Origin of the sequence: Roseivirga misakiensis, assembly GCF_001747105.1 — a bacterium.
Classification (GTDB): Bacteria; Bacteroidota; Bacteroidia; order Cytophagales; family Cyclobacteriaceae; genus Roseivirga; species Roseivirga misakiensis.
This window is the reverse complement of sequence record NZ_MDGQ01000005.1, coordinates 1153433-1268775: the sequence shown is the minus strand read 5'-3', so window position 1 is coordinate 1268775 and position 115343 is coordinate 1153433. Positions and strand designations below refer to the sequence as shown.

Annotated in this window: 92 protein-coding genes and 1 tRNA gene (2 of these 93 running past the window's edge); 60 read left to right on the top strand and 33 right to left on the bottom strand. The window is 40.2% G+C overall.

Annotated elements, in window-relative coordinates; translation table 11 throughout:
• Positions 1 to 1178: the 5' portion of an FG-GAP repeat domain-containing protein gene (locus BFP71_RS13205; protein WP_069837074.1), read on the bottom strand. It extends 2128 nt beyond the left edge of the window; the window shows 1178 of its 3306 coding nt (coding positions 1-1178); its start codon is at positions 1176 to 1178; the stop codon falls past the left edge of the window.
• 122 nt (positions 1179 to 1300) lie between these two features.
• Here BFP71_RS13205 and BFP71_RS13200 point away from each other — a divergent pair, with 122 nt between their 5' ends.
• From BFP71_RS13200 to BFP71_RS13190, 3 genes are all read left to right on the top strand, one after another.
• Positions 1301 to 3364 (top strand): thioredoxin domain-containing protein, encoded by a 2064-nt coding sequence (locus BFP71_RS13200; protein ID WP_176723366.1) that lies wholly within the window; start codon positions 1301 to 1303, stop codon positions 3362 to 3364.
• A gap of 105 nt (positions 3365 to 3469) precedes the next feature.
• Entirely contained in the window at positions 3470 to 3919 is a 450-nt protein-coding gene (locus tag BFP71_RS13195; protein WP_069835930.1) for an SRPBCC family protein, read from the top strand.
• Positions 3920 to 4032: 113 nt separating this feature from the next.
• Positions 4033 to 5337: a sulfatase-like hydrolase/transferase gene (locus BFP71_RS13190; protein WP_069835929.1), complete on the top strand. Its 1305-nt coding sequence runs from the start codon at positions 4033 to 4035 to the stop codon at positions 5335 to 5337.
• 87 nt (positions 5338 to 5424) lie between these two features.
• Here the strand turns inward: BFP71_RS13190 and BFP71_RS13185 are convergent, their stop codons facing one another.
• Positions 5425 to 8916, bottom strand: coding sequence for an amidohydrolase family protein (locus BFP71_RS13185; RefSeq protein WP_088125023.1), 3492 nt, complete (start codon positions 8914 to 8916; stop codon positions 5425 to 5427).
• A gap of 92 nt (positions 8917 to 9008) precedes the next feature.
• On the opposite strand from BFP71_RS13185, the gene BFP71_RS13180 reads away from it, so the two are divergent.
• Complete coding sequence (locus BFP71_RS13180) at positions 9009 to 10031, top strand: DNA/RNA non-specific endonuclease (RefSeq protein ID WP_088125022.1); 1023 nt, start codon at positions 9009 to 9011, stop codon at positions 10029 to 10031.
• A 74-nt stretch (positions 10032 to 10105) separates the two neighbouring features.
• Here BFP71_RS13180 and BFP71_RS13175 read toward each other — a convergent pair whose 3' ends face one another.
• From BFP71_RS13175 to BFP71_RS13160, 4 genes are all read right to left on the bottom strand, one after another.
• Positions 10106 to 10534, bottom strand: a complete 429-nt coding sequence (locus BFP71_RS13175; protein ID WP_069835928.1) for a hypothetical protein — start codon at positions 10532 to 10534, stop codon at positions 10106 to 10108.
• A 113-nt stretch (positions 10535 to 10647) separates the two neighbouring features.
• Positions 10648 to 11067, bottom strand: coding sequence for a hypothetical protein (locus BFP71_RS13170; protein WP_069835927.1), 420 nt, complete (start codon positions 11065 to 11067; stop codon positions 10648 to 10650).
• A 142-nt stretch (positions 11068 to 11209) separates the two neighbouring features.
• Positions 11210 to 11767, bottom strand: a complete 558-nt coding sequence (locus BFP71_RS13165; RefSeq protein WP_176723365.1) for a tetratricopeptide repeat protein — start codon at positions 11765 to 11767, stop codon at positions 11210 to 11212.
• Positions 11768 to 12167: 400 nt separating this feature from the next.
• Positions 12168 to 12980, bottom strand: a complete 813-nt coding sequence (locus tag BFP71_RS13160; RefSeq protein ID WP_069837072.1) for a 2,3,4,5-tetrahydropyridine-2,6-dicarboxylate N-succinyltransferase — start codon at positions 12978 to 12980, stop codon at positions 12168 to 12170.
• Between the two features lie 35 nt (positions 12981 to 13015).
• Between BFP71_RS13160 and BFP71_RS13155 the strand changes: the two genes are divergently transcribed.
• The 7 genes from BFP71_RS13155 (at position 13016) to BFP71_RS13125 (ending at position 19301) form a co-directional block, all read left to right on the top strand.
• On the top strand, positions 13016 to 14128 hold the full coding sequence (locus BFP71_RS13155) for a glycosyltransferase family protein (RefSeq protein WP_069835925.1): 1113 nt from the start codon (positions 13016 to 13018) through the stop codon (positions 14126 to 14128).
• Positions 14129 to 14284: 156 nt separating this feature from the next.
• On the top strand, positions 14285 to 14944 hold the full coding sequence (locus BFP71_RS13150; protein ID WP_069835924.1) for a metal-dependent transcriptional regulator: 660 nt from the start codon (positions 14285 to 14287) through the stop codon (positions 14942 to 14944).
• Positions 14941 to 15858 carry a metal ABC transporter solute-binding protein, Zn/Mn family gene (locus BFP71_RS13145; protein ID WP_069835923.1) on the top strand — a complete coding sequence of 306 codons (918 nt, stop codon included), beginning with the start codon at positions 14941 to 14943 and terminating at the stop codon, positions 15856 to 15858. The genes BFP71_RS13150 and BFP71_RS13145 overlap by 4 nt, the downstream gene beginning before the upstream one ends.
• Before the next feature lie 65 nt (positions 15859 to 15923).
• A complete protein-coding gene (locus BFP71_RS13140) occupies positions 15924 to 16298 on the top strand; it encodes a four helix bundle protein (RefSeq protein ID WP_069835922.1) in 375 nt (124 codons plus the stop codon).
• A complete protein-coding gene (locus tag BFP71_RS13135) occupies positions 16295 to 17086 on the top strand; it encodes a metal ABC transporter ATP-binding protein (RefSeq protein WP_069835921.1) in 792 nt (263 codons plus the stop codon). Before BFP71_RS13140 ends, BFP71_RS13135 begins: the two co-directional genes overlap by 4 nt.
• A gap of 1 nt (position 17087) precedes the next feature.
• Complete coding sequence (locus tag BFP71_RS13130; protein ID WP_069835920.1) at positions 17088 to 18374, top strand: metal ABC transporter permease; 1287 nt, start codon at positions 17088 to 17090, stop codon at positions 18372 to 18374.
• Positions 18375 to 18401: 27 nt separating this feature from the next.
• Positions 18402 to 19301: a metal ABC transporter permease gene (locus BFP71_RS13125; RefSeq protein WP_069835919.1), complete on the top strand. Its 900-nt coding sequence runs from the start codon at positions 18402 to 18404 to the stop codon at positions 19299 to 19301.
• Positions 19302 to 19330: 29 nt separating this feature from the next.
• On the opposite strand, the gene BFP71_RS13120 is transcribed toward BFP71_RS13125, so the two are convergent.
• Positions 19331 to 19921, bottom strand: coding sequence for a hypothetical protein (locus BFP71_RS13120; protein WP_222843485.1), 591 nt, complete (start codon positions 19919 to 19921; stop codon positions 19331 to 19333).
• A 106-nt stretch (positions 19922 to 20027) separates the two neighbouring features.
• A complete protein-coding gene (locus BFP71_RS13115) occupies positions 20028 to 20909 on the bottom strand; it encodes a LytR/AlgR family response regulator transcription factor (protein ID WP_069835918.1) in 882 nt (293 codons plus the stop codon).
• 87 nt (positions 20910 to 20996) lie between these two features.
• Here BFP71_RS13115 and mnmE point away from each other — a divergent pair, with 87 nt between their 5' ends.
• The 10 genes from mnmE to BFP71_RS13065 all read left to right on the top strand — a co-directional run bounded on the left by mnmE (position 20997) and on the right by BFP71_RS13065 (position 33732).
• On the top strand, positions 20997 to 22376 hold the full coding sequence (gene mnmE / locus BFP71_RS13110; protein WP_069835917.1) for a tRNA uridine-5-carboxymethylaminomethyl(34) synthesis GTPase MnmE: 1380 nt from the start codon (positions 20997 to 20999) through the stop codon (positions 22374 to 22376).
• A 207-nt stretch (positions 22377 to 22583) separates the two neighbouring features.
• Complete coding sequence (locus BFP71_RS13105; protein WP_069835916.1) at positions 22584 to 23228, top strand: hypothetical protein; 645 nt, start codon at positions 22584 to 22586, stop codon at positions 23226 to 23228.
• A gap of 13 nt (positions 23229 to 23241) precedes the next feature.
• A complete protein-coding gene (locus BFP71_RS13100) occupies positions 23242 to 24498 on the top strand; it encodes a hypothetical protein (RefSeq protein WP_141719760.1) in 1257 nt (418 codons plus the stop codon).
• A 10-nt stretch (positions 24499 to 24508) separates the two neighbouring features.
• Positions 24509 to 25282, top strand: a complete 774-nt coding sequence (locus BFP71_RS13095; protein WP_069835914.1) for a leishmanolysin-related zinc metalloendopeptidase — start codon at positions 24509 to 24511, stop codon at positions 25280 to 25282.
• 25 nt (positions 25283 to 25307) lie between these two features.
• Positions 25308 to 26315, top strand: a complete 1008-nt coding sequence (locus BFP71_RS13090; protein ID WP_069835913.1) for a S8 family serine peptidase — start codon at positions 25308 to 25310, stop codon at positions 26313 to 26315.
• A gap of 10 nt (positions 26316 to 26325) precedes the next feature.
• Positions 26326 to 26697, top strand: coding sequence for a hypothetical protein (locus tag BFP71_RS13085; RefSeq protein ID WP_069835912.1), 372 nt, complete (start codon positions 26326 to 26328; stop codon positions 26695 to 26697).
• Positions 26698 to 26723: 26 nt separating this feature from the next.
• Positions 26724 to 28685 carry a tetratricopeptide repeat-containing sensor histidine kinase gene (locus tag BFP71_RS13080; protein ID WP_069835911.1) on the top strand — a complete coding sequence of 654 codons (1962 nt, stop codon included), beginning with the start codon at positions 26724 to 26726 and terminating at the stop codon, positions 28683 to 28685.
• Positions 28682 to 29347, top strand: coding sequence for a response regulator transcription factor (locus BFP71_RS13075; protein WP_069835910.1), 666 nt, complete (start codon positions 28682 to 28684; stop codon positions 29345 to 29347). Before BFP71_RS13080 ends, BFP71_RS13075 begins: the two co-directional genes overlap by 4 nt.
• 503 nt (positions 29348 to 29850) lie before the next feature.
• Positions 29851 to 30333: a hypothetical protein gene (locus BFP71_RS13070; RefSeq protein ID WP_069835909.1), complete on the top strand. Its 483-nt coding sequence runs from the start codon at positions 29851 to 29853 to the stop codon at positions 30331 to 30333.
• Between the two features lie 231 nt (positions 30334 to 30564).
• A complete protein-coding gene (locus BFP71_RS13065; protein WP_069837070.1) occupies positions 30565 to 33732 on the top strand; it encodes an AsmA family protein in 3168 nt (1055 codons plus the stop codon).
• Between the two features lie 68 nt (positions 33733 to 33800).
• Here the strand turns inward: BFP71_RS13065 and BFP71_RS13060 are convergent, their stop codons facing one another.
• Positions 33801 to 34580 carry a LytR/AlgR family response regulator transcription factor gene (locus tag BFP71_RS13060; protein ID WP_069835908.1) on the bottom strand — a complete coding sequence of 260 codons (780 nt, stop codon included), beginning with the start codon at positions 34578 to 34580 and terminating at the stop codon, positions 33801 to 33803.
• Between the two features lie 108 nt (positions 34581 to 34688).
• Between BFP71_RS13060 and BFP71_RS13055 the strand changes: the two genes are divergently transcribed.
• The 8 genes from BFP71_RS13055 to BFP71_RS13020 all read left to right on the top strand — a co-directional run bounded on the left by BFP71_RS13055 (position 34689) and on the right by BFP71_RS13020 (position 41953).
• Complete coding sequence (locus tag BFP71_RS13055; RefSeq protein WP_069835907.1) at positions 34689 to 35063, top strand: hypothetical protein; 375 nt, start codon at positions 34689 to 34691, stop codon at positions 35061 to 35063.
• 29 nt (positions 35064 to 35092) lie between these two features.
• A complete protein-coding gene (locus BFP71_RS13050) occupies positions 35093 to 36523 on the top strand; it encodes an alpha/beta hydrolase family protein (protein ID WP_069835906.1) in 1431 nt (476 codons plus the stop codon).
• Positions 36524 to 36650: 127 nt separating this feature from the next.
• A complete protein-coding gene (locus BFP71_RS13045; protein WP_069835905.1) occupies positions 36651 to 37703 on the top strand; it encodes a DUF4932 domain-containing protein in 1053 nt (350 codons plus the stop codon).
• 56 nt (positions 37704 to 37759) lie between these two features.
• Positions 37760 to 38809 (top strand): hypothetical protein, encoded by a 1050-nt coding sequence (locus tag BFP71_RS13040; protein ID WP_069835904.1) that lies wholly within the window; start codon positions 37760 to 37762, stop codon positions 38807 to 38809.
• Between the two features lie 253 nt (positions 38810 to 39062).
• Positions 39063 to 39638 (top strand): hypothetical protein, encoded by a 576-nt coding sequence (locus tag BFP71_RS13035; RefSeq protein ID WP_069835903.1) that lies wholly within the window; start codon positions 39063 to 39065, stop codon positions 39636 to 39638.
• A 77-nt stretch (positions 39639 to 39715) separates the two neighbouring features.
• A complete protein-coding gene (locus BFP71_RS13030; RefSeq protein WP_317040717.1) occupies positions 39716 to 40411 on the top strand; it encodes an SGNH/GDSL hydrolase family protein in 696 nt (231 codons plus the stop codon).
• A 74-nt stretch (positions 40412 to 40485) separates the two neighbouring features.
• Positions 40486 to 41550 (top strand): hypothetical protein, encoded by a 1065-nt coding sequence (locus BFP71_RS13025; protein WP_069835902.1) that lies wholly within the window; start codon positions 40486 to 40488, stop codon positions 41548 to 41550.
• A 4-nt stretch (positions 41551 to 41554) separates the two neighbouring features.
• Complete coding sequence (locus BFP71_RS13020; RefSeq protein WP_069835901.1) at positions 41555 to 41953, top strand: cupin domain-containing protein; 399 nt, start codon at positions 41555 to 41557, stop codon at positions 41951 to 41953.
• Here the strand turns inward: BFP71_RS13020 and BFP71_RS13015 are convergent.
• Positions 41943 to 43022, bottom strand: coding sequence for a serine hydrolase domain-containing protein (locus BFP71_RS13015; RefSeq protein ID WP_176723363.1), 1080 nt, complete (start codon positions 43020 to 43022; stop codon positions 41943 to 41945). The two genes, BFP71_RS13020 and BFP71_RS13015, sit on opposite strands and share 11 nt — an antisense overlap.
• Before the next feature lie 235 nt (positions 43023 to 43257).
• On the opposite strand from BFP71_RS13015, the gene BFP71_RS13010 reads away from it, so the two are divergent.
• Both BFP71_RS13010 and BFP71_RS13005 read left to right on the top strand, forming a co-directional pair.
• A complete protein-coding gene (locus BFP71_RS13010; protein WP_069835899.1) occupies positions 43258 to 44061 on the top strand; it encodes a sensor histidine kinase in 804 nt (267 codons plus the stop codon).
• Positions 44058 to 44753, top strand: a complete 696-nt coding sequence (locus BFP71_RS13005) for a LytR/AlgR family response regulator transcription factor (protein WP_069835898.1) — start codon at positions 44058 to 44060, stop codon at positions 44751 to 44753. The genes BFP71_RS13010 and BFP71_RS13005 overlap by 4 nt, the downstream gene beginning before the upstream one ends.
• Positions 44754 to 44768: 15 nt before the next feature.
• Here BFP71_RS13005 and BFP71_RS13000 read toward each other — a convergent pair whose 3' ends face one another.
• Positions 44769 to 44996, bottom strand: a complete 228-nt coding sequence (locus BFP71_RS13000) for a hypothetical protein (protein WP_069835897.1) — start codon at positions 44994 to 44996, stop codon at positions 44769 to 44771.
• 158 nt (positions 44997 to 45154) lie between these two features.
• On the opposite strand from BFP71_RS13000, the gene BFP71_RS12995 reads away from it, so the two are divergent.
• The 4 genes from BFP71_RS12995 to BFP71_RS12980 all read left to right on the top strand — a co-directional run bounded on the left by BFP71_RS12995 (position 45155) and on the right by BFP71_RS12980 (position 51358).
• Positions 45155 to 45547, top strand: a complete 393-nt coding sequence (locus BFP71_RS12995; protein ID WP_069835896.1) for a nuclear transport factor 2 family protein — start codon at positions 45155 to 45157, stop codon at positions 45545 to 45547.
• A gap of 176 nt (positions 45548 to 45723) precedes the next feature.
• Positions 45724 to 46854: an efflux RND transporter periplasmic adaptor subunit gene (locus BFP71_RS12990; protein ID WP_069835895.1), complete on the top strand. Its 1131-nt coding sequence runs from the start codon at positions 45724 to 45726 to the stop codon at positions 46852 to 46854.
• Between the two features lie 3 nt (positions 46855 to 46857).
• On the top strand, positions 46858 to 50046 hold the full coding sequence (locus tag BFP71_RS12985) for an efflux RND transporter permease subunit (RefSeq protein WP_069835894.1): 3189 nt from the start codon (positions 46858 to 46860) through the stop codon (positions 50044 to 50046).
• Positions 50039 to 51358, top strand: coding sequence for a TolC family protein (locus BFP71_RS12980; RefSeq protein ID WP_069835893.1), 1320 nt, complete (start codon positions 50039 to 50041; stop codon positions 51356 to 51358). The genes BFP71_RS12985 and BFP71_RS12980 overlap by 8 nt, the downstream gene beginning before the upstream one ends.
• A gap of 25 nt (positions 51359 to 51383) precedes the next feature.
• On the opposite strand, the gene BFP71_RS12975 is transcribed toward BFP71_RS12980, so the two are convergent.
• The 3 genes from BFP71_RS12975 to BFP71_RS12965 all read right to left on the bottom strand — a co-directional run bounded on the left by BFP71_RS12975 (position 51384) and on the right by BFP71_RS12965 (position 54084).
• Positions 51384 to 52679 carry a type II toxin-antitoxin system HipA family toxin gene (locus tag BFP71_RS12975; protein ID WP_069835892.1) on the bottom strand — a complete coding sequence of 432 codons (1296 nt, stop codon included), beginning with the start codon at positions 52677 to 52679 and terminating at the stop codon, positions 51384 to 51386.
• Positions 52680 to 52681: 2 nt separating this feature from the next.
• Positions 52682 to 52987 carry a helix-turn-helix domain-containing protein gene (locus BFP71_RS12970; protein WP_069835891.1) on the bottom strand — a complete coding sequence of 102 codons (306 nt, stop codon included), beginning with the start codon at positions 52985 to 52987 and terminating at the stop codon, positions 52682 to 52684.
• A 176-nt stretch (positions 52988 to 53163) separates the two neighbouring features.
• On the bottom strand, positions 53164 to 54084 hold the full coding sequence (locus tag BFP71_RS12965; protein ID WP_069835890.1) for an SRPBCC family protein: 921 nt from the start codon (positions 54082 to 54084) through the stop codon (positions 53164 to 53166).
• 204 nt (positions 54085 to 54288) lie between these two features.
• Here BFP71_RS12965 and BFP71_RS12960 point away from each other — a divergent pair, with 204 nt between their 5' ends.
• Positions 54289 to 54522: a DUF3820 family protein gene (locus BFP71_RS12960; RefSeq protein WP_069835889.1), complete on the top strand. Its 234-nt coding sequence runs from the start codon at positions 54289 to 54291 to the stop codon at positions 54520 to 54522.
• A gap of 4 nt (positions 54523 to 54526) precedes the next feature.
• Here BFP71_RS12960 and BFP71_RS12955 read toward each other — a convergent pair whose 3' ends face one another.
• Both BFP71_RS12955 and BFP71_RS12950 read right to left on the bottom strand, forming a co-directional pair.
• Positions 54527 to 55678: a serine hydrolase domain-containing protein gene (locus tag BFP71_RS12955; protein WP_069835888.1), complete on the bottom strand. Its 1152-nt coding sequence runs from the start codon at positions 55676 to 55678 to the stop codon at positions 54527 to 54529.
• A gap of 265 nt (positions 55679 to 55943) precedes the next feature.
• A complete protein-coding gene (locus BFP71_RS12950; RefSeq protein WP_069837068.1) occupies positions 55944 to 59144 on the bottom strand; it encodes a TonB-dependent receptor in 3201 nt (1066 codons plus the stop codon).
• 178 nt (positions 59145 to 59322) lie between these two features.
• Here BFP71_RS12950 and BFP71_RS12945 point away from each other — a divergent pair, with 178 nt between their 5' ends.
• The gene (locus tag BFP71_RS12945) at positions 59323 to 59844 is read left to right on the top strand and encodes a DUF1905 domain-containing protein (protein WP_069835887.1); all 522 of its coding nucleotides are present in this window, start codon (positions 59323 to 59325) and stop codon (positions 59842 to 59844) included.
• Here BFP71_RS12945 and BFP71_RS12940 read toward each other — a convergent pair.
• Together BFP71_RS12940 and BFP71_RS12935 are read right to left on the bottom strand one after the other, a co-directional pair.
• Positions 59841 to 60605 (bottom strand): LytR/AlgR family response regulator transcription factor, encoded by a 765-nt coding sequence (locus tag BFP71_RS12940; RefSeq protein ID WP_069835886.1) that lies wholly within the window; start codon positions 60603 to 60605, stop codon positions 59841 to 59843. The genes BFP71_RS12945 and BFP71_RS12940 overlap by 4 nt on opposite strands.
• Complete coding sequence (locus BFP71_RS12935; protein ID WP_069835885.1) at positions 60602 to 61630, bottom strand: sensor histidine kinase; 1029 nt, start codon at positions 61628 to 61630, stop codon at positions 60602 to 60604. The genes BFP71_RS12940 and BFP71_RS12935 overlap by 4 nt, the downstream gene beginning before the upstream one ends.
• A gap of 238 nt (positions 61631 to 61868) precedes the next feature.
• Here BFP71_RS12935 and BFP71_RS12930 point away from each other — a divergent pair, with 238 nt between their 5' ends.
• Both BFP71_RS12930 and BFP71_RS12925 read left to right on the top strand, forming a co-directional pair.
• Positions 61869 to 64274 carry a TonB-dependent receptor gene (locus BFP71_RS12930; protein WP_069835884.1) on the top strand — a complete coding sequence of 802 codons (2406 nt, stop codon included), beginning with the start codon at positions 61869 to 61871 and terminating at the stop codon, positions 64272 to 64274.
• Positions 64275 to 64453: 179 nt separating this feature from the next.
• Positions 64454 to 64912, top strand: a complete 459-nt coding sequence (locus tag BFP71_RS12925) for a CBS domain-containing protein (protein WP_069835883.1) — start codon at positions 64454 to 64456, stop codon at positions 64910 to 64912.
• 62 nt (positions 64913 to 64974) lie between these two features.
• On the opposite strand, the gene BFP71_RS12920 is transcribed toward BFP71_RS12925, so the two are convergent.
• Complete coding sequence (locus BFP71_RS12920; RefSeq protein ID WP_069835882.1) at positions 64975 to 65259, bottom strand: GNAT family N-acetyltransferase; 285 nt, start codon at positions 65257 to 65259, stop codon at positions 64975 to 64977.
• A 28-nt stretch (positions 65260 to 65287) separates the two neighbouring features.
• Between BFP71_RS12920 and BFP71_RS12915 the strand changes: the two genes are divergently transcribed.
• From BFP71_RS12915 to BFP71_RS12895, 5 genes are all read left to right on the top strand, one after another.
• Positions 65288 to 65878, top strand: coding sequence for a DUF6134 family protein (locus BFP71_RS12915; RefSeq protein ID WP_141719758.1), 591 nt, complete (start codon positions 65288 to 65290; stop codon positions 65876 to 65878).
• Positions 65879 to 66037: 159 nt separating this feature from the next.
• Positions 66038 to 66111 (top strand) — tRNA-Asp (locus BFP71_RS12910).
• Positions 66112 to 66618: 507 nt separating this feature from the next.
• Positions 66619 to 69477: a TonB-dependent receptor gene (locus tag BFP71_RS12905; RefSeq protein ID WP_069835880.1), complete on the top strand. Its 2859-nt coding sequence runs from the start codon at positions 66619 to 66621 to the stop codon at positions 69475 to 69477.
• A gap of 64 nt (positions 69478 to 69541) precedes the next feature.
• Positions 69542 to 71038, top strand: coding sequence for a hypothetical protein (locus BFP71_RS12900; protein WP_069835879.1), 1497 nt, complete (start codon positions 69542 to 69544; stop codon positions 71036 to 71038).
• Positions 71039 to 71161: 123 nt separating this feature from the next.
• Positions 71162 to 72046, top strand: coding sequence for a LytTR family DNA-binding domain-containing protein (locus BFP71_RS12895; protein WP_069835878.1), 885 nt, complete (start codon positions 71162 to 71164; stop codon positions 72044 to 72046).
• A gap of 7 nt (positions 72047 to 72053) precedes the next feature.
• Here BFP71_RS12895 and BFP71_RS12890 read toward each other — a convergent pair whose 3' ends face one another.
• Positions 72054 to 73175: an acyltransferase family protein gene (locus BFP71_RS12890; protein WP_069835877.1), complete on the bottom strand. Its 1122-nt coding sequence runs from the start codon at positions 73173 to 73175 to the stop codon at positions 72054 to 72056.
• A gap of 332 nt (positions 73176 to 73507) precedes the next feature.
• Between BFP71_RS12890 and BFP71_RS12885 the strand changes: the two genes are divergently transcribed.
• The 3 genes from BFP71_RS12885 (at position 73508) to BFP71_RS12875 (ending at position 76417) form a co-directional block, all read left to right on the top strand.
• Complete coding sequence (locus BFP71_RS12885) at positions 73508 to 73900, top strand: hypothetical protein (RefSeq protein ID WP_069835876.1); 393 nt, start codon at positions 73508 to 73510, stop codon at positions 73898 to 73900.
• Between the two features lie 93 nt (positions 73901 to 73993).
• A complete protein-coding gene (locus BFP71_RS12880; protein ID WP_069835875.1) occupies positions 73994 to 75640 on the top strand; it encodes an amidase family protein in 1647 nt (548 codons plus the stop codon).
• 33 nt (positions 75641 to 75673) lie between these two features.
• Positions 75674 to 76417, top strand: a complete 744-nt coding sequence (locus BFP71_RS12875) for a sulfite exporter TauE/SafE family protein (RefSeq protein WP_069835874.1) — start codon at positions 75674 to 75676, stop codon at positions 76415 to 76417.
• 73 nt (positions 76418 to 76490) lie between these two features.
• On the opposite strand, the gene BFP71_RS12870 is transcribed toward BFP71_RS12875, so the two are convergent.
• The 7 genes from BFP71_RS12870 to BFP71_RS12840 all read right to left on the bottom strand — a co-directional run bounded on the left by BFP71_RS12870 (position 76491) and on the right by BFP71_RS12840 (position 88185).
• Positions 76491 to 79802, bottom strand: a complete 3312-nt coding sequence (locus BFP71_RS12870; RefSeq protein WP_245701846.1) for a VPS10 domain-containing protein — start codon at positions 79800 to 79802, stop codon at positions 76491 to 76493.
• A 123-nt stretch (positions 79803 to 79925) separates the two neighbouring features.
• On the bottom strand, positions 79926 to 80618 hold the full coding sequence (locus BFP71_RS12865) for a 3-keto-disaccharide hydrolase (RefSeq protein ID WP_069835872.1): 693 nt from the start codon (positions 80616 to 80618) through the stop codon (positions 79926 to 79928).
• Positions 80608 to 82860: a DUF7133 domain-containing protein gene (locus tag BFP71_RS12860; protein ID WP_069835871.1), complete on the bottom strand. Its 2253-nt coding sequence runs from the start codon at positions 82858 to 82860 to the stop codon at positions 80608 to 80610. The genes BFP71_RS12865 and BFP71_RS12860 overlap by 11 nt, the downstream gene beginning before the upstream one ends.
• A 92-nt stretch (positions 82861 to 82952) precedes the next feature.
• Complete coding sequence (locus tag BFP71_RS12855) at positions 82953 to 84071, bottom strand: pyridoxal phosphate-dependent aminotransferase (RefSeq protein WP_069835870.1); 1119 nt, start codon at positions 84069 to 84071, stop codon at positions 82953 to 82955.
• Positions 84072 to 84142: 71 nt separating this feature from the next.
• The gene (locus tag BFP71_RS12850) at positions 84143 to 86737 is read right to left on the bottom strand and encodes a TonB-dependent receptor domain-containing protein (RefSeq protein ID WP_069835869.1); all 2595 of its coding nucleotides are present in this window, start codon (positions 86735 to 86737) and stop codon (positions 84143 to 84145) included.
• Positions 86709 to 87623 (bottom strand): FecR family protein, encoded by a 915-nt coding sequence (locus BFP71_RS12845; RefSeq protein WP_069835868.1) that lies wholly within the window; start codon positions 87621 to 87623, stop codon positions 86709 to 86711. The genes BFP71_RS12850 and BFP71_RS12845 overlap by 29 nt, the downstream gene beginning before the upstream one ends.
• Positions 87624 to 87666: 43 nt before the next feature.
• Complete coding sequence (locus BFP71_RS12840) at positions 87667 to 88185, bottom strand: RNA polymerase sigma factor (protein ID WP_069835867.1); 519 nt, start codon at positions 88183 to 88185, stop codon at positions 87667 to 87669.
• A 313-nt stretch (positions 88186 to 88498) separates the two neighbouring features.
• Between BFP71_RS12840 and BFP71_RS12835 the strand changes: the two genes are divergently transcribed.
• From BFP71_RS12835 to BFP71_RS12810, 6 genes are all read left to right on the top strand, one after another.
• Positions 88499 to 90235: a DUF262 domain-containing protein gene (locus tag BFP71_RS12835; RefSeq protein ID WP_069835866.1), complete on the top strand. Its 1737-nt coding sequence runs from the start codon at positions 88499 to 88501 to the stop codon at positions 90233 to 90235.
• 157 nt (positions 90236 to 90392) lie between these two features.
• Positions 90393 to 90638, top strand: coding sequence for a hypothetical protein (locus BFP71_RS12830; RefSeq protein ID WP_069835865.1), 246 nt, complete (start codon positions 90393 to 90395; stop codon positions 90636 to 90638).
• Between the two features lie 13 nt (positions 90639 to 90651).
• Positions 90652 to 91161: a hypothetical protein gene (locus tag BFP71_RS12825; protein ID WP_069835864.1), complete on the top strand. Its 510-nt coding sequence runs from the start codon at positions 90652 to 90654 to the stop codon at positions 91159 to 91161.
• Positions 91162 to 91182: 21 nt separating this feature from the next.
• Positions 91183 to 91656, top strand: a complete 474-nt coding sequence (locus BFP71_RS12820; RefSeq protein ID WP_069835863.1) for a hypothetical protein — start codon at positions 91183 to 91185, stop codon at positions 91654 to 91656.
• Positions 91657 to 91888: 232 nt separating this feature from the next.
• On the top strand, positions 91889 to 92281 hold the full coding sequence (locus tag BFP71_RS12815) for a hypothetical protein (RefSeq protein ID WP_141719757.1): 393 nt from the start codon (positions 91889 to 91891) through the stop codon (positions 92279 to 92281).
• A 65-nt stretch (positions 92282 to 92346) separates the two neighbouring features.
• Entirely contained in the window at positions 92347 to 94398 is a 2052-nt protein-coding gene (locus tag BFP71_RS12810; RefSeq protein ID WP_069835861.1) for a S9 family peptidase, read from the top strand.
• Positions 94399 to 94455: 57 nt separating this feature from the next.
• Here the strand turns inward: BFP71_RS12810 and BFP71_RS12805 are convergent, their stop codons facing one another.
• From BFP71_RS12805 to BFP71_RS12785, 5 genes are all read right to left on the bottom strand, one after another.
• Entirely contained in the window at positions 94456 to 94821 is a 366-nt protein-coding gene (locus BFP71_RS12805) for a hypothetical protein (protein ID WP_069835860.1), read from the bottom strand.
• A gap of 74 nt (positions 94822 to 94895) precedes the next feature.
• Positions 94896 to 97730 (bottom strand): PD-(D/E)XK nuclease family protein, encoded by a 2835-nt coding sequence (locus BFP71_RS12800; protein ID WP_069835859.1) that lies wholly within the window; start codon positions 97728 to 97730, stop codon positions 94896 to 94898.
• Between the two features lie 14 nt (positions 97731 to 97744).
• Positions 97745 to 100909 carry a UvrD-helicase domain-containing protein gene (locus BFP71_RS12795; RefSeq protein WP_069835858.1) on the bottom strand — a complete coding sequence of 1055 codons (3165 nt, stop codon included), beginning with the start codon at positions 100907 to 100909 and terminating at the stop codon, positions 97745 to 97747.
• 57 nt (positions 100910 to 100966) lie between these two features.
• Positions 100967 to 104107, bottom strand: a complete 3141-nt coding sequence (locus tag BFP71_RS12790; RefSeq protein ID WP_141719756.1) for a T9SS type B sorting domain-containing protein — start codon at positions 104105 to 104107, stop codon at positions 100967 to 100969.
• 90 nt (positions 104108 to 104197) lie between these two features.
• Positions 104198 to 107413, bottom strand: coding sequence for a T9SS type B sorting domain-containing protein (locus tag BFP71_RS12785; protein ID WP_069835856.1), 3216 nt, complete (start codon positions 107411 to 107413; stop codon positions 104198 to 104200).
• 188 nt (positions 107414 to 107601) lie between these two features.
• On the opposite strand from BFP71_RS12785, the gene BFP71_RS12780 reads away from it, so the two are divergent.
• From BFP71_RS12780 to BFP71_RS12755, 6 genes are all read left to right on the top strand, one after another.
• Complete coding sequence (locus BFP71_RS12780) at positions 107602 to 107994, top strand: DUF3127 domain-containing protein (protein WP_069835855.1); 393 nt, start codon at positions 107602 to 107604, stop codon at positions 107992 to 107994.
• A 7-nt stretch (positions 107995 to 108001) separates the two neighbouring features.
• Entirely contained in the window at positions 108002 to 109198 is a 1197-nt protein-coding gene (gene lhgO, locus BFP71_RS12775; RefSeq protein WP_069835854.1) for an L-2-hydroxyglutarate oxidase, read from the top strand.
• Positions 109199 to 109237: 39 nt separating this feature from the next.
• Positions 109238 to 110077: an endonuclease/exonuclease/phosphatase family protein gene (locus BFP71_RS12770; protein WP_069835853.1), complete on the top strand. Its 840-nt coding sequence runs from the start codon at positions 109238 to 109240 to the stop codon at positions 110075 to 110077.
• 158 nt (positions 110078 to 110235) lie between these two features.
• The gene (locus BFP71_RS12765; protein ID WP_069835852.1) at positions 110236 to 110712 is read left to right on the top strand and encodes a GNAT family N-acetyltransferase; all 477 of its coding nucleotides are present in this window, start codon (positions 110236 to 110238) and stop codon (positions 110710 to 110712) included.
• 67 nt (positions 110713 to 110779) lie between these two features.
• Positions 110780 to 111313, top strand: coding sequence for a helix-turn-helix domain-containing protein (locus tag BFP71_RS12760; RefSeq protein WP_069835851.1), 534 nt, complete (start codon positions 110780 to 110782; stop codon positions 111311 to 111313).
• Positions 111314 to 111396: 83 nt separating this feature from the next.
• Positions 111397 to 112344 carry a hypothetical protein gene (locus BFP71_RS12755; RefSeq protein ID WP_069835850.1) on the top strand — a complete coding sequence of 316 codons (948 nt, stop codon included), beginning with the start codon at positions 111397 to 111399 and terminating at the stop codon, positions 112342 to 112344.
• Positions 112345 to 112418: 74 nt separating this feature from the next.
• On the opposite strand, the gene BFP71_RS12750 is transcribed toward BFP71_RS12755, so the two are convergent.
• Positions 112419 to 113312, bottom strand: a complete 894-nt coding sequence (locus BFP71_RS12750) for a YheT family hydrolase (protein ID WP_317040716.1) — start codon at positions 113310 to 113312, stop codon at positions 112419 to 112421.
• 160 nt (positions 113313 to 113472) lie between these two features.
• Between BFP71_RS12750 and BFP71_RS12745 the strand changes: the two genes are divergently transcribed.
• A protein-coding gene (locus tag BFP71_RS12745) for a TonB-dependent receptor (protein WP_069835848.1) crosses the window boundary here: on the top strand, positions 113473 to 115343 show its 5' portion. The gene runs 538 nt beyond the window's last position; only the first 1871 of its 2409 coding nucleotides appear in the window; it begins with the start codon at positions 113473 to 113475; its stop codon lies off the right edge, out of view.

The following is a 115343-nucleotide window of genomic DNA, read 5'->3' as shown; positions in this document are numbered from 1 at the left end:
TCTGCATCATAATCACCGAAGAGCGCCGTCCAACTCCAATCTGTTTTAGAGATACCAGATAGCTGAGATACTTCACTAAAATTCCCTTTACCATGATTGTATTGCAAGGTGTTGATCATGTATTGATGCTGATAGCCTTGATCTACCATGGTCCAGAAAACATCATTGCTCATTGAAGCCATTAGTCTTTTTGAGCGTACATGATCTTCAGGTGCCATATCTAGCGTAAATAGGTCTAAATGACCTGTGTTGTCTATATCAGCCCAATCACTTCCCATACTATAGAAAGAGATGTGGTTGAAATGATCGCCAATCGATTCTTTAAAAGTGCCATCTCCGTTGTTGATGTATAAGTAATCTGGCATTAAATAATCATTCGCCACGTAGATATCATCCCATCCATCTTCATTGAAATCACCTAATACAGCACTCAGTCCCCAGGCATTGTTTACTATCCCCGCTTTATCGGAAATGTCTCTATATTTTCCACCATTATTCTCATAGAGCCTGTCTCGTGCATACTTATCGGCTGTTGCATCTACCCGACTCAGCATGTTAATCGTATTCTTATTTTCGAAATCAATTCGGTGGTTGACCTGATACATATCTAAATCGCCATCCCGATCGAAATCAAAGAAATAGGCTTGAACACCGTAACCTGGATCATCTAAACCGTATTTAGCCGCTTGTTCGGTAAACGTTAAATCACCATTGTTTACATAAAGTAGATTGGTTCTATCTGATGCTTTTTCATATCTGCCAGATCTAGAAACGTAGATATCGTCAAAGCCGTCATCGTTAACATCTACAATGGTGACTCCATTTTTCCAGCCTTGCGCAGCCCCTACACCGGCACTATCCGTCAGGTTTTGAAATTTTAATCCGCCTTTATTCAAGAAGAGTTTTGCCCCAAATTGATTGGACACAAAGTATACATCTTCCAAGTCATCATTATTGAAATCTGCGACAGCTAACCCTGAGCCATTATATATGTAGTTGTAGTTGAAAAAATTATGGGTTTCATCTTCTCGAATGGTATTGATGAACCGAATACCAGACAGCGCAAAGGACACTTCGCTAAAAACCGGAGGCTCAGCTTGAGCATCGTTTTCTTTAGGTTTTACTTCCGCGGTTTCGTTCGATCCGCAAGAGAAAAACAGGCAGGTACATAGAATCACGAAAAAAGTAAAAACTAGTCTTTTACAATTTGTTCTGTATACTTGTAACATCGGTCTACACATCACTTCAAATGTCCTATAAAAGCCTCAAGTTAGAGTTTTCAGGTTTAAAAAATGCGCTGATGATGAAAAAAAATGACAGTTATCCTTTCCGTCTTTTCGGGCTGATTATTGGAATATTAATACTGTATACCAGCTGCGATAGTCGTAAGGAACAAGAGGTCCCTCAGAACCGATTGGCCAAGGAAAGTAGCCTCTATTTATTACAACATTCCACAAACCCTGTCGATTGGTACCCTTGGGGCGATGAGGCGTTTGAAAAGGCTAAATCTGAAGACAAACTCGTTGTCATCAGTATTGGATATTATGCTTGTCACTGGTGCCAGGTGATGGAAAAAGAAACCTTTATGGACACGACGGTGGCCAAGCTTATGAATGATAGTTACGTCTCTATAAAAGTTGATCGTGAAGAAAGGCCTGATATTGACCAAGTTTATGCCGATGCAGCTCGAAAAATGACTGGAAGTGCTGGCTGGCCTTTAAACATTATTGCCACATCCGATGGCACACCTTTGTTCGCTGGTACATACTTTGAAAATGAAGATTGGCAGGCGGTACTTCAGCGAGCCGATTACTTGTATCAAGAAAATCCTGAAGAAATTCTCAATCAGGCAGAAAGTATGGCTGCTTCGCTCAAGGAAAAGTCGAGTCTAAAGGGACAAGGAATAGATATTACTTTAGCCGATATTGAAGGGTTGTGGTTAAGCCAAAGTGATACGACCGTTGGTGGAATTAAAGGCACGCAGAAGTTCCCTAACTCGCCTTATTTGTCTGCATTGCTTGATTTCACCTATTATCGACCGAACAAGGACTTGGACAAATTCCTAAAACAGACGTTAGATAATATGGCTTTAGGCGGCATGTTTGATCATCTTAATGGTGGATTTGCCCGATACTCTACCGATAAGGACTGGAAGGTTCCTCACTTTGAAAAGATGCTCTATGACAATGCGCAGCTGATGGCAGTTTATGCCAAGGCGTATCGTAAGTTTAACGACCCTTTTTATCTCTATATCGCCGAAAGCACGGCTAATTGCTTACTGACGGAGTTTAAAAGAGAGAGTGGCGGTTTCTATTCCTCGATTAATGCAGTGAGTAATGAAGTTGAGGGTGGCTATTATACATGGACGCTTTCAGAAATTCAGGAATTTGATGATGCTGCAACCCTAAAACTTTTCAATATCTCAGAAGCTGGCAACTGGGAGAATGGTCAGAATGTACTCTTTGCCAATGGATCGACTAAGCAAGATTATTTGGCTTGGACTAAATCGGATGTCAAAGCAGAAATACTTAGCAAACGATCGAGAAGAACGTCTCCACCCAAGGATAAAAAGATTATCACCAGTTGGAATGCTTTGGCGATTGAAGGCTTTGTTTCGCTTTATCGTGCAACGCAGAACACCGCGTATCTCAATGAAGGCAAGAACCTAGCTACATACCTGACAGGCAATCATTTAAATTCCGATAATAATAGTGTTACTCGAACTGATGGAAGTCTTCAAAATGGCTTTCTTCAGGATTATGCACAGTTATCCGCTAGTCTTATTTCTTTGTATCAAGTGACTTTTAACCTCAACTGGATAGAATCTGCAGAAGCGATAACTGCTGAAATGGTCGAGCGCTTTAATGCTGATAACACTGCTCTTTTCAAACAAAGTTCAGCCAAAGACGATCTGTTTATGGCGAGCTACCCTACCCTAGATTCTGATTTACCCTCAGGAAATGCACAAGCAGCGGAAAACCTTATCCTTTTGGCCGAACTGTTTTATGATACTCGGAGTGAATGGAAAGATAAAGCCGTTGAGATGCTATCTGCAGAAAATAGCGAAATGCAAGTCGCACCGGCCTTTACTGGTAAATGGATTCAATCATTGATTCAGCTGCAAAACCCATCCTATGAGGTGGCGATTTTGGGATCGCAAGCTAGAAACTATCAAGAAGCCCTTGATCTAGGGTTTCGACCCGATATTATTTTCCTTGGTGGTACTGCTGAGGGCAGTGTTCCGTTGTTGGCCAATAAATTAGTTGATGGCAGAACAACTATCTATGTGTGCCAAAATAAGACATGTAAGTTTCCTACAGAAGACGTAGAAGAGGCCTATCGCATGACCTTAGAGCCATTTTGAGTTAATTCTAGGCCCTTTTTTTAAGATTCATACTTAAGTATGAACGGGTTTTCCATAGACATTGGCAGGTTTATGAAACATTTTTCAACCACATAAAAAACGATCATGGAATTTAATGCACAAATACTTATCAATGCTCCAAAAGAAAAAATATGGCCAGTAATCACAAATATTGAGGAAGCGAAGTCACGCATAAGTGCCATTCAAGATATTGAGGTTTTAGAAAAGCCGAATGAAGGATTAATCGGTTTGAAATGGCGTGAAACTAGAATCATGTTCGGTAAATCGGCAATGGAAACCATGTGGATAACTCATGCAGAAGAAAATCATTATTATCAGACCAGAGCAGAAAGTCACGGCTCCATTTATATTTCGAAATTAATGCTAGAAGAGGCTCAAGAGAATGGTACTATTTTGAAAATGAGCTTCAATGGCCAACCACAGACCTTTATGGCCAAATTAATGACTAAAGTGATGGGTCCGCTTTTCAAAAAAGCAACGTTGAAAGCGATCAACCAAGATCTTATTGATATTAAAGCATCTTGTGAGGTATAGTAACTCAAACGAATGGTTTTCAACAGTTTAAATAATACCTTGATCTAGATTCATGAAATAAAAATTAAACCATTTTATGTAATTACCATCTATAGACTCGTTAATTGAATCGTATGAACAAGCACTTGCTGTTTACCATGTTCTGCTGTTACATTTTAGTCGCCTGCAGTAGTAATGATGACGATCCTTCTGTAAATCAAGGAAACGTCACGAGCCCGAATATCCTGTTAATTATTGCCGATGACTTGGGTCTAGACGCCTTAAGTGGTTATTCGGAGGGTAGCATAAAAGCTAACACGCCACATTTGGACCGTTTAAGAAATAGCGGAATCACCTTTAATAACTTCTGGACAAACTCTGTTTGCTCTCCTACCCGTGCGACTATTCTTACGGGCAAGTACGGTTATTCAACAGGTGTAAAATCACCAGGAGATGAAATTTCACCTAATGAGATTTCATTACAGCGCTATATTAATGAAGGTACCGAAAGTAGCTATGCAACCGCTATTGTTGGCAAATGGCACCTTTCCGGAACTAATGGCAATTTGAACCCTGAAGATATGGGCATTGATTATTATGCTGGTTTATATTCAGGCGCAGTCACCGACTATTACAATTGGAGCCTAACGGAAGATGGAGTTGCATCCAGAGAAACTGACTATGTCACAACAAAATTCACTGATTTGGCCATTGACTGGGTAAGTGCCCAAACTAAACCTTGGTTTTTATGGCTAGCATACAACGCGCCTCACTCACCTTTTCACTTGCCTCCTGCAAGCATGCACTCGCAAGGTAATCTTCCAACAGATCAGGCTTCGATAGATGCTAACTCAATTCCTTATTATATGGCTAGCATAGAGGCAATGGATTTTCAAATTGGTCGACTACTAGACAATATTGATGATGATGACTTAACGAATACGGCTGTCATATTTATCGGTGATAACGGGACACCAAATCAAGTCTCACAGTCTCCATATGGTAGAAGAAGAGCTAAAGGAACGATGTATCAAGGTGGCATAAATGTTCCGATGTTTATAAGCGGTTATGGCGTGAACAGAATTGGAAGCGACAATGCACTGATAAATTCAACAGATCTCTTCACTACGATTGCTTCCCTTGCTGGTATTGACGTCGAGACTTACGAGGATAGCAAAAACTTTAGTCCATTGTTAAGTTCCCCCAATGATGTTTTTCGAGGCTTTACTTATGCCGAATTTAATGATGAAACTACTGATGAGTGGACCGTGAGAAACGATCAGTATAAACTTATAGTGAATGGAGATGGTGCAGAAGAACTTTATGATCTATCTACGGATCCTTACGAAGATTCTAACCTTTTAGACAATTCGCTATCAAACGAAGCTCAAAACGCAAAAACAGCACTTGAAGCAGTTTTAAGTCAAATTCGACGTTAAACGATATACTCGATGTCCTAAAAATAAAAAAGGATCAAGAATTGGACATATATCCTAAACTTGATCCTCTACTTAAGACTTATCTTTCTATTTCTTTATTCCTGGTAATCCATTTGGTTTTTCAGAGTGCCAATAGAACTTACCAGCCTTCTTTTTCCTCGGATATTCTTCGTCTAACGTGTTTGCGTTGTAAAGCCTACCATTTTTCATCACATGGCTAATGGAATTTGTATTTCTTATGTTATCCAATGGATTTGCAGTTAAAATTACCAGATCGGCCAGTTTACCAGCCTCAATAGAGCCTAAATCCTTCTCAAGGCCAATTGCCTCAGCACCATGAATAGTCGCCACTTTTAGCGCATTCATTTCCGTCATACCACCTGATGCAACAGACCACAACTCCCAATGAAATCCAAGTCCTTGTAATTGACCGTGGCTTCCTACCCCTGCAAGTCCACCAGCTTCAACAACACTATTTACATCTTTAGCAAGTTTCTGAAATGCATGTTCTTCATCCATAAACCATCCCGGTCGTCTTCTAGATTTCTGTGCTAACTCTTCATAAGGCGTAAAAAACTGCAGTTTTTTGTCGTGGTACGGATTCTCTCTTGAGTAGTAATAGTTCTCTGCCCAAGGACCACCATAGGCCACTAACAATGTCGGCGTATAGGTCATTTTAGAATCGGCCACTGTTTGAGTCACGTCCTTATAGAGTGGGTGTATCGGTAAGGCATGTTCATGACCAGGATAACCATCAATAAGGTTTGTCATATTCAATTTAAAGTCTAAGCCCCCTTCGGTAGTTGGCATAAGTTCTTGTTCTTTAGACGCTTGAATGATCCACTGACGAACCTTTCTATTTCCCGTTAAATACATTTTAATCGTCTTGGTATTATAGTACTCAGAGTACTGCCTTAGGACTTTTTTGGTTTGTTCTAAACTTTTCAGGTTGTACATCCAAAAACCGACACCTGGACCTGTTGAATAAACTCTTGGCCCTAAAATCTCTCCTGTTTCTACCATATCCGCATATGTCAGTACATCTGTCGTTGCAGTTTGCGGGTCTCTAGTAGCGGTTACACCATAAGCTAGATTGGCGGCATAGACCCAAACCTGGTTCTTGTGAATCCCCCAAGCTGGCCACATGTGTGCATGCGTATCTACCATGCCTGGGATGATCGTTTTGCCAGTCATATCGATCACTTTCGCTTTTCTAGGAACCGTTAACGAACCAGACTCTCCAACTGCTTTTATTCTGGCATTTTCAATGAGAATATCCCCGTTTTCAATCACCTGATCTCCATTCATTGTTATGATTCGCGCACCTTTAAGTAAAGCTATTCCATCAGGAATATCCTTCGTAGCGGTTATCTCGATTTTGAATTCATTTGCCTTGTAACCTTCATCCGCTTTCTTCGCCTTGTCAGCCTCCTTTTCTTCTTTTGTTTTTGCTTCCTCTTCAGCCTTCAGCTTCTCTTTCTCTTCCTTAGACATGGCTTTTTCAGCTTTCTCCTTGGCTTTCTTCGCGTTAGTCACGCTATCAGCATAGGCCTTAGCCTCTCCTAAATCATAGATAAAATGTGAGTTCCCGAGAGACCAGTGCACTTTTTTGGCATCGCTGGACCAAGCAGGAAACTCTCCTCCTATGTCAGTTAACTTCCAAGACGGAAACTGCGCCGAAGTTGGATTAGCGACTGATATTGTTGGGGTTTGCCCTAGTTTAGGCACGGTAACCACATAAATGTCATTATTGATCTGTGCCAATGCTTTATCTCCGGCTGGTGCCATCTGAATCCATGTGGCTCTAGATGGCGGATTGTTTTCCTTAGCATCTAAATCCATCGGTAGTATATCAGGTCTGCGACGTCCGATCGCATCATGATGGAAATGATCATCAGCTGGGTTTGAGCCATAAACTGTAATCCCCGTGATGGTTACATGTCTTTTTTCATCCGTTCCATCCCACCTGACGGAACTTAACCCTTGGAAACTACTCAAGTAAATCCTGTCATCACTCGACACAAAGTGTGGATTACTTCTCCCATTTGTTTTCATAATGAAGTTGATATCACCGCCATCAGCAGACATCCAAACTAAGTCTTCCGCCGATCTTGGGGCATTTGGCCCTACCGCGTCCTTCAAGTTTTGTGCACTACCTTTTGTGAAAACAAGCTTTCCATTCTTATGCCAAGCGGGCGTACCGTATATAGCTGATTCCTTTGTGAGCTTTACAGGTCTTGGCCTTCCGTCTACATTAACTTTATAGATACTTCCTCCTTCAGCATCTTCCCAAGTCACGTAAGCCAAAGATTTTCCATCAGGAGACCAAGTAGGCTGTGCCTCTGTCATCTGAGCATCGCTCAATCTATTTGGAGCTCCATCAGGCATTGTCATTACATAAAGGCGATTTAAGGAAGTGAAAGCCAGTTTAGTGCCGTCTGGTGAAGGAACGGCGTCGCGAATCTGCGTAACAATCATGTCCTTATCATCAGAAATCGGATAATCAAACTTCAACCGTGGCCCCATTGCCAATTCCATATCGACATCTAGTGGGATTTCAGTGGCTGCACCTCCTGCGATTGGGATACGATGGATTTTGCCGCCATATGAGGCCAAAAGCTCTTTAGAATCTGGTGTAAAAGTCATAGCCGGCAATACGCCAAGTGGTGCTATAGACTCTTGCTCGTCACGCTGTACAGGATAGGCCAACCATTTCTCATCTCCAGTTTTTAAGTTTCGGCGAATTAAACCCGTCTGATCTTCATATCTCGATCCATAAACCATCCATTGGCCATCTGGTGAGAGCGTTGGAGAAAAAGCAGAACCATAACGAGAGGTTATTGTGGCATTCTGGCCATTTTCGCGATCATAGACCGCAATCTGATATTGCGGCAATTGTGCGTTATAATTCCACGCACCATTTCGTCTTGAATAGTAAATATATCTGCCATCGGGACTAAATGTAGGTTCAATCGTTTTTAACCCACTTGGAGATTTAATGAGCTGGAAACCTCCACCACCATCTTTGTGGTACATGTACAACTTATGTGATCTTCGGCCTCTTGACACCACAATGTATTCTCCATCTGGAGACCACTCGGCTGACTGGAACCATTCATTTTGGCTCTTCGTAATTTGCTTTGTCTCCTCAGTCGCCAACTCCATCGTCCAGATGTTGTCGTTACCACTTCTATCGGAAGAAAAAACGATATGCTTTCCATCGGGGCTAAACCTTGGCTGAGTATCATAGGCCATACCATCTGTAATGCGCGTGGCTTTCCCACCAGCAAATGGCATGGTATAAAGGTCACCCATCATATCAAAAACAATGGTTTTGCCATCAGGACTTATATCTAGCGCTAGCCAAGTACCCTCTTTGGTATTGAATTTAATGGTACGCTCTGCCTTTAGTGGTAAATCCTTGAATTTTTCCTGACCTGTCTCGGTCGTGTCGCCATTTCCATCTTGCCAGGGCGTATAGGAGAAAAGTGAAAAAGAGGTAAAGAAAAAACACAAAAAGGCAATTAAGGCTAGTTTATGAGGACTACGCACCTGATAAACATGATCAAGACTATTCATTGGTTGATAAATTTGGGTTTAAAAAGTCATGTAATTTAATAAAATACTCATTCGTCAAAAGTCGATTTATCCTTATCATTGCAAAAAATCGAATGGCAAAAAAATCAGCTTCCAAACGTAGAGCCTCATCACGAACTCGTTATTCCAAAGGCCGAAGTAGCTCCAAAAAAGGGCTCAATCTTGGAAAATTTACGCTAGGCATGCTGATTCTGATAGTCCTTGGGTATGTAGGGTTAGCGCTGAATGAGGGTAGGCTGGTTCCCAAAGTCTTAGAGGAAATAGAGCTCCCTTCCTTCGATAATGCAGATAAGGCAGTCGAACCGACAACAACCGAAGATTCTACTACATCCACACCTGAAATAGTAGAACAAAGCGAATCAGAGACAATTGACCCTGCCAAGTATGATGACTTTGATTTGTATTTCACAGCTGCTTTCGATTTCATGTGGCCAGCGTATGAAACAGGTCAGGCCATCATAGAGCGACCATATTACACCCTTAGGTATAGTGAACCGCACGAACAAGCGATTTGGGTGGCGTACAAACTGTCAGCAGATAGTTTAAAACAAGAGAAGTTTGAGCGTAAAAATGATTTCAGAAAAGACCCTCGCGTTAGAACTGGATCTGCGACCTTGAGTGACTATAAAGGTTCTGGTTACGATCGTGGTCATCTAGCGCCCGCCGCTGATTTCTCTTATGACGAATTCGCACTTTCACAGTCTTTCTACATGAGTAATATGAGTCCTCAAGTACCAGGTTTTAATCGAGGAATTTGGAAAAACCTTGAAGAGCAGGTAAGAAATTGGGCTTCAGAACACACTGAATTATATGTAATTACGGGTCCGGTATTAAATAATAATTTAAAATCAATAGGTAAGGAAGAAGTTTCTATTCCTGAATATTACTACAAGGTAATACTGGATATTAAAAAACCTGGAATCAAGGCGATTGCCTTTTTACTAAAAAACGAAAAAAGTGCTAGCGATTTAAGCACTCACGTGGTCAGTATAGACAGAATAGAAGAGCTCACTGGACTGGACTTCTTTCCAACTATTCCCGAGGATTTAGAAAATTCATTGGAGATGAGAATTACCAAAGAATTATGGTTTGACTAGTAATCTGAAAGTTAAGCCTGAAGCACAAAAAAAGGGGAGCCAGCTGACTCCCCTTTTTCTATGTTTATCGTTTATTAATTCTCGCGCTCACCTGTGAGTTTCATTTCTAAGCCTTCAGCCTTAAGAGTTCCAGAAATCTCATCCTCATCAAACTCTAGTTCTACTTCAATTGTAGTACCATCAGCATCAACTTCACCTGTCATCGTCATTTCTTCTTCATCAAATGAAATATCTTCCATTTCAACTGTTTCATTGTCGGTGGTGTCTTCCATTGAAACTTCAAAATCGCCATCGTCATCTTTTGAAATAGTGATAATCAATTCGACTGTTTGGCCAGGTACTTCAACTTCTGCGACCCATGTACCACTTGGGTCATAAGCGATCACTTTTGAATTCTCTTTCTTAATCTCTTTAGCCTCGTTCGCTCCATTTGAGTAGGCAGGAACAGAGAGTATTAGGGCCGCAAAAAGTGCTACTCTGCAGGCTATCAATAATTTCTTCATAATAAATTACTTACGTTTCTTGTATGTATGCTGGTTAATTTCAGCTTTAATATATGCATAAAAAAGGGAGTTAAAACACTCCCTCTTTCATATTATTTGAAATAATTTCTTGCTTATTTTTTTCTTTCGGCAGTGATAGAAAGCTCATCTTCTCCGGCATATACCATGCCCTCCATAGAATCACCATCAAATTCGAACTCGAAAGCTACGCTATCACCATTAAGGTCTACAGAAGCTTCCATTACCATTTTCTCGAAGGTAATGTCTTCTAATTCCAAAGTACCATACACATCACTTTCGATCGATACTTCGAATGCACCTTCATCATTCTTAGAGATTGTCATTTCATCCTCTAAGTCACCGTCAGGAGTGCTCACTTTGTAAGTCCACACGCCTACAGGGCTATATTTATCTTGCTTAACTACCTCAATATCGGCAGTTTGTGAGATACTTTGCTGTGTTGGAAATGCCACGGCTGCCAAGAATAAAGCGGCCATTAGTAATGCTTTGGTAGTTGTTGTTAATCTTTTCATTTGAGTTTGAGTTAATAATTAGTTTTCTAATCTGATAAACAGACGCACGCAACGACTGATTAGTTGCTTCGTCGTAGCGTCCAATTTATAAACTCTAATAAAAAGTTCAAAAGGTTAGTCCCAAAGTGGAACACTCTAGTAATTATTTACAGTGCTTTGCCAAGGCTGCTTTAGCATCTTGCGCTCCAAGTGCTAATGCACGATTTAAATCATTACATGCACTGCGCTTCTTATTTTGGACAATCTTGAGCGCACCTCGGTATAAAAACGCCTCAGCATTTTTCTTATCAAAGTCGATCGCCAGGTCATAATTAGCTCTAGCTGCGTCGAAATCAGCCTTTTGGTGAAGTGATCGGCCTTTCAAGAGATATGCCATAGATTCTCTCCCATCTACTTCGATCACTTTATCAAAAAATGCAATTGCTTTGTTGAAATCCTTTTTTCCATACCAATATTGCCCCATACTCAAATTAGCATTCAGGTTATTGATATCTAGATCAAGCACTCGTGTAAAGTCCTTCCTTGCACTTTCCAAATCACCTATCTGCTCATATGCTCTACCGCGGTTGTAAATAGACTTCACATCTTTGGGTTTGGTATCGATATATTCGTTGTAAGCAACTATAGCTTCTTTGTACTTTCCAGCCTTATATAAATTGTCAGCCTCTCTAGTTACGTCGGCACCGCATGCTGTGAACATTAGCAATGCAATCAAGAGACATGTTGACTTTAAATATTTCATTTGAAATTCTCTCCTCAATAAATTCTGCGCAAATGTAGTGTTTTCACCACTATCGCAAAAACATCCTTAGTTAATTAGGATTCATCTTTTATTAACTTCTTTCTACGATCTCTTGTTCAATGAGGTTTGGTATTTACACCGTTGGCAAAATAAGAAAGAGGCCCGAAGGCCTCTTTCCGTGGAGAGGGTGAAAGAACTCCCTCATGCAAATCAAAATTTGCTTCCCAATATCAAAAACTCAAAATCCGATTGATTGGGAGCAACATATTCTCCAAAAAAATAAGACACTGAATATCAGTGCCTTATTGAAATTATCTATGTCGCAAAATTCCCATTTAGGGAATCATGACTCAAAATCTTATACCGCTACATCATTTTCACGCAGCGCATCATTTAGTGATGTCTTCTTATCTGTACTTTCTTTTCTCTTTCCAATAATTAGCGCTGCAGGTACATTATACTCTCCTGCCGGAAACTTTTTGGTGTAGCTTCCTGGAATCACTACCGCACGATCTGGTACATAACCCTTGTATTCTATCGGCTCATCACCCGTTACATCAATGACTTTAGAACTTGCTGTTAAGGTAACATTGGCGCCTAAAACTGCTTCCTTACCAATTTTCACGCCCTCAACTACAATACAGCGAGAACCAATGAACGCACCATCTTCCACAATGACTGGTGCGGCTTGCAAAGGCTCCAAAACACCGCCAATACCTACACCACCGCTTAAATGGACATTTTTACCTATTTGGGCACAACTCCCTACAGTAGCCCAAGTATCCACCATTGTGCCTTCATCTACATAAGCTCCTATATTGACATAAGAAGGCATCATAATGACACCACTACTTACATAAGCACCATACCTGGCGATCGCGTGAGGCACAACTCTAATTCCTTTTTGAGCGTACCCTTTCTTCAACTTCATTTTATCATGAAATTCAAAGGGACCCACTTCTATAGTCTGCATTTTACGAATCGGGAAATAAAGAATTACCGCTTTTTTAATCCATTCATTCACCACCCAACCATCAGCCGTCGGCTCTGCTACTCTTCTTTCTCCTCTATCTAGGTCTTCGATGATGGTTTTAATAGCTAAAATCACTTCTTTATCTTTCAATAAGCTGCGATCTTTCCATGCCCGCTCAATGATATCCCTCAATTCCATAATTGCTTCAATTTTTTTTAACTTAATGTGCACCAATGAAAAAAACCAAATTAGTCATCGCATCCTTGTTGAAACCAATTGATGACACTCGTATGCTGGATAAATTTGGGCTTTCAATCGCTGAAACAAATACATATGATGTTAATATCATAGGCTTTGATTCAAAAAATACAAGAGCGGTCGAGAACATTACTTTTCACCCTTTAAAAAGCTTTACTAGATTAAGTTTTTCCCGTCTTTTAAAGCCTTTTAAAGTATTTAGAATTTACATTAAAGTAAAACCTAAAGTAATTATTGCTAACACACATGAATTACTGATAGTTACATCTTTATACAAAATTTTATTTGGTGGCACTTTTATCTATGATATCAGAGAAAACTATGCAAAGAACATCAGAAACACGGCGGTATTCCCTGCCCCACTAAAACCATTTATTGCGGCGTGGGTAAGGCTCAAAGAATGGATTTCTAAGCCTTTCGTAGATCAATATATTTTGGCAGAGCGAGTCTATTTAAAGCAACTACCCTTTCTTAGTAAACGATCGACAATTATTGAGAACAAATACGTACCGCTTGTTACTTCACGTATAGATGATTCCAAACATCAGTCTGATCGAATATCACTTGTCTTTACAGGAACCATAGCTGATTCAAACGGGGTATTTGAAGCGATTGAGGTTACCAAGAACCTACATCGATTAAACGAGAATATCCGACTCAAAATAGTTGGATATTGTGCTCTAAAACGTGATTTAGTGAGACTGAAGGAGGAAATTAAAGATCTAGACTTTATCTCTTTAAACGGTGGAGACCACCTTGTTCCACATACTGAAATCGTAGAGGCCATTCATCAGGCAGATTTCGGTTTTGTATTTAAAAAGGCCAATAACGGCATGAATGACGAAAAGCTTCTCACAAGACTATTCGAATACACGGCGAATAAGCTACCTATACTTCTCATCAATAATCCTAATTGGATTTCTTTCTGTCAAAGCTTTAACGCAGCAGTCACAATCGACCCCTACAATTTTGTTCCAGAAGAACTTCTTAACCAATTAGAAACTACAGCATTTTATACAACAGGGGATGTTTCAGAGAGTCTCTGGAGTACAGAATCCCCCAAGCTACTGGCTATCCTAGCTGATTAATTAGTCATTTTTAGATTTGTCTAAAAAATTTATTTAATCTTGTTAACTCAATGATATTCAATTGATATGGCTTCACTTTATATGATTTAGCTATATCACATATTTTTTTTAGACTTATCTAAATACTATATTTGATTATTCAACAATGCGTACGTTATGTTTAGCTTTGCAGAGGAAAACTACCTGAAAGCCATATACCACCTTTCTGAAAATGGCCATCACCGAGTCAACACGAATGCCTTGGCCGATGAAATGCAAACTACGGCAGCTTCTGTCAGTGATATGATTGGTAAACTTTCAAAAAAGAAAGTGGTAGACTATCAAAAGTATCGTGGAGTAAAAGTATCTGACAAGGGAAAAGAAGTCGCCCTGAAAGTAATTCGCAAGCACCGCTTGTGGGAAGTGTTTCTTGTCGACAAACTCAAGTTTCATTGGGATGAGGTCCACGAGATCGCCGAGCAATTAGAACATATTAAATCTCCCCTACTCATCAGCCGGCTAGACGAATTCCTTGGTTTCCCAAAACACGATCCGCATGGAGATCCTATTCCTGACGAAAACGGCGTATTCACTACGGTGAAAAAAATCCAGTTGTCTATGCTAGATATCGGTACACCTTGTCAAGTGGTTACGGTAAACGATTCTGGCAACTCTTTCCTAAAGTATTTGGACAAAGTTGGGATTACCATTGGCACTAAAATCAGCATAGATGATAAAAACGACTTTGATGGTTCGATAGACATTACCATTAACCAAAACAAAAGCATAACCATTTCTCAAACGGCAGCAGAAAACATCTTGGTAACTAACCTATGAAAAACGCACTAATCTTATTCATCTGCAGCATATTCCTGCTTTCCTGCGGTAAAGACAGTCAAACTACGAACGGTACAGGTAAACTTGCCGTAGTCGCCACTACCGGCATGATTGCTGACATCGTAAGGAACGTCGGGAAGGACTCTGTAACGGTGACCGCCCTTATGGGGCCAGGTGTTGATCCACATCTTTACAAAGCCACTCAAGGCGATTTAGGTAGACTCAGAAAAGCGGACGTAATATTCTATAACGGCCTTCATTTAGAGGGTAAAATGGGCGAAGTTTTCGAAAAACTCGAACGCATAAAGACAGTCGTACCGATTGCAAGAGCTATTGAAAAATCAAATTTGATAGACAATCCAGTTTTTGAGGGATCATATGACCCACACATCTGGTTTGATGTTAGTCTATGGCTTTCGACCATAAAAGAAGTGACATCAACCCTCAGCAGTGCCGATCCTGAGAGCAAATCCTACTACGAAAAGAATGCTCAGGCATATGAAGAAACACTGGCAGCCTTACACCAATGGGTAATTACAGAAGTTCAGAAAATCCCTGAAGATAAAAGGCTAATGGTAACTGCCCACGATGCTTTTAGCTATTTCGGCAGAGCCTATAACATTGAAGTTCGCGGTCTTCAAGGCATATCGACATTATCGGAATTTGGGCTAAAAGACAGAGTTGACCTTGTCAATTTCATTGTAGAGCGAAAGGTTAAGGCCGTTTTTGTAGAAACTTCGGTCTCCGAAAAGAACATTAACGCTATTGTAGAAGGGTGTAGGCAAAAAGGCCATGAAGTAATGATTGGAGGCAACCTCTTTTCGGATGCTATGGGCGCCGAGGGCACACCGGGCGGTGATTATATCGGCATGGTAAAAACGAATGTAACAACAATAGTAAATGCATTAAAGTAGACTAGGCATTGGGTTATTAGGATTTTGGGTGATTGGGCTATTAGGAGGTTAGTAAAAAGTGTAAGATGAGAGATTTTAAACAACTTGAGGTATGGAAAAGAGGCCATAACATGGCTTTAAGCGTGTTTAAAATGACTTCAGTATTTCCTAGTAATGAAAAGTTTGGGCTGGTGTCTCAAATGAGAAGAAGCTCCCAATCCATACCTACTAACCTAGCTGAGGGATGTGGTAGAGAGAGTCAAAAGGAACTCGTCAGATTTTGCAATATCGGCATGGGTTCAGCCTCTGAATTAGAATATCAGTTACTCCTGATTAAGGACCTAGAATTTATAACAACCGATGAATATGAGCAATCCATTGATGAATTAGTAATTCTAAAGAAGCAGCTAAACGCATTTATCCAATATTTAAAGACCCAAACACCAAATTTCCAATCATGAAACTAGAAGCAAAAGATCCTGTCGTTGAATTTCATGATTTAACGGTGGCATATCAAAAGAAGCCAGTTCTCTGGAATATAGATATGACCTTGCCCAAAGGGGCACTCATTGGCATTATTGGACCAAATGGTGCAGGTAAGTCCACACTCATCAAAGCTGCCATGGGTTTGCTTCCATTAGGATCTGGTTATGTAAAGATGTTTGACCAGCCACTCGATCAAGTGCGGCATAAGGTTAGTTATGTTCCTCAACGAGAAACCGTAGACTGGGACTTCCCTACCTCGGTTTTGGATGTGGTATTGATGGGTAGATACGCTAAACTTGGCCTTTTAACCCGACCACGGAAAGCCGATAAAGAAATGGCCATGAACTGCTTGAGAAAGGTGGGAATGGAAGCCTATACAAGCCGACAAATCTCGCAACTATCAGGAGGGCAACAACAGCGCGTGTTCTTGGCCAGAGCACTGGCACAAGAAGCTGATTTATATTTTATGGATGAACCATTCGCTGGAGTAGATGCCGCCACAGAAGCCGCAATTCTTGCGATTATGCAAGAAATGACCTCAAAAGGCAAAACAGTTGTTGTGGTACATCACGATTTACAATCCGCAGCAGAATTCTTCGACTGGATCATCTTGTTAAACATGCGGCTTGTCGCTTCTGGCCCCATCGACAAGGTTTTTAACAATGAGCTACTGCAAGAAACTTACGGCGGTAAACTAACCGTTTTGGCCGAAGTGGGAGAATTAGTGAGAAAAAGACAAGTACCAAGCCGAGAGAAATATTAGGATGGATACCTTCATAGAATTCTTTTCTTTTAGTGACCCCAGTATCGTTTCTGTGGTAATCGGAGCCGTTTTGTTGACAGCTTCCTCGGCCGTGGTGGGAACCTTCACTTTTCTGAAAAAGAAAGCTTTGGTTGGCGATGCTGTAGCGCATGCTGTTCTTCCGGGTATTTGTCTCGCGTTTATCTTATCAGGTACAAAAAATCCTATTTGGATGATTATTGGAGCATTTATCACAGGTTGGCTGTCGCTCGTTATTATCGATCATATTACTACCAAATCCAAAATCAAAGAAGATACAGCCATCGCGTTGATCCTTTCCGTTTTCTTTGGTGTAGGCATCCTAATGCTCACAAACATTCAACATTCTGGCAACGCCAACCAGACTGGGTTAGATTCCTTTTTATTTGGTAAGGCGGCGGCTTTAGTTGGACAAGATCTCATAATTTTTGCCGTGGTCGCGCTTATTCTAATTGTGACGGTGGCCTTGTTCTTCAAAGAACTCAAACTGATCGCCTTTGACAGTCACTACGCAAAAGCCCTTGGAATTCCAGTTAAGCATCTAGACTTACTCCTAACCTCTCTGACGGTTCTGGCTGTTGTCACTGGGATTCAGGCAGTTGGTGTTGTTTTAATGGCTGCTATGTTGATTACTCCAGCCGCTGCGGCTAGGTTTTGGACCAATGACGTACTTAAAATGACGATGATTGCCGCTATTCTGGGTGGACTTTCTGGTTTATCGGGTGCTTATGTCAGTTTCGTTGCGCCCTCTATGCCTACAGGCCCTTGGATAGTCATCATTATTTCGGTACTCGCGATCGTATCCTTTTTTATCGCACCGAAAAGGGGAATTCTAGCACGATCGGTACAACAAAACAAATTGAAGCAACAAATCCTTGATGAAAACCTACTGAAAGAGCTTTATCATCTGGGTGAAAAAGATGATGACTTTTACCGTGGCAGAACTGTCGAAGCTTTGATCGAGGAGCGTTATTTCCCTAAACAATCACTCAAAATTGGACTTAGGCGTCTAAAAAGACAGGGGTTTCTAAGCCAACGTGACGGCAAATGGTGCTATACCGAGGCTGGTAAACTGAAAGGGCAACGGGTCGTAAAATTGCACAGACTGTGGGAGTTATACCTCTCTAAATACATGAAAATTGCCCCGGATCACGTGCATGAAGATGCCGAAACCATTGAACATATTATTACTCCTGAGATAGAAATGGAATTGGAGCGAATGCTTGAATACCCTGAATTAGACCCACATAAAGAGAAAATACCTTACTAAGGATGATCATTAACTAATCAAAACCAGATGGATGCACTTTATATCATACTCACCTCTTCCCTATTCGCTATAGCTTGCGGATTGTTAGGGTGTTTTCTGGTGCTTAGAAAAATGGCCATGGTGGGCGATGCTATTTCGCATGCCGTCCTTCCGGGCATTGTGATCGCCTTTTTGTTCACAGGCACTAGAGATTCCTTCGAAATGATCATCGGTGCTGGCCTATTGGGTATTTTCAGTACTTTTTTGATCGAATTCTTCCACAAAAGGGCAAAACTCCAAACGGATGCCTCGATCGGCGTCACTTTTACCTCACTTTTCGCCTTGGGTGTTATTCTCATATCAGTTTTTGCAGGTCAAGTAGATTTAGATCAGGAATGCGTGCTTTATGGTGAGATTGCCTACGTGCCGATCGATTTATGGATTACCGATTCTGGGACAAATCTTGGCCCAAGGGCACTCTACATTTCTTCTATCACGCTTATTTTGATCATTCTATTTATACGAATTGGCTTTAAGCAACTTTACATCACCACTTTTGACCCAGCTTTTGCCGCTACCACAGGCGTTTCTGTAGCCTTATGGAATTACCTGCTTATGGGATCGGTTTCTATGACGACTGTGGCAGCCTTTGATTCCGTTGGGGCTATTTTAGTCGTTGCCCTGATGGTTGCCCCACCTGCAACAGCTTATTTACTGACGGACAACTTCAAGAAGATGCTATTGATTACGTCCATCATAGCGATCGTGATAAGCATCTTGGGTTACTATTTAGCGGTAATGCTAGACGGATCGATAGCAGGTGCTGTGGTAACCGTAGCTGGTATAATTTTCGGAATAGTGTATCTATTTTCGCCAAGTAATGGCATTCTCTTTAAGCGGATGGCACAAAAAAGAGAAGCCAAAAACCTAGCGCAAAAAACTGCTTAAAAAAGCTCATCTTCCATTCGATTATACTGCTATGGATTACGCTTTTTGCAGGTGATCTTCCAAAGTGGAAAACTGATTGTTTCATCTTTATCGACCCACTCCCCGATCCAATTGAACCCAGTTTTGCTCATTTCCGAAAATGTAATCCGATAGTTTCCAGGCGTTCCATTTGGTGCTGGTGAATCTCGGTAAAGGACGATTTTATTTTCTTCCTTTTTCAAACCGCCTTCCCAACTTGGCAGCGTAGCAGGTGTGCCCGACGTGGCATAATAATGCACATGCCATCGTGCGCTATCGGCATTATATTGTCTAATACTTCCCGAATGACTGCCATCGGCTTTAATAGTTTCATCTTGCACCGCCATACCATTCATAATGTATTTAAATGTCCAAGTCATGGCAATGGGTTCAGCCCAAGTCTGATCTTGATTTCGACTTGTGGACTGACAATCACATGTTCCAATTAAATCTGCATAATCCTTGATTTGGCTAGGTGCTTTTGGGTTAGGCAAACCGAAAGGGTTCTTCTCACTCACCACATAGGCCGAATAATCTTGTGCGAAAATTATAGTGGAAGCAAAAAATAGAATGATTAAAAATGTATTCCTTCTCAATGTCATAGTATTTGAATTTTGACACAACAAATACCACAATAGAGCAGAAACCAACTGTTTTGCAGTAAGAGAAGGACTTAATGCAGGGAATTAAACTGACCAACTGAAACTATTAAGCCAAATTGAGTTGGTTTCGGAAAGCCTTTACGCGCGATTGTGCGATAGGGAGTTCTGATCCATCACTTAACTTTACCAATGGGTTATTTCCCAATTGATACTCCACAATACAATCCAGGTTAACGATCGCCTTACGATGAACTCTCAAAAATTTAGTGGATGGCAATTTTTGCTCGAAAGCTTTGAGCGAGCTTCTTAGGGTGTGGACAGCTCCCTCGTTATCATGAATTTTGACACAATAATCATCTGCTTCCAACCATTGAATCACATTTTCCGATATCAATCGAATTCGATTTCCAGTTTTCACTTCTATCACCAAAGATTCCTCGCTCAATTGACCTTTTTCAAGTTCTTGATAAAGTGACTCATTGGCCATTTTCAATTCTCCCACTTGCCTTATGGTGACCTCCAGAATATCCCGATTCTTAAAATATTCGACTAATAGAACGAGCATGATCAGTGCTACCAGAATAATCGGTGCTTTATGGAAAAAATAGAACTCAAATACTTCTGGAAAAACTGTCCAAAAATCAGCTTGTACTGCCTGATTAGTCAGCGTTATGAGTGTTAAATTGAGTAATAATGCAACAAATATGGAGATTGATTGAAGGGTTAAATGTTTTCCTCTGTTTTCCTTAATGGGAAAACGGTTTGTCAAAAGCACCAATGGAATAGCGACACCTCCCCAAATGAGCCATCGGTATAGCCCACCTTGCAATACATCCCAAAATCCAAGGTCTGAAGGCACACCATTATTGAAATTATTGGTATAAAAGAGTTGCTGAAACGACTCAAATACGATGAAAATCGCAAAACAAATCAGCGTCAGTAAAAGTGATTGAAAGTGCTTTTTGAGCCAGTTTAAAAAGTTCGCCATAGCATTGGTTTTATATAGCCTACGATAATAAGGAATTTAAGATATCGGAATCATAAGTGACAAAGTTTTCCCCTTATCTTTGCGCCTATGCATGACTTGGCCCATAATGAAGACACAATTATTGCCCTAGCAACGCCTCAAGGCATAGGTGCTATTGGGGTAATTAGGCTTAGTGGTCAATCTTCCATTAGCTTGGTTAATAAAGTATTTAAGGGAAAAGACCTTGAGCGCCAAGAGAGCCATACGATCCATTTTGGGACGATTCGCGATGGTGATAAAATTCTGGATGAGGTTTTAGTGTCGCTTTTTATTGCCCCAAAGTCATTTACCAAGGAAAACGTGGTCGAGATTTCATGTCACGGATCAAATTTCATCATCCGACAGGTTATTCAGGTCTTTATTCGTAAAGGTGCTAGGCCCGCCAAACCCGGGGAATTCACCAAGCGTGCCTTTATGAATGGCCAGTTCGATTTAGCGCAAGCCGAAGCCGTGGCCGACTTGATAAATGCCGATTCTGAAGCAGCCCATCATGCCGCTTTGAATCAAATGCGTGGTGGTTTTTCAGGTGAAATCAAGCATTTGCGTGAAGAACTTATCCATTTCGCCTCCATGATTGAGTTGGAATTGGATTTTGGAGAAGAAGACGTTGAATTTGCGAGTCGCGAAGACTTGAAAAAATTGGTCAACCGCTTACTTGAGGTAATTAACGCCTTGATCCATTCCTTTGATTTAGGTAACGTAATCAAGAATGGCGTACCGACCGTAATCGCTGGAAAACCTAATGCTGGAAAATCCACCCTACTCAATGCCTTACTAAACGAAGAAAAGGCTATAGTTTCGGATATAGCGGGTACGACAAGGGATTTTATTGAAGATGAGTTAATTATTGGTGGCGTAGCCTTCAGGTTTATCGATACGGCGGGTCTTCGTGAAACAAAGGATACCATTGAAGCCATTGGTGTAGAGCGCACGCAGGCTAAAATGAAACAAGCTTCCTTGATCATTTACTTATTTGATTTGGCCGATACTAGTACGGTAGAGATGAACAAAGAAATCAATCGGCTCGAAAATACTGGTGTTCCTTTCCTAAAACTGGGCAATAAATTAGATAAGGTAGATGACACTTTGGTAGAAAGTTTACAGTCGCAACACCCCGATATGCTTTTCCTTTCTGCCAAAGAGCCTGAGCAAGTCGAAATCCTCAAGGAAAGAATTCTTGAACTTGTAAACCTTGACAAATTCAAACGTGGCGATACGGTGGTGACTAATATCCGACATTACGACTCCCTCCTACAAACCAAAAACTCCCTAGAAGCAGTGATCAATGGTATTGATGGATCAGTTACGAACGACTTTGTGGCTATGGACATCCGTCGCGCCCTGCACTATCTTGGCGAAATCACTGGAGAAATCACCACTGATGATTTGCTAGCAAATATTTTCTCGAAGTTTTGTATTGGGAAGTAATGCCTAAGGTAAATTTATTTACCAAATAACGGGTATTTACTCTCTAGGAGGCCCAATAAGCTGCAGTACCTTCTGAAGGTACTCCCCGTAGCGGAGAAGCCATCATTCCCTCTCGATTAAAATCACTATAAATAGTGAATCCAAAGTACCGTAGTTAGTGACAAGCTTCTTTTGGGCAATTAAGACATTTGAGAAAAAGTACTCAAGATGTCTAAAATAATATTCTCTATATGCCTTATTGTTTTCTCTCCCTTGATCCTAGTAGGCAAGTCACAAACTTGCGATTCATGCCAGGTCAGCGTTTCTGACTATTATAAAAACCTAGAAAAGGATCTTAAAAAAAGCCTGAAGTTACTGGAAGACACTAAAAAGGCCTTTGAAACTTATAAAGAAGAACAATCCAAAGAAGTTGATGGACTCTATTACAAACTAGATTCCTTGAGTCAACGTGAGCAATTCAGCTACTTCTATAATTCTCATGTGGGCACAAGATTTCGTCACATGGCATGGCTCGCATTTGCTTTGCCGCTAGGACTTTTAATCGGAGCTTTCTTCTTAGGTAAAAGAATCGCGCCAAACTTCGATTTCAAAAGGGCATTATCAGAGATCAAAATTATCAATAATAAGGACCATGAAATTGAAAGTACCAGTAGGCTCATTGCATTTCTATCCGGAGCCATTGCGATAGTCCTCTCTCTTACAATTATAGTATTTACGCTCTTTATATATCTCACCACGGGTATCATGACAGAATTTGATGTCCTAGTTGACCCCCTACTCGCCTTGGGAATTGGAGTAGTTCCTTACTCCATCAATAGAGTAACTGGCGCATTTAAAAATAACAACACATAACCTTAATAAAACGATGAAAAAGTTAATACCTCTTTTACTCATACTATTCATTTCAATGTCAGTTTTGGCGCAGAGTCCTAAGACTTATATATCCATTAATGGCAGCGACCATGTTGAATACATTGGACAAAAATTTAAACTAAAGCAAGGAGATCAAGTCGAGTTTTTACTCCATGCCAATCCGTTCCTATATGACATAGAGCTAGGTTTGGAATCGATCAAATATGAGTTCGATATTCCTGACATTATACAACAGAATTTCTTTGAAGCTGAAGAAGAAGCTGAGGTTGAAAAAACTCTTATGCAATTGGAATCGCTAGCCACTCGAAATTCAATTAAAGATGAAGTAGTCAAAATAAAAAATGCACTAGGGATCATTTCAAACATTAAATCAGCGGCAACAGCCTTTGACTATATGGTGCAAAATGACAACGTAGATATTGAAGACATTCTTGATCAAAAGCAAGGGATTATTTTCGAGAAATTCAGGTTTAGTTGTAACGAAGCTCAAGACTGTTCACTTTTTATTCTCAACCAACTAAACTCTACTAAGTCGGAATTGAAGAACTCTTTAGAGATTGTCCTCGATCAATTAAACGATAATCTTCAAATTCGAATCTTATCCCACACCCTCGATTTTGACCAGATTGAAGGCCAGATTAAGGAGTTTGTCAAATACTATAGATCTATAACCCCCGATAGATTCTACGTTTCAAAGCGCGTTCAAGATGTAAGAGGCGATGAGTTAAAAATAAAATATAGTCTCAAACCAAAAGAGGGATTGACTATTACTCCCATTTATCCAGAACAGACGGATTCCATCAGCTTTAATGTTAGATCAAATTTCAAAATAAGCTTTAGTTCAGGGATATTCTTAAGTGGATTAAGTGATTACGAGTATACGACACAAGCCTTCACTGATGGTAACAACAACGTGCTTAATCAAATCGCTCTTAAAAATGACAACGACACTGATATTAACCTCGGAGGTTTAATTCATGTACATTCTGATAATGGAGGATTCATAAATCCAACATTAAGTGTCGGTGCTATGATCAACGATAATGAAAATATCCGCTACCTGGTTGGTGGAGGATTAATCTTTGGCAGACAACAGCGCTTGATTCTTAATGGAGGCCTAGCATTTGGTAAAGTCGAACGACTAGCTAGTAATCAATCAATCGGAGATCAAGTAGCAAGTTTTGATGAAGTACAAATTGTCAAACAGTCCAAATCCAGCTTCTTCATTGGGTTTTCATATAACTTCTAAGCGAATCACTATGAGCAGTCTTACACTGAATATTAGGTTTAATGGTGGGATAACGCCTTCGCAAGAACTGATCTTTCAGGAGTCGGCACAACGATGGTCACAGATTATCACTGAAGACCTGCCACTTGTCAAAATTGATAATGAACAAATCAAAGGCATTGTGATTGATGCTAGTGCACATCCTATCGATGGAAAGTCAGGCATTTTGGGTCAAGCCGGTCCGACTCGTTTTAGACCCGATTCCGGTTTACCTGCTAAAGGTATAATGCGATTTGACAGTGCAGACTTAGATCAGTTAGAAGACAATAATCAGTTGTCAAATACCATCATGCATGAAATTGCCCACGTTATAGGATTTGGTACCCTTTGGCAAAAAAAAGGGCTCATCCGTGGAATAGGCAGTGCAAATCCAAGTTTTACAGGAGTTAAAGCTTGTGCTGAAATGGCCACTCTTTTAGGTTTTCAAGCTTCTGTTACAGTTCCTGTGGCTAACACAGGAGGAAGAGGTACTCGAGATGGGCACTGGCGGGAGCATCTTCTTGGTCATGAGCTGATGACAGGTTTCCTAAATGAAGGAAATAATCCAATTAGCAGGTTAACCATAGCTTCTTTCGACGACTTAGGCTACAAAGTAGATTACAGTCAAGCTGATGATTACAATCTCCCCTCTCACCAGGAATTAGCGATGATGGGAATCTTTGCTGATAACGGATCTAAAAGCCATTGCGCTATGTGTGGAATCCATTCTAAGAAATACGAACGTGATGAATTGAATTATGCGTAAATTCTAATACGAAAAACCTAATTAAATGATATACAAATTACCCGATTACAAGTCATTAGAGGTATCTGAAAAGGTTGCTGATTATTTAGGCATAAAACGAAATCTACTGAATACAGATGATATAATTGATTGGAGTAAACAAATCGCCAATCTACCTAAGGTCTGGCAACAAACTAAAGGAGAAGGTATTAAGATAGCAATTCTCGATTCTGGAATAACAGAACATGCAGATTTCGATGGAGCAATCAAAGGTTGCGTCAATTACACCAGAGAACCAGATATGACCGACAATGAAAACCATGGAACTCTAATCGCTGGAATTGTTGGAGCCAGAATCAATAATACGGGGGTGCTGGGGGTCGCGCCAAAATGTGACTTATACATTGCCAAGGTCATGGATGCTAACAAAAATTATGATACAGAACATGTGGTTCAAGGTCTCGAATGGGCTTTAAAAAAGGATGTAGATATTGTTTCGATCAGTTTGGGAATGACAGAATATCATCAAGGCATTCATGACGCGATTAAAGATCTCGTTAGTGCAAATAAGCATGTGATTTGTTCTGCCGGAAATGACAGGAAACTCACTTTTCCAGCGAGCTTGCCTGAGACAATTGCCGTTGGCTCTATCGGGAAATATTTAATTTCAAGAAGTGGCTATCTAGGTTGTGGATTAGACTTTGTCGCTCCAGGCGTTGGACTTTGGTCCATTAATAGGTTTGCAAGACTCCATTACATACAATCAGGCACTTCTTTTGCTGCCCCATTTATAGCCGCTCTTTCAGCATTAATTCTTTCAAAACATAGAAAAACTACAAGCCGAACTGAAGTCAAGGATACCGCAGATTTAAAGGACCACCTTAAAAAAATGTCCCTCGACCTGGGGGGCGTGGGCTGGGATGGCATTTATGGCTATGGATTCCCAGGTCACAAGTCAGTTCAAATTGAATCCGAATTCGTCAGCCTATTAGACCCCAAAGACCTTACTCCTAAAGGGTATAAAAAGCTAATGAAATATTTATCACATACATAACTCTTAATTTATGAGACCTATTAAAACCTATTTATCCTTAGAATATCAAGGGATTGATTCTGCTACACGTAAGGAGGTATTCAAGATTCACGCCTTTTTATATATACCTGAAGGTAGTGGTGTAGAAGTTGTTAGCAACGAAATAATTCGAGACAACCCCAAGATTCAAACCTATGATGAATTGTCAGGTTACCGTAAACAGTGTTCCAAATTTATCATACAACTTAAAAATGGTAATGGACCAACCGGTGTAATACATTTCGAATCACAACCATTTTTAAGAGACCGGGGTATTGATCATGTTTGGGTAAAACCTAAAGGACACAGTACAGCAAACCCCGACGAAGGTGCAGTGGGAAATTATAATGATCCTGATGGCTAATCTTAGAAATTATCTAAATTGATAGGATGACACACATTATTATCCTATCAATTTGTTTGACTTTTAATACAATTGAACAAAGTAATCCGAGTCAGCAAGAGGAAGTTCTAGACTCAATCAATTCACTACATAGCAAAAAGAAATTTAAACAACTCTACGACTATGTGAATGCGGTTGATAAAAGTCAATTTGACCAGAACTCTATCTATAAATATCACTACTGGTACGGTGAATCACGCAGAAGGCAAAGAGAGTACGACAGTGCAAGTTTCTACTTTGAATTGGCCTATAATCAAGCAAAGAGCAAAGACAATTTTGAGTGGCAAACAAACTCATTGGATAGAAGAGGGTCTGTCTTTAGAGCCAGATCAGCATTTGACGCAGCAATAGTAGTTTACCTTAAGAGTCTTGCATTAAAAAATTCTATTGAGGATAAAAACAGAGAATTAATAAAAAGCATTGCCCTTTCACATGAATTCCTAGGGATATCATATGATAGATTATCAAAATTCCCTGAAGCAATTGATCATTATAAAAGTGCCTTGAAATTCGATTCAGCTTCCAATATAAAAAGTAGAAAAGAAGCTATATTAAACAATTTAGGGCTAGCATATTTTAATTGGGCAAAAGAGATAAGAACTAAACCTCATATTTATGGGGTAGAACAGATTTTGGGTAGATCAAACATTATTAAAAACTCACTGAACTGCTTCTATTACTTAAAACGGCAGGAATTAAATACTAATGGTAAAATTGATTTATATCAAAATCTTAGTGCGGTATTCTCTGAACTCGGAAGCCAAGACAGCGTTTATTATTACGCAAATAAGAGCAAAAAACTGATACTCAATTCAGATGCTTCTAGGTTAAAACTACTTACAACTTACAACAGTCTTGGTTTTTATTTTCTAAATCAACAGAAACTTGACTCTGCACGATACTTTTTTAACGAAACAGAGCAAAGAATAAATAACTCAAAGTCCAATCATGATAATCTCAAGATGAGTCTTTACTCAAACCTCGCAATATACCATAAACACCTAAATCAGTATGATAGTGCATACTCGTATTTATCTAATTACTTCATTCTATACAGCAAGAACATAAACGAAAAATCAGAATCTGAAGTAAACGGATTCACGGAGCTTTATCATTCGGAAAATAAAGATAGACAGTTAGCTTCAGAGATGTTTAGCAAACAAACAGCAATAAATGCTAAAAAAAACACTCAAATCATTGCTGGAAGTATTCTTTTTGTGGTGCTCGGAGGTCTGGTATTCTTTATTCAAAGAAACAAGGTTATCAAAGTAGAGTCTAAAAATCTGGTACTCTCTTACGAGCAGAAAGTAGACAAGCTCTTACAGGAGCAGGAGACCAAAGCCTTGGATGCCATGATTGAAGGCCAGGAGAAAGAACGTAAACACCTAGCAGAAGAATTGCATGATCGGTTAGGAAGTGTACTCTCCGCAGCTAAAATGCACTTAGAAGGTGGATACGATAATGGTCTTGCCCCTGAACAATTCGAATCTGTCAATAAAATGCTCAAGCAGGCCATTGACGATACACGCCAAATCTCGCATAACATGTTATCCGGTGTTTTGACAAAATTCGGCTTAGAAGCTGCTTTATACGACTTAAAAGAAAATGTCTCCTCTTTGGATAATTTGAAGGTAACTCTTGAAACCAAAAACTTGGATAAAAGGCTCGATATCGAAAAAGAAGTGCACTTGTATCGTATAGTTCAGGAATTGCTCAGCAATACACTTAGACATGCAAACGCGAATAAATTTGACATCAAACTTCAAAAGGATAATACTGAGCTCTTACTTCATATTACCGATGACGGTAAGGGTATGGATAATATTAATAAAGCCTCCGGTATTGGTTTAAAAAACATAGCATCTCGAGCGAAAAAAATTGGTGCCAAATGGAACCTCACTTCTTCACCTGGTATGGGTATATCTGCTACTATTATCTTACCAATATGAACGAAGGTGTAATTAAGATATTAGTAGCAGATGACCATCAAATGATCATTGATGGCATGAAATTGATGCTAAATGGTTCTGACGGTTTTGAAGTTGTTGGTGAAGCCCTTGACGGGCACGGAGTAATAGAACTCACCAGAGCTCTAGATGAACTAGACTTGGTCATTTTGGATATCAACATGCCTAAAAAAGATGGTATAAGCGTTGCAAAAGAGCTCAAGACCGAATTTCCTGAAGTAAAAATCCTTATTGTTAGCATGTACAACAGGCCGGAGTTTATCAAAAATCTAATTGAAATTGGAGTTGATGGATATCTACTTAAAAACTCAGGAAAGAAAGAACTTCATAAAGCTATTCAGAGTCTAATAAGGAACGAACCTCATTACGGTAAAGAAATCACAAGAACTGTGATTAAAAGCTTCCAGAAAAGCAAAGTCTTCGACAGCCCTTTGGATATAGAAATTTCGGAACGCGAAAAGGAAGTCATTCGATTGATTGCCGAAGGGCTAAATTCTCATGAAATTTCTGAAAAGCTTTTCATAAGCCAACATACAGTAGACTCACATCGCAAAAACATTTTAAATAAGCTAGGTGTAAAAAATTCAGCTGGAGTGATCAGGTTTGGTATTCAAACAGGAATTATAAAAGGATTTGATCTTTAGCCCCAATAACAATAGTCAAAGACTTTCCTTTTATGAATATTCACGGTGCACTACAATAATAAAGAGAAATCACCACTAATGATTTGCTAGCAAATATTTTCTCGAAGTTCTGTATTGGGAAGTAAACACGTTAGCAAATCACCTTTATCAGTCACTGATAACGTTTTTGCAAATGAGATTACAAAGAAGTTCCAAAAACATAAACCTATTAGTCAGACGAAAGCTTACGGCTAGTAATGCTAGAGAATCAATGTAATGCACAAAAAAGTATTATGATTCCGGTATAAATCCAGTGTCAGCAGGATCCTAAAAAAAGAAATCTGTTTTCTCACCATAATCATTTTAATCGTGTCATATTTAGATATGAAGACCCTCCGTCTAGTGACGGTATGATGATTGAATTGTAATCTACAGTACGGCTGATCTACTGCAATAGTGTAGTAAAACTTTTAGCTTAGTAGATTGAATTCATCGATAAAAATCACTTTAAAAAAGATTCATCCATGAAAAGACTTTTTCCAATCTTCTTTATCCTATTCCTTTCAACGGATTTAATCATTGCACAAGATGATAAGCAAAAGCAATTCACGATAACAGCAGGATATGCACAAGGATTTCCGAGTATTGATTTCGAAGATTTTCATGGATTCCATATTGGGGTGAACTACTATAAGGCTAAGGCAAAAGGGATCACATGGGATAGTCAGCTTTCGTTTAATGTTTCAAACGACTATGAAACTCGCTTGGCTATCACTCCGCTTTTTGGTGGAAGGATTTATTTTAACAAACCTGATAATAAGTATCGCTACTTTTTTAATCTCTTAACAGGTCCTGCTCTATTACATTTTAGTGGAGATGATTACATCGAAACCAGATTAGATATAGGCTATGGTGGTGGATTTCATATGGCAACTGAAAACTGGCAAATTGGGATCAGCGCTGAAAGAACCGAATTAATCGTACTCAAGTTGGGGTATCATCTTTAAAAATCCACAGTCATTGAGTTAGGCTAGTTTACTATACAATAGTCTTAATCGTTAGTGTATTGAAAATAATCCAATCCATTGGTGCTCTCCTCTAAACTCTCCCCTCACTAAACATTTTGAATACCCTCTTGAAAACTGAATGATCTATCGCGTGCATTCAGCCTAGATTTTCAATGTTAATTCGGATTTACACTAGTAATTATGCCATTGGCGTTCTATTTTCAACTTAGTATGGCGGAGACAACAAAAATTAGAAAGTGGATGAGGAGGTTGGGCTTGGTATTTAGTCTTTTGATCCTACTTTTTACCATCATTATTGGAATCACATACAATCAGCAAGACCGGCTGATTCAAAAAGCTTTAACGCAGTTAAATCATGATTTCAAAGGTGAATTTAAAATCGAAGGTTCGCACATCTCCCCTTTTGCTAACTTCCCTTATGTATCCATTGACCTAGAAAATGTAGCTGTTTATGAAACTAAAGCGGACAGTAGTGAAGCCCTAGTCCAAATTCAAGATGTTTATGTCGGCTTCGATTTACTTTCGATTATCCGTGGCATCTACGAAATCCATAAAATAAAACTCAGCGATGGTTTTGTTAAGTTCATTCAGCATACGGATGGCACTTTCAATATCACCAACGCACTCTCTGGCGAAATTGAAGAGGAATCAGAAACAACAGATGGGCCTGCGCTGCACCTAAGCCTGGATGCTATTGAATTGAGCAATATTGATGTACTGAAAATCAATGAGTCTACTAACCTTCTGGCGGAAGTATTTATCGAAGAAATCAAATCGAGTGTTTCCACCTCTGATGAGCATATCAAGGCACGGTTTGATAGTAGATTACTCTTTAACCTTGTCCTAGATGGTGATACTTCATTCTTACATGATAAACATTTACAGTTATCTACTGGCGTAGATTACGATTTGACTACTGGGATTTTGGATATTACTCCTTCCGAACTATTAATAGAAAAAGCTGAATTCCTGATGGATGGAATGATAAACGTTAACGATGAAATGAATCTTGACCTGAAATTCAGCGGACAGAAACCGAACTTCGATCTATTTTTAGCTTTCGTTCCTGAAGAGTATAGCCCGCTGCTCAGAAGGTACAACAATGGCGGGAGTGTTTTCTTTGATGCCACAATTAAAGGACCTTCGGCCAATGGTAAAATCCCTCATGTAGAAATAGACTTCGGTTGTGAGGAGGCGTTTATTGAAAATGTAGAAGTAAGTAAAAGTGTGGATGAGCTCTTTTTCAAGGGACACTTCACCACGGGTGAGTTAAACACGCCAGAATCCATGTCCCTTGAGATATCCGATTTTACGGCCCGACCCGAAACGGGTACTTTTCGCGGAGGCGTAAGTATTAAGAATTTCGATTCTCCGGATATTGAGATGAACCTTAACTCTGAGTTTAATCTGGAGTTCTTGGCTGATTTTCTAAATATTCAGAACCTGAGCGATCTAAGTGGTACAGTGGCCCTAGACATGAATTTTCACGACATCGTAGATCTTGATGATCCCTCTAAAGCTATCGAACGGCTTAATGAGAGTTATTTTACAGAGCTGAAAGTAGAAAACTTAAATTTTACCAGTCCGGATTTGAACTTACCATTTAGAGACATCAATATCCACGCTGCTATAGATGGCCACAAAGCTGAAATAGATCAGTTTAACCTGAAGGCTGGCAACTCAGATATTTCCTTATCTGCCAGCATATCAGACTTACCTGCTATTCTTCATCACACGAACCTACCTGTCAACGTTAACCTCAACCTTAATGCTGGGCTGATTGACATTCAAGAACTTACCCGCACCGAAGGCGACTCGTTGGGTATTGATGAACAGATCAAAGACCTTTCCATGAAGTTTCAATTCAACAGTTCGGCAAGAGCCTTTACCGAGTCTCCCCACCTTCCATTAGGCGAGTTTTTTATTAGCGAACTCAATGCCCAACTCACGAACTATCCACACAAGCTACACGACTTTGATGTGGACGTTATTATTGATTCAACGGACTTCAAAGTGATTGATTTTACAGGCATGCTTGATCAAAGTGATTTTCATTTTAATGGTGAGCTGGAAAACTATCACCTCTGGTTCGAAAAAGACCCCAATGGCATCTCAAGCGTGGATTTCGACTTCAACTCATCTCAGATTCAATTAGAAGATCTTTTCTCCTATGGTGGCGAAAACTATGTTCCAGAAGACTATCAGCACGAGACACTTGCTGATCTTAAAATGCACGGCATTAGCAGCATCACATTTAAAAACAAGCTCCAGTCGGTGCAGCTAGATATTGATAAAATTGAGGCTAAGGCCAACGAGCACGATATGCGTCTTGAGAATTTTAATGGAAGCGTATTTGTCGATAGCACATTGCTGGAAGTGAAAAAACTAGGTGGACAATTAGGAAATACGCAGTTAGAAGTAGACTTGACCTACCATTTGGATGATACAGAAACTACTCCACATCAATTTACGCTTAGAAGCCCGAGATTAGATTTTGATCAGCTATTTGCTTATGTCCCACCTTCCGAAAATTCTGATACTTCAGCTATAGACCATGAAGCGGGTTTTAACCTATTCGATCTGCCATTTGCTAACATTGAATTTAATCTGGATGTAGACCATATAAACTACCATAAGTACTTGTTGGATAGCTTTAAACTCGAGGGAAGAATGCAAAAAGATCACTTTATCTATCTCGATACACTTTCTTTACAGGCAGCAGGTGGGCAGATGGATTTGAATGGCTATTTCAATGGTTCTAATCCTGATAAGATTTACTTCAGCCCAAATATGAAACTGAAAAATGTTGACTTGGATAAACTGCTTTTTAAGTTTGACAATTTCGGCCAAGACCAATTGGTTTCTAACAACCTGCACGGCAAATTGAGTGGTTCTCTAAGTGGTCAGATCCATATGCACCCTGATTTAATACCTGCAACAGATGTCTCGGACCTTGAAATTGATGTGGAAGTGTTGAATGGCAGCCTAGTCAACTTCACTCCTTTTCAGGCGCTATCGAGTTTTTTCACTGATAAAAACTTGAACCTTGTGAGATTCGACACGCTAAAAAATACGCTTAGCCTAAAAAATGGCGATTTGATTATCCCTAAAATGAATATCAATACTTCACTCGGATTTTTTGAGATATCGGGTCGTCAAGGGCTGGATTTGAACATGGACTATAATATGCGGATTCCATTGCGAGTAGTGACAAGAGCTGGCTTTCAAAAGCTATTCGGAAGGAAGAATCGAGACAACTCGGACCAGATAGACGAAATTCAGTATAGGAACGATAAAAAGCGCACCAGATTCATTAGCGTTAATATATCAGGCACGGCAGAAGATTATTCCGTCTCTCTGGGTAAACCTAAGAATTGAAGAGGATTGAACGGATGACATAATGGCCAATAATTTTTCCATTTTCCGTATTTCGAAGTAACTGCTACTCAGGAACTCAGTCTATTCAAAGCTGACTCTTTGTATTTTCTGGTAATATTAATCTCGACTGACTGAATATTTACCTTTTCTTTAGTGAATGAGTCTACATACTGCTTATTAACAAGAAATGAACGGTGAATGCGCACGAAATCAGCGGACAGTTCTGCTTCTAAATTAGAAATCGTTGATTTTGAGATGACTACCCTATCGATCGTGTGAACCTTCACATAGTCGCCCAAGCTTTCTATATATTTTACTTCAGATTCCTCTATACGTACTTTCTTGCGATCGCTCACTACCACAAAAGACTTAACCGCCGCCTGCTGTTGTTGTGCCAATAAGCCTTGACTAGTCTTCTTCTGTTCTACAAAATGCCTAAACAGCACACTAAAGCCATGAATAAAAACGATGGCATACAATACCAAGGCCATATTCAAGATATCTGTTACTTCTGGGTTGAGTGAGGTGAATTGATAATCTCCAATGAGCACAAGTGCCAAAATTATCACCCATGTCTCCAAGTAAACAGATACGATCAATAAATAGAAAGCATAGAGGGCAAAGCTTCTGTACTTACCCGTCAACAAATACTTTGGTACTAGATATTGATTGAAAAAAACCGAAGTGCCAAAGATGACAGGAAATAGCAGGAAACAGAAATAAAGGGAGTCACCGATAGTAAACGTGGATTGCGCATATTTCGCCACAAGAAGTGCAAATACCAAGAGCCATAACACCACCAACCGAAGCATTTTCATGACACGATTTTTCTCAATTTTGTTTATCATGTCAATAAATTCAATTGAAAGTCGATGACTGACTGGTTTAGGGTGTTATTTGACATTGTCCGAAAGATAGCCTCAAAACTAAATTTACCTCGATAATTCTGTGACACGATGGTGAAATTATTTTTACAAGGCGAACCACTTTATATGACCGCACTTTCTATGATTCTGGTCTTTATAATCAGTTTTTGCCTGATCGAAATAAAACCCAGACAGATTAGCATAAAAAGGATCACTGTAAACGACCAAAGACTGAAAACAATCAAGTCCCTAGGCCTATTTGCTTTAATTTTCGGATTATTCACACAATTTCTAGGGCTGTATGGTGCGCTTCAGGCTATTGAGATTTGGGGGCAGGTAGAATCGAAGCATCTTTTCGATGGTATCGGTATCTCCTTTATTCCAATGGGTTATGGCCTGATCATTTTTCTTACGAGCAGAATTATCATTTATGGAGTGACTAAACGAATTAGACTCCAAGGATAATTTAATTCATCAACTAGAACCTATATCACATGCAACTGATCGAAGCAGCATTGGCACTTTTTGTGTCTATTCAATTGATTCTACTTTTCATTAAGAAAAAAGACAAACAAGTTTTCGCCTTTATTGGCTTAGGCCTACTGGCTTTTCATTTCATACTTGGCGAAGGCCGTTGGCAGATGGCTTTCATCTACTTGGTTGAGATCATACTGATCATTATTTATCTGAGAAACGTAAAAACGAAAATCGTTTGGCGTGTCGTTGGAACCTTCTTTGCTCTCATTGGAACGGCAGCTTCTGTCATACTTAGTACCACTCTACCTGTTTTCTCGTTGCCAGAAAGCTCCGGACCATACCAAGTCGGACGCTCGGAACTATATATCAAGGTTGATAATAGGCCTGAAACGATCACGGATAATGCTACCGACAAAAGGGAATTAATGATCAATTTATGGTATCCCACCAAAGTAACAGATGCGACCAATGGGAAATACTTACCAGCAGTAGAACGAGAAGGTTTTGCCCTCAAATACGGTCTTCCTGCTGGCGCCTTTTCTTATTTGGACAAAGTTTCAACAAACCATCAAATAAATGCAGAACCTGCCAAGGGCGAATTTCCTGTTCTCATATTTTCGCCTGGATTCTATACGCCTGCATCAGGGTATTTAAGTGTAATAGAGGAATTAGTAAGCCATGGTTTTGTAGTCTTCAATTTGATTACACCGTACGAAACCATGGGAATTGAATACCCTGATGGCCGCAAGGTATACTTTGATCATGCGTTTCATAACGCTAACAGCTGGAATTGGAATGACGAAGTTGCAGAAGCGATGGAAACGTTTCAAAACGCGCCAGATGATCAGACTGCTCGAGAAGCAACACAAATCATTGTGAATAACTACGGCGCTGATATAGTAAAGCGTTGGGCTATGGACATTACCAATTTGATTGACGAGCTTCCAGCACTCAATTCAAACACTTCTTTCCCTTTGGCAGGGAAACTAAACTTGAATCAATTAGCCACTTATGGCCATTCTATTGGCGGTGCAGCCGCTATGGAAGCCGCAATATTTGATGAACGCATAAAAGCGGCCGTCAACCTAGATGGTTCACAATGGGGAAGCCTAATGAACAATCCACTCAATAAACCTGGCGCTTTGATCAGTTCGAGTTTAACCAATGCAATACCTGACGTAAACCCTTTCATCTTCGAAGCCAGTTTGGGAAGCACTTTTTACAACTTGAAACTAGAAAACACAGGACATAGTAATTTCAGTGACATCCCGTACATGGTGAGACTACCCCAATTAAATGAAGCTGGAAGTTTGGCACCTGAAAAAGCAACCTATACTGTAAATAAGTTCTTACTGAATTTCTTTAATAAGCATTTACTCAATGAGAATATAGACCTGAGAAATATTATCGCTAATGATGATTATCTGACAATGAGAAACAAAGACTGATATCGGCTTTCTCAAAGCCTTTTGTTCGCCGTCTTTAAAACGATGATTAATGTAAACTGGGGCTAAGGCCATTCTATCAAGAATGCATCAAGAATCTGAACTTTGACTATCACTAATAATCATCGTTATGAGATCGCTCTTGACCATCTTTTTCTCTTTGATCCTTGCGTTTCAGGGTAATAGCCAGAAAGTACAAGTTCGTTTTAGCAAGAACATTGATTTATTTGCCTATATCGTTCATTTGGGCGATCCAGCTGAAAACGACCCATCCAATAACATTACTAAAAAAATCAATGCTTATCCAGAAGATGGCAAAAACAAAGCCTTATTCCAGATGTTTGAGGTGGCTCAGACTTTAGAGTATAGCTTTTTAATTGAACTCATGTATCGACTCCAAGATTTGCCGTCAACAGGTTCACTAAATGTGCCATCGGGGCTGCTCAAAAAGTACCAATTAAATGCACCAGACGATCAAAAAAAGGTTGAAAAGCTCATAGGTCTGGCTAATCAACTTGCTCAAGAGACGAACTTTCATAAAATCTGGGAAAGTCTGTCCCAAGAAAGAAAAAAAGTAAGATTAGATTTAATCAAAATGAGTCCATCTGACAAGATAATGGCAGAAATGGAGTCATTCTATGGCCAAGAATTCCAAGCATACGAAATCATACCTAGCCTTATGCTATGGACTGGTTCAGCCTTCGGTTTAAAAAATATCGAAGGAACAAAAGCGACCTTTGTATTGGCACCTTTGGAACCCAATTACATTTTCAACAACGACCGTTTCGAAAGTTTGACGATTCATGAATTTGGGCATCCTTTTGTCAATGATGTGGTCGCAAAAAACGAAAATCTAATAGCCCAAACACAGACATTATTTGCCCCTATTCAGTCGGCCATGCAACCACAAGGATATAGCAATTGGCTATCTTGCCTGTATGAGCATTTTGTACGAGCTGGAGAAGTAATTATACCTAAGGTGCAAGGAGACTTAGCAAGAAGTAGCGCTATTCAAGAAAATTACACTAAGAATAGAAGCTTTAAATATTTGCCTTTTATCGTCGACAGACTTCAAGAATATCGATTCACCAAAAAGTTCTCTTACCAAGAATCCGTAGAAAAAACGATGATTGATTTAAAGGACAAATACGTAAACAACTCTAATGGAGATGGTAAGAATTAACTAGTTGCTCAGGCGCATTATTTATGATTTTCGCTGAAAATTGTTAGTTTAAGTGTATGAAACGCACAATTCTCTTAATCACTTCGCTAGTTTTCTTCCTGTTCACGGCGTGTGAAGAAAGCGATACGACTCCCGCAGAAGGCAACATATTCATACTCGGAGGAGACCTTGTTTCCACAAACTTTGCCGATAATTATTATTGGTTAAACGGTAACAAGCGCTTGATTTCAATGGCTGATGAAAACTTTACCGCACTGAATATGGGCGTTAGAAACTCACAATTCTATGCAGTGGGGCAGCGATTCATAAACGGTTCAACGACAATAACCTACTGGAATGGACAATTCAACGATATAGAAAGTCCAACAAATGCTACAGCCAATGGCATTTATTTCGATGGAAATGATATTTATATTCAAGGAAGAATCTCCAACGGACAAATTCGTACCCCCGTTTATTGGAAAAATGGAGTGAGAACGGATTTACCCGCCCCAAATGATGGTGCAAGTTTAATTGAAATGGTCGTCAGTAATGGGACTGTTCATGTAGTCGGGGTTAGCGAATCATCTTCTGGAAGTATGCCAAGAACTCCATATTACTGGTTTAATGGTGAGCTGGAAGAACTGGAAACAAATCAACTAGTCGATATTTATATTCGTGATATGACATTATACGACGGCAACGTATACATATTGGGAGATGGTTACGATAGTCAGAATAATCAGCAAATGCATATTCTCTGGGTAAATGGAGAAGCCAACCTTTACCCAGCTGCAGGTAGGGATCAGCAAGACTTTCAAAGAGCCAGTGCAAACCGCTTGTCAATTGATAATGGAGACATTTACTTCTCGGGAAATTATGAAACCAGCGATCATTCACGATCATATTATTACAAAAATGGAAGTATCATAATGCTTGAAATTGACTCAAATCGGTCTACAAGTGTCAGTGATATTGAAGTAACTAATGGGAACGTCCACCTGATCGGTCACGAGAGCAGCGGACTTTTTACTACTGATAGAACGGCTAAATATTGGCTTAATGGAAGCTCCCAAAACGTTGATATAGCCGATAACAGTTTCTTTTTCAGAATAGGCATTCAGTAACTATTTCAACCTAGGGGGTTGGGTAAATACACGTTGAAGGTATTGTTATAGAAACAAAACATCAACGTTATGAAAACTGTAATCATAGAAACAAAAAATACATTATTAGCCATCACAATCCTTGCCGCTGGTATCGCATTTTTTCAGCTTTTGCATTTAGTTATTGGCTAGTCAACTGATTTAAGTCTATTTATCTTTTTTGAGGTCAAGTTTTAATTGAATATGCTTAGCTTGAGTAGCTTAATTAGAACCAATGAGTGATCAAAACAAGAATAGATTCAGCAAATCAGATATTGCCTCGGCCCTTGCTTTAGTAATGAGTATTGCCGCTTTGGGTATTGGCATTATCGAAGCCAAAATCATGGCCGATCAGCAAGAGATTATGGCCGATCAACAAAGAGTGATGGTAGAACAACAAAAAGGCTCAGTATGGCCATATGTTGCCTTGGAAAATAGCCTAGATTATCAAGCCGATAGCCTGGTCATCAGTTGGATCGCTGAAAATAAAGGAGTTGGACCCGCCATTGTTAATAGCATAGACTTGAAAATTAACGAACAGCCTTACAATACTTTTAACGCCTTACTGGCTCATATGGATAGTGTCATGGGGAATGACAAATACACGCTTACGAAATTTGGCGTAAGTAAGAAAACAGAATCCGTATACGCACCGGGCGAGAAAAAGACCATTTTTCAAATGACGGTTTATGATAGGAATCTGTTTTTCGAGCAAATCGGATACTTCAACCTCACATTGAAATATTGTTCGATCTATGGTGATTGTTGGGGACAAAATGGCTCAAGCCTTGAAAATGAAACTGGTGAATAAAACCTTAAGCTAGTCCGAGTTCATACCATTAATGGTATATAAGAAACAATTCTACTCAACAATCGATCTTAACACCAGTGAATTCTTTTTGCAAAATCGGCTTATTGCTAATAGTGACACTGGGGCTATGCTCCTGTAGCAATAAAGAAATACCAACACCTCCCATTTCCTATTTAGCGCTTGGCGATTCGTATACTATTGGTGAAAGTGTGAATTCGTCTGAAACTTGGCCTATACAATTAATTGATTCCTTAAGAGTTATGGACATCAGCTCAATCCCCCCGAGAATTATCGCCAAAACTGGTTGGCGAACCGACCAATTGAGAGACTCACTAGAAAATGATTTAAGTATTGGTAGCAATTACGATCTAGTCTCATTATTAATCGGTGTAAACAATCAAGTTCAGGGTCAAACAGTAGAGGATTTCGATGTTGAATTTGCAGGGATGTTAGCCAAAGCCATCAGTTATGCTGGAAGTGATCCTGAGCGCGTCATTGTGCTGTCTATTCCCGATTATGGTAAAACTGATTTTGGTCAATACCTTGGTGGAGATAGAATTAGTGCTGAAATCGACTTATATAATGAATCGATCAAGAAAAACTGTCTCTTGCAAGGCGTCGAATTCTTCGATATAACCCCAATATCAAGAGAAGTAGTAAATGATGAATCGCTACTCGCAGATGATAATTTTCATCCCTCAAGAAAGATGTATAGAGAATGGGTTGAACTCATTTTCAGTAAAGTCCACACCACCATACTTTCCAAACGTTAGTTTGAGCGGGATATCCCTTCATCATCTAAACACATATTATTGCTATTCCTAGATATATTTGTTACTTTTTAATCATGAAGAAATACTCGAGTTATTTTTTGGGCTTTTTAGGCTTGATTCTTTTAAGCTGTACACCTGATGACACCGTTCCCACTGATTCGCTATATGTCTTAGGAATAGTTTATGACGAAGAAAACCAAACTAATCAAGTTGCTTACTGGAGCAACGGCGTCCAAACAATTATCCCTAATACTGACAGGGCTATCCCTATCAGTATTGATATAGTTCAAGGCCAACTGACCATTGTTTGGCATAAAACAATTCAACAAGACAACGGGTATTTTGGAGCGTTTCAAGTCTGGACGGAAGATGGAACAATTTCAGATATCAACACAGAATTTACTACTTATCCCTCCGACGCTTTTGAAGCAAATGATGATCTCTATATAGTTGGGCTTGAGCTAATCAACGATCATTCGCCAGCGAAGCCTGTTTATTGGAAAAATGGTGTGAAATCTGAATTAGCAACGATCAAAGCTGAATACGTTCATGAGTTATCGGAAGCTACACTTCACGGTGATGAATTAATTGCTGTTGGCTCTTATCAAAATACCGAAATGTTCATAATACCCGTCGTTTGGGAAGACAACACCGTCAGGGAACTTCCTTTAGGCGATTTTGAAGGAGGGTCAGCCACATCTATTTCCATTGATAATGGCATCACCTATATAGGAGGTTCTGTTTATGACCGTGAAACAGAAAAAGAATACATGGCTATTTGGATAGATGGCGAATTAGAAACAATTGTGAAAGATGATGCATACCGGAGGATTGGAATCTCAAAAATTCGTGTCGTTAACAATGAGAGAGTTTTCACAGGGTGGAAAATTAATTCAAATGGAGATTATGAAGCCTTTTATTATAAAGGAAGTGATAAGGTTGTTCTTGAAAATGACCTTGCAATTCAATATTACCGAATAGATGAATTAGTGTTTGATGGACAAGATATCATTACTCTTGGGCAGTATACGACTGTCAACCATGATCTACCTTTTTACTCATATTCAATTAATGGGGTAAACAGATCACTAAGTGGTACAAGACCTATTTGGATTAACGATGTTCTCATAGCAAGATAATTCTATGGATAAAACGATCACCCTCACCACCATTTCTAATGATGGCAAGGGTAAATCATATTTTGACCAACGCCACTTCCCAACAGATGAAAAAGGTGGCATGTGGTTAACAGACCGAATCAATGCCCTGAATTTTAGACTCCGATCAAGCCTACCTGGGTATAAAACCGAATTCCATGTCGCAGGTGATCCCACGTTGATTATAATTCAACAAGGAACGTTGAGAATCACGCTAAATGATGGCGCGCAAAAAGACTTTGTTTCAGGTGACATGTTCATCGCAGAGGATTTTCTGGATAAAGCGATCAACTTCAATAATGAAATTCACGGTCACAAAGCAGAAGTCATCGGCAAGCAATCCTTAAAGGCAGTACATATTAAACTAAGCGAAATCAGCGCCTAGCTTTTTGTTTCCACATTACCCATTTACGCATGGTATTGATAGCTACATCTTTGCCTAAAGACCCATTAGTTAACATAATTAGCCCGCTGTTTTCGGTGAAATCAAACAAAAAAGCAGACTCCCAACCATCGTTTGAACCTGCGTGACCAACCATCTGGACTGGCCCCATTGGATAGGTCATGTATCCCAAGCCATAGCGCCCTTTAGTAACAGCAAGAGGCTTTTGCATTTTAGATAAAACGTCCTTTGATAAAACCTGCGAACCATTGAAGGTTGCCTTAGCAAATTTGATAAGGTCTTGCAGATTAGTTTGCAATCCCGCCGCAGCCTTTGCCGTGAATCGCTCAAGATAGATTTCATTCCCCGCTTCGTCATAAGGCTTAGCGGATGATTTCAGTACTTTTTTGGTGATTTTGAACGTCGTGTTTGTCATTTTAAGTGGTTTGAAAATCTGGCGTTCCATGTATTTTTCAAAGGGTAACTCGGAAACATCTTCAATCATCAGCTGTAAAATCGAATATCCACCACCAGAGTATTTAAATTGAGTGAGTGGTTCAAGAATAACCTCTACCCTTTCGTCTGCTCTTCGGTCGCCATTAAGTGATGCTACCAGACTTGGCAATTCTTCATCAGGACTATAACCACCGTATCCGTGAACCGATAAACCTGCCGTATGACTTAATAATGCTCTGACAGTAATCTTTTTGTTATCGAACTCAGAGGAAGGGATCTTCCAGCTCTTCAGATAGGTTTCTACTGGTTTATCCAGATCGACTTTACCTCTTTCTACTAAGTGCATCACACCCCAAGCCGTGAACATTTTAGATATTGATCCAATATTAAAACCCGTATTTTCATTGATAGTTGATTGTTTTGAGATATCTGCGAAACCAAAACCACTTTGAAAGACAACTTGACCCTTATCAAATACCGCCATGGCCATTCCAGGCACATTTTTAGAAGCCATTTGTTTAGGCACATCCTCTTTTAGCATTTCAATCAATGCTTCAAAATCCGACTGATCTTGCGCTTGGATTGGAAGGTATGCTGACAGAATTAAAATGAACAAAATTTTACTAAATCGAGAAATTGACATGTTTGAATTTTTAGTGAATAATCACCAAACCTATTCAAAGGGATCACTACACAAATCGATTAGTGTCAAAGACGATCAACCCTATGACGAAACGTCAAATCCCACTTTTATCTCCAGTTCATCATTGAATTTTAAGCGTACGTCATCTTTACCTCGGTATTGGTAATTCTCGATTGTACCAGAGATAGGTAAATGGTAAATTGGTGAGATGGTTAGTTGGGCAAAAAGGTATACGAAACAGATCATTGTTGCCATCATACTCATCGGTTCTGTGTTGGCTATGATCAACTTGAAACCTTTGTATGAACTGGATCGAGATTCAACTTATGAAGATCAGTTCAGGATGGCTCAAGTAGTCTTTATTTTGACCTTACTGTATATTATCACAGAATTCGTTTTCAACCGGTGGAAAGCTTATAAAAGCTTAAAAAACGCCCATAGCGAAGCGCAGTTAGAGTTATTGAAAACAAAGATGGATCCTCATTTCTTCTTTAACACACTCAATAACCTTTATGGATTGGCTATCGAAAAATCAGAAGATACTGGACCAATCATTCTTAAGCTTTCAGAAGTAATGCGCTACAATATTTACGAAGGAGCTAAGGAAAGTGTATCGATCAAAGAGGAAATCAATCACTTAAATCAATACATAGAGATTCATAAGATTAGATATAAAAAGCGGGTGCATATTCAATTAGAGGAAGACATTTATGATGAAGAAGCTCAGGTAGCACCACTTCTGTTTATCAATTTACTAGAAAATGCATTTAAACATGGGGTCGAAAGTTTGACAGACGATGCCTTTATAAAGATCAAATTTAAAACAAGTCCGAATGAGGTATACTTTTCCATAGAAAACAACTATCTACCTGAGCAAAACCATGAAAAACATGGCATTGGACTTTCTAACTTGAAAGAACGATTGAGGCTCACCTACCCCAAACGGCATTCTATTGAAATTCATCAAGCAGAAAACGTATTCCGGGTTGAATTAAAACTATCTATCGCATGATTAACTACTTAATAATTGACGATGAACCGATAGCGCATAGAATCATAGAGGGTTATGCAGATCACCTTTCTATACTTATGAAATTGGGGAATTGCTACAATGCCATGGAGGCGATTAGTGCGCTAAATAGTACCGCTGTTGATTTGATATTTTTAGATATAAACATGCCTCAATTATCTGGTTTTGAAATGCTTAAGACGCTTTCTAAACGACCAAGAGTAATTGTGACAACGGCCTATCAAGAGTTTGCCTTAGAAGGTTATGAGTTGGAAGTTGTAGACTATTTACTCAAGCCATTTTCCTTAGAACGATTCATTAAGGCCATCAATAAGCTAACATTGACTCAAACTTCGGCACCACCTATGCCGGCGAACAATGCAGTAAACGAAAGCATTTACTTGAAAGAAGATAGAAGATTTAGGCAAGTATGGCTGGATGATATCCTCTACGTAGAAGCTTACGGTAACTATTGCAAAGTCTACCTGAAAAATGAGTTATTAATTACTCCAGAGAAAATTTCAGATTTGGAAAAAACACTTCCTTCAACGACATTTTTGCGGACACACAAGTCTTACATTGTGGCAAAAAATCACATTAATGCCATTGAAGGAAATAAAATCAATATTGTTGGCAAGTTTATCCCGATAGGACAAACCTATATGCGCACGATCAAAAATCTTTTGAAAGGCTAAGTAACTTAAATTCTATTAGGTCTTTTTACCTGCATTTTTTCCATCTACCCATCTTCCTGCGCGCACTTCACCTAAGTAAGTAACAGTCTTGCTTCTTTCGTACTGACGGATAGCAAATTCCATATCAGCTTTGGTATCTCTTCTGATTTTAACTCCAGAGCTAGAACCTTTACTTCTTACATCTAAATAAAACCCCTCTTTTAAGGTAGGCGGTTTAGTGGCTGGTCTTCCCTTTTTCTCCATCTATTGTTTTTCTACACTTTAAAAATGAACCTAAGTAAATCCTAGATTCTGAATCCGCAAAAGGTAATAAAAAAAGAGTTTAGATCATCGTCAGAATTGAAAATCTTGAACCATTCATTCATTTTGAACAATTGACGACCATTCCTCCTTTATAAAGCATGACTTTGCTTAAACTTTTAATACTCATGTCGTTTCACCAAGCGCAAACTCCGGAACAGGTTGTTCAGAAGCAACTCGATACTTACAATGCTAGAGACATTGATCGGTTCATGTCGGTGATGGATAAAAACGTAGCGTTATTCAATTTTTCGGATGGTAAACTTTTAGCGCAAGGCGAAAAGGAAGTAAGGGAGTTATATACCAACCTTTTCGAAAAATCACCTAAACTAAACTCCGTACTCAAAAACAGAATTGTGCTTGGTCATCAGGTCATAGATCATGAGCTCATTACCGGGCGAATGGGGAGCCAAGATCTTATAGAGTTGGTAGTTATCTATGAAGTAAAAGATGAACTCATTTATAAAATCACAGTCATGAGAAAAAACGGTTAAAAAGAAGGAATAGACCTTTCTTACCGTAATAATGCCACTTAAATCTTTATTGATTTTTGGCTTAAACCTTTTGGGCTTTTTCGCCTCCCATTCATGTAAGATTCAACTAAAAAACAGCAAATCGCTGAACATTTTATGCAGGAAATGCATTGTACATTTCAGCGAAGCAACAAACCATGGTAAGAAAGATTATTGGAGTCGTTTTAGGGCTCATTTTTTTAGTAGGTGCCGGCTATGTAGCTAAAACACTTATCGATAATAATAAAAGGGTGGTTCGAGAGGTCCCCAAAACTGTTAAAACCGTTTTCACTCAATCCGTTTTAAATACTGAAGTCCCAATAGTGGTAAAAGCAAGTGGCAACTTGGTTGCCTCGCGGAAAATTGAGCTTTTTTCAGAGGTCCAAGGTATTTTCAAAGAAGCTGAACTCCCCTTCAAAGCGGGACAGACTTACCAAAAGGATCAAGTACTGCTAGATATCGATAGTCGAGAGTTCTACACAAGCCTATTAGCGCAACGATCTACCTTATATGATATCATCACGGGTATGATGCCTGATTTGAAGTTTGATTACCCTGAATCATTCCAAAACTGGGAAACATACCTTCAAAACTTTGATTTGAATGAGGACTTGGAAGAACTACCAGAACCAGTTAATGACAAGGAAAAGTATTTTGTAAATGGCCGACAGATAGTCACCACTTATTATAATATCAAGAATTTAGAGGAGCGCTATCGTAAATACCAGATTTCGGCGCCATTTAGCGGTATCCTCACGGAATCCCTTGTAAATCCAGGTACACTGATCAGGTCTGGTCAAAAGTTAGGCGAATTTGTTTCTCTCAATGATTTTGAACTCGAGGTAGATGTAAATCAAGAGTACATCGATATACTTAGAGTAGGCAAAAGAGTAGCGCTTAGTGATCTGAGTGGGACTAACGAATGGCAAGGAGTTGTAAGAAGAGTTAACGGTAGACTTGACCAAAGTACCCAAACTGTTAAGGTATTTATCGGGGTGCAAGGAAATGGCCTTATAGAAGGTATGTACCTAGAAGCAAATATTGCAGCAAGATCGGAAAAGGACGCCCTAGAGATACCAAGGAACTTACTCAACAATGAAACTGAGATTTTTGCTGTAGAAGACGGTAAAATTACGACCAAGGCCGTAAACGCTGTCTATTTCACTGACAAAACAGCTATTGTCAAAGGCCTAGAAGATGGTACTCAAATCATTAGCCGACCATTACCTGGAGCTTATGACGGTATGTTAGTTAAGATTGCACCAGGAGCTAGTAGCGTAGAAAAATAAACCATGAGAAAGCTTATTTCCTACTTTATCAAGTATTCCGTGGCAGTAAACATTCTGATGTTTGCCATCATCGCTTTCGGGATTTTCGGTGTACTAAAAATGAAATCTTCTTTCTTTCCTTTGAATGAATCGAAGATCATCAATGTATCCATTACCTACCCAGGTGCCTCCCCTTTGGAAGTCGAGGAAGGGATCGTATTAAAAATTGAAGACAACTTAAAAGGCGTTGTTGGGATAGACAGAGTGACATCTGTGAGCAATGAAAACGCTGGAACGATATCGGTTGAAATAGAAAAAGGTCAAGATATCGATCTGATGGTACAAGAAGTCAAGAATGCCGTTGATCGTGTACCGTCCTACCCAAGTGGAATGGAACCGTTAGTAGTCAACAAGACAGTCAGTGTTAGGCCGACCGTTTCATTTGCGCTGAGCGGTGATAATATCCCGCTGATTACCCTCAAAGCAATTGCAAGAGAAATAGAAAATGACCTAAGAGGTATAGAAGGAATCTCACAAGTAGCCATCACTGGTTACCCTGCTGAAGAGATCGAAATTGCCGTACGTGAAAAAGACTTGCTTGCTTATAATTTGACTTTCCAAGAGGTGGCTCAAACAGTGGCAAGAGAGAATATTTTGGTTTCTGGTGGTAACATTAAAACAGACATCGAAGAGTATCTTATCAGGGCAAATACCCGCTCCTATTTAGCGAATGAGCTTGATTTTTTGATCGTCCGTGCCGATCCATCGGGTAATGTGATTCGACTAAGAGACATCGCAGATGTACGCGATCGATTTGCAGAAAGTCCCAATGCAAGTTTCTTCAATGGCGATGTTTCAGTAAACATTAGCATAAGTAATACTAATGATGAAGACCTATTATCTACCGCCGAAAACGTTAGAAACTATGCAGAAGAATTCAACCAACGATACACTAATGCAAGGCTAGACATTGTAAACGACACTTCTATAAGTCTTTCGCAAAGAACTTGGTTGTTAATTGAAAACGCAGGAATGGGTGTAGCACTCGTTCTAATATTCTTATCCCTATTCCTAAATACGCGACTTGCATTCTGGGTAGCCATCGGTATACCTGTAGCCTTTTTAGGTATGTTCATATTCGCGCCAGGCATGTCGGTGACCATCAATATCCTGTCATTATTTGGCATGATCATCGTCATTGGTATTCTTGTTGATGACGGAATCGTTATTGCCGAAAACATTTATCAGCATTACGAAAAAGGAAAAAATAGAGTTCAAGCCGCCATCGATGGCACAATGGAAGTTGTTCCTCCGATCGTATCGGCCATTCTGACGACGCTGTTAGCGTTTAGTACATTCTTATTCCTAGATGGTAGAATTGGAGAGTTCTTTGGTGAAGTTTCCATCGTAGTAATTCTAACCCTGTCAGTTTCTCTTGTAGAAGCATTGATCATATTGCCCGCTCACATCGCCCATTCGAGAGCTCTAACGAAAGAAAACCCAGAGAAAAAAGTAGGTGGATTAAATCGTGTTTTTAGCAAACTCAGAGAAGTCAACAAGTTTGGCGATAGAATTATTAGTGTATTAAGAGATCGTATTTACGCTAGATTTCTGCGTTTTGCACTCAATAATAGGTTCCTCACTTTAGCGGTTGCCTTTTCCATCTTAATACTAACCATTGGTGCCATTGGAGGTGGTATGGTAAGAACAACCTTCTTCCCTCAAATTGCCAGTGATCAAGTCAGCATTACGCTCAAGATGCCAGAAGGTACTAGTGTGGATATCACGGATTCAATCCTAACGGTAATTGAAGAAAAAACTTGGGAAGTAAACGAAGATTTCACCGCTCGCCAGACTGATAATAGGCAAGTAATTCAAAATGTAATCAAAAGACTCGGCCCCGGGACAGGAAATGGTTCCTTGAGCATCAATTTACTCCCAGGCGAGTTAAGAGACTTTCCTTCAACGGATATTGGTAATGCTATTAGAAAATCGATGGGGCCTGTTTATGGCGTAGAAGCACTAACTTATGGTGGTGGTCGAAATTTCGGAGGAAGCCCAATCTCAATCTCCCTTCTGGGGAGCAACATTCAAGAACTAAAGTCAGCAAAGGCGGAGCTAAAAACAGCAATGCAAAACAATGCCTTACTCAAGGATATTACAGATAATGATCCCTTGGGCATAAAGGAAATCAACATTGTACTGAAAGAAAAAGCATATCTATTGGGTTTAAATACGCAAGACGTAATGTCTCAGGTTCGTAATGGATTCTTTGGTTTTCAAGCACAAAGATTTCAGAGAGGACAAGACGAAATTCGTGTTTGGGTTCGATATGATGCAGAAAATAGATCGAGTTTGACAAGACTCGATGAAATGAAGATTGCCACACCAGATGGCACAAGAGTACCATTTGCCGAAATCGCTAACTATAGTATAGAAAGAGGCGAAATTTCGATCAACCATTTGAATGGAAGAAGAGAGGTTCAAATACTAGCTGACCTTTCCGATCCATCAGAAAGTGCCCCAGATATTCTTGCTGACATTAAGGAAAATGTCATGCCAGCTATCTTGTCACAATACCCTTCTGTATCAGCACTTTTTGATGGGCAAAAAAGAGAACAAAACAAATTGTTAGCTTCGGTTAATACGGTGGTACCTGTGGTCATCATCCTCATTTATATGACCATTGCCTTTACTTTCAGATCATACGATCAGCCATTATTACTCCTCCTACTCATTCCATTAAGTTTAATTGGGGTTGTTTGGGGCCACTATATCCATGGTTTCCCGATTAACATATTATCATGGTTGGGTATTATAGCACTCATCGGAATTATGGTTAATGATGGATTGGTTCTGATCGGGAAGTTTAATAGCTACCTAAAAGATGGTATGTCATTCGATGTAGCACTTTACGAAGCATCTAAATCTCGTTTTAGAGCAATTTTCTTAACATCACTAACGACGATCGCTGGACTAGCACCGCTAATTTTTGAAACCAGTAGACAAGCGCAATTTCTAATTCCAATGGCAATTTCTATTGCCTATGGCATTGGAGTAGCCACAGTTTTAACGCTTGTGATTCTACCAATCTACTTATCATTGGCTAACAACCTCAAAGTAGGTACGAAATGGCTTGTAAGTGGTCAGAAAGTCCCGAAAGAGCAAGTGGAAAGAGCAATTATTGAATTAAAAACTGAAGTTCATGACTAAGAAGAGCTTGATTATTTTTTGCCTAAGCTTAGGCTTTAGTCTCCAGTTAAGCGCTCAGAATCCTTTATCAAAAGCTGAGGCCATACGACTGGTCATGGAGAATAATTTTGACATTCGTTTATCGGAAAACGACATCAAAATTGCCGAGAACAATACGAGTATTCTCAATACAGGTTACTTGCCAACATTAAATGGTACTGCAGGAATAACCTACAACAGCGAAAGCATTAGCGCAGTATTTAGAAGCGGCGATCCAACAGATATCAACGGAGCAAAATCGGACAATAGAACCGCAAATCTAAACTTGAACTACGTCCTTTTTGATGGTTTTAATAGGAAATATAACCTCGAGCGTAACAAAGAAAACCTCAATATTGCGCAATTAAATGCAAAGGCAACACTTGAGACCACCCTATTCAACCTATTCAATGCTTACTACGATGTAGCCAGAAACCAATTACAAGTAGAAAGCCTGAAAGAAACATTAGAAATATCAAAAGAACGGCTTGTAAGGACTAATTATGGCTTTGAATATGGTCGAAGTACGCGACTGGACGTGTCAAACGCAGAAGTTGATATTAATAATGATAGCATCAATTATTTGAATGCAGTACAAACCCTAGGCAACGCTAAGCGAAATCTAAACTTAGTCCTAGCCAATAGTATTGATGATGACTATGATGTAGACACTACCCTGCTATTCCAAAATAATTTGCAGAGAGAAACTTTAGAAGAAGCATTGAAAACGGGCAATGTTCAATTGGCCTTAGCGCGTTCGGGAATACTTATTTCTGAATACGACGAGCAAATTAATAAAGCGCGATTCTTACCTACTCTAAGTTTAAATGGATCTTATAACTACCGATTGGGAAACAATAACCCTGCTTCATTCTTAATTTCAAGTACCACTAGAGGCGTGTCTTATGGTGCAAATTTATCATGGAATTTGTTTGACGGTGGTGCGTCACAAACAGCCATTAGAAATACTAGAGTCAGTAGAGATTCACAAGAACTTTTATTAGCTCAAACCACCGAGCAAATCAGCCTAAATTTTGAAAATGCGTGGGCAGATTATGAAAATCGAGCTTTTAATGTCCGAGCTCAAATGAATAATCTCAAAACGAATGAATTAAACTTCGAAAGAACAAAGGAACAATTCAAATTGGGAAGAGTGACATCAATTGATTTCAGAACCGCACAAAGCAACTTACTCAATGCACGTATTAGTCTAATTCAAGCCAGATATGATGCAAAACTCGCTGAACTGACACTTTTCCAATTGATCGGTAAGATTCAAGAAGCCAATTTTTAAGGATTAATTGGCTGTTAAACATTTATTAGAGGTTAAGTCTGTGAGTTTTACCAATGGCGCTGATTCTATCATTAGAAACGCCCGTCTCTTTTGCATAATCAGACCAATTGCCAACAATGTTTTTCACCCTGTCCAGATGTTCCTCAGGATTCTTGATGGACTGTTCCTTACCAAATTCGATTAAATCACTTTGTGAAAAATTAGAGCGTTTTCCTTTAATAGTCATTTGATGCGAACTTGTCCATTGTCCGTTAGGGTTGAATGCCCAATTCACGTCATAGGCTGGCGATAGCCTCCATTCCCCTCCTTTTTCAAGCAAGAAAGCTATATTCTTGGTGTGATCATCTTGATTACGAGCAATCACGTTAAATAGCATCCTGATGTATTGTTGCTCAAAATCATGATAAGGCAAGCCCAATTCACGCATATCGGCCATTGCATCTTCATAGCCATACGCCGCTGGTTGCATAAAATCATAATGTGCCATTGCGCATAGCGTCTGCATGTGAACCTTTTCTCCAGTACGCCCACGGTCAAAACGTTTAGTCATAAAATGAGCTCGACCATTTTCTTCTAATAATCTACTGGGCATCATTTCTATACCACAGGCTTTGGCCATTAAATAATAAGCCATTTCAATTCTACCATAACCAACCGGATCACCTAATCCACCAGCATCCACTCCGTCAAACTTTAAGATGTAGTAGGAAAAGTCTTTTGGTAAAAGAAACTGCCCAGATTTAATCTTGTGAGTCTTTTCATTGAGCCCAATAATCGCTTTGGGACGCTGACCACCGGCAGATGTACCAACTCTAATTAAGTCTTTCATGGCTTTTTCCTCATCCTTGCTCAGGTTAAGGTTTAAAGACTGCCTGTCATCTAGCACCTTGTTAGTCAGCGTGAGTAAAGACTCTACTGCTATATCTCGCGTTTGCTTACCAAAAGGAGTACTTGAAGGTTCAAACTCTAAAGCACCCATGCCGCGTACACCAACATAGCTCAATTTTTCAATGGGGTTAATGGATTCAGCTGACCTTCTGTAGGAACTCAGCCAAGAACGAATTACTTGATTTCCAAAAGCATCGGGCAATGAATCAGATAACAAGCCGGGTAATCCACTATAAGTATTAGGATTCAAGTTTGGGAATGAAAAAAGCCGTTCTCCCCGTTGTAAATCCCCTAATGGCATGGTTAAAGGTGCCAAGTCGATACCTTTGCTTACGAAAGATGATGCAAACTCGAAAGAAGCCGCCTGTCGACGTTCGTCCCAAAGAACCGCTCCTACCAGTTCATCCCATATTTTCACCCTGATAACAGCCATTATTATTTCTTCGGTTTACGTACCCTTTTTTGATATTGAGCCTGTTCTTCCATCACCATCATTGGGCTGGGGCCTTGGTCTGGGAGAAATGAGTCAAGCTGATCTAATAACTTTAACGCCCTTAACACCTGAATAAAGATGCTAAGACTTACAGAACGCCCATATTCTATATTCTGGATGGTATTAGTATTTACTCCAGCAATTTCTGCCAGTTCTTTTTGTGTATACCGCTTATTTATCCTTTGCTGTTTAACCCTTTCTCCAAGCACTTCTATAATTGCTTGGTCCGTCATTCTTTTCCAATTCATACCTATATTTTTAGGTTTTAAACTCACAAATCAACCCTAACACCTAAATGTAGGGGTATTATATCGTAAATTCAAATCAACTACACCCATATTTATAGATTTTAAACGTAAAAACACCCCATTACACCTATATTTATAGGTATAATAGGGTGTTCTCAAATTATAATTTAACTTGATTATTTTATAGCAAAATAGACATCTGTTATTAAATCTTCTGGTGATACTTCTTGTGGATCATTCACATAAACCTCAAAAGGATGTATCCCCTTAGCGTGTTTAAACTCTTTGGCTCTCTTCATTGACTCAAGCGTACTCCATGCATTACCAAGGTGCTCATAAGGTCCAACATGCCGCAGTACATACATCTTTGATGCTGGCACTTGTCCAGTAGTTAATCCATTCGATGTACTCACGGCGCCATCTGTTCCAATACACGCAGTGTAATTCACTTGGCCTTTTACCATATCCCATTTATGATAAATACAAAATGCATTGCCAAATGTCACACCTTCATTCCCCTGCATAAAGCCATGAAGCTTACCAAAGTCATTTGCCATTTGCTCACCAATACGATCCATATTACAAGTAGAGTTCACACCAACATAATGTGTCCCTTCAAAACTAGTCTCACCCTTAAATTCAAGTTTAGACTTAACCGCACCATCTTCAGCATATTCTTTTAAGAGGTTAAGCCCTCTTTCATAATCCATACCTACAAACGCCTCCATCATCTTTTTCATCCAAAACATGAAAAAAGGTAGGCTACCAAACATGTACCAAGTCACCTCACATCCGTCGGCGTTAGGCTTAAGTTCAAACCTCACTTTTGCTTGAGATTTCCATGGTGTCAAGAATTCTAGATCATAGTCAATCGACTCATTGGGCACTTCACCCGTGATCGTCATATTACCCTGCCCCGTCCGATTACCTTTCCATTTGTAATACTTTGCGTCTTCTCGAACTGTAACAGAAACACCAGGTTCCATAATTAACCAAGGCGACCATGCAGGCCAGTGGTTAAAATCATTCAGTAAAGGGAAAACTTTTTCGACAGGTGCATTGATCTGCTTTGATCGTTGAATATTGGTTTTTGGCATAGCTTAAAAAATTTTTGACAAATGAAAATAGGTAAATCGAAAGGATTCTAAAAATCGACAATTCACTAACTACCTATATCACAACCCTTTCACGGCAATTCACAAAAACCAAGTCGCTGACTTTAGAAAATTTCTAAACCGAGAAAACCCTGTTCACCAACTTAGATTAGAATAGCTTCATCAAGATTTCTATTTTTGACTTGAATGGAAGCGAAAGCAAACGGACAAATTCTAAAAGAACTGGTAGTTGTAAAAATGCCTTTTGGAAAATACAAAGGGAGAACGCTTTGCGATCTCCCTATATCTTACCTTGAATGGTTTGCGGGAAAGGGTTTCCCTTCTGGAAAGCTCGGCATGCAGATTTCTACCATTTATGAAATAAAATTGAATGGACTAGGCCATTTACTCGAGCCCCTAAAAATGAACCAAAGAAAGTAGGCCTTTACATTGCCGCTCTCACACGCTTTACCATCTCTCCTATCTTATTGGGCTCAAGCCATCGGGTAACAATTACGAGATCGTTCTTCTTATCAACCACAATAAAATTACCTCCAAACCCTGCAGCATAATAGATGGACTCATCTTCTACGTCTTTCCACTTTCTTCTGCCTTTATTTAACCACCATAAGTAACCATAGCTCTGGTTTGCTTCGGAGGAAACTTGAACTTTTTCAACCCATTCTTTCGAAATCAATTGTTTGCCATTCCAGTTACCATCATTAAGAAAAAGCAAGCCAAATCGGGCATGGTCCATGGCACTAATAAAAACGCCTCCTCCAGAGTGTCCTCCTCCCGTGACTGATTGCATTTTAACCCCATCTACGTTAACCCAAGAATTATCATAACCATACCATCTCCAAGTGGTTGAGGCACCGATTGGATCCATAATATGCTCTTTAAGGACTTGAGGCAATGGCTTTCGCCAAACATGTAATAACGAATAGGCCAAAACATTCACTCTCACGTCATTATACTCCATGACAGTTCCTGGCTCAACAGGTTTTTTGAACCTCCAATCATCCAAACCACCGCTTCTTGGAGGGCGATCGGCCCAATCCTGCAACCCAAAAAGTTCGCCTGACCATGCCGAAGACTGATTTAGTAAAGTATGCCAGGTAACCTTACTGTTATGTTCTCCATCAAACGTACCATCCCAAACATAATCACCAGCCTTGTCCATTACATTTCTAATCAACCCCTTGTCGATGGCAAGCCCAGCCGTGGTTGACAAATAACTTTTAGTAACACTATGCGTCATATCTACGCGATCCACATCACCCCACTGTGCTATTATATAACCTCCCTTAAGAATTACGCCAGCAGGGCCACCTCTTTCTCTCATTGGACCTAAAATCTCGTGAAACGGCTCCGACCTAAAACCGATCAACGAAGCGACTCGGGAATCCTTCGAACCTGAATACTCATTTGCTTCCGCATAGGCCACGGCTTCAGACAAGGTCGTTGCATTCACTCCCATTGACTCTGGTGTTCTTGATTCCCAGGTATTCTTAGGAGGGAAATAAGTCTGTGCAAAACCGACATTTGCGTAAATAAATACTAAAAGCAGGATGATTATCGACTGGGATTTTTTCATGAAAATAAGTTTAAAGCGATTTATACACTTCTAAGTGGAAATTCAAGAGAAGCTTTTATGAATGGATAAAAACACGAAAGGAGGCCATGACACCTCCTTTCTTCCTAATCAAAAACATGACTTGACATCACATTTTTAACATCTTTTTCTAAGCAATACGCACAAAGTTAACACACTTACAGTTTGTGTAAAGTTTACCAAACATTATTTATAAAAAAAGAGAGGCAAAATGCCTCCCTTTCTAAAAATCTAGACCTATGATTTCCTAGAAAATATATCTAAGTCCTAATTGCACCTGCCATCTAGACAACAAACTAAAGTCATCTACAAATGTCTCTCTTTGGTTTGTTACAAAAGTGTAAGTCGGTTCCAATGTACTTTGGTTAACCGTAATGGAAATTGGTTGAACGCTCAATGGATTTTGTCTCACGCCCCAATCAGAATTGAGCATGTTACCCACGTTTAGCACATCTAAGGAGAACTGAAGAGTTTTTCCGTTAGGTAAATTATAGTCTTGTAAAACTCTCATATCCCATCGGCCATACCAAGGACTCAAAGCGGCGTTTCTTTCTGCATATTGTCCTCTACGGCTACTCAAATAAGGGTCTTGATTGATGAAGTTATTAAAGGCAGACCTCTGGATTCCTTGTAGAATTGCATCACCAAAGAAATTATAGTCAAATAGTTCATCGGCACGAGGGACATAAATAAGGTCGTTTAAAACCGAGCCATCACCATTGGCATCACCTGCATACGTATAGCTATATCGGCCTCCTTCTGCATATTCTGCAAAAAGTGAGACTGTTGTTTTCCATTTACCACCACCGTACTCAAAGGCTTTATTTGCCGTAGCAACAAATCTATGCCTGTTTCCATAAAGCGATGGGCTCAATGCCGATGTATTGACATTATTTACCGCTGCATTTCTTTCAAAAGCATCGCCTGAAATTTCTGCTTCAATAGAGCTAATATCCTTGGCATCAAGGTAGTTATAGCCAAGAGTGGCATATATACCATTGCTAAATTGTTTCTTGACCTCAATGGTCCAGTTAATACTTCTACCAGTGCTTTCGCTAGTGAATACGTAAGCGTTTTGGCCCACATTTCCGAATGGATCGATGGACTTATCAGTAGGTAAATAATAAGCTCTATTATCCACCCCCGAAAGGAATCCAGTCGGCGTTCTTAAGCCAAAGTTCCTCACCATCATGGCATTGATATCCTTGGTATAGATCAGGTCTGTTGTCACGAACCAACCATCGCCAAATGATCGATCATACCCTATGTTAGTTCTCCATACTTGCGGAAATTGAAAGTCCGGATCGGTAACTGTGTAAAAGAAAAAGTCTGGGTTAGCTACTTGGTTTCCTAACCAAACAAATGGGAAACGGCCGGTGAACAAACCACTTCCTCCCCTTAGTTGAAAAGACTGATCTCCGTTTACATCCCAATTAAACCCAATTCTCGGTGAAATTAACGGTTTGTTTGTAGGCAGTTCGGTGTGGTCGAACTGAACAGGCTCATTATTCTCGTCATAATATATTACGCTTGGTGCATATGAGCCTGTGAAAATACCGTTAGCCGGGTCAAGCAACCCTCCTTTTCTATCTATGTTTTCTTGAATCTTCTCATCAGTATCAAAAAACAATGGCTTGTCGACACGAACTCCATACGTTAAAGTCATGCGATCGTTTAGAGCCCATTTATCTTGCACATAAAAAGCCAACTGACCGACATTCGTTTCGGCCAATGCCCAGCTATTGTTCGCATTATTATCGGCAAAGGTTGTTCTAGCAAAATCTACAATAGGATCTAAACTACCAGCATTTACAAATGCTAAGAAGTCCGCCACACTAGTAAAACCGTTTTCAAAAGTTCCTCCTGGATAGGTGACTCCAAATGGCTCGTAAACACCTAAATTGAATGAATTATCGAATTGAAATTTTTCAAAGGAGGTACCAATCGTGATGGTATGATCTCCTGTATATATCTCGAAATTATCGGTAAACTGAAATACACTCTGGTCTAGTTTATTATTAATCGAGAATGGTTCGTGCCCCGCAATTATGCCTCTTAGTCCAGACTGAAGAATATTAACAACTGGGAATGGCTCACTAAATGGATCTCTAGAGTCTGTAAACTTGGTAAATCCAACTTGCAGTTTGTTAGAATGTTTACTGCTAAATAGTGACCTTAACTCTACTATTCCAGAATGAATTTTATTATTTATTCTATAACCTGAGTTAAAGAATTGAAGTGTTAGTGCATCTGGTCCTCTACGCCCCAAGGCTGAAGGGTGGGCATTTTGCTCTCTAAAGGCGTCTAAGAAGTTGTAAGTCGCAGTAAGTGTATGCTTGTCATTGATATTCCAATCAAGTTTTAAAATGCCTTTTTGATTGTTCGTGTCATGAGTATAGCCTTCAAAAGGTCCGGTTTCATATCCATAGCGCGTTCTCAAAATATCACTAACGGCATTAAGATCGGTAGCAGAAATTCTAGAAACATTATCACCTGTACTGCCAGGTCTCGAAGCTGTAAAATTAGAACCGAGATCTTCTCGTCTTTCTAATTCAAAATTAGCAAAGAAGAACAGTTTATCCTTAATTATCGGGCCGCCAACGCTAAAACCAGCTTGTATTTGATTCAAATCTGGAACAAAAATCTCATCCCCACTCACCTTACTACCCGTAAGGTCTTGATTCCTGTAAAAGGCAAATGCTGTCCCTTTAAACTCGTTTGTACCAGATTTGGTCACCGCATTTACGGCTGCACCAGTAAAACCAGCTTGTGTTACATCATATGGAGCTAGTGATACTTGAATTTGCTCAATGGCGTCCAATGAGATTGGCTGAGCGTTCGACTGGCCACCAGGTGTAGCTGCGTCTAAACCAAAAGGATTGTTAAAAATGGATCCATCTAAAGAAAAGTTATTAAACTGGTCGTTTCTACCGCCGAATGAATTTCCATCTGAAGAAGGTGTTAGTTTGTAAATATCTCCTGCCGATCGACTAATAGTCGGTATTTTGATCAATTGATCGTTCGAAATGACAGTAGCTGCTCCAGTTCGGTCTGGATTAATTTCTGATGATCCAGCGGTTACCACAAGATCGTCTAAAGCCCTTGTATTCTCCTTCATATCAAAATTGACCGCCTGATTTTTTCCCAGCGTTAACATGAAACCCTCTTTTGTCTGGGTATCAAAACCAACAAACGATGCTTCGATTTTATATGGCCCGCCAATTCTAACATTAGGAATATTGTAGCGTCCATTTGTCCTTGTAATGACGCCATATTTGGTTCCCGTCGGTTGATGAACAGCCATAACGGTGGCTCCCGGTAGAGGCTTACCTTGATCATCAACAACAACTCCACTAAAGGATGAAGTAGTGACTTGGGCAAGGATAGGACTTGAAACAACTACCATAAGAGCGCCAAGTGCTATCAAGAATCTTAAGTTTTTTTTCATTTGGGTTTGTTTAATGTGGGTTTGCATAAGAACACCCGTGCATGGATATTAACCTTAACTTAAAGGCAAATTAACACTATAAATAGACTAAATTCGATTGACTAGATTAAACTATCCCGCTTAAAGACGTTTTTAGGTTCGTCTTTTTTGGCAAGAGTAATAATTTTCGATACACGTAATGTTGAAATTCGAGACTACACTGGAACAATTTGATTGGAATATTTGGGGTTATCACTTACCTGTGAGTCAAGAGATCACGGAAAAAATGTCCAGTGAAAAGCACCGCCGGGTGAAATGTGTCTTGAATGGGTCAATAACCGTTTTCTGTGCTTTGATGCCTATTGATAAAGGCAGTTATATTTTAGTGAATAAGACTAATCGGAAAAAGTTAGGCCTTCAACTGGGTGACACTGTTCAAGTCGAATTAGAAAAAGACACTTCGGAATATGGAATACCTATTCCAGAAAGCCTTCTGGTCATGTTGGATCAAGACGAAATAGGCAGTAAGTATTTTCATGCTCTAACACCAGGCAAACAGAGAAGCCTTATCTATTTAGTGAGCAAGGTCAAGAGTGTTGATAAACAGATCAATAAAAGTTTAGCGATTCTAGATCACCTAAAGGATGTCCAAGGAAAACTCGATTTTAAAATGCTAAACGAGAAGATCAAATATTATAACCGATCAAGTGATTTTCTTTAATCGTTTAACCACGCTTTAAAACTAGAGGCTTTTTCTTCAGATACCGTGATAGGCTCCTCGGTCGAAAACTTAGTCTTTACTAATAGCTTACCCTTGAAATACTTCTCCACCGAACCGATAAAATCAATGTGTATCAGATATTGCCGGTTAGCCCTATAAAACAATTTGGGATCAAGCTGCTTGACGGTTTCATCCATCGTTTGGTCTAAAATCAACCTTTCATTGTTAAAAGTGTAGATAAACTGAACCCCACCTTTAATAAAAAAATAAGCTATTTGATCTACCGGAATAGAGATCAACTTGGAGCCTTGTTTCACCAAAAACCTGCTTTTATAGTCCTTTTTCCTCATGTTAATGGAAGATAAAAGGTCTTTCAAGTCCAAAGAATTCTCCTTAGCAAAGATGGATTTAAGTTGATTCAATTTCGCGAGACTTTGGGCAAGTTCTTGAGTCTTAATCGGCTTAAGTAAATAGTCGATACCATTCACCTTAAAAGCTTTAAGCAAATATTCATCAAAGGCAGTGGTGAAGATAACGGGTGCGTTGACCGAAGTTTTTTCGAAAATCTCAAAGCTTAATCCATCACTTAACTGAATATCCATGAAAATAAGGTCAAGATTAATCGACTCATCTAGCCACTCTACAGCGGATTCTACGCTATCCAGTACCTCTAGAATTTCAACGTCTGGTATCAGCTCCTCTAATATTTTTTGCAGCCTTCGGAAAGCTGGGGCTTCATCTTCGATAATTACGACTCTCATGCAAATTCTAACCTTCTTTCAGCCCTATTTTCTACCTCAATTAATGGCAATGAAACAACGAAACTATTCTCATCTTCATGGATACCGATTTCTTCCAACCCAAAGAATGCATAACGGCTCTTAATATTGGCCAGACCAGTCTTAGTCGATTTTTCTATGGCTTTCTTTGGTTGCAGATTATTCCTAACTACCAAGCGCATTTCAGCATCTATATAAACTTCTATATGCAACGGGTTCTTTTTAGAAACTATATTGTGCTTGATCGCATTTTCTACGAGCATTTGAATGCTAAGCGGGGCGACATATTTACGCTCATGTTTGGGGTCTACTTTAAAATTCGCAGAAAGGTTTTCTGGGTAGCGCATCTTAAGCAAATACAAATAGGTTTTAGCAAAATCGAGCTCTTCTTTTAGGGTCACTAGGTCTTTTTCTTTATTCTGAAGTATGTATCGGTAAACATCAGATAGACTATCGGTAAACTTTTGGGCCTTATCTGGATCTTCTGGTATTAATGCTGAAAGTGTATTCAAACTGTTAAAAAGAAAATGCGGACTCATTTGATTTTGAAGCACCTCGAATTGTGTCCTGATTTGCTGATTTTTTAGTGCCTCATTTATCCTAATCGTATTTTTCCACTGTTCGAAGAAATAGACCGCTTCATAAATTAGTCCAACAACTATTCCCGCGATGAGAGAAGGTACGGAATGCAATAGACTATAGTCCGCTGGGTTTGTCACATTGCCCTTTATATACATACTGATCACAAAATCGCCGATCAGTAACAGGCCTATTAGGGATACTGACGCCAGAAACAAACGCTTTGGCGTGTTACTCATTAAAGGAAAACGTCGCCTAAAGTAAAAGAACATCCAGCAGGCACTATTCCAATAAAAGGCAGTATAAAGGAACGATTCGAAGTATTTTTCATAGACTGTCTGATCATCAGCTGCACCAAAGATCAAGGCCATAATGAATGCCAGGATGGGAATACCAATAATTCGTACGTGTACTTCCTTTAATTTCATACCTAAAGTAAAGATAAAGTTTAATCCTAAAGAGGGAGAAAACAACGGAAAAACGTATTCTAGTCACTGAAGCCGGAAATTCTATATCTAAAACCGGAATCCGACACTTAAAGAACCCGAAGACACTTAAAATGTCAAAAAACTGGTGTCAAGTCAATTGTTTCCAGCCTGAACAATATTAGTCTATAGCATGGGTGAACCAGAGCATAGTTTAGGGTAAAAATCAAAAACTATCAACATGAAAAATCACAGCGCTTGGTTCATTTTCTTAATGACTGCTTTATGTTTACAAGGTTATGGCCAGACACAAGTCGTAAAGGGGAAAGTTTACGACGCTAAAAGCGACTTCCCTTTATTTGGAGCAACAATCATTCTAGTTAATTCAGATCCAATTGTAGGTTCGACTACAAATGAAGACGGAAACTTTAGAATTGAGAAAGTACCTATCGGAAGACAAGTATTCTTAGTTAAATACGTAGGGTATAAAACGATCACTTTGCCAAATGTACTTGTCACAGTTGGTAAAGAAGTGGTCCTAGATATCAAGTTAGAGGAGTCGGTAACTTCGCTTGAAGAAGTTGTTGTTACTGCGGATACTGATAAAGACTTACCCCTCAATGAATTAGCCAAAGTATCTGCCAGAACCTTCAACTTAGAGGAAGTGACACGCTTTTCGGGTGGTCGAAATGATATTGCTCGACTAGCCACTACATTTGCGGGCGTGAGTGCACCTGATGACTCACGAAACGATATTGTAGTGCGTGGCAACTCCCCTACGGGTTTGCTCTGGCGCATTGAAGGTATTCCTATCGCTACAACGAATCACTTCGCTACTTTAGGCACTACAGGTGGACCTGTCAATGCATTGAACACAAACCTTTTAAGAACTTCAGACTTTCTTACTGGTGCTTTTCCAGCTGAATATGGAAATGCCAATGCAGCGGTATTCGATGTAAATTTCAGGAATGGCAATACCGATAAAGTCGAGTTTACCGGACAAGTAAGTGCATTCAGTGGCGCCGAAATGATGGTTGAGGGACCACTCAGCAAAGCAAATGAATCTTCATTCTTAGTTTCATATCGGTATGGTATAGCGGGAATTGCGGCAACTGGAACTAGCGCGACTCCTTATTATCAAGACCTGTCCTTTAAGGTAAACCTAGGAAGAACCAAGATTGGTAAAATCGAAGTTTTCGGTTTTGGAGGCAATAGCAACATTGACTTCTTGGGTGATGAGATAGATGAAACAGACTTATTTGCCAACCCTAGTCAGGATGCGTTTGTAGAAAACGAATTAGGGCTCGTTGGTTTAAGTCACACACTTAGGATAGACAAAACAGCTTATTTAAAAACAGTATTCGGCGCCTCGACGAACTACAATCAGTTTCTTCAAGACAACCTCATCAAGAATGGCTCTGGCCAGACAATCAATTCCTACCGAGCCACAAATGTATTCAACAGGGAAAACAGGTTTACTGTAAGTTCTACTTTCAATAAGAAGTTCAGCGCACGGTTTAGTTTACGTGCAGGAATCGTCAATGAGAAATATGACCTTAATCTTTTTACATCTGACCGAGATAATCGCTCTGAAATTCCAGACACGGACAACGATGGCATTCCAGACTTTCTAATTACGACCAGAGATTATCAAGACGGTTTTAACCTAACCCAAACATTTGCGCAAGGCGAATACCGATTTAACGATGACTGGAGTATAACAGCAGGTATTCACAGTCAGTATCACGGCTTTACAGAAGACACTTCGTTTGAACCGAGAGCTGCCGTTAGCTGGCAAGTGAATGCAACTAATCGCTTAAGTTTAGCCTATGGACGACATGCACAAAGTATCCCAGCACCCATATTATTTCTGAGAGAAGACGTCGGAAACAATCAATTCGAGCTAACTAATAGTAATCTTGAATTCGTCACCAGTGATCACTTTGTATTAGCCTACGACTGGAACATTGCGCCTTCTTGGAGATTAAAAGCAGAAACCTACTATCAATCAATATCGAACGTACCAGTGAGCGCTACGCCGAGTAGCTATTCCTTGCTAAATGAAGGAGCCGACTTTGTATTTGACGAAGAGGGATCTCTTGTTAATGAAGGAACCGGCTCGAATATCGGGCTAGAATTAACTTTGGAGAAGTTCTTTTCGAATGACTACTACTTCCTCGCAACTACTTCCATTTTTGATTCGAAATACAAAGGTAGCGATGGCATCGAGCGCAACACGGCTTTCAACAATCAATACGTTTTTAATGCCCTATTCGGCAAAGAATGGAAATTCGGTAAGGACAACCGAAACGCTTGGACCCTAGATTCAAAATTCACCTTGGCTGGTGGAAATCCTTTTACCCCAATTGATATTGATGCCACTAGAGCCAACTCAGGCAGAGAAGTTGGGTTTGAGAACCGAGCATTTTCAGAAAACATCGGTGATTACTACCGTTGGGATTTAAAGTTTGGAGTTAGAATAAATAGCAAAAAGAGAAACATTTCGCACCAGTTCTTCATTGATCTTCAAAACTTAACCAATCGTAAAAACGAGTTTATTCAAAGATACAACGAGGTAACAGACCAAATTAATACCGTAGAGCAAATTGGTTTCTTTCCAGACATCATGTATCGCATACAATTCTAAATTATTGATTAGGCCACTCCCCCTTTATAATGGAGTGGCCTAATATTCTACACAACCTATATTCTGTAATTTATTATTCTGTCTAATAATTATTACGCAATATTTTGTTTTGATCTTATAAATTATATCCGTAATTTCTATGCCCTTTCACCCATTTTTTAGACTTAAAATTTATTCACATGAACTTTACAGGCGTAAAAGCAGCAGAACCCACCAAATCAGTCCACCAATACCGTCCAGTTACTGACTATATGACTTCAGACGTAATCACTTTTAGTCCAGATCAGAGCATTGCCGATGCCATGGACACCTTTCTTGAGTTGAGAATATCAGGTGCTCCAGTAGTCGATCATAACGGAAAAATACTTGGCATTTTATCTGAGATTGACTGTTTAAAAATCTTAGTGGATGAGGCTTATCACAATTTACCTCATGGTCGAATCAACGTCTCAAACTATATGAGTGCTGGGGTTTCTACTGTTCCGATTACTGCAGATGTTTTAGACGTGGCTTCTAAGTTTTTAAGAACGCATTTTAGACGCTTCCCTGTAGTAGACGTAAATGGGAAACTTGTTGGACAAGTGAGCAGAAGAGATATCCTCAAAGCTACCAGAGACATGAAAACATCTACTTGGTAATCATTTAGCTTCAAAATAATAAAGGCAGAAATTCTATATTTCTGCCTTCTAAATATCTAACATTACCATACATCTTTCCATTCTGGGTGTCGCAAAAGTGTAGCTTTAGCAAAAGGACATAATGGAAGTAACTTAATGCCCTTCTTTCGTACAAAGTCCACAGCATATTCCACCAATTGCACGCCTGCCCCTTTACCTCTTAATTTTTCACTTACTTCTGTATGATCAATAATAATTCGCTCTTCGCCAGCTTTAGAGTAGGTCATTTCGGCTAAAATATCGCCATTCTCTTCAATGTAGAAACTCCCTTTGGTTTCACTTTCTTTCTCGAGTATATTGTAATCCATGACATTAAAAACTTCTGTATTCTCAAAGATGATCAAACTCTTGGTTCAAATCAATTGCGTATTGATCTTATCTACGCTCACATTCACAGCCTACAGTCAAAACTTAACTTATGACGCGTATATACGTGGCCATAAAGTTGGGGAAATGGTAGTTTCTAGAGAAGTAAATGACGAAAGCACCAAAATCTCCGTCAAAACGCATATTGAAGCTCATATGCTAGTCAAGATTACAGTGGATTTTGTAAGTGAGTCTACCTATATGGATAACAAACTGATTATTGGTGAAGCAACGTCGCATACTAACGGACATTTGAAGTCATCGGTACACACTGTTTTTAAAGATGGGAAGTATGTCATCAATAAAGATGGAAAAGAATCGTCCCTCCCCTTAGAAAGTATAGTAGGTGCCGATTATTACTATTTTGAAACACCCGTTGGGAAACAGAAGACTTATGCCTTGGCAACAGGCATTATGCTTGATATTGTAAATAATAATGATCAGACGTTTTACTTTGAACATGACGGCAAGAAGGAGTTACATACATTCGCCAATGGCCGATTAAGTGAACTGGAGATCAGTCACAGACTTTATACCGTTACCTTTAAGATTCGCAAGTAGATTAAATGTCTTATTTAAAGGACCTTACAAAACGAACACTTTAAAGCGGAAAATTTTTGAATAAAAATGACGCAAAAAGTTTAGTCTGAAGCTTGCAATTCAAAACAAGCATATTACTTTTGCATCACCTTAAACGAAAGGGACAATAAAAGACATTTTGGAGCGGTAGTTCAGCTGGTTAGAATGCCTGCCTGTCACGCAGGAGGTCGCGGGTTCGAGTCCCGTCCGTTCCGCTTGAAGCCTCAGAGAAATCTGGGGCTTTTTTGTTTGCAAAAGTTCTTCATCATACCTCACCCTGTTTTTCTTCTCACGTGATGCCCACAACAGACAGTAGAATTAGCTAAATCGACCGGAACATTTCGAGTTACTAAAATTATTTTTGGGTGACATGCCCCATTCGAGAAGTCATATCACACCACATGAATACAGTAATAAAATGGAATACTAGTTATCTGCTGACATTAAAATGAACTCTGCTAGAACATGAGATGTAATGCTCCAAATTTTCCTTAAAATTTGTCTTAGCGACATTTAAGGTACTAAAACGAAGGTATGGTCAGGCGCACATAGACTTGGAGTATATATCAAATTAATAACCAATTGGCACACTACAGGTCAATCCGTTAAAATCTAACAAAGGGGACATACCTAGTTTAAACGGACTTACAACTGTTTCTTTGATTGTTTGGTTCGTTACCTATTTGGCATTTAAATGCTAAATCAACCAAAAACCAAAACAAGTGATCTTCAACCTCAATCGCTTTAGCTTTTTCGGTACACTACTTTTCTTGTTCGCATATCAATCCGCAGTCTCTCAAACTGTAGCGGGAAAAGTTGTCCAAGAAAAGACCAGTAAGCCGGTAGCTTTTGCGAATATAAAACTTATAGGCCAGGCTTATAGAAGGACATCATTTGGGGTATCTGCCAATGAAAAAGGTGAGTTCTTTTTAGCAATGAAAACCTTTCCTGTTGAACTTGAGGTAACTGCCGTTGGGTACATTTCAAAAAAGGTGAAGATCGATAAACCAACGACAAATCTGATCATAGAACTTCAACCTGAAGCCATTAAACTAGAGGATTTCGTCGTTTCCGCCGAAAAAGTCACGCAAGAGGAACTAAAATCACCTATTCAAATTGAAAAACTCGACATCTCGGATATCAAAAATACGGCATCATTCAATTTTTATGATGCAGTGATCAACTTGAAAGGTGTCGATGTAGCCACACAAAGTATTATCATAAACTCTGTCAATGCTCGTGGCTTCAACTCCACAACCAATCTTAGGTTCAAGCAATTCACCGATGGCATGGACACTCAAGCTCCTGGCCTAGGTTTTTCACTGTCCAATATAGTTGGGCCAAACAGCCTTGATGTAGAACTCTTAGAACTAATCCCAGGCCCTACTACTTCAAAATATGGCCCGGGTGCCTTTAACGGGGTACTTTTAATGACCACAAAGAATCCTTTCGATTATCAAGGATTGAGCTTTACAGTCAAAGGCGCTACTATTGCATCGGAGGAATTTGACACTAGATTTTTCACCATCGGCAATGAGTTTATTCATGATATATCCGTACGATATGCCAAAGCGATAAATGATAAGGTCGCCTTTAAGATTAATGGATCTAGGTTAGGCGGTGTTGATTTTGTAGCTGACAACTACGACAACATTGGACCTGGTGACTCATTTGAAAGAACCCACTCCTTAAGAAATCAAGGGATTAACGGTGTGAATGTTTATGGTGATGACCGTGCTGCCACAATGGTATTACCCAGATCTTTCAACGGTATAGATTTTGATTCTGCACTGCCTATACCGTCTGAGCGGGACACCGTATATCAGGTAACTCGTCAAGGGTATGAAGAAGGTCAGCTTGTAGATTACGGGGTTGAAAACCTCAAGTTTAACGGGGCACTTCACGTGAAACTTTCGCCGAAAACTGAGCTTGTGGCAGCCTCCTACTACGGACGGGCATCTGCCATGATTACTGGAGATGACAGAATCGCTCTCCGGGATTTCGCTATCTATCAGCACAAATTAGAAGTTACTAATGAGAAGTTCAATATACGGGCCTATACCACAGGCCAAAATTCTGGCGACAGTTACAACGTAGGTAAACTCGGTGAAAGTATCGTAGAAGCAGCCAAACCAAATGAAGATTGGTTCAACCAATATTTTCTACTCAATCGAGCCGGTCGTGGAATCACGGTATCTAGACGGACAGCAGATACAGCTTTTCCAAGAGGAACATTCTTGAACCGATTTGAGGCGGGTACACCAGAATTTGATTCTTTAAGACTCGTCATCATAAACTCTCAAGACCCTGATTTTGGCGCTAAAATTTTTGACCACTCCAAGCTCTATCATTTCGAATCGAGTGCCAAAATTTCAGTTGGTAAAGACTATTTCCAAGATTTCGAAATGGGTATAAATGCCCGTCTTTATGATCCAGAATCTAATGGCACCATCTTTACCGACTCCATTGGCAACGACGTGACTAATTTCGAAGCAGGACTTTTTGTAGAGGCTACTCGAGTAATAAACGATCAACTAGAAGCCACTATCTCTGGTAGAATCGACAAAAACGAAAACTTTAATGTGGTTAGTACTCAGCGACTGTCTCTCGTAAAGGAAATCAAGCCAAATACTTTTTTCAGAGGGTCAATTCAAACTGGTTTGAGAATACCGAACGTAAGAGAGCAATTCTTCAATCAAAACATCGGTGATTTAGTATTAGTAGGCGGATTGGAACCTGTAGTAGATCAATACGACCTCCAAGGAAACGCTTTCCTAATTAGTGCCTTAGATGAGTTTAATAATACCGTTCAAGACATCTCTAATGATGATACCCGCTTTGGATCTGGCCCTTTGAATATAAACGCGATCAGGCTGGAAAACTTAGATATTCTAGAAAGGGGAATCATTAGGGACGATAAATTCAGAGGAATAAAACCCGAAAGAATCACGAGTCTTGAGCTAGGGTACCGAGCGCTTGTTGAAGATAAAAGGTTATTCGAGGTTATCTATTACATCAATCACTACAGGAATTTCATCGGTACTACGCGTGTAGTCAAGCCTAGAACGAGTCCATCAATTGACTTGCAACTTGCCTTAGAGCAAGCGAATAACCCCGGCAGTAGCACTCGATTCTTTGTTAGTGACAATGCTGAAAGTGCCATTATTACTCAAGGACTGGAGCTTGTTTATGACGTAACCAGCGACCAGGGGACCAACTTCGCGATTAACATGACGTTCGCCAACATTCTTCAACAGAATGATGATCCGTTAACTCCGGGTTTTAACACACCTCCATTTAAGCTAAATATGACCTTGGGAAATGATAAAATGAGTGAACGCTTAGGCGCTCAGATTTCATGGAGATTTCGATCGGCTTTTGAATGGGAAAGTTCTTTTGCCGATGGGACTGTACCTGGCTTTAATACGCTCGATTTTCAGTTCACTTACAGCCTGCCAAAAATCAAATCGAAAGTTCGTTTTGGTGGCAATAATGTGCTTAACAACCAGCAGTTTAATAGTTTCGGAAGCCCCGAAATTACTTCATATTACTACCTATCGTTTACTTATGGACAACGCTAAAAGAACCATATACACACACATACCTATTAGTGCGAGGAGATTTTTTCTCCTTGCACTATCTTTTATGTTGATCAGTTCGTGCAATTACGAATTCCCAATAGTACCTGAAGATGAGCTTCCTACTTTTGAGACTGCAGACTTATCGAATGTAGTATTTATTGGTTCATCGGCATTTAGTGGTATCACTGATGGTGTTTTGGTTCCGAACACATCCCTTCGTTCCATTCCGCAAATCTTCATGAATAACCTGTTAAAGAATGATTTATCTATTGACCTTTCTGCCACAAGCGATAACCAAATTGGTTTTAATATCTATGAAAACAGCGACTTAATGGGCGATATGGGGCCTTATAGAATTCAATATGCGTCAAGCGCAGACACCACCTTTATTCAAAAACCTATTGAGGGAGAAACACATAGTTATTTACCCGAAAATGATTCTTTGCGAAACTTCTCATTTCCACAAGCTCAGTTACTAGATTTTACTGAAAATAATCGGTCCGAAAACCCTTTTCTAGCCGATTACTTCAACAACTCAAACAATTCCATCCTAGATCAAATTATTGACGAGTCTCCCTCCTTCTTTGTGATCGATTTAGGTTTCGAAGGACTCATGGGGTATGCTTTTAATGGTGCCGAAGGCGATGAAAGCAGCACTAATTTGATGCAATCGGCTTATGAAGATGTGCTAGACCCTGCCCTTTTCGAGCAAAAGCTCTCAGAAATGACCGATGCTTTGCTAGCGAATAACAGTGAAGCCAAAGGTGTCCTTTTCAATATACCTTCCTTTCTTAACTACCCTTTCTTTAATATGTCGGACTATGACATAACACCCTATATCTGCACTCCAAACACTTTGAATATCGCATGCGCTCCTAAGGCATCCTATAATACAGCCAAAACGGCTTCTGTAGAGTTCAATCGCAAACAAACAGAATTCTACTTGGCCAACCCGCAAATCCCGTTCGCTGAACGGCGATTAGGGATCCATTTCGACCTAGATTCTCCTTTTACTTGGGGCGTTATTGTCGAAGACAATGATTTACCAGATGTAATTTATCAGGGAGAACCACTTCCAAGAGTACGTCAAATGTTTAGGGACGAAATTATTTTCTACCGAAACGAATACAAACTCGGTGATTCAAAAGGTCATTTACCAACAAATGCCTTAACAGAAAGAGATTATTTAAAAGTAGAGGACATAGAGCGTATTGAAGCCCAAATTCAAGCATATAACCAAGCGATCGCTAGTGTGGTATCCCAATCAGATGGCAGACTTGTCTTGTTTGACTATAATGCCTATTTCGACGTACTTTTTAGCGGTTTGGATAATTTCCTAGACTTAGCTGCCGATGGGGAATTATTGGAAGGAGCCCCTTTCCTACCGATTCTTGGAAGATTTGGGATTTTTTCGGCAGATGGAATCAACCTAAATCCTCGAGGAAATGCGTTAATCACGAATCAGTTAATTGAGACGATAAATGAGGGTTTTGGTGGTAACCTCAAAAAAGTGAACCCAAATGATTTTGCAGGAACGCAATCCATATTATCGGGTAATTAAACCCCTAAAAGCGAACCATTCTGATGCGAAGAAATAATCAAAGAACAAATTACCTCTTTGAAGCATCCTTTTAATTTTTAATGGACTCTTTAGACAAAGTCTAAAATTCAGTAATCATCAAAAATGACTTCGAAGACCCTTAGCTCCTCCTTTTACAGATATAAATCAAAATCCAAAAGCTTAAGTATACGCCTATTTAAGTTCTTCAAATGGCGCTGGATTAGCATTCTCTTGCTTGGTATAACAGCTAATACACTAGTCAACGTAATCTTTGATTACAAATACCAACGGTCTTTGGTATCGATCAGTCTTGAAGAATATATAAATGCCATAATTGCCGCTTTTATATTGTTGGAAGGTACCCGTTGGATTAGTAAAAAACTAGATCAACGTATTCCTTGGAAGTCAGGCATCTTAAAAAGGTTAGGATGGCAATTGGTATTAGAAATGGCATTTCTAATGCTCTTGCTGAACATTCTTGTAATCGGGGTTACCTACCTATTCTATGGTGGATTTTACAAGATAGATGAGCTTATGGTCATCAACCTTAGCATGATTTCGATGACACTCGTATTCTCCATGATTGATATCGGAATCTTCTTTTATCACGACTGGAAACATTCTCATAAAGCCAACAATGAAGATCCAATTCAACTTAAAAAACCAATAAAAATATCTCTAGGTAAATCAAGTCACATTGTGAAACAAGAGAACATTCGAACCGTGACAAGTGAATCAGGGTCTATTTTAATCAAGACTGAAGAAGGACGGAACTTAATCTACTCCGATTCTTTAGACACACTAATGAAGCAGCTCGATCCTGATTCCTTCTTTAGAGCTAATAGACAAACCATAATCAGTCACTCGGTAGTAAAGAGTACTAGGTCTTTAGAATACGGTAAGGTCGAAGTCACAATGCTTGACAGTAAGCACCAAACAAAGACAACCATTATCAGCAGAACAAAGGCAGCACAGTTTCGAAAGTGGCTAAAGCTTCAAATTGCCTAATAATAAGTTACTTGTACTTTTTGCCATTCAGAAACTTCCCAATAAAAGTTCTTCTGACCAAATAATGATAACTAGCAAAACATACTCCGCTCGTTAGCATTATTACGATGAGAAATTTAATAAAGGCTGGAACGGCGAGTTGAGCAATTAATCCTGCAAAGAGGGTAACGAGTGGTAAGTGGACTAAATAAACCCAATAAGAAGCGTCCGATATATATCGCATTTTATAGGAATACCGACTGGCGTACCTGATAAACAAACCAATGATACCAAACACAAAGAACCATATGATTATGGCATTTATAGCACCATAAAGGACATCACTAACATATGGCCTAAAAAAGAACCTAAGAGAGAATATGACTACAGCTAAAATAGTAAACAACCAGTCGTACTTCATGTAGGAATAAAGAACATTCATTGATTTAAAAAGTGCCCAGCCCAAAGCATAAAACATACTATAGGCCACCAAGACAGGGACATTGGGAATAAACGATAATGATGTCGTAATCCAGGTATCCCACATCCATACAAGCATTAGAAAAGTCAGTACGGAAAAGACGGTCGTGAAGACTAACCGCCTATTCATTAGCCAATCAATCGTCAGGGCTAACCTATTGGCGAATTTTGGCAGCTTCTTTAAGAATATGGCAATGAACAGTGCAAATAGTGTGATAATTACTAGGTAATAAAGAAACCACAAATGATAGGTAATACTAGGTAAAAAACTGTAAGTGGACATGACACTTGCCACTTTCACATCGAAAATTGTTGATGTGTATCTCCAAACTGAAATGATTATCGGGTGAATCAATAACAAGAATACAATGAAAGGAAATAGAATTCTTGATACTCTATTTTTTAACATCGCTTGAGGCCCTTTTTCAAAATAAAGCAATGCACCAAAGAATCCAGCGATCATAAAGAATATTGGCATTCTGAAGATATGAATGATGCCAAAAATGAAATTCATAGACCTATGGCTTGAAGTAGGGTCTTTTGGCCAATATGGATCATCTCCAAGACTATATATTTCTGTTGTATGGAGTATCACTCCGAGTAGCATCATGATTGCCCTTAATGCATCCATTGCGTGTAGCCTTTGAGCCTTCAGAGTTGTGTGGATCATATCTCTTTGTTTAATAAACCTTTTAATTGAATCAATAGGATTTACTAAGAAACGAGAGCTAGCGGATGCTTAATAGCCATTATTCTGATTATGCGCTGAACTGCTATCTATTTATTCCTGAAATGACAGATCATATAGTTTCAAGCTAAACCAGGTCAATTTCCAATATGAACGACATATAATTGAACCACTATGTCGTGAGAATTTTCAAATAGCAGTTCAGTCGTTTTTTGTAAGCACTTCATCATCTTCCGAACTAAAAGCTTATCCGAGCTAGCCTATTTTTCAACTTATTGAAGGCGAGTTCAAGTATTTAACAAACCTTTTTATTCATGAAAATGCTAAATCCAACGAAAGCAAAGTTCTCGATCATATTATTACTGATATTCATTTTGGGCTGTGGGTCATCCGAGTCTAAAAAAGAAAGCAACAATGAATCATTCGACCCTATTGGAGAATGGGAATATAAAGTTACTACTGATGTGAGTTATGGCGTGATTACTATATCAGAACAAGGCAACAGTTACGCAGCATCTATGACCACCGAAGTATTTGGGACATTGGAGCTAATGAACCTTAGTTTAGAAGGCACAACACTGACTGGTGATTTAAATGTTGGCGGTACTCCGGCAACGATCAAGTGTGAATTTGATGGAAATGAATTCACAGGTTTAGTATCGGCAGGAGAAACGAAATTTCCGATGGTAGGTCATAGGGCCAATTAATATCTCGTGAGTAATTGACCTTATAACAAATAGCGTTTTGATCAACATGGGTTCTTGAGTATAATGCAAGCCAATCATCACTGATCAATTGCTATGAAAAAAAGTATCCTCCTTCTACTGATCTTTGTTTATGCATGTGGACCAGGCGAACCCAAGACGGTAATAGCCCCGTGGGTGCCTTACGACCAGGCCGATATCATAGCGGCCAATGCGGAACACCGATCGTCACGAATGCGCTACAAAAGGGTACAATCTACCTTCAAGGATAGAAATGACATGTGGGCGGCAGCAGCCGATCAAATTGCATACTTCTCCGAGGAAGAGTACCAAGAATTAAAGCCATTGATTCTAGAGCGGGATATTCCTTCGCTACAAGCCTCGGTCAAAAACGGTGAATTAACTTATGAGAAAATCGCTCAGTGGTATCTCTTTAGAATTGTACACTTTGAAAATGATAAAGAGAAGTCTTTGAATAATATGATCTCCATCAATCCTAATTTGGTGAAAGAGGCGCGTTTGAAAGATAAAAACCGATCGGCTAACGATCACCCAATTTATGGCATCCCGGTGATCCTGAAAGACAATATTGGCACCGACGAATTACCGACAACAGCTGGTAGCTACGCATTAAAAGACAATAATGCACCAGATGCATTTATAACGGCCAAAATCAAATCAAGTGGTGGACTTATCCTTGGCAAAGCCAATTTAAGTGAGTGGGCAAACTTTTATTGTTCTGGCTGTCCCAACGGCTTTAGTACAGCTGGAGGTCAGACTTTGAACCCTTATGGACCAATGGAATTTGACACTGGAGGCTCAAGCTCAGGAAGCGGCTCGACGATCGCGGCCAACTACGCCCCGGTGGCCGTGGGTACGGAAACCTCAGGATCCATCCTATCGCCATCTAGTTCCAACTCTTTAGTTGGTTTGAAACCAACGGTTGGGCTATTAAGCCGTGGTGGAATAGTACCGTTGTCAAGTACACTGGACACGCCTGGCCCGATGACCAAAAACGTGATCGATAATGCCATTCTCCTCTCTGCTATGACGGGAGAAGACCCGAGAGACGCAGCAACAAAAGACAATCCAAAAGACAAAAGATATTGGGAAGACTTGACGGAAGGGAGTCTTGAGGGTATCAGGTTTGGGGTAGTTAAAAACTATCTGCAAGATTCCGTTTATAAATATAATACTGAGAAAATAGCTGAATTGGGAGGTGTTTTGGTTGAATTTGAGTTTGAACGAACTCGTTTAAATGGTTTTATCAACTTGCTCAATGGAGACATGAAAGAAGACATGGTACACTACTTTGCTGATTATGCATCAGATAACATACCGTTTGAATCAATGGACGATTTAGTGGCTTTCAATAAAATGGATAGCGCGATCGCCATGCCATACGGACAAGGTTTATTCGAAGGTGTAGTCAATGAAACCACAGCAGGAGACGACTTAGTAGCGCTCAGAAAAAACCTAAAAGAAACGGGTATCAAGTACTTCGAAGGTCCCATGCAAGAGCATCAGTTGGACGTAATCTTATCAATTAACAATTTCGGTGCTGGATTTGCTGCTGCCGCTCACTATCCATGCTTGACAGTACCAATGGGATACCTAGCCACTGGCCAGCCGAGAGGTTTAACGTTTATTGGTCGTTCATTTGAAGAAGATAAACTTCTGAAATTGGCCTATGCTTTTGAAAAAGGAACAAAATCGAGAATTATTCCATCGGATTATAACTAAAGGTATTCTCTGAGATAGTTATATCTTGGCATCGTGCTTTCAGATTTAACCCTTTTAGACTGGTCGGCAGTTATTGGAGCCTCATTTATTGTTGGCTTATCTAAGTCAGGCATAAAAGGAATCAGTATAATCATTGTAGCCCTTCTAGTCTTTGTATTTGGGGCAAAAGCATCGACCGGCATACTCCTACCCATGTTGATCGTGGGCGATATTTTCGCAGTCATCTACTACCATCGGCATGCACAATGGAAATATTTGATCCGTTTACTACCTTTTATGATGTTAGGGGTAATTTTAGGCACTTGGGTTGGCGATCAACTTTCTGAGGAAAGTTTTAGAAAGAGCATGGCGCTAGTCATTTTCGTATCTGTCGTTTTTATGTTTTGGTGGGACAGAAGAAAGTCAAAAAGCGTCCCAAACCATATTGGTTTTGCAGGCATTATGGGACTTACAGCAGGTTTCACTACCATGGTAGGCAACCTTGCAGGGTCATTTGCCAACATTTTCTTCTTGGCCATGCAACTACCAAAAAATGCCTTTATCGGCACGACAGCATGGTTATTTTTGATCATCAACCTCTTTAAAGTTCCTTTTCATATTTTCAGCTGGAAAACAATTACCTATGAAACCATACAAGTGAGCGCGATCGCTATTCCGGCCATTTTTATTGGGCTTTTTGTTGGCATCAAGCTATTGAAGAAGATCAACGACAAATTATTTCGCCAATTCATTTTATTTATGACGGCCTTAGGAGCAGTCATTATCTATTTTACATGACATAAAAAAACCACCCCATTCCAAATTAATGGAATCCATGGGGTGGTTCGATAACAACTAACCGCTGTATATCTTAATTCCCGATTGGCGAGAAATCTACCTTTTTAACTTCAGCTAAGAATGCATCCCAGTTCTCAGCGTACCAAGCGTCCATTTTTGTCTTCAACTCATCCATTTGATCTTGGAATTGCTTCATAAGCATTTCTTGAGTTCTACCCGGCATATCATAAGAGCCACTAATGCTTCTGGTTAACCCAAAGGCACGTGTTCTAAGTGGAGTTGGCTCGTTAGGGTCTCCTCCTCTTCTAAATCCACCACCTGCACCAATTAGCTTAGCCAATCCTTGCATCTCTTCTTTTACGGCGTTGGTTTTTGTTCTTAGTGCCGCTACATCTCTTCCTCTTTTACCTTGAAGTGCTGCAATCACCTTATCTACTGTTTGCATATCTCTGGTGATTTTAGAGCTCATTTTTGTCGACTCGTTAACCATTTTATTGGCCTTACGAATCATATCCCTTCTCGCTACTAATATTTCCATTGGCACTTCAGCTCTTGGGTCCATTTTCACTTCAATTTGACTTGACTCGCTCTTGTCACCTACTGTCACCTTCACATTGTAAGTGCCTGGTAAAATTGGTGCACCGCTTGCTCTAAAGTTTCTGGCAAATCTTGCCGGAATGCCTGCTGGTAGTGCTGGTTGCTCTGTATCAGCTGGTGGATCTTCATCAAATCGCCAGAAAGCCTGATTCAAACCATCTTCTACTTGTGAAGAAATCTTTCTAACCACATTTCCATTAAGATCGGATATTTCGATTTGGGCTTGAGGTCCTCTTGCGCCAGCTCTACCGGCTCTGCCTCCTCTACCGCCACCACCAGGGAATCTACCACCAGCTCCGCCTTCAGCACGTGCCAAAGCTGCTCGTCGATTGGCAATAGCTTCTGCATTATTACCCGGTCTGCCGTTTCCTTGTGGGGTATCAGGTTTCTTAGCAAAAAACTTAATCACTGCCGATCCTGACGGCCTGTTTGTACCTTCAAAAGTAGCGTTACCTGGATTTGCAGGACCACTAGCCGATCTAGAACTGGTAATGTAAGCCGTATTTGGCGGCACGATGCTAACTGCATCTGCTATAACTTTATCATGTCCTTTTTTCGCCATTACTCTTAGTGGCTTGATGTCATCAAGTACCCAAATGGCTCTACCAAAAGTACCAATGACAAGGTCACTTTCGCGTTCTTGAATCACCAAATCCATGGTAGAAACACTAGGGTAGCCATTGTTGAATTTAGACCAATTCTTAGCACCGTCAATTGAAATATATAGTCCGTGCTCGGTACCAAAGAACAGTAAGTTCGGCTCGACTGGATCTTGAATGTATGACAAAGCATACCCGAAAACATCTTTCCCACTAGCCAAATTCTCCCAAGACTTACCATAGTTCTTGGTTCTCATCAAATAAGGCTCAAAATCGAACCTTCTGTAATTATTAATCACAGCTACGGCCTCCCCATTATTATACTTAGATGCCTTAATCTGCGCCACCCAGCTTCCCGCTGGTACACCCTTTATGTTCTTAGATACATTGGTCCAAGAATTTCCACCGTCTCTGGTGATTTGAACATTACCGTCATCTGTACCAGCCCAAATCACACCTTGCTCGGTCGGGCTAGGCTCTATCGCGAGAATAGTCGTGTAGTTTTCTGCACCAGTGGCATCAATTGTGATACCTCCGCTTAAATGCTGTTTCTGTTTCTCAGGATCGTTTGTTGTCAAATCTGGAGAAATCACATCCCAGCTACCTCCTTTATCGGTACTCTTATGTACAAACTGGCTCCCGAAATAAATCGTGCTGTTATCAAAAGGATCTTGTGCTATAGCCGCATTCCAATTGAATCTTAGTCTCACATTTGGATCAGGATGGATTGGTTTAACAGATTTAGATCGCCCTGTAACTTTGTCATAAAGATTTACATTACCCTGCTGAGACATGGAATAACCGAACCTAGAATCATCTGGATCGGGAACTACATCAAAACCATCGCCTCCGCCAATTGAATGATAATAATCGTTTCTTAAACCACCGCGAGTCCAAGCGTATGCTGGCCCTGTCCAGCTACCATTATCTTGTAAACCGCCATAAACGTTGTAAGGAATCTCATTATCGACATTAATGTGATAATACTGTCCGAGGGCTAAATTCTCAACAAACTGCCAAGTTTTACCCATGTCGCGAGTGATCGCCATACCCCCGTCATTACCTAGGATCATATATTTCGGATTATCTGGGTTGATATAAAGTGCATGGTTATCTACGTGAATCAATCCGCGACCAATCAAGCCAGAAAATGACTTACCGCCATCCTCACTGACATTTACGTTGGTGAAAATGCTGTACAGTCTGTTTTCGTTTTTCGGGTCTACATAAATATCAAAGTAATAGAATGGGCGGTTTCCAATCTCTGATTTATCGTTAACCATCGTCCAATTCACACCGCCATTATCGGAGCGATAGAGAGCGTTCTTCTTAGATTCAATGATCGCATAAACGCGATTCGGGTTATTCGTGGCAAAAGCCAGTCCCATCCTGCCCAAATCGCCTTCTGGCAACCCGTTTTCTTTGGCAGATTGTTTTGTCCAATTTTTACCGCCATCAACAGTGAGAAAAAGCCCTGAACTCGGTCCACCAGAAGTAAAGAACCATGGCTTTCTGCGGTGTTGCCACATATTTACCAAGATTTTATCTGGATTAGCAGGATCCATAACCATGTCTCCTACACCCGTCATTTGATCGATATAGAGAATCTTATTCCACGTTTCGCCACCATCGGTTGTCTTGTAAACACCTCTTTCTTCATGATCGCCCCACGGAGAGCCAATAGCACCAATGTAAACGGTATTTGGATCGTCTGGATGAATGATAATTCGGTGAACGTTTCTGGTCTTTTCAAGCCCCATCAACTTCCATGTTTTACCCGCGTCAAGGCTTCGGTAAACACCATAACCTCCGGTTAAACTATTTCTAGGATTTCCTTCTCCTGTTCCGACCCAAACGACATCTGGGTTCTTCTGCGAAACAGCCACAGCCCCGATCGAAAGGGCTAAATTGCCATCGAAAATTGGCTCCCACGCCACACCTCCACTTTCTGACTTCCAAAGTCCACCAGAAGCAGAACCGGCATAAATAATTTCTGGATTATTTCTGACTACGTCAATGGAGGTAACCCTTCCACTCATACCAGCTGGACCGATATTGCGGGGTTTCATGGATTCTACTTGACTAAAGTCGATTTTTTGTCCGTAAGAACAGACTGTGATGAAAAGTGCTGAAATAAGCAGCATCACATGGCGCCTTAAGTGTAGGCTTTGTGAATTTCTAGTATGCATAGCTTAATGGTTGATTATCTCAATTTGATACCTTAAGATCGGAAAGGTTTAGCCAAAATGCTGAGAGTTACATGAACGGTAAATTAATTCCAGATCATCCATTAATTCTTATGAGTAGCCAGTTTACAACGTACTTAAATCAGTCAAAGTCACATCTTCGACAGCTGGTGTCAAATCTGTCTTTTTGATATTTTCAAGCATACGAATGTTTCGCCACTTCACTTGAAGGCCTTCCTCCTCTTTTGTACCAACACCATGCACTTGTAAGGCAATGAAGCCCTTGGTAGCCATAGAATCTTGAAAATGGGTGGTCATTACATCATTCACCCAAATTTGAACCTTATTATCGAATGCCTCAATCCTATATTTGTTCCATTGATTGTTCTTAAAGGCTTTTTGACCCGCCTGATTCGTAGTCAACGGGTATAACCAGCCTCTGCGGGACTCATCATACAAACCACCACTCCAAGCTCTTTCAGAAGGGTCAATTTCTGCTTGATAGCCATTAACAACCCCTCTTTCATTTTGATTGCTTCGGAATTGTATTCCAGAATTCATTTTTGGGTCAACGAGCACTTCCAATTCCAATATGAAATTTTCATAAGTGTTTTCTGTGGCCAAAAAGGTATTAGAAGTCCCTTTAGTTGTTCCGACTACTTCACCGTTTTTAACCTCGTAGCTTCCCTCACCGCCTAACACCTTCCAACCAACAAGATGATCATCTGTAACAAGTTCTTTCCAATCATTACTTGATTTCTGACAGGAAACGGCAAATAGAGTTAAAATTCCAATTAATAAAGTTAGTCTATTGCTCATCGATCAATCCGTTTAGTTCTGCTTCAGTATAGGCACCATTTTTCGGTTTTACATCTCTCAGTTCTTTGATCATTTTGGCATTTGATCCCCTAGAAGATGTTCCGAAGGCATTACTCAGGTAAGTCATCAGGTCAACTATATCTTGGTCGGTAAATTCAGGATTATTCAATAATCCAGGCATTTGCGCATTCATTTCGTAGCGCTTTCCATTGACGGTCAGTGGGCCTTTCATACCATGCAATAGTACCAAAGCCAACCTTTTTGGTGAGCCTTTAATGTATTCAGAATTGTCTAGCGGTGGTGCTAAGCCGTCAACACCTTGTCCATTGCCGCCATGGCATGCCGCACAAGTATTTCTGTAAAGCTTCAACCCGTGTGTTCTATCGTCTAGTGGTAGCGATGCTTGCTCATAAATCCAGAACTTCTTACCTGATGCTTGGTCTGCTATAACGTTGTCTAACTGACTGATAACACTTTTAATTTGAGGCGACTCTGAATCCTGAAGTGCGCTTTTAAAGTCTTTTTCTTTTCCTGAAAGACCACTAATTAGGGCGTCTTGATAGTATTGTTCCGAATAGTTTTGAGTTAACCCAACCGATAATGCCAAAATGTTATTTCCATACCGCTGTAGCCATTCTCCGAAGAAGGAAATCAGATAAAAATCGATTGTAGGGTCCTTTCTGGCCATCAGTTCATTAAGTAACTCTGCTTCTGCTATCTTTTCATTCTTATACATTGGATTTCTTAAGAGCATCAAGCTATGGGCCACCACTTCCGGAGATTGATGTGCCGCGGTGGTCAAAAGCGTTGCGCCATCTAGCGCGTTAAGCCCTTCTAATGCATATAAGGCGTGTATGATTGTTTCATGCTTGGATGATTCCGAGATCAGTTTCTTCAAACTAACCATTGCCTGTTGATCTCCTCTGTGAATCAGTAATTGTTGAGCCCGATCTCTCACCCAGCCGTTTTCATGCCCTAACATTTCTACTAAATCCTCAGTATTTGCGCTTTCTAAATCAGGAATTTTCGAAAGACCTGTTTCCTTATGGCTGACCCTTAAAATACGGCCCATACCGATCATTTTATCCATACCGCTGGCCGCTAGTCGCTCTCGCAAATAAGAAGTCATATAAGCTCCGTGCTGAATGATTCCACGGTGCATATCTACCACGTACATTCCACCATCGGGGCCTCCGAAAAGGTTCACTGGTCTAAAACCCTCATCTGTTGAAGCGATAAATTCGCGATCGGTATAGGCTTGTTCAGCCGTAGTTTTAGGCCCAGAAAAAGTCAATAGATTTCGTTTGATCAAATTCACCTCTGGGGCACAAACGAAAGCGTTCTGGACATAATCAGCAGGAAACTGCCCTCCTCTGTAAACTAATGGACCACAGGAAGAAGTCACATTTACCAGCATACTATCCGCATCAAGCACTCCTTTCTGGTAGCCTCTGTTTACCAGTGTAGCATGTAATGGGTATACGCGTTGATTATTGGTTAAGACCTTGCCAATTCCATCTTTGGGCTGATAATATTCGTTACTGGTCAATACATTTGGCAAGACGTAATCCCCCATAATCTGGGTGGAGTTATTATTGTAGTAAAGTCTACCGAAATTGTCTTTGGTGATGCCCCATTGCCCTCTAAATGAAGTTGGTTCTTTTAACCAAATGCCGTTTTCTCTTTTGTAGCGGAAATGAGATCGTGCATTATAAATCCAATTGTCAATATTCATCATTAAGCCGTTGGGCTGATGCTCCACATTCCCTTCATCGGCATACAGAGAATCGACTAATATCTTTTTACCGGGTTTATCATCTTCTATTTCCACAAACCAAAGATTTGGGGGTTCGGCATATAGCAAACCTCCATACACATGAGCAATGGCTCTCGGTAATACTAGGCTATCTAAAAATACTTTGGAGTGGTCGACAACCCCATCGCCATCTTTGTCTTCCAAAATAGAAATAACACCATTTGGCATATCTTCGCTTTCTCCCGTAAGCGTTTGCATATACCCACGCATTTCTACGGTCCAGATTCTTCCCTTATTATCGAAATCAATCGCTACTGGCGCCTCTAAAAACGGTTCAGCCGCAACAACTTCTAAAGCAAAGCCCTCTTCAACCTGATAATCTTCTAGTGAAATTTCAGGTTCTTCATAATCGGGGGAACAGGCGGCGAAACTTAATACCGCAATGGTTGCAAGTGCACAACTTGCTAAATGTGAAATTCTGGACATGAAAAGACTTAGTTAAAGGTCTCTTGAACTTACAAAGAATGACTTCTGTAAACAAACAGTGCCATTCTGTTCAATGGATATGGATAAGCGCCTTAACCTAATACGCGCTTCAACTTTTGGGCAAAGAAGAGTACTTCTTCAATGGTACCTGTGCTAATGCGGCACCAATCGGTGTAAGGTGGAAATGCTCTGCCTACTAAAACGCCTTCGTCGAGCATTTGCTTATTGAAAGTCTCAATGGGTCGGCCAGTTTTGAAGAAAATAAAGTTAGTGCTCGACTTTACGTATTCTAGCCCTAGTGTATCCATGGCTCCGTACATAATCTGCTTACCCTCTTTTACTTTATCGAGGCTGAATTCGTAGAATTCTTTGTCTTTCATGGCCGCTGCTGCGGCTTTTAAGGCAATAATATTGGTATAAGCGACCACATTTTCTCTGATTTTATTCGCTAGCTCGGGTTTTGCGATCAAATAGCCAATTCTAAGCCCTGCCAAACCATAAACTTTTGAGAAGGTGCGAGAAACTATCACATTTTCACCTTTTTTGACCAACGACACCATAGATGGGTAATCTTTATCTTCTATAAAGTCATAGTAGGCTTCGTCGCTAAAAACAATTGTCTTTTTTGAAGCTGACGAACAGAAATCGGTCAGTTTTTCCTTCGAAAGCAAAGTTGACGTTGGGTTATTGGGGTTACAGAGAAAGATGAGTTTCGTTTTCGATGAAATACGCTTTTCCATCTCGTCCACATTATGGGTAAGCTGATCATCTAGGTCTACCCAATTAACCGTGGCACCCCACTGTTTGGCGTAGGTCATCATGGCTAAGAAGGTCGGGCGGGCGGCGATGATTTCTCCACCACCATGCGCAAAAGTTAGTCCCGTGACTTTTAAGCCTTCGGTGGAACCACCTGTGATGACAATATGGTCTTCGGGGACGCCTTCTTTCTCCACAATCATATCCATTAACTCCTTTGCATATGGATCGGGATAACGACAGCCGATATCGAAACCTTCAATCATCGCATCTCTGACTTTCTTAGACGGGCCAAAAGGGTTTTCATTGAAGTTTAATTGTACCGGAAAGTCTAGAGCCCTCGGGTTAAAACGCTCTTTCTCGGCTGCTGTTAACGTGGAAATTAGGCTTTGGCTGCCTAGTAGCGACAAAGCGCCAAAGGCTCCACCGCGTTTCATCCATTCTCTTCTATCCATGGTTTTGGGTTGGTTGGTGTAGGAAGATAAGAAATTATGGAAAGAACTTTATTCCAGTGCTATCAGCTAGCTCAAAAGCTCACACGCAATTGTACATTTGGCGTTAAGCCTATACCATAGCGTATTGGATTAAAAACATCGACATTTTCTTGAAATGCATTGATGATATTTTGCCTATCGTATAGGTTAAGGATGGACACACCCAAAACGCCCTTCCATTTGGCCGATGGTTTTGTAAAACGGTAGGAAGCGGAAAGATCTAGTTGATGTTGCACTGGGAAATTGCCGCTGAATCTGACATTGTAATCTCTGAATTCCTGATCGTCCCGAATATCATCCGAGTCTGCCAGATAGACTGGTAACCCCGACATCAGCGACCATGAAATTGATAAATTCCAACGATTTATCGGGGCGATCATTTTTACACTTAGCACATGTCTTTGGTCGAAAAATGCATCTTGCCTTAGTCGATTAGGTTCACGCTGCCCTGGTGGATTTCTTTCAGTTACAAAAGACTCTTCGGCATGACTGAGCGAATAACTCACCCAAGTTTCCAGTCCAGACCATCGCTTTTTGACGAGTAAATCCAGACCTGTCACATACAAATCTCCCAGGGAGTTTTCAATGCCATTGCCTGAAGGACGGAGCACATTTTGTACTTCTTTGGAATATAATTCCAGATCAAATAGCCAGCTTCCGTGATCGACCAAACCACCTAGCATGTAGAGGGTACCCGTAAGGGCTGGTACGTTTTCATCGGCCAAGGTCCAGAATTGGTTCTCGATTCTGAAATCGTCGAAATCGTCGGCAAAGTTTTGCCTTACGTATTGGTAAGAGCCGCTGGCCGATCCTTTTAGGAAGAATGATTTAGAGACCAAATAGGTCAGAAATATTCTTGGGGCTAGAAACTGCTGATTATCCATGGAGAAATAATTCATACGCAGTCCTGCGTTCACAATGAGCTTTTGGTTAAACTGGTTATTTAGACTGAAATAGACAGAATTAATATCTCCCGATCCGTTTCTTTTATCAATTTCTTGCGGGTCATCTCCCTCTATCCGATCGTTAAAAGTGACTTCGTGATGAGAGTACTCGTATCCCAAATCGATGTCTGTGCTAGCATTTACCTTATAGTTTAGGCTTACATCTGCCCGACGATCATCAATACCATTTTTCACAAATTGAATGGAGCTTGGCGTCGGTCTACCTTGTTGGAACTCATTTCTGGTCTCATTTAGCCGAAAAGAAGATGAGGTATACCTAGACCTCACTTTCAGCCGATCTGACAGTTGGCCTTTCCACTCGAAAGTAAGCCCCCAGTTGTCGAGGGTATTGGTTTCAGTTTCCACTACGGACCTATTGGTTGTCACTAGGTCGTAACCGAAATCATTATCGATATTCAGAAAACTTAGGTTGAAACTATGGTTGGCGTTCGGTTCGAATAGTAGCTTACCATTCAAATCGCTAAATCCAACGTTTAAATTTCTTAAATCCAGCGGTCCTTGAAGCGATGTGGTGGCAATTCGACTTCCCTGAAAGTTAAGATCATAATAAGCATCTAATTTGGGCGGCAAATTATCGCCGGGCAGTTTCGATCGGGCGGAAAGCATTAGCGCCAGTTTATTCTTAACAATCGGGGCTTTTATTTCAAAGCCTGTCGATACGGTATTGAGCATAAGCCCGCCTGATAGTGAGTCAGGTACTTGCGCCATAGATCGAATATCTATCACTCCACCAACACGTCCTCCTCGATCTACTGGAAGTCCTCCTCGGTATACGCTTACTTTATCGACAATAGCAGGATTATAGGGGGAAAATGTACCAAAAAAGTGACCCGAGTGATAAATAGGTATGTTATCGAACAAGAGTAGGTTCTGATCGAATGGGGCACCTCTTAGGTTAAGGCTTCCCGGTTTTCCGTTAGGTGATCGGATACCCGGAATAGCTTGTAGGACTTGAAAGATATCACCGTCTGTTTCCCCAGCTATTAAACTAAGCTGAGACATGTCCACTTCGATTCTATGGTCGCCTAACACTGAGTTGACACCATTCGTGAGGTATGAAAGTACCATTACGTCCCCCAAATCGGTAGTATCTGACGTCAATTTCACTTTTCCGCCCATAGCAGCTACTTGGGCTACCGTTGTTTTGTAGGATTGATAGAAGGAGGAGTTAATCATGAGCGAATCTGCCGGGAAAGTTTGTCCTAACTGAAAGGTGCCTTCTTTTCTGAGTAAGTATTTTGGCTGCTCACTATTTACTTGTACGTAAACCAGGTCTAGTGGAATTTCACCATCGGCATCGTGCACTGTAAATGTGAGGGTGGAACGCACGGGAATGACCAGAACTCCTTTTTCTCCACTCCTTTCGAACTTCAAAGGCAATGCCGCACTAATAGCTTCTAAAACTGCTTCGAGTGTTTGATCACGATCGGCCAGTGAAACCTTTAATGTAGCGATAAGCTTGGGGTTGAAAGAAAAGACTACGCCATGCTTTGTTTCTAGGGACTTTAACACGCCCGTCAAGGGCTTTTCAGATTGTGCATGTGTTCTTAGGGGCAAAAAACTAAACCCAAACACTACCAAAAAAATGACAATTAGCCTTGTTTTACTCGCCATGCCCGGTGTAAACAGAATTTTACTTAAAGATAACTTTTCCGTCTTCACTTAAAACATAGTCTATCTCTAATGGGATGAAAATAGATTGTAATGCTCCCTCTAAGCTGTTGTGATAGAATGATCCATTGAATGGTTTATCGGTAAGTTCCTGCGGTAGCTCCAACGTTACATTGTAGTATCGTTTTAGGTCTTGAACGACGGCTTCTAAATTGGCCCCATCGTAAACGCTGATGCCCGAGGACCAGACAGGGGAACTCTCGGTGAATTCAACTTTTTTCAATGCACCTGCTTCAAACACGAGTCCCTGACCCGGCTTAAGTATTTCCTGCTGCGCGTTGAAGGTAACTGCGACACTTCCCTCAAAACAGTTGACGGCGAACAAATCATCTAAATTCTGTACATCGAATTGTGTACCCAGTACGCGAACATTGCCTAATGGTGTTTCAACGGTAAATGTGGCGCCTTTTTCTACATCGAAGTAGGCCTGACCGTTAAGATCTAAGGTCCGTGCCTCATTCCAAGATTCTTCCGAATAATTTACCTCGGTAACGGCCCCTAGGGTGATATCAGAACCATCAGGTAGCTCATGGGCCAAAGTAGCCGCCAAGCCTGTTTTAAGATTAACCATACCATCGTTTGTGGTAGCATCGTAGATAAACCATGCGGCGGCAATGAGAGCGATAGTAGCAGCATAACGAAGCAACGGTCTAAAGCTGATCACTTTAGCCGCTGGCTTTGGCGGTGCCAACTGACCCTTAAGGGCCTTGAGACTTTCGTGGGTATCTACCTCTGGAAGAGACCAGGTATCGATATCATCCAAAACCGCCTTGAGATCTTGGAGTTCAGTATCATTGACGGATGCTTTCTCTTCCTCGCTCAAGTCGCCGCTCAGCCATCGGGCAATAAATTCTTTATTTTCAAGTTGCTTGCTCACTGCTTATAAAACGAGGGGGCAGTTAGTTTACCCAACCCCCTTCTTAAATATTATAACTTTTAAATTCTTCGATCTTGTCTTTTAGCTTGATCAATGCCTTTGTCATGCGCTTTTCTATTGCGGTTTGGCTTACCCCTAGCATAGCGGCTATCTCTTTATAAGTATGTTTATCTACCCTATTCAATAAAAACACTTCGCGCTGGCCTTCTGGTAATTCTGAAATGGCTTGCTCTATCTGGTTTTGAAATTCTTTGGTTCTTAACTGGTGGAAAGGGTCTTCCGTATTCTGTTGTGGCAATTGGTTTTTCTCGAATTTGAGGGAAACCTTATCCGATCTTACTTTATCTAGAAATAATCGATTGGCAACCGTATGGACAAAACCGGTTACCTTTTCAAAGATGACCTCGGCGCACTTTTGCCATAGTCTGATAAAACTTTCTTGTGCAATGTCCTGTGCCTGATCCATATCACCACATTTGTAGTAGACATAGTTTCGGACTGACTGAAAATGCTCATGGTATAAGGCATTATAGGTCTCCTCTTGACAAACAGATTTTTCCATGACGTCGAAAAGTACGGATTAATCATTTTCTATGGAAAGATGGAAGGGAATTAGTTAGCAATGAGGCTAACCATAGGGTTTCGGATGAGTTCCTTACCTCCTATCACCCGACCTTACCTATTGGACTCAGTCACTTGTGATTATACCGATATTTTCTTTTCTTAAAGAAAGATAAATACATAGCCTAATTGATTCTCTGTGCTTTTGTAAAAGAAAAAAATGTGCTGACGGTGGGTCTAGATCTGCTGGTGAAATACCGATTTTTTGTCTAAATGATCGAAATATAATGTTACAAATCTTTAAAAAAGTCTAAATGAAAAATTGGATCACAGATAGTCAAGACGAACAATGCATAGAAGATTTATTCCGAGATGCTGACCAAATACATATTCCAATATTTCAGCGTCCTTACGTTTGGAAACAAAAAGAATTTGATTTCTTAATTCATGATCTCCAGTTGATTAAAGATTCTATCGAAAACTCCCAGTTTTTAGGAGCTGTTGTGGCTTACGAAAGGCCAAGAGATTCTAAAATCACCGGTAGACTACGGTCTTTAGACATAGTTGATGGACAACAAAGATTGCTAACATTATACATTTTCATGCTGGCCATTGCAGAACGAATTCATTTTTACGATAAGGAAGCTGCATCCGAAATAATTCAAGAGTTCCTTTTACTTCCACAACGAAGAGGTTTGAATGTAAATACGAGGCTAGTACCATCGTTTAAAGATAGAAGTCAGTTTAGAGCTATTTGGGATAGAATAAACACACCTGAGCATTTACAAGACACATTAAAAGAAAACCCTCCGATACCTCCATTGCCTTCTGGAAATAGCTCTGGTAATCTTACTAAACAATATTCACGAATAATAGCGTGGTTGAAAAAGACGTCCCCTTCGGAGCCTCAAGCTGTTATTGAATATCTCCAAGAAACATTGAGTATTATCACTCGTGACTTAACATTTGTACATCTGAAATTGACTGATGCCGTTGTTGCTACCAAGATTTTTGAAAGATTAAATTTTAGAGGTGTTAAGGTTGGAACAGTAGATTTAGTTAGAAATGAAATATTTTCTAGAATCAGTCAAAACCCTGAAGAATCACTAAATACATACGAAACGGAATGGAGACCATTTGAAGCACAGTTTGAAGAAAGGGAAGACGGATTCTTTTTCCCTTACACTCTTATCTACAACTCATCAGTAAAAAAATCAGAGCTTTTTTCTGAATTAAGAGTAATATGGAAAGACTTGAACCCAGGTGAAATTATTAGCCAAATGAAACCTTATCAAAAGACTTATTTAGATATAGTTTTAGGTAATCCGTCATACGAATCAATTAAATTAAACCAACAAATAAAGAACCTACATGCAATAAGAGTTCCCTCGGCAACCTATCCTTTCGTTATGAAAATTATTTACGAGATTCAGGCAAGTAATCTTAGCTTGAAAAAAGGAATTAAACTTCTTGATTTTTTGGAATCCTTTTTAGTTAGAAGAGCAATCCTTGGATACGAACCAACTGGCTTACATGCAATTTTCAAAGGAGTTTGGAATGAAATTGAATCTAATCCATCAGTAGATAATTTAAAATTAGAAATACTTAATCGTTCTACTATTCAATACCCAAATAATAAGGAGGTAATAAATGCAGTTAAAACTAGGGCACTTTATAAAGCTCGAATTACACCATACTTATTAAGAGAGTTTGATAAATCAATCGAAGGAGATACGCCCTCTGATGAATTTACAATGGAACATATAATGCCGAACTCCTGGATAGAAGGAGATAAATGGTCTAAAATTATCACTAAAGAAAGGCACTCTGAATTAAAAGATACTTTGTCCAATTTGATACCTCTTTCTGGCGAACTTAATAAGAATGTTCAAAGAGACATCTATTCGAAAAAGAGAATAAGGTTCAAGAAAGAATCAATGTTTATTACAGCAAGAGACATAGCGGAGAAATGGGAAGAATGGGGTGAACAAACAATTATCGACCGTGCTGAAATACTAGCTTCATGGGTGATAAAGAGATGGAAGGAGTAAAAAGCCTGGTAGCAATGTGCATAACTTTCACACTCTTTATCATTCATAACTACTGAATACTCAAGACCTACATATAGCAATTAATCAGGCAAGCGAACTGTCTCAGTTAATCATTCAAGGGGATTCGAGCGAATTTAATTTCAATCAGTTAATTGAATTGACTGATAAGATCATCATTGGTATTGAAGAAAGTTCTCAAAACGAAATTCAACTTAAAACAGCCGAAATTCTTTCTCAACTTGAGATAGAACAGTTTAAACTTAACAGGTTTCAAAGACTGACCTATCCTTTTTCCAAAACAGGAACATTTTGGTTACCAAACAACTCTTCAGATCAACTACGAATTCGATATGCCCTTGAAGTAAGAAGTAGACTTTCTATTTTAGACCAAGGTAAAGACTAGATTATTCAACATCATGGAATTTATAGGCAGAGTAAATAGTAGAAAAGTATTCTACGTGCAGGTTAGAAATAATCCGGAATGGAAACCTGCTTTACCAAAAAGAGACTGGGTGGCATTCACAATAGCCAATAAAGAAGATGAGGAGTTAGTTCGATCATCGGTTAAAGTTTGCATGGATAAAAACGTCTCATATACCTGTAGCACTGGAGCTTTGGCAGGTATCACAGAAGACTATTTTGATGAAGAAATAGCATGGAGGGGAGTTGACTATGAAATGCGAACAAAACAGAAGTACGATTATGAAAAATCACCGATGACAACTGCACACAAGAACTTTGGGGAAGGGTTTTGGTTTGCTTCCACCCTTGCAAATGATGATAATTTTGAAATTGACAAAGTAGTTTGTCTAGATTTCACAAAGTCTAAGGTTAAAAAACATTTAATCGACTTAGTTGAAAAAATAAATAACGGTTGGTTGCCTAGTAACGGAGATTCTGAAGTGGCATTGTATGATTATAAGTGACTTACAAAGTAAATTTTGACAATGACCAAAAATCAAAACAAACTTCAATTAACTATAACAGGAATTTTCACCCTCCTTGCCTTGGTGATTTTAGTCGATTTAGCGCTTCCCGGGAAATTTGAAATGAATGAAATAGTCAGTATTAATAAATCTCGTGAAGAGTATAATAATGCGGCAGGTAACTTCCATTACTCCTATCAAATTGAGACGAGTAAACATACTTTTCCTGTCGAAGAAGCCTTTACCAACCTTGTGAAACCGCAGGATTTCGTCGCCTATTCCGTCTCACGAATATTCCAAGAGGTGAACTGGTACAAAGTACCCAGAATTGGAGATGAACATACGTATTCGTTAAGAATAGTTTCGGGACTGGTGTTACCATTATTGGCTCTTTCAGTCTTTTTTATTCGATACCGATTTAACAAAAATATGAGCACTTTGGTGTTTGTGCTTCAGGTGCTTTTGATTGCTGATCTGGTGTTTTTGCTGATGTGAAAGAAGCCTATATTAGCTCTGTATGGAAGTAGAATACAAAATATACACCCCTGAGAGGACGAAGAAGGTCACTCCCAATATGATTGTACTGTCCTTGTTCCTTACCGCATTTATTTTAAGCTTTTATTCAAAAAAATATCTAGGATCAGAATTTCTTGAGGGTTTAGGTTTCATACTACTATTCACGTCGTTAGGACTAGCCATGTATTACACCACCGTTAAACATACTAGGATGGCTCCTTTAAATGGTAACCTTCATAAAAAATTATTCTTCTCCTCTAGCTCCATTAAAATAGACGGTGTTGATTATCACCTTTCAGACATCGCAAAAATTGATTTTTCAATACACGATCATTTCGACAAGTGGAATTATTCCAGAGACTTCAACCCAGCAAGATCAAATGGTGTTAATAATACACTGACCTTGTTTTTAAAGGATGAGAGACAAATTGAGGTCAAATTTCAGTTGATGTATAAAACTCAAATAAAACGTCTTGAAAAAGAGTTAATAGAATACTATCGTCATGGTAAACTCCATTTCCTAAAACTGATTGACCTTCTTGAAATTGATGATTATGATGAGATTCAAGAGTTTAAAAAGACTCTGTCAGACATCAACAAGTAGAAATTCCCTCTTCCCTCTCTCGTCTCATTTGACTATCTTTCTTACCTCAACAATCTTCAACCCTTATGAATGCTTTTAAGCGACTAGTATTTGCCTGCCTGCTCTTTTCATCGGTCGGCCTATTCGGGCAAGTCTCCAACCAATTGGAAATGCTCGATATTTTCAACTTGGAGTATGTATCTGATCCTCAGATTTCTCCCGATGGACAAAAAGTCATCTACGTTCGAAACTTCAAGGATGTAATGACCGATAGAAACCTATCCAATCTATGGATCGCGAGTTTCGACGGGTCATCAAATCGTCCTTTGACCACAGGAGAGCAAAATGATCGATCTCCCAAATGGTCCCACGATGGTAAAAAGATCGTTTATGCATCGAATAAGTCTGGGAAGTCAGAAATCTACCTAAGGTGGATGGATTCGGGCGAAGAGATGGTTTTAGTGAATTCTGAAAAGTCTCCTTCAAATATTACTTGGTCGCCGGACGACAAACACCTGGCTTTCAATATGTTTGTCCCCAAAGCAAAGCCCTCTCCCATTAAAATGCCTGCCGCACCGAAGGGTGCCAAATGGAATTCCCCTCCAAAATACGTCGATGACCTTGGTTGGAGACGTGATGGTGTTGGTGAGTTGCCTCAAGGCAATCAACAGCTTTTTACGGTGCCCGTTTCTGGCGGTACACCAAGACAATTGACTGATGCGCCTTTCAATCACGGCAGCGCCGTATGGGGCAAAGATTGCCAACATCTTTATTTCAGTGCGAATATGCGCGAGGATAGAGAATTAGAGGGCACTGATTCTGATATCTATTCGATTAATTTAATGTCTGGTCAGCTAACCAAACTAACCGATCGGTATGGACCTGATGGCAATCCGGCCATTTCTCCTGACGGTAAAAAGATGGCCTATTTAGGCTTTGACGACAAATATAGAGGCTATCAAATCAGCCGTTTGTATATCGCCGATATTGACGGTTCAAATAGTCAACTTATTTCTGGAAACCTCGATCGCGATGTAGGGAATATTACTTGGTCTGCCGATGGTAAAGGGCTGTATTTTCAATACACCGATAAAGCACATACAAAGATTGGCTATATCACTACCAAAGGCAAGGTGACCGAGATTACCGATGGTTTGGGTGGTGTTTCTCTGGGCAGACCTTATACTTCTGGTGCATTTTCTATCGCAGCTAATGGCAACTACGCCTATACTTGGGCTGAAACACAGGAACCATCCGATTTAGGGGTTGGCAATAAGGGCAACAATAAAAGAATCACCAAAGTCAATGAAGACCTGCTGGATTACAAGCAATTGGGAAGCGTTGAGGAGATTTGGTACAAATCTTCCGCAGATGGTTTAGATATTCATGGCTGGATTGTTAAGCCTGCAGATTTTGACCCGAACAAGAAGTATCCACTGATTCTAGAGATTCATGGCGGTCCTTTCACAAGCTACGGCCCTGTTTTCTCAGGTGAAATTCAACTGATGGCTGCGGCTGGCTATGTAGTCCTTTACACCAATCCACGTGGTAGTACCAGCTATGGCTATGACTTTGGAAACCAGATTGACAAGAACTATCCAAGCAAAGACTACGATGACCTGATGTCTGGGGTCGATGAAGTGATTAAACGGGGCTATATCGATGAAAATCAGCTTTTCGTGACTGGGGGCTCTGGTGGTGGAGTGTTAACCTCATGGATTATTGGTAAAACCGATCGCTTTAAAGCTGCGGTGGTCGCTAAGCCTGTAATTAATTGGTACAGCTGGGCTCTTTATGCAGATATGTCTGCCTTTGCGACTCGCTATTGGTTCGACAAGAAGCCGTGGGAAGACCCTGAAAAGTATATGAAGCACTCGCCTATTTCTCTGGTCGGGAATGTCACTACACCAACGATGCTTTTGACGGGGGAATCTGATCTAAGAACGCCAATCCATGAATCGGAGCAGTATTATTCAGCGCTCAAACTGCAAGGGGTAGAAACTGCTATGGTGAGAATTCCGGGTGCTTATCATGGCATAGCCGCAAGGCCGAGTAACCTGATCGGTAAAGTAGCTGCCATTTTAACCTGGTTTGACAAGTATAAAACTGAATCCGTTTCGGTCGATATCAGGCGTTAATTTTCATCGCCGATAAACAATCTAAATCCGCCATTACAACACGTTATGGCGGATTTTTTATAAAAGCGAAAGTTCAGTCGTCGCGATAAGTCGAGAATCTACAAGAGCATCGGTTCTTAAGTGCCCAGGATAATCAGGGTGACCTCCCAACTGAGCAAGGGCCATTTTATTAGGGTACTTTACGATCAAAACCGCGTCCCAAAGGGTTTCATCCGTTGGTCCGATCAGTATACTTAGTGGCTGTCCCGACCAAACTAATTCTGCCCCAACTTCTGCAATAAGTGGTGCTACGGCTTTCATATAGGCTTGGTATTTCGCTAGTCCATCTGTTTTGAACTTGAGCATATTGATCATGAAAACTGGTCCAAGGTCTGGCATTTTCATGAATTGCTGTTGTTGCTCGGGGGTTGGGTTGATGTGCATGTGGAATGAGTTTTTGATTCAGGTTGAATTTAGGTCCTCTTTGAGAGAATAGAAAAAAATAGTTCACTTGTTGGTCAGACCCTCCGACACACCCTATTGAAAGCACAGTACTCGCATTGGGCTACATCTTCTGTTTGGGTAAATGGAATTTGAGGGTTATAGATTTCTTGAACCATTTCCTTCAGTTGTGCATCAAATGCATCGATAATGTCCGCTGACACTGTATTTCCTGACCTTAACCATTGGGTGCCTTGGCTCAAATGGCGCATACTCAAAATGCCAATTCTGACTTGTTCAGCCACATGCCCGCGAGTTAAAAGCGCATACAAATACCCTTGAAAGCCAGATTTCAAAGCTGGTTTTTCGAAATATGTACTTACGTATTCATCAGCAGGTAACTTTAGACTGGTTCGGGGAGCTAGCGTTACTTTACCTGTTTTGTAATCGATAATTTGAGTCACGCCGTCTTTTTCATCCATGCGGTCGATGGTACCTCCTATATCCGCTTTTTGGCCTGAAGGCAGCGATACTTGATAGCGATAATCGCTCTTTTCCAAACCAACCATTTTAAATGGTGCCAGTCGGATATCTAGATCAAGGACTTTGTGTACCATTTGCTCCATCACCTTTTTGGTCACCAAATCTCGTCCTGTCAGGGTCTGGTTCGGTTGAATAATCTTGTTTTCTTCCAACGACACTATCAACTGCTTTTCAACTAAGCCTTTCAGAAGCTTAATCTGACTGCTGTCGATTTCTCTGTCCAAATGTGGCGTATAGAGTTTCTCCAACACCTCGTGCACTACAATTCCCAAGTTACGCGCATCGATGTCTTCTTCTACCTGATCTTGCTCGCTGTATCGCGCTACATATTGGAAATAGAATTTGAGTGGGCAGGTAATATAGGTCGTGAGCGAAGTCGGTGATAGAAATTTGCCTTCTTCGTTTCCAGAGATATAACGACCCAGCATCTCCATAACGGCCTCATCTTTTACGATGGTGATTTCATTTTTCTCTTCCTGAGGCGGAATTATTCCTTCGTAAAGCTTCTCGCTCACTGTGTAGTTTGGCAACGCCTTGTATCGGCGTAATTGCTGTAGCACAAAACGACTCACCTCCCCAGTAGAATCGGCCGCTACGGTGTTGTCATATACATAATGAATATTCTCAGCACGCTGCATAAGCCGCTTAAAATGGTAGGCATAAATAGCGTCTTGCTCTTCAAAAGTTGGAAGTTCAAAAACCTTTCTTAGGCCATAGGGAATGTATGAATTCAAGCTTCTACCTGCCGGAATTTTACCTTCATTAGTCGATAGAATAATAACATTCTTAAAATCTAGTGTTCTAGTTTCTAGAAATCCCATAATCTGAAAACCCTTGACCGGTTCGCCCTCAAATGGAATTTTCAAGGATCTAAAGTGCTCTTGTATGATCTTTTTAATCAGGCGAATTGAAAAGCCTTCCCTATTTTTCACATAGTCATTAAACTGATTTAGTGATTTAAGGAAGAAGTATATAAACTCACGATCGGCTACACCCTGCTCTAATGATTTGAAGTGGTAGAATACCGAAGTCAGGTATTTCTTAAACCCTTCACTAATAGCCGACCATTCCTGCCCAACACTCAGTAATTCTTTTAGTTCTTGTGAATTTAATCGCTCTAGAAGTGCTGATAAGCTCACCTTGTTCTTCTTTTCTTGAACAAACCAATGATTCAGGTCGTCATAAATGCCTTCATGGAAAATGGCCGTATAAGCGTTGGAAAGGAAGGGTCTTAGATCATAGACATGGAATATAGTGTCGCCCGAAACAGTTTTAGCCCGACGAATAAGTTCCAAATAAGACAAGGCGAAATCATATACTACGGTGGCCTTCATGGGGTACCCCATTGTCACATTTACGTGCTGATCGGCTAGTGGAATGGCGTATAATAACGGCAGTAGTAGCTTTTCATCGGCCAATACGATCGCGGATTCCTCAGGTTTTCCACCCAAAGCGACTACTTCCGACATTAAGTCTGCCGCCAAATGCGCTTGTCCCATCAACTGTGGCACCGCATGAACTGTAACTTGCTTTGGGTGGCGTAGCGAATCGGCATTTATCCAAACAGAATCAGGCCATTTTTTGGCATAATCTCTTACAAAATCACCTGCCTCTTCGATATAGTCATTCAAGTAATAACGATCTACATCCCAATACAGCGTGCCTATTTTAGCTTTGACCAATACGTCAAAAATCACTTCCTCCGATTTAGAAAGGGCATTAAATCCACAAATGTGGTAATGCGAATACTTATGATCGAAGTTTTCGTGCTTGAGTACCTCGGCCAGAGATCGGTAAAGCATGCCACCATAGGCTTTTTCCTCTTGAAGCAGAACATCTTGATATTCACCGTAAACGTTACCGACCTCTTTCCAAATTTTGAGAAACTCGGTCAGTAGCTTCGTTTTTTCCTGCTTCTCGGTCAGCGTTCTAAAGCGCTCAATGATGTCTCTCAGTTCATCATTATAACCAAAGACATGGTCGATTTCCTTAATATCTTGAAGGGCGGAGTAGATTTTTTTGGCATCTGCTAAATAGCGATCGATTTCGTCGTAGTCTTTCAGAATGACTTTCCCCCAAGCATAGAATTTATCGAAGGTCAGGTCTTTATCTCGCTTCTGATAGACTTTAAAAAGGTTAAATAACAGTGTCAGTTCATCTGTAATCGTCATTTTGGTCATTTCCTGAACCAAATCTTCGATACTAAGTATGGTGGGTAAAATAAAGTTTTGACGGCCGAAACGATCTAACAGCGCACGTTTAAAAAAGACACCTCCCCTTTTTGTTGGAAACACATAGCAGCACGACTTTAAATCCCCCAATTTATTGGGATCTATCTGGGCTACAACTGCTTGATGAAAAGTTTCCATTTGTAATATTGAAGCTAAAACATTGTCATTTGCGCCGTACCTTCTTGCGCGGTCACATCTCTGACGATGACGGGTTCCACATAGATTAAATGGCCTTCTACCCGATCGTAACCCAAGGCCTTCATAGCGCGCATATAACGACGCACTTGTTGGTGATGCAAATCAGATTCTTTTTCCTTTTTGTAATCGATAACAATGGCATGCGTGCCATTAGTGAGCAATCGGTCCGGTTTATGAATTCTATCTTCGAACCAAATCTCCTTTTCATTTAAAACTTGATAGCCATCCGCAAACCACGGCGCTATTTTTGGGTCCGAAAAGAGCTTTTCAATCCGAGTTGAGACTTCCTTCACTGCTTTGTCATCTAATTCTCCCGATTGCTGCATTTGCTTCAGCACCATTGACAAATCATCTTGAGTATGGATAGCCGATAAAACTTCATGTACTTGGTTACCAATCGTGATATTCTGAGCGCTATCGCCTTCTTGCAGCATGAAAAACCGATCTGAATCGTTTCTAATCGTAAGTTTCTGTAGGTATGACGATGCCGGGTAGACTTGGACGGATTCTGTTGCTGAAGTAGCCTCACTCTGGCCAATTTTCACCTCACTCTGACCGAACTCATAATCGGTAAAATCGGTACTCGAAGTCTCGATCGCTTCCGTGCTCGGCATCAAGTTCCAAAGCAAAGACTGGATTGTAGCTAGCGATGGATTTTTCGATTTAGATGCTCCATTTGGCGCACCGATATACAGCTTTTCTCTTGGTCTTGTAAAGGCTACATAGGTTTTGTTCAACACATCCAATGCAAAAGCAGCTGACTCTCGATGGAATTCTTCGGCAAAATGGGAATTAGCGAGCGACCGTTTTGAATAATCTAAGGGTACAAATTTTAGGGATTTGTAAGCTTCTGGCAGATCGGTTGTCCAAAACTGATGTCTAACAGGTGGAATTATGCTCCAGTGGGTAAAAGGGATAAAAACAATCGGTGCCTCCAAACCTTTCGACTTGTGAATCGACATAATCCGGACAGCATTATTCTTTTCATTGGCCGAAACAGTGGTTTCGTGACCTTCGCTATCCCACCATTCCATAAAAGTATTGATGGCATTGATCCCCTTTTGTGTTTGCTCTAAAACTACATCCAAAAACTGCTGTATGTAAACATCACCGTGATCTTTAAAATCGAAAATCAATAGGACTTCGCTGACTAAATCGAAAAGCGACTGTTGTTTTAAGTGATGCTTTTGATCTAAAAAGGCCTTCGGGAAACCGGCCTCATCTAAAGTCATTCTGTGATTTTTCCCTCTCAAGAAAACATCTTGGTGCGCTTTATTACTCAATTGATGAAAAAGGGTTATCAAGTTCATCAATAGTATTTCATCAAAATCTGACTGTAGATATCTAAAAACCTCAAGAACAAACTGGACCAGATTGCTTTGGGTGATTTTGAGGGACTCTCCGTTGATAAAGTCAATGTTTTCGCTTAATAGGGCATTGGCAATGCTAGGTATCTCTCCATTGGCATTGACTAGGATAAGCATATCACTCAATTCAAAACCCTGCTTTTGGTTTTCCTTGATAGTTTCAACCAGATCAACTAAGGCAGCGTCTTTCCAAGGAGTTTCACTTTTCTCGTAGAAACGAACCCGTACATAGCCTCCTGCTTTGCCTTTTGCTGTTTGTTCATGTTCTGCATAGGCTTTAGCAAAAAGGGTTTCATCTGTAATGTTTTCATGAACTCCGATGAGTGCTGGTAATTGCTCAAAGACCTGATTATTAAAGGCCACAACTTCTTGGAGACTGCGATAATTATCTTTTAAGTTTTGGTTAGAAGCTGTCGTATAAAAGGCTCCTAAATCATTTTCTAACGCTGATAATAGCAGGTTCATATTCCCGCCTCTGAAGCGATAGATAGACTGCTTCACATCACCCACAATCAGCACATTATTGTCCTCTGACAAGGCATTAATGACCAATGGCTTTAGGTTGGACCATTGGAAATTGGAGGTGTCTTGAAACTCATCGATCATGATGTGCTTAAAGTAACTCCCTAACTTCTCGAAGATGAAAGGGGCATCGGCTTGATCTAGAATATCTCTGAGGATGAGGTTATTATCAGAGATAAGCATAACATTGTGCTCGTCTCTGTAGTTTTTCAGGTGTTTGTTTAGTTCTTCTAGCAAGCCATAAGAAAACATATTCTTAACAAGCGTTCTGGCTGTATTGTATTCGACTTGATAGTCATCGATGTATTGCACTATGGCCTGGGCTACTTCCCCAAATTTACCCGCAGTAAGTTGCTCTATCTGATCGGCTTTGTCGGATGTTTTTGTATACCAGGTATCTTCTCCGCTGACTGCTTTCAAAAAGGTAGCGGTGAGTTCGAAGTTACCATCGGCAATCTTCTTGAAAGTATTGGCCACGCTTCTCGTGCCACCTTTAAAGTCGGTAACCGTCAAACCATGGCTAGTGATTAGATCTAAGGCCTCATTTCCATAAGATTTTAAGGCACTCTCGTAGCTTTTGACTGTCTTTGCCATGGAGACAATCATTTTCTTGAGTTCGTCTAGATCAAGGTCGATATTTTTAAAACCTGCTTGAAATGCCTCAGAAAAAAGACTTTTACCCAATTTGGCCATGTTCTGGTCTACATTCCACGACTTGTCATTTTCCATTTGCTCATTGGCAAACGAGACTAGCCAGTCACGAACTTGTTGATTGTCATCGAGGCTCCTGAAGAGTTGATCGATAGATTCATTGAGGGCCAAACCCGTATTCATTTCCAACTCATAGCTCATGGGTAAATCGAGCTCTCTCGCAAATGATCTGAGTACCTTAGAGAAAAAACTATCGATGGTTGAAATCTCGAAACGGCCGTAATTATGAATAATCAATTCGTAGGCCTCAGCTGCACGATCTCTTATGCCTTGTTCGTCTAATTGATCTGCCAACTCAACTTTCAACGTATCGAACATTGGCTCAGTCTTGCCCTCAGCGATCGCTAAAAGGGAAGCCAATATTCGGCGTTTCATTTCCTCTGTCGCCTTGTTAGTAAAGGTAATCGCCAAGATGTTTTTGAAGTCTCGAGGAGAAACTAAAACCAGCTTCAAATACTCTTTTACAAGGGTAAATGTCTTTCCAGAACCTGCGGAAGATTTGTAAACGGTGAGCGACAACTGTATAACGTTAGACTGAAGTCCAAATTAGTGAATGCACCAGAAAAGAAAAGTAGATTATCGGATTAACTTGAAAGAACCACGATAGGATTCTTCAAATGTCTGATCATTGATGGTAACCGAGTAGAAAATGATATAAGAGTACATGCCTGTCTGTGCCTCTTGCCCTTCAAATCGGCCATCCCAACCAACCGTGATGTCATTGCTGGAAAAGACAATCGTTCCCCATTTATTATATACCTGCATCGAATATGGCAGGTCACAGTCGGTGACCGCATTAAAAGTATCGTTAACACCGTCATTATTCGGACTAAAGGCGTTTGGTATCACTACCTTTGGAAACCTTTCCGCCACGTCTAAGTTAAATGTCGCTTCGCACCCATTGGCATCCACTATACGCAGTGAATAACTTCCCTTACTCAAATTGGAGGCATTTTGGTCATCTACTCCAGGGTTGTTGCTCCAGAAAAACTGGTAGTCTGGCGTTCCACCTTTAGCGCCTACAAAGGCGGTTCCGTTAGTTGCTTGAGGGCAAACGGCAGGATTCAGGAGGGTTTCCAAATCTGCTTCTAACCTTGGTGGCTCATTAATAGTCACATTGGTAACAACCTCACAGTTATTGGCATCCATGGCAGTCACTCGATAATTACCACCGCGAAGCCCTGTTATTTGACGAGTATTTGTAGTTCTGATAGCACCATTACCTTCCCATAAATATCTGTACTCGCCATCTGGAAAAGGCACGCCACCGACCACCATGATTTCGGCAGTACCAGTGTTTTCTTGGAAGCAAAGTGTGGAACTACCTTGCGCATCTACTATTTCCATGACCTCTGGTTGGTTTACTTCAAATGCCTGCACCAATTCACACCCGATTTCATCCGTGATCGTCGCGACATAAGTTCCCTCGGCTAAATTACTAATGGAGGCACCACTCATTCCATTATCCCAGGTTACGGTATAATCGCCCGGCTGACCTCCAGAAATATCAAGCGTTATGGTACCACTGGCCTCGCCATGACAAAGGACATCCGTTATGGTCGGTACCGCTACAATAGGTTCATTAATCGTAACGACTAAGGGTTCGGAAAATCCTTCACAATTAGAAATCGAAGGGTTATACTCTCGGTACCAAATGCGACCTACTCCGGGGCCATTCCAACGTACATTTACTGAATTTCCTTGGTTGCTACCCAAAATTTCACCGTGAGCATCGACAAACCACTCATATTCAGAACCGGCAGTCAGAGCCACCGAATACTGGACATTATCGAAATCACCAAAACAGATACCGTTAGGATCGTTGCGATTACTCATCGGTAATGCAGGCTCTAATGCAGTATTGATTTTAACATCGAATGACAGCGTGTCCGTATTGCACTGGTCCAGATTCACGGGTAACACTTTGATAAAAGCGCTGTCGTTGGCTACTCCCCAATCTACCGTGATTCGCCCAGTATTACCTCCTGAAGTAATCACTCCTCCTTCTATAAACCATTCGTATGTGTTTCCTGGTGGCCCATCAACACTATAAACGATATCTGTCACTTCTGGACAAACTGATAATGGCCCTACAAACTCATTAATCGCTAGTTCTCTAACAGTTATTGTTTTCACAACCGTGACCGCATTGCTACATAGACTTCTGCCACTGGATGCTGTTAAAGCTACTTCGTATTCGCCTGCCTGATCGAAGGTATGCACAGCGTTTTGGGTTAAACCGAGCGTGCCATCTCCAAAATCCCACTGAAAAGTGTCAAAAACTGGATCTTCTCCGGGAAGTATATCAAATAAGGCATTGAAGTTAGTCGGTAGCCCTACACAGATTTGGTTATCGACTTCTATTTCCAAGCTCTCGGCAATTTGGGCTAAATCAAGATCGCTCAGGCTTGCGCCAGCCAAATATCCAAACGACTCCTCATCGCCAAAGGCGTAGATGTACGGCAAAACCCCATTTTCAGCTGTTAATCGATGGTTGCCCTGTTGAAATTGAAGGGTAGCATAGGCGGCATTGCCTTGTACTGTAAATTCACTGGTGATGTCCACGCCATCAAAGGTGATGTTTCTTAAATCTGCACTTGGTGCGACCAAGGTCATGTAGTGTGTAGTAGATCTAAAAGTTGGTAAAGCACTAAAATTCACGGCATTTATGCCTTGTTCGGTCGGCGCGAGCAAAATCATAAATGGATCTGACGGCATGTCGTCACACCCCTGACTCCTGCTAAAATGGCCAATGCTAATTGGCTCATTGGATGTGATAGATCGTATGCCATCTAGGGTCTCTTCAAAGTAATATTCGCCCGCATCTAAATCGATATTACCAATGCCTTCAATATTCACTCGAGTACCATCCGTGCTGGCCACTATTTTAACCAAATCGCCTCCACTTCTTCCTTGTAGAGGCACAAAAAGAAACTCTTGGCCCCATGCCGATATTGGCGGCATTTGCTCCATCAAGTGATCCTTGGTCGGGCCACAATCGCCCACGTTAGTGGATTTGTTTCCTGAAAAAACAGCTATTTTTTTACAGATTCTATCCGATCCAATGATTGACCGAATAAAAGTCCCCGTGAGATCGTCTTCAGACTTAATATGGTAAGTCTCTCCTGCATTTAAATTGATTGTTTGGGTTTCACCACCAATCCAACCTTCCGATGTATCAACCGAAGGCACTACAATGATCTCTGTATCGTTTTCCGTCGCCACGATCACAATATTTGACTCTCCCGCATCATTGCTGATGGTATCTGTTTTCACATGGGCTATGGTGTAGTATTCAGTATCTAGGGATTGGATGGGTAATACAGCCGTAGCATCTATGCTGGACGAACGTTTATTCATGGCATAAACGCTTATGTCTGTGTCCGAGGTCACATGAATGCCAAAGTCATTTTTTCCCGCTAAAGTGGACATCAACTCACTTGGCAAAATCACCAAACTATTCCGACCGGGTTCAACTACCTTTTGATTCAGAAAACTTCCACCAGGATTGAGTATCGTAACATTGGCTCTTTCTTCGGCATTAATCCAGATTTCTAGAGAGTGCCCAGGAATAAAGTCATTTTCCGTAAAACCTAACCAGAACTCCTTTCCTACAGTAGTGGTTTGTCCGACAGCAGATAGGCCGCAGAACAAGGTCAGCATACATATGAATTGTATCCTACCAGCAATACCCTGTATGTAAAAGAATTTATTCACGCGATTTATTAACGAGGCTTAAGGAAAAAGCTTCTGTTTAAGAACAACTAAATAACTCTGGAACCTTAGACAAGAGACTTTCAGTAATTCTTATCGAATTAACTTAACTGAACCTCTATAAGTTTCTTCAAAAGCGACATCATTGAGGGTACCTGCGTAGAAAATTACGTATGAGTATTTACCGCTAGGTGCTTCCTGCCCTTCGAAATTCCCGTCCCAACCGTCGTTTACATCATCAGTTGAGTAAATAACGGCTCCCCATTTGTTATAGATTTGCATGGAAAAGCGAATGGCACAATCCGTAACTGGTGCAAAAACATCATTCGTTTGGTCGCCGTTCGGACTAAATGCTGTAGGGATAAATATTCTTGGAAAACGTTCTTCCACCTCTATCGCCAAAGATGTTTCACAGCCATTTGCATCTACAATCCTAACGGTGTATCGGCCTTTACTTAAGTTTGAGGCTGTTCGATCATCGACAGAACTGTTGTTACTCCAAAAGAACTGATAGTCAGGTGTTCCGCCTTTTGCATCGATAAACGCGGTACCATCAGAAGCTTGAGGGCAAATCGGCTCGTTGATCAAGGTCTCTAAATCTGGTTCTAACAACGCTGGTTCATCTATAACAAAGGTTGCCGAAGTTTCACAGCCGTTTGCGTCTACTATATCGACTAGATAGTTTCCAGCCCTTAACCCGTTGATTTGACCCGTATTGGTAGATGTATTGAAACCGTTAGGGCCAGTCCAACTGTAGCTATAATCTCCATTGGCAAAAGTGGTACCGCCGCCCACTAATATCAGGGCGCTACCATTCGATTCTTGAAAACACCTTACCGGATTCAACTGCATATCGCTTACAGCAAGTACATCTGGTTCCGTGACAGTATATGTTTCCATAATCTCGCAACCTAAGGCATCGGTAATAGTGGCCACATAATCACCTGCAGCCAAGCCTGTAATATCTTGACCCATCATACCGTTGCTCCATGAAACGCTATAATTACCGGGTTTTCCTCCTGATAATGTAAGACTTATTGTTCCATTAGCGTCGCCGTTACACAAGGCATTAGTAATGGTAGGGGTAGATATTATTTCTGGATATATAATTACCTCCAATTCATCAGAGAATCCTTCACAGTCAGAAATGGCAGGATTAAACTCGCGATACCAGATTTTTCCAGTACCTGGACCTGGCCATTGGACTCTAATCTCGTTTAAACTGTTATCCGTAAGAATGGTACCTCCTTCTATAAACCACTCGTATTCCGATCCATTGGTTTGCGGTGTGAAATAGGTCACCTCGTTAAAATCTGTAAAACAGACCTCATTGGCAGTGAAGCCATTACTTTGAGGAAGGGCGGGTTCAAGTCTTTTGTTGATTATTACATCGAGTGTTAATGTGTCTGTTTCGCAACCTAACTCATTAATACCGACCACTTTTAAGAAAGCGTCGTCTCGAGCAACTCCCCAGTCTACTAAAATTCGATTGTTATCAGCGGTTGGTGTAATTGTACCACCCTGGATCTCCCAAACATAAGTCTGCTCAGAAAAACCGTCAACCACATATTCAATATCGGTTACATCCGGACAAACTGAACTTGGCCCATTGATAGCATTTACAAAATTATCGATCACAGTAATGGTTTTCACAACTGTTTCAGAACTACCACAGGCACCTCCTTGAGATGCTCGCACCATGATGTTGTATTCCCCGGGAGCTAGGTATGTATGGACCACATCTTGACCTAAAACGACTAAACTTCCATCTCCAAAATCCCATTCAAATGTATCGAAACGTGGATCTTCTCCAGCAGGCACTTCAAAATCAAGTGTAAATTCTACTTCGTTATTTACACAGGCCTCTGTATCAATGAGGGCGATCTCTGGGTCGTCTCCCACAATGACCAAATCCAAGTTTTCTAAGGATGCTCCAGCTGCATAACCAAATGACTCAATATTGCCGAATCCATAGATGTACGCAATAAAGCCAGCATCGGAAACCAAGGTATAATCTTCACCGATATTAATGCCCACATTAGCGTAAGAGAACCCGGAACCTGGAACACTAATAAAGTCCGTCGAAGGGATAGTATTCCCATCAAGGGTAAGATCACCAATATGTGCCGTCTCAGTAATAATAGTTACAAAGTAATTGTCTATCACATTGGCTGTCAATGCATTAAACGTAATCTGTGTAAGCTTTTGTTCATTAGGACTTAGCATGATCATAAACGGATCACCCGGTCCGGCGTTTGTATTGTTATCGCAGCTTAAAGCCTGACTAAACTGAGCAACTTGTATTGGTTTATCAGCAAAAATCCCTACAACATCTGTCTCTAACCTTCTCTCCGTCATACCGGCGTCGAGATTAATCACATCACCACCGATTACAATTCGTGTATCGTCTTCAGCCGCAGTGATTTGTAGAACATAGGCCGTTCTTAACTCATAAGGTGCGGCAATATAATTTTCGCCCCAAGTACTTACTGGGAACATTTGTTCATATAAATGATCGGCAGCAAACCCTCCAATATCACTCCCAGATTGGCAATCGTCACCTCCTGTGACTCTTCCCCATTGGTTGCCCCCAAAAACGGCAAAATTCTTACACTCGGTTGTATTGTCATTGTTTAACTCTATGAGCGTACCGGTTAGGTCGCCATCGGCCTGTACTTGGTAAACATCACCTTGGTTAAGGGTAATATCATAGGTCTGACCAGCATTAAAACCTCTTGCATTGACTGAAGGAGTTATTTGAATCTGTGTATCATCTGCGGCGGCCACAATGAGAAAAGAAGATGGGCTATCTTGTTCACCATTGTTGTTACTATTAAAATTATCACCCGTCGGATATTCTTCCCAATATGCAGAAACGTAATATTGATTTCCGAGTGTATTAACGGGCAGTATTACAGCAGCATCGGCGCTTCTACTTCTGCTATTCAGGGCATAAACACTAATATCGACATCTGAGGTAACACGAATAGCCCGTCGTTGAGACTGAGCCGAACCTGAAGCTGCAAATGGATTATCGGTTAGTGAGGCAATAACTTCACGATGTGTTACACCAGGTTCTACGGTAATAGTGATCGTCCTAGAATCTGTGTAAATAAAGATTTCTACTTCAGCACGTTCTTTACTCGTTAGAAATATCTCTAAGGATGAAGGCGCACTAGGGTCAAAATTTTGCATGAAGCCAAACCAAAAGTCCCTGCCTTCGGTAGTCACCTGAGCGTTAGCGCCAAATGTACAGATGAGTAAGAGTAGAAGTAGTGTTAGTCTTTTCAATTCCTCAGTTGCCTTCAAGAATCATCTAGTCGAAGTTCAAATATGGCTATAATTTCCGTTTCTCAAACGTCTTTGAGCCTCAAATATTCTATTTGATCAGCCTTATGACAATCGTAATTGAGAAATGTTTAACGAATGCCTTATTCTGTTCCTTTGCTGCTTGCATCTTCCCGCAGAATTCAATTGCTTTGGGCAAATTTTAGTCTATGGAAATTAAAGCGAAAGTCGAAAAGATATTCCCAACCCAACAGGTAAGTGCGTCATTTAGAAAGAGAGAGTTTGTTGTAGAGTACGCTGACAATCCTCAATACCCAGAATTGATCAAATTTGAGTGTATTCAAGACAAATGTGACCAATTAGATGGCTTTTCTGAAGGGCAAAACGTGAATGTTAGCTTTAATCTTAAAGGCAGAAAGTGGACTGATCCTCAAGGCGTAGACAAATACTTTACTTCGTTACAGGCTTGGAGAATTACGGCCGACCAAGGTCAAGCAGCTCCACAAAACAATGCCCCGACTGGTGCTACACCTCCTCCTCCAGCATCATCAGACGAGCCAGATTGGTTAAAATCAGATGAATCTGATGATTTACCTTTTTAATTAGTCTATGAAGTACGACATCATAATTGTTGGTGGTGGTATAGTAGGCTTGGCAACAGCTCATCAAAGCCTACTTAAAAACCCAAAGTTAAAACTTGCTTTAATCGAGAAGGAAGATCGACTGTGCAAGCACCAAACTGGCAACAATAGCGGTGTTATCCATTCTGGCCTCTATTACAAACCCGGAAGTCTTAAAGCCCGAAATTGTATTCACGGATACAATATGCTACTCGATTTCTGTAATAAGGAAGAGATTCCTTACGAGCTTTGCGGAAAAGTAGTAGTAGCCACTGATGATTTTCAAAAACCGCTCTTGGATAACCTTTATAACAGAGGTTTAGAGAACGGCCTAGATAAAATAGAGAAAATCAGCATTGAACAGCTTAAGGAAATCGAACCGCATGTGAACGGTATTGCGGCGGTGAAAGTACCATACACAGGTATAATCGATTATGTGGCCGTTGCTGAAAAGTATGCTGAAAAGATAAGAGAAGCTGGCGGTGAAATTTTCTTGGGCGAAAAAGTAATCGACATTAAGGATAGCCAAAGCCACTCCATGGTAGAGACTTCTAAAAGATCATTTGAGACCACTCTTGTGGTTAATTGTGGTGGGTTATACTCCGATCGTCTGGCTAAGAAAACCTCTGATGAAGTGGACCTAAAGATCATCCCTTTTAGAGGAGAATACTTTAAGCTAGTGCCCGAAAAGGAGTATCTAGTAAAACATTTGATTTACCCGGTGCCTGATCCAAACTTCCCTTTTCTAGGTGTTCATTATACTCGAATGATCAATGGAGGTATAGAAGCAGGTCCAAATGCGGTTTTAGCTTTTAGACGCGAAGGCTATAAAAAATCTCAAATCCATTTAGGGGAACTAATGGAGTCACTAATGTGGCCTGGTTTTCAGAAAGTGGCCATGAAATATTGGAAAACTGGATTTGGTGAAATGTATCGCTCGTTTTCGAAAGCAGCTTTCACCAAGGCACTCCAAAAGCTGATCCCTGAAATTCAGGAAAAAGACCTTGTTGATGGCGGTGCAGGGGTTCGCGCACAAGCCTGCGATAGAACTGGTGGTTTATTGGATGATTTTTCCATCATCGAGGCCAAACATGCCATTAACGTTTGTAATGCCCCTTCTCCTGCAGCAACTTCTTCTTTGGCGATTGGCGATACCGTGAGTGACCTAGTCCTAAAAAGGTTCTAAGTCGATTTAGCCAAAATTTCAAATTCGATATATTGTGATATGAAGCACACCTTCTTATCACTGGTTATCCTATTCGCGATTTCAATCCAAGAGACTGCAACCGCTCAGGGGCACACTTTTATGTCCTATAACATCCGGTACAACAACCCAAATGATGGAGCGAATAAGTGGGATGAAAGAAAAAGTGAAGTGGTTAATCTAATCGATCATTATGAACCCTTGGTTTTTGGTTTGCAAGAAGCGTTGTTAGATCAAGTCGTCTTTATCCGTCAATCGTCAAGCACCTACGACTATATCGGAGTTGGCAGAGATGATGGTCAAGAAAAAGGTGAATTCAGTCCAATTTTCTATAATAAGGAGAAACTTAATCTACTTAAAGAAGGCACCTTCTGGCTATCAGAAACACCAGATAGGGTCAGTAAAGATTGGGATGCCGCTTTGCCGAGAATTTGCACCTATGGCCAATTTCAATTAAAAGACTCTAAGGCCACTTTCTGGTTCTTCAATACCCACTTCGATCATAGAGGGAAATTGGCAAGAGAAAAGTCAGCAACATTGATCATCGAAAAAATCAAAGCATTGACACAGGATAAGGCTCCAATAATCCTCACAGGTGATTTTAATGCAATACCTGACAGTAAACCCATTCAGAACATCACAAATTACCTATCAGACGGCTTTAGCAGTAGCCAAAAACCTTTCTATGGGCCTATCGGGACTTTCAGTGGCTTTGATACCTCTGCCAAACTGGAAGATCGGATTGATTATATTTTCTTTAGAAATGCGACTGGTATCAGCCTGACCCATATTGATGATAGAAGAACTAATGGACTCTGGGTTTCTGATCATTTGCCGGTGCTCTTTAGCGCGAAATTCTGACTATTCACGATCCTTACCGCCTATTTTGGAAGCGATCGATGAAATGTTAACGAACGGAATTAAGATAATTATTCGATTGAGCTTCTAGATTCAGTTGGTTATTCCTAAACTTTTAGACAACTTTCAACGATAACAGTGTCGAGAAATTGAACATTAATATGAACGACAGTCTAATCATTTCCAAGCTAGAAGAAAATGAATTCGAGAGACTATCAGAACTCGTTATACTATTTAATGAAGTTTTCGATGAGTATAACAAAGTAGCTTCGGACAGGCAACTGAAGAAATTATTAAAAAAAGCCGATTTTTTAGCCATTGTTGCAGTCAAGCAAGGTAAGATTATTGGTGGATTGACTGCCTATGAACTAGCAAAGTATTACACTGACAAAAGCGAGTTATATATTTACGATATAGCCGTCAAAACTAAATTTCAAAACCAAGGTATTGGCAAGCAATTAATTGAATACTTGAAGGATTATTCAGTCAAAAATGGAATTGAGGGAATTTTCGTTGAAGCTCACTCCGATGATGAATCAGCCGTTAAGTTTTATGAATCAACTTTTGGGGAAAGTGAAAAAGTAGACCACTTCAATTTTGAAATAAAAATTACAGGCAACAACGAGAATAAAATATAGGCTAACCAACCAAAACCGAAACATGCTTGATAGGCCCATGCTTGGCGACAATTGAAGAGAGCTTTTAATGGAAAACAATGTTAAACATTATAGAGAAAAGAGTAATCTAACGCAAACTGAACTTGCCGAAAAATCAGGTCTGTCATTGAGGACCATTCAAAGAATTGAAAAGGGCAGCCTGCCTAAAGGCCATACATTAACGTCATTGTCAAATGCTCTTGGTATTGATCCGGATAAACTTTTGAATCATACAGCAGACCTTGAGAAAGTTAAATACATCAATATTTCAACCTTATCCTTTTTAATTCTCCCTTTCGCTAACATAGTGCTTCCTATAATTTTAACGAATAAAAGTGAAGATGAGCGTACCAAACGAATAGGTAAGGACATCATAAACATTCAAATCTTCTGGAGTGTTGTCACCTCTTTTATATTGATTGTTAGCCCCTTCATTCAACACTGGTTATCGATTGAACTTCCGTTAATTACGATCTGCTTATTGGTATCAATTGGTATTAATCTTTTCATTTTCCTAAAAAATGCCATTAGCTTGAACGACAGATCAGAATTGCGAATCAAGCCGATTCTGAGGCTTTTGTAGGCGCTGTCATATCATTGTCATATTATTGTCGGGATCTATTTTTCTCAAAGCTGCCTCGTTGTTTGATTTTTGAAAAAACGACAATGAAGATCTTGAAAAAAATAGCTTTGATAACACTCACCGTTATCATCGTACTTGGTGTTGGAGGTTACATATATTTCAACAAGAAGTTTTCTCCTCCAAAGAATTATTTAACCATAGAAAACACTGCAAAAGAAGTCCCAATACGATGGGTTGCCAATGAAATTAGTGACATTTCTGCCATGCTTTTACCCGTTAAGATTAGCGGAATTCCTGAAACAATGTATATGCAGTTCGATTTGGGGTCGACATACACTATGTTTTATTCAAAACCACTGAAATCCCTACATTCAAAATACTCCAAAAACATCAAATTTCAGGAAGAAACAGATGAGGTTGATCTTGTTATCGAAATGGCTGAAATGAAAATCTCATCCGATAAATTCAGACTATTAGACTTTGGTGAGGCTATAGATTGGGATAATAAAAAGACTTTAAAAATCATCGGAACAATTGGCACTGATTTACTAGAAAAACGTACGGTTACCTTAGATTTCGAAAACCGCAATTGCTCTTTTAGGTCCAGTTTTTCTGATGCCGAATTATCTAATTTTTCAGATTTCAATTTTAACAAGCGAAGAATTCTATTACCAGCCACAATTGACCAAGAGGAATTGAACCTCTTATATGATTCTGGGACAAGTGCTTTTGAACTAGTAACAAACCAGGAAAGTTGGCTTGCCTATGGAGATGAAAACGGGAAAATTACGACCAGTGCTGGAAACTCCTGGGGAAATACATTGACAGTCAAAACTCGACCTGCAAACAAACAAATAGACATCGGAAACAAGCGCCTTAAGCTATCAGAGGTAACTTATATTGAAGGTACGTCTGCGACTCAGAATATGCTTATGCGATTATCTGGGATGGAAGGTATGATTGGAAATAAGCTATTCATTAACCAAAAAGTGATTCTAGACTGTAAAAATGAAAAGTTTAAGGTTGAATAAACCTGCACATGAGAGTATAACCTTGAACCGTTAAAAAACATCCAGGCACAGATTAAGGGTATAATCAGAATCGATTAAACGGTCAATCCCTCTTCGAAAAACTCGAGTGTTCTTTTTTCAGCATAAGTATGTAATTGCCTAGGTATGGCAAAGCCAACATGTCCTCCCCTTTCGGGAGTTTCCAGATAAAGGTTTTGCATTGACTTAGCCAAGGCATAAGGGAAACAGTTTCCTATGAGCAAGGGGTCATTTAAGGCATTTAGAATCAAGAGTTCTCGAGTAATCTTCTTGATAAACGGAAATGGGTTGCAGTGCTCGTAAAATGCCGCTCTATTCTTGAACCCATGCAAGGGTGCAGAATAACGTTCATCAAATTCTTCGAGTTTTTCTATTTGGTCAAGACCTGAAACGTCGATATCTGGATATTGGATCGCCTTAGCCTTTACCTTCTCTTTTAACTTCTGTAAGAAACGCTTCTCATAAACTCTATTTCCTTTCAGGCTGAGTGTATCCACACTTTCTGGCAATGAGCAGGGCACAGAAATGACCACGGCTTTTTTTACAGCTTCTGGCAGACCAAATTCGGCCTCTTGCCCCAAATACCTGAGCGTTTGGCCTCCCCCCATGCTCACCCCGACTAGACAGACCTCTTCGTAGTCATGAGCATTTACAGCGTGATCCACTACCGATCTGAGGTCATAACTTGCCGCATGGTGATAAAGGATTCGTTGTCGGTTCATTTCACCATTACAGCTTCGGTTATTCCATGCCAAAACATCCCAATTGTTTTCCTGAAAAAGCTTCGCCATACCAGTAACATAATGTCGATCTGACCCACCTTCTAAGCCATGGGAAATAACAAGTAATCGTTTGTTGCTGTTTTTTACCCAATCAAGGTTTAAAAAATCATCATCTGGAGTTTCAATTTGCTCCCTTTGATAAACCACGCCCTTTATTTTGCGAGTCATACTCGGGATTATGGTCTCGAAGTGTCCATTGACATAAAAAAATGGCGGGCGTTTATAATTTGATTCTACTGTGGGCATCTAATGAGGTATATTTGCGCAATCAATAAAAATTAACTGTAGACACCATATAATCGCCTAAAATTCGGTCAGAAAAATCGGAATGTTACGTTGGATAAAGAAGTTGTTGGTTGCCGGCCTGCTGTTTATAGGTTTTACTGGGTATGCTCAGACGGTTACTGTCGTCAATCAAAAAAATGATAGACCAGTACCAAGAGCCACAATCCAAGAAAACAAAAGCGATAGAGCCGCTATCACTAACGAATCTGGGTTAGCAAGCTTAAAAGGCTTTACGGAAAACAGCACTTTACTTATACGGCACCCCTCTTTTCGTCCGAAGGAGGTAAAATATCAAGACCTAGCAAAGCTCAATTTTATTATTCGCCTCACGGAAGAGATCATCGAAATGGAAGATGTGGTGATTTCGGCTAATAAGTGGGAACAAAACAAACTAGAAATCCCTCAGCGAATAACAGAGTTTGGTGCATTGGAAATTGCGCGTGCTGAACCAGCCACTACAGCCGATTTACTTGGGATGAGCGGGCAAGTTTTTGTACAAAAGAGTCAACTAGGCGGTGGAAGCCCTATGATCAGGGGTTTTGCGGCTAATTCAGTACTAATAGTAGTGGATGGAGTAAGAATGAATAATGCCATATTTAGGAGTGGAAACCTGCAAAATGTCATCACACTCGACCCCAATAATCTACAGGAAGCCGAGGTAGTTTTTGGCCCTAGTTCGGTCATCTATGGTAGCGATGCCCTAGGCGGTGTTATGGATTTTCACTCAAAAAGCCCGAGCTTTTCACCAGAAGGTGCCACAATTCAAGGTTCAGGATTTACACGATACGCTTCTGCTGCGAATGCCGTTTCAAGCAACTTACAATTAGAGTTGAACTTGCCCAAGTTTGCATCCTTTACCAGCGTTACCTACAACAACTTTGATGATTTAAGAACGGGTAGTAACAGAACAGATGCTTTTCCTGATTTTGGAAAACGATTCGAATATGTTGAAAGAATTAATGGGGAAGATCGAATAATTCAAAACGAAAATGTTAATCGCCAGATAGCCTCTGGATACGATCAGTGGAATATTCTTCAAAAATTTCGCTGGCGAATGGGGTCATTTTCCGACTTTACTTATTCGCTACACCACTCTACCTCTTCTGATATTCCTCGATACGATCGCTTGACTGATCGCACCAATGGCAATCTTACCAACGCCGAATGGTATTATGGACCACAGGAATGGCAGATGCATTCCTTACAATCTCGTTTCTTTTATCCGACCAAGTTCTTTGATCAGCTTAAAATGACCACAGCCTTGCAACGTGTGGTAGAAAGCAGAAACGACAGGCGTTTTGGAAGTGATATACTCAGGTCGCGTCGCGAAAACGTACAAATACTGTCATTCAATCTGGATTTCGAGAAATCATACGGCCTTTCAGGAGAACTCTATTACGGGATAGAAGCTGTCTTAAATGATGTCGAGTCTACTGCAGAACAAACCAATATATCTACAGGGGAAGTATCACCCACTAGTACTCGTTACCCAGATGGTGGTAGTGACTATAACAGTTTAGCAGCATATATCAGCACTAAAAATCACCTCAATGATAAACTCATCCTTTCTACTGGCTTGCGTTACAGTTATATCACACTGAACTCAAAGTTTGTGGACGATACTTTTTTTAATTTCCCATTCGATGAAATTGACCTAAGTAACGGTGGTTTGACGGGAAACCTTGGCCTCGTATTCTTGCCACAAGCGGGATGGAAACTGAATGCATTACTTTCAAGCGGTTTTCGTGCTCCAAATGTTGACGATATAGGCAAAGTATTTGACTCTGAACCCGGGTCGATCGTAGTGCCTAATCCAGACCTAAAACCAGAAACCAGTTACAATATAGAGTATGGCATTAGCCGACAGTTTAAGTCTGGGTTGAAAATAGACTTTGTTAATTACTATTCTTTCCT

Excerpts from the sequence above, each read along its gene's own strand:
- BFP71_RS13200 (WP_176723366.1), top strand. The coding sequence starts at position 1,301 with ATGATGAAAAAAAATGACAGTTATCCTTTCCGTCTTTTCGGGCTGATT.
- BFP71_RS13195 (WP_069835930.1), top strand. The coding sequence starts at position 3,470 with ATGGAATTTAATGCACAAATACTTATCAATGCTCCAAAAGAAAAAATA.
- BFP71_RS13190 (WP_069835929.1), top strand. The coding sequence starts at position 4,033 with ATGAACAAGCACTTGCTGTTTACCATGTTCTGCTGTTACATTTTAGTC.
- BFP71_RS13185 (WP_088125023.1), bottom strand. The coding sequence starts at position 8,916 with ATGAATAGTCTTGATCATGTTTATCAGGTGCGTAGTCCTCATAAACTA.
- BFP71_RS13180 (WP_088125022.1), top strand. The coding sequence starts at position 9,009 with ATGGCAAAAAAATCAGCTTCCAAACGTAGAGCCTCATCACGAACTCGT.
- BFP71_RS13175 (WP_069835928.1), bottom strand. The coding sequence starts at position 10,534 with ATGAAGAAATTATTGATAGCCTGCAGAGTAGCACTTTTTGCGGCCCTA.
- BFP71_RS13170 (WP_069835927.1), bottom strand. The coding sequence starts at position 11,067 with ATGAAAAGATTAACAACAACTACCAAAGCATTACTAATGGCCGCTTTA.
- BFP71_RS13165 (WP_176723365.1), bottom strand. The coding sequence starts at position 11,767 with ATGTTCACAGCATGCGGTGCCGACGTAACTAGAGAGGCTGACAATTTA.
- BFP71_RS13160 (WP_069837072.1), bottom strand. The coding sequence starts at position 12,980 with ATGGAATTGAGGGATATCATTGAGCGGGCATGGAAAGATCGCAGCTTA.
- BFP71_RS13155 (WP_069835925.1), top strand. The coding sequence starts at position 13,016 with ATGAAAAAAACCAAATTAGTCATCGCATCCTTGTTGAAACCAATTGAT.
- BFP71_RS13150 (WP_069835924.1), top strand. The coding sequence starts at position 14,285 with ATGTTTAGCTTTGCAGAGGAAAACTACCTGAAAGCCATATACCACCTT.
- BFP71_RS13145 (WP_069835923.1), top strand. The coding sequence starts at position 14,941 with ATGAAAAACGCACTAATCTTATTCATCTGCAGCATATTCCTGCTTTCC.
- BFP71_RS13140 (WP_069835922.1), top strand. The coding sequence starts at position 15,924 with ATGAGAGATTTTAAACAACTTGAGGTATGGAAAAGAGGCCATAACATG.
- BFP71_RS13135 (WP_069835921.1), top strand. The coding sequence starts at position 16,295 with ATGAAACTAGAAGCAAAAGATCCTGTCGTTGAATTTCATGATTTAACG.
- BFP71_RS13130 (WP_069835920.1), top strand. The coding sequence starts at position 17,088 with ATGGATACCTTCATAGAATTCTTTTCTTTTAGTGACCCCAGTATCGTT.
- BFP71_RS13125 (WP_069835919.1), top strand. The coding sequence starts at position 18,402 with ATGGATGCACTTTATATCATACTCACCTCTTCCCTATTCGCTATAGCT.
- BFP71_RS13120 (WP_222843485.1), bottom strand. The coding sequence starts at position 19,921 with ATGACATTGAGAAGGAATACATTTTTAATCATTCTATTTTTTGCTTCC.
- BFP71_RS13115 (WP_069835918.1), bottom strand. The coding sequence starts at position 20,909 with ATGGCGAACTTTTTAAACTGGCTCAAAAAGCACTTTCAATCACTTTTA.
- mnmE (WP_069835917.1), top strand. The coding sequence starts at position 20,997 with ATGCATGACTTGGCCCATAATGAAGACACAATTATTGCCCTAGCAACG.
- BFP71_RS13105 (WP_069835916.1), top strand. The coding sequence starts at position 22,584 with ATGTCTAAAATAATATTCTCTATATGCCTTATTGTTTTCTCTCCCTTG.
- BFP71_RS13100 (WP_141719760.1), top strand. The coding sequence starts at position 23,242 with ATGAAAAAGTTAATACCTCTTTTACTCATACTATTCATTTCAATGTCA.
- BFP71_RS13095 (WP_069835914.1), top strand. The coding sequence starts at position 24,509 with ATGAGCAGTCTTACACTGAATATTAGGTTTAATGGTGGGATAACGCCT.
- BFP71_RS13090 (WP_069835913.1), top strand. The coding sequence starts at position 25,308 with ATGATATACAAATTACCCGATTACAAGTCATTAGAGGTATCTGAAAAG.
- BFP71_RS13085 (WP_069835912.1), top strand. The coding sequence starts at position 26,326 with ATGAGACCTATTAAAACCTATTTATCCTTAGAATATCAAGGGATTGAT.
- BFP71_RS13080 (WP_069835911.1), top strand. The coding sequence starts at position 26,724 with ATGACACACATTATTATCCTATCAATTTGTTTGACTTTTAATACAATT.
- BFP71_RS13075 (WP_069835910.1), top strand. The coding sequence starts at position 28,682 with ATGAACGAAGGTGTAATTAAGATATTAGTAGCAGATGACCATCAAATG.
- BFP71_RS13070 (WP_069835909.1), top strand. The coding sequence starts at position 29,851 with ATGAAAAGACTTTTTCCAATCTTCTTTATCCTATTCCTTTCAACGGAT.
- BFP71_RS13065 (WP_069837070.1), top strand. The coding sequence starts at position 30,565 with ATGGCGGAGACAACAAAAATTAGAAAGTGGATGAGGAGGTTGGGCTTG.
- BFP71_RS13060 (WP_069835908.1), bottom strand. The coding sequence starts at position 34,580 with ATGATAAACAAAATTGAGAAAAATCGTGTCATGAAAATGCTTCGGTTG.
- BFP71_RS13055 (WP_069835907.1), top strand. The coding sequence starts at position 34,689 with ATGGTGAAATTATTTTTACAAGGCGAACCACTTTATATGACCGCACTT.
- BFP71_RS13050 (WP_069835906.1), top strand. The coding sequence starts at position 35,093 with ATGCAACTGATCGAAGCAGCATTGGCACTTTTTGTGTCTATTCAATTG.
- BFP71_RS13045 (WP_069835905.1), top strand. The coding sequence starts at position 36,651 with ATGAGATCGCTCTTGACCATCTTTTTCTCTTTGATCCTTGCGTTTCAG.
- BFP71_RS13040 (WP_069835904.1), top strand. The coding sequence starts at position 37,760 with ATGAAACGCACAATTCTCTTAATCACTTCGCTAGTTTTCTTCCTGTTC.
- BFP71_RS13035 (WP_069835903.1), top strand. The coding sequence starts at position 39,063 with ATGAGTGATCAAAACAAGAATAGATTCAGCAAATCAGATATTGCCTCG.
- BFP71_RS13025 (WP_069835902.1), top strand. The coding sequence starts at position 40,486 with ATGAAGAAATACTCGAGTTATTTTTTGGGCTTTTTAGGCTTGATTCTT.
- BFP71_RS13020 (WP_069835901.1), top strand. The coding sequence starts at position 41,555 with ATGGATAAAACGATCACCCTCACCACCATTTCTAATGATGGCAAGGGT.
- BFP71_RS13010 (WP_069835899.1), top strand. The coding sequence starts at position 43,258 with ATGGTTAGTTGGGCAAAAAGGTATACGAAACAGATCATTGTTGCCATC.
- BFP71_RS13005 (WP_069835898.1), top strand. The coding sequence starts at position 44,058 with ATGATTAACTACTTAATAATTGACGATGAACCGATAGCGCATAGAATC.
- BFP71_RS13000 (WP_069835897.1), bottom strand. The coding sequence starts at position 44,996 with ATGGAGAAAAAGGGAAGACCAGCCACTAAACCGCCTACCTTAAAAGAG.
- BFP71_RS12995 (WP_069835896.1), top strand. The coding sequence starts at position 45,155 with ATGACTTTGCTTAAACTTTTAATACTCATGTCGTTTCACCAAGCGCAA.
- BFP71_RS12990 (WP_069835895.1), top strand. The coding sequence starts at position 45,724 with ATGGTAAGAAAGATTATTGGAGTCGTTTTAGGGCTCATTTTTTTAGTA.
- BFP71_RS12985 (WP_069835894.1), top strand. The coding sequence starts at position 46,858 with ATGAGAAAGCTTATTTCCTACTTTATCAAGTATTCCGTGGCAGTAAAC.
- BFP71_RS12980 (WP_069835893.1), top strand. The coding sequence starts at position 50,039 with ATGACTAAGAAGAGCTTGATTATTTTTTGCCTAAGCTTAGGCTTTAGT.
- BFP71_RS12975 (WP_069835892.1), bottom strand. The coding sequence starts at position 52,679 with ATGGCTGTTATCAGGGTGAAAATATGGGATGAACTGGTAGGAGCGGTT.
- BFP71_RS12970 (WP_069835891.1), bottom strand. The coding sequence starts at position 52,987 with ATGAATTGGAAAAGAATGACGGACCAAGCAATTATAGAAGTGCTTGGA.
- BFP71_RS12965 (WP_069835890.1), bottom strand. The coding sequence starts at position 54,084 with ATGCCAAAAACCAATATTCAACGATCAAAGCAGATCAATGCACCTGTC.
- BFP71_RS12960 (WP_069835889.1), top strand. The coding sequence starts at position 54,289 with ATGGAAGCGAAAGCAAACGGACAAATTCTAAAAGAACTGGTAGTTGTA.
- BFP71_RS12955 (WP_069835888.1), bottom strand. The coding sequence starts at position 55,678 with ATGAAAAAATCCCAGTCGATAATCATCCTGCTTTTAGTATTTATTTAC.
- BFP71_RS12950 (WP_069837068.1), bottom strand. The coding sequence starts at position 59,144 with ATGAAAAAAAACTTAAGATTCTTGATAGCACTTGGCGCTCTTATGGTA.
- BFP71_RS12945 (WP_069835887.1), top strand. The coding sequence starts at position 59,323 with ATGTTGAAATTCGAGACTACACTGGAACAATTTGATTGGAATATTTGG.
- BFP71_RS12940 (WP_069835886.1), bottom strand. The coding sequence starts at position 60,605 with ATGAGAGTCGTAATTATCGAAGATGAAGCCCCAGCTTTCCGAAGGCTG.
- BFP71_RS12935 (WP_069835885.1), bottom strand. The coding sequence starts at position 61,630 with ATGAAATTAAAGGAAGTACACGTACGAATTATTGGTATTCCCATCCTG.
- BFP71_RS12930 (WP_069835884.1), top strand. The coding sequence starts at position 61,869 with ATGAAAAATCACAGCGCTTGGTTCATTTTCTTAATGACTGCTTTATGT.
- BFP71_RS12925 (WP_069835883.1), top strand. The coding sequence starts at position 64,454 with ATGAACTTTACAGGCGTAAAAGCAGCAGAACCCACCAAATCAGTCCAC.
- BFP71_RS12920 (WP_069835882.1), bottom strand. The coding sequence starts at position 65,259 with ATGGATTACAATATACTCGAGAAAGAAAGTGAAACCAAAGGGAGTTTC.
- BFP71_RS12915 (WP_141719758.1), top strand. The coding sequence starts at position 65,288 with ATGATCAAACTCTTGGTTCAAATCAATTGCGTATTGATCTTATCTACG.
- BFP71_RS12900 (WP_069835879.1), top strand. The coding sequence starts at position 69,542 with ATGTTGATCAGTTCGTGCAATTACGAATTCCCAATAGTACCTGAAGAT.
- BFP71_RS12895 (WP_069835878.1), top strand. The coding sequence starts at position 71,162 with ATGACTTCGAAGACCCTTAGCTCCTCCTTTTACAGATATAAATCAAAA.
- BFP71_RS12890 (WP_069835877.1), bottom strand. The coding sequence starts at position 73,175 with ATGATCCACACAACTCTGAAGGCTCAAAGGCTACACGCAATGGATGCA.
- BFP71_RS12885 (WP_069835876.1), top strand. The coding sequence starts at position 73,508 with ATGAAAATGCTAAATCCAACGAAAGCAAAGTTCTCGATCATATTATTA.
- BFP71_RS12880 (WP_069835875.1), top strand. The coding sequence starts at position 73,994 with ATGAAAAAAAGTATCCTCCTTCTACTGATCTTTGTTTATGCATGTGGA.
- BFP71_RS12870 (WP_245701846.1), bottom strand. The coding sequence starts at position 79,802 with ATGCATACTAGAAATTCACAAAGCCTACACTTAAGGCGCCATGTGATG.
- BFP71_RS12865 (WP_069835872.1), bottom strand. The coding sequence starts at position 80,618 with ATGAGCAATAGACTAACTTTATTAATTGGAATTTTAACTCTATTTGCC.
- BFP71_RS12860 (WP_069835871.1), bottom strand. The coding sequence starts at position 82,860 with ATGTCCAGAATTTCACATTTAGCAAGTTGTGCACTTGCAACCATTGCG.
- BFP71_RS12855 (WP_069835870.1), bottom strand. The coding sequence starts at position 84,071 with ATGGATAGAAGAGAATGGATGAAACGCGGTGGAGCCTTTGGCGCTTTG.
- BFP71_RS12840 (WP_069835867.1), bottom strand. The coding sequence starts at position 88,185 with ATGGAAAAATCTGTTTGTCAAGAGGAGACCTATAATGCCTTATACCAT.
- BFP71_RS12835 (WP_069835866.1), top strand. The coding sequence starts at position 88,499 with ATGAAAAATTGGATCACAGATAGTCAAGACGAACAATGCATAGAAGAT.
- BFP71_RS12825 (WP_069835864.1), top strand. The coding sequence starts at position 90,652 with ATGGAATTTATAGGCAGAGTAAATAGTAGAAAAGTATTCTACGTGCAG.
- BFP71_RS12820 (WP_069835863.1), top strand. The coding sequence starts at position 91,183 with ATGACCAAAAATCAAAACAAACTTCAATTAACTATAACAGGAATTTTC.
- BFP71_RS12815 (WP_141719757.1), top strand. The coding sequence starts at position 91,889 with ATGGCTCCTTTAAATGGTAACCTTCATAAAAAATTATTCTTCTCCTCT.
- BFP71_RS12810 (WP_069835861.1), top strand. The coding sequence starts at position 92,347 with ATGAATGCTTTTAAGCGACTAGTATTTGCCTGCCTGCTCTTTTCATCG.
- BFP71_RS12805 (WP_069835860.1), bottom strand. The coding sequence starts at position 94,821 with ATGCACATCAACCCAACCCCCGAGCAACAACAGCAATTCATGAAAATG.
- BFP71_RS12800 (WP_069835859.1), bottom strand. The coding sequence starts at position 97,730 with ATGGAAACTTTTCATCAAGCAGTTGTAGCCCAGATAGATCCCAATAAA.
- BFP71_RS12780 (WP_069835855.1), top strand. The coding sequence starts at position 107,602 with ATGGAAATTAAAGCGAAAGTCGAAAAGATATTCCCAACCCAACAGGTA.
- lhgO (WP_069835854.1), top strand. The coding sequence starts at position 108,002 with ATGAAGTACGACATCATAATTGTTGGTGGTGGTATAGTAGGCTTGGCA.
- BFP71_RS12770 (WP_069835853.1), top strand. The coding sequence starts at position 109,238 with ATGAAGCACACCTTCTTATCACTGGTTATCCTATTCGCGATTTCAATC.
- BFP71_RS12765 (WP_069835852.1), top strand. The coding sequence starts at position 110,236 with ATGAACGACAGTCTAATCATTTCCAAGCTAGAAGAAAATGAATTCGAG.
- BFP71_RS12760 (WP_069835851.1), top strand. The coding sequence starts at position 110,780 with ATGGAAAACAATGTTAAACATTATAGAGAAAAGAGTAATCTAACGCAA.
- BFP71_RS12755 (WP_069835850.1), top strand. The coding sequence starts at position 111,397 with ATGAAGATCTTGAAAAAAATAGCTTTGATAACACTCACCGTTATCATC.
- BFP71_RS12750 (WP_317040716.1), bottom strand. The coding sequence starts at position 113,312 with ATGACTCGCAAAATAAAGGGCGTGGTTTATCAAAGGGAGCAAATTGAA.